This is a genomic window from Vibrio gallaecicus (genome assembly GCF_024347495.1).
GTDB lineage: Bacteria > Pseudomonadota > Gammaproteobacteria > Enterobacterales > Vibrionaceae > Vibrio > Vibrio gallaecicus.
In genome coordinates this window covers 3,170,928-3,286,270 of record NZ_AP025490.1, presented here as the reverse complement: position 1 = coordinate 3,286,270, position 115,343 = coordinate 3,170,928, and the positions used below count along the sequence as shown (strand labels likewise).

The 115,343-nt window shown below is 43.5% G+C and carries 97 protein-coding genes, 8 tRNA genes, 9 rRNA genes and 1 riboswitch (2 of these 115 cut by a window edge); of the genes, 73 read left to right on the top strand and 41 right to left on the bottom strand.

Annotated elements, in window-relative coordinates; genetic code table 11:
• The 17 genes from mnmE to OCU78_RS14435 form a co-directional block, all read left to right on the top strand.
• A protein-coding gene (mnmE, locus tag OCU78_RS14515) for a tRNA uridine-5-carboxymethylaminomethyl(34) synthesis GTPase MnmE (RefSeq protein WP_137375425.1) crosses the window boundary here: on the top strand, nt 1–100 show its 3' portion. Its footprint begins 1,262 nt before the window's first position; only the last 100 of its 1,362 coding nucleotides appear in the window; the start codon falls outside the window, past its left edge; the stop codon is at nt 98–100.
• 50 nt (nt 101–150) lie between these two features.
• Nucleotides 151–585 carry an FMN-binding protein MioC gene (mioC, locus tag OCU78_RS14510; protein ID WP_137375424.1) on the top strand — a complete coding sequence of 145 codons (435 nt, stop codon included), beginning with the start codon at nt 151–153 and terminating at the stop codon, nt 583–585.
• A 481-nt stretch (nt 586–1,066) separates the two neighbouring features.
• Nucleotides 1,067–2,962, top strand: coding sequence for a tRNA uridine-5-carboxymethylaminomethyl(34) synthesis enzyme MnmG (gene mnmG / locus OCU78_RS14505; RefSeq protein ID WP_137375423.1), 1,896 nt, complete (start codon nt 1,067–1,069; stop codon nt 2,960–2,962).
• Nucleotides 2,962–3,594 (top strand): 16S rRNA (guanine(527)-N(7))-methyltransferase RsmG, encoded by a 633-nt coding sequence (gene rsmG / locus OCU78_RS14500; protein ID WP_137375422.1) that lies wholly within the window; start codon nt 2,962–2,964, stop codon nt 3,592–3,594. The genes mnmG and rsmG overlap by 1 nt, the downstream gene beginning before the upstream one ends.
• A 14-nt stretch (nt 3,595–3,608) precedes the next feature.
• A complete protein-coding gene (locus tag OCU78_RS14495; RefSeq protein ID WP_137375421.1) occupies nt 3,609–4,382 on the top strand; it encodes a ParA family protein in 774 nt (257 codons plus the stop codon).
• Between the two features lie 23 nt (nt 4,383–4,405).
• On the top strand, nt 4,406–5,287 hold the full coding sequence (locus OCU78_RS14490) for a ParB/RepB/Spo0J family partition protein (RefSeq protein ID WP_137375420.1): 882 nt from the start codon (nt 4,406–4,408) through the stop codon (nt 5,285–5,287).
• 189 nt (nt 5,288–5,476) lie between these two features.
• Complete coding sequence (locus OCU78_RS14485; RefSeq protein WP_137375458.1) at nt 5,477–5,866, top strand: F0F1 ATP synthase subunit I; 390 nt, start codon at nt 5,477–5,479, stop codon at nt 5,864–5,866.
• An 8-nt stretch (nt 5,867–5,874) separates the two neighbouring features.
• The gene (gene atpB / locus OCU78_RS14480) at nt 5,875–6,672 is read left to right on the top strand and encodes a F0F1 ATP synthase subunit A (protein WP_137375419.1); all 798 of its coding nucleotides are present in this window, start codon (nt 5,875–5,877) and stop codon (nt 6,670–6,672) included.
• A gap of 48 nt (nt 6,673–6,720) precedes the next feature.
• Nucleotides 6,721–6,978: a F0F1 ATP synthase subunit C gene (atpE, locus tag OCU78_RS14475; protein ID WP_004411110.1), complete on the top strand. Its 258-nt coding sequence runs from the start codon at nt 6,721–6,723 to the stop codon at nt 6,976–6,978.
• Between the two features lie 58 nt (nt 6,979–7,036).
• Complete coding sequence (gene atpF / locus OCU78_RS14470; RefSeq protein ID WP_137375418.1) at nt 7,037–7,507, top strand: F0F1 ATP synthase subunit B; 471 nt, start codon at nt 7,037–7,039, stop codon at nt 7,505–7,507.
• A gap of 15 nt (nt 7,508–7,522) precedes the next feature.
• A complete protein-coding gene (gene atpH, locus OCU78_RS14465; RefSeq protein WP_137375417.1) occupies nt 7,523–8,056 on the top strand; it encodes a F0F1 ATP synthase subunit delta in 534 nt (177 codons plus the stop codon).
• A 13-nt stretch (nt 8,057–8,069) separates the two neighbouring features.
• The gene (gene atpA, locus OCU78_RS14460; RefSeq protein ID WP_010433235.1) at nt 8,070–9,611 is read left to right on the top strand and encodes a F0F1 ATP synthase subunit alpha; all 1,542 of its coding nucleotides are present in this window, start codon (nt 8,070–8,072) and stop codon (nt 9,609–9,611) included.
• 48 nt (nt 9,612–9,659) lie between these two features.
• Nucleotides 9,660–10,526 (top strand): F0F1 ATP synthase subunit gamma, encoded by an 867-nt coding sequence (gene atpG, locus OCU78_RS14455; protein WP_009848120.1) that lies wholly within the window; start codon nt 9,660–9,662, stop codon nt 10,524–10,526.
• A 34-nt stretch (nt 10,527–10,560) separates the two neighbouring features.
• Entirely contained in the window at nt 10,561–11,964 is a 1,404-nt protein-coding gene (gene atpD, locus OCU78_RS14450; protein WP_137375416.1) for a F0F1 ATP synthase subunit beta, read from the top strand.
• Between the two features lie 18 nt (nt 11,965–11,982).
• Nucleotides 11,983–12,405, top strand: a complete 423-nt coding sequence (locus OCU78_RS14445; protein ID WP_017107532.1) for a F0F1 ATP synthase subunit epsilon — start codon at nt 11,983–11,985, stop codon at nt 12,403–12,405.
• Between the two features lie 183 nt (nt 12,406–12,588).
• Nucleotides 12,589–13,947 carry a bifunctional UDP-N-acetylglucosamine diphosphorylase/glucosamine-1-phosphate N-acetyltransferase GlmU gene (glmU, locus tag OCU78_RS14440; protein ID WP_137375415.1) on the top strand — a complete coding sequence of 453 codons (1,359 nt, stop codon included), beginning with the start codon at nt 12,589–12,591 and terminating at the stop codon, nt 13,945–13,947.
• Between the two features lie 239 nt (nt 13,948–14,186).
• Complete coding sequence (locus OCU78_RS14435; RefSeq protein WP_137375457.1) at nt 14,187–15,800, top strand: diguanylate cyclase; 1,614 nt, start codon at nt 14,187–14,189, stop codon at nt 15,798–15,800.
• A 58-nt stretch (nt 15,801–15,858) separates the two neighbouring features.
• On the opposite strand, the gene punC is transcribed toward OCU78_RS14435, so the two are convergent.
• Nucleotides 15,859–17,070 (bottom strand): purine nucleoside transporter PunC, encoded by a 1,212-nt coding sequence (gene punC, locus OCU78_RS14430; RefSeq protein ID WP_137375414.1) that lies wholly within the window; start codon nt 17,068–17,070, stop codon nt 15,859–15,861.
• A 160-nt stretch (nt 17,071–17,230) separates the two neighbouring features.
• On the opposite strand from punC, the gene punR reads away from it, so the two are divergent.
• Complete coding sequence (gene punR, locus OCU78_RS14425; RefSeq protein WP_137375413.1) at nt 17,231–18,145, top strand: DNA-binding transcriptional activator PunR; 915 nt, start codon at nt 17,231–17,233, stop codon at nt 18,143–18,145.
• Nucleotides 18,146–18,255: 110 nt separating this feature from the next.
• Here the strand turns inward: punR and ilvA are convergent, their stop codons facing one another.
• The 5 genes from ilvA to ilvG are packed head-to-tail and all read right to left on the bottom strand — an operon-like array spanning nt 18,256 to nt 24,580.
• A complete protein-coding gene (ilvA, locus tag OCU78_RS14420) occupies nt 18,256–19,803 on the bottom strand; it encodes a threonine ammonia-lyase, biosynthetic (RefSeq protein WP_137375412.1) in 1,548 nt (515 codons plus the stop codon).
• A gap of 3 nt (nt 19,804–19,806) precedes the next feature.
• On the bottom strand, nt 19,807–21,648 hold the full coding sequence (gene ilvD, locus OCU78_RS14415) for a dihydroxy-acid dehydratase (RefSeq protein WP_137375411.1): 1,842 nt from the start codon (nt 21,646–21,648) through the stop codon (nt 19,807–19,809).
• A gap of 19 nt (nt 21,649–21,667) precedes the next feature.
• Nucleotides 21,668–22,636: a branched-chain amino acid transaminase gene (locus OCU78_RS14410; protein ID WP_137375410.1), complete on the bottom strand. Its 969-nt coding sequence runs from the start codon at nt 22,634–22,636 to the stop codon at nt 21,668–21,670.
• Between the two features lie 11 nt (nt 22,637–22,647).
• Nucleotides 22,648–22,932: an acetolactate synthase 2 small subunit gene (gene ilvM, locus OCU78_RS14405; protein ID WP_137375409.1), complete on the bottom strand. Its 285-nt coding sequence runs from the start codon at nt 22,930–22,932 to the stop codon at nt 22,648–22,650.
• Nucleotide 22,933: 1 nt separating this feature from the next.
• Nucleotides 22,934–24,580: an acetolactate synthase 2 catalytic subunit gene (ilvG, locus tag OCU78_RS14400; protein WP_137375408.1), complete on the bottom strand. Its 1,647-nt coding sequence runs from the start codon at nt 24,578–24,580 to the stop codon at nt 22,934–22,936.
• A gap of 469 nt (nt 24,581–25,049) precedes the next feature.
• Here ilvG and OCU78_RS14395 point away from each other — a divergent pair, with 469 nt between their 5' ends.
• A complete protein-coding gene (locus tag OCU78_RS14395) occupies nt 25,050–26,573 on the top strand; it encodes a YifB family Mg chelatase-like AAA ATPase (protein ID WP_137375407.1) in 1,524 nt (507 codons plus the stop codon).
• Between the two features lie 79 nt (nt 26,574–26,652).
• Here the strand turns inward: OCU78_RS14395 and OCU78_RS14390 are convergent, their stop codons facing one another.
• The 6 genes from OCU78_RS14390 to OCU78_RS14365 all read right to left on the bottom strand — a co-directional run bounded on the left by OCU78_RS14390 (nt 26,653) and on the right by OCU78_RS14365 (nt 31,880).
• On the bottom strand, nt 26,653–27,609 hold the full coding sequence (locus tag OCU78_RS14390; RefSeq protein ID WP_137375406.1) for a DUF2860 domain-containing protein: 957 nt from the start codon (nt 27,607–27,609) through the stop codon (nt 26,653–26,655).
• 245 nt (nt 27,610–27,854) lie between these two features.
• Nucleotides 27,855–28,454, bottom strand: a complete 600-nt coding sequence (locus tag OCU78_RS14385; protein WP_137375405.1) for a thiol:disulfide interchange protein DsbA/DsbL — start codon at nt 28,452–28,454, stop codon at nt 27,855–27,857.
• Nucleotides 28,455–28,523: 69 nt separating this feature from the next.
• Entirely contained in the window at nt 28,524–29,510 is a 987-nt protein-coding gene (locus tag OCU78_RS14380) for a serine/threonine protein kinase (RefSeq protein WP_137375456.1), read from the bottom strand.
• Nucleotides 29,511–29,557: 47 nt separating this feature from the next.
• Nucleotides 29,558–30,976, bottom strand: coding sequence for a cytochrome c oxidase accessory protein CcoG (gene ccoG, locus OCU78_RS14375; protein WP_137375404.1), 1,419 nt, complete (start codon nt 30,974–30,976; stop codon nt 29,558–29,560).
• A 333-nt stretch (nt 30,977–31,309) separates the two neighbouring features.
• Complete coding sequence (locus tag OCU78_RS14370; RefSeq protein ID WP_137375403.1) at nt 31,310–31,573, bottom strand: YihD family protein; 264 nt, start codon at nt 31,571–31,573, stop codon at nt 31,310–31,312.
• 139 nt (nt 31,574–31,712) lie between these two features.
• Nucleotides 31,713–31,880 (bottom strand): hypothetical protein, encoded by a 168-nt coding sequence (locus tag OCU78_RS14365; RefSeq protein ID WP_167494082.1) that lies wholly within the window; start codon nt 31,878–31,880, stop codon nt 31,713–31,715.
• 281 nt (nt 31,881–32,161) lie between these two features.
• Between OCU78_RS14365 and OCU78_RS14360 the strand changes: the two genes are divergently transcribed.
• Nucleotides 32,162–32,953 carry a sporulation protein gene (locus OCU78_RS14360; RefSeq protein WP_137375402.1) on the top strand — a complete coding sequence of 264 codons (792 nt, stop codon included), beginning with the start codon at nt 32,162–32,164 and terminating at the stop codon, nt 32,951–32,953.
• 134 nt (nt 32,954–33,087) lie between these two features.
• Nucleotides 33,088–33,741 carry a PAQR family membrane homeostasis protein TrhA gene (gene trhA / locus OCU78_RS14355; protein WP_137375401.1) on the top strand — a complete coding sequence of 218 codons (654 nt, stop codon included), beginning with the start codon at nt 33,088–33,090 and terminating at the stop codon, nt 33,739–33,741.
• An 89-nt stretch (nt 33,742–33,830) separates the two neighbouring features.
• Here trhA and OCU78_RS14350 read toward each other — a convergent pair whose 3' ends face one another.
• The 6 genes from OCU78_RS14350 to def all read right to left on the bottom strand — a co-directional run bounded on the left by OCU78_RS14350 (nt 33,831) and on the right by def (nt 40,275).
• A complete protein-coding gene (locus OCU78_RS14350) occupies nt 33,831–34,397 on the bottom strand; it encodes a DUF3157 family protein (RefSeq protein WP_137375400.1) in 567 nt (188 codons plus the stop codon).
• A 9-nt stretch (nt 34,398–34,406) separates the two neighbouring features.
• Nucleotides 34,407–35,852, bottom strand: coding sequence for a TrkH family potassium uptake protein (locus OCU78_RS14345; protein WP_137375399.1), 1,446 nt, complete (start codon nt 35,850–35,852; stop codon nt 34,407–34,409).
• Between the two features lie 24 nt (nt 35,853–35,876).
• The gene (trkA, locus tag OCU78_RS14340; RefSeq protein ID WP_137375398.1) at nt 35,877–37,253 is read right to left on the bottom strand and encodes a Trk system potassium transporter TrkA; all 1,377 of its coding nucleotides are present in this window, start codon (nt 37,251–37,253) and stop codon (nt 35,877–35,879) included.
• Between the two features lie 108 nt (nt 37,254–37,361).
• Nucleotides 37,362–38,642: a 16S rRNA (cytosine(967)-C(5))-methyltransferase RsmB gene (gene rsmB, locus OCU78_RS14335; RefSeq protein ID WP_137375397.1), complete on the bottom strand. Its 1,281-nt coding sequence runs from the start codon at nt 38,640–38,642 to the stop codon at nt 37,362–37,364.
• A 117-nt stretch (nt 38,643–38,759) separates the two neighbouring features.
• Nucleotides 38,760–39,725 carry a methionyl-tRNA formyltransferase gene (gene fmt / locus OCU78_RS14330; RefSeq protein ID WP_137375396.1) on the bottom strand — a complete coding sequence of 322 codons (966 nt, stop codon included), beginning with the start codon at nt 39,723–39,725 and terminating at the stop codon, nt 38,760–38,762.
• Between the two features lie 34 nt (nt 39,726–39,759).
• Nucleotides 39,760–40,275, bottom strand: a complete 516-nt coding sequence (gene def / locus OCU78_RS14325; RefSeq protein ID WP_206383712.1) for a peptide deformylase — start codon at nt 40,273–40,275, stop codon at nt 39,760–39,762.
• Between the two features lie 140 nt (nt 40,276–40,415).
• Here def and OCU78_RS14320 point away from each other — a divergent pair, with 140 nt between their 5' ends.
• From OCU78_RS14320 to OCU78_RS14305, 4 genes are read left to right on the top strand one after another with little or no spacing between them, the layout of a single operon-like run.
• Nucleotides 40,416–41,537 (top strand): LysM peptidoglycan-binding domain-containing protein, encoded by a 1,122-nt coding sequence (locus tag OCU78_RS14320; protein WP_137375394.1) that lies wholly within the window; start codon nt 40,416–40,418, stop codon nt 41,535–41,537.
• Entirely contained in the window at nt 41,534–42,655 is a 1,122-nt protein-coding gene (gene dprA / locus OCU78_RS14315) for a DNA-processing protein DprA (protein WP_137375393.1), read from the top strand. Before OCU78_RS14320 ends, dprA begins: the two co-directional genes overlap by 4 nt.
• Before the next feature lie 2 nt (nt 42,656–42,657).
• Nucleotides 42,658–43,134: a DUF494 family protein gene (locus OCU78_RS14310; protein WP_137375392.1), complete on the top strand. Its 477-nt coding sequence runs from the start codon at nt 42,658–42,660 to the stop codon at nt 43,132–43,134.
• A 12-nt stretch (nt 43,135–43,146) separates the two neighbouring features.
• Nucleotides 43,147–43,716: a DNA topoisomerase family protein gene (locus tag OCU78_RS14305; RefSeq protein WP_137375391.1), complete on the top strand. Its 570-nt coding sequence runs from the start codon at nt 43,147–43,149 to the stop codon at nt 43,714–43,716.
• Between the two features lie 87 nt (nt 43,717–43,803).
• Here OCU78_RS14305 and OCU78_RS14300 read toward each other — a convergent pair whose 3' ends face one another.
• Nucleotides 43,804–44,934, bottom strand: coding sequence for a 5-(carboxyamino)imidazole ribonucleotide synthase (locus OCU78_RS14300; protein WP_137375390.1), 1,131 nt, complete (start codon nt 44,932–44,934; stop codon nt 43,804–43,806).
• A 5-nt stretch (nt 44,935–44,939) separates the two neighbouring features.
• Nucleotides 44,940–45,425, bottom strand: coding sequence for a 5-(carboxyamino)imidazole ribonucleotide mutase (purE, locus tag OCU78_RS14295; RefSeq protein ID WP_137375389.1), 486 nt, complete (start codon nt 45,423–45,425; stop codon nt 44,940–44,942).
• 195 nt (nt 45,426–45,620) lie between these two features.
• Between purE and OCU78_RS14290 the strand changes: the two genes are divergently transcribed.
• From OCU78_RS14290 to OCU78_RS14275, 4 genes are all read left to right on the top strand, one after another.
• Nucleotides 45,621–46,178 (top strand): L-threonylcarbamoyladenylate synthase, encoded by a 558-nt coding sequence (locus OCU78_RS14290; protein WP_137375388.1) that lies wholly within the window; start codon nt 45,621–45,623, stop codon nt 46,176–46,178.
• A gap of 19 nt (nt 46,179–46,197) precedes the next feature.
• Nucleotides 46,198–47,115, top strand: a complete 918-nt coding sequence (hemF, locus tag OCU78_RS14285) for an oxygen-dependent coproporphyrinogen oxidase (protein WP_137375387.1) — start codon at nt 46,198–46,200, stop codon at nt 47,113–47,115.
• Between the two features lie 74 nt (nt 47,116–47,189).
• On the top strand, nt 47,190–48,020 hold the full coding sequence (gene aroE / locus OCU78_RS14280) for a shikimate dehydrogenase (RefSeq protein WP_137375386.1): 831 nt from the start codon (nt 47,190–47,192) through the stop codon (nt 48,018–48,020).
• 3 nt (nt 48,021–48,023) lie between these two features.
• Nucleotides 48,024–48,293: a DUF1488 family protein gene (locus OCU78_RS14275; protein ID WP_137375385.1), complete on the top strand. Its 270-nt coding sequence runs from the start codon at nt 48,024–48,026 to the stop codon at nt 48,291–48,293.
• Here OCU78_RS14275 and OCU78_RS14270 read toward each other — a convergent pair.
• Nucleotides 48,290–48,835, bottom strand: coding sequence for a gamma carbonic anhydrase family protein (locus OCU78_RS14270; RefSeq protein WP_137375384.1), 546 nt, complete (start codon nt 48,833–48,835; stop codon nt 48,290–48,292). The genes OCU78_RS14275 and OCU78_RS14270 overlap by 4 nt on opposite strands.
• 573 nt (nt 48,836–49,408) lie before the next feature.
• On the opposite strand from OCU78_RS14270, the gene OCU78_RS14265 reads away from it, so the two are divergent.
• The 4 genes from OCU78_RS14265 (at nt 49,409) to OCU78_RS14250 (ending at nt 51,316) form a co-directional block, all read left to right on the top strand.
• Nucleotides 49,409–50,963 (top strand): 16S ribosomal RNA (locus tag OCU78_RS14265).
• A 91-nt stretch (nt 50,964–51,054) separates the two neighbouring features.
• A tRNA-Glu gene (locus OCU78_RS14260) sits at nt 51,055–51,130 on the top strand.
• A 2-nt stretch (nt 51,131–51,132) separates the two neighbouring features.
• Nucleotides 51,133–51,208: transfer RNA gene (locus OCU78_RS14255), tRNA-Lys, on the top strand.
• A gap of 32 nt (nt 51,209–51,240) precedes the next feature.
• Nucleotides 51,241–51,316: transfer RNA gene (locus tag OCU78_RS14250), tRNA-Val, on the top strand.
• Between the two features lie 207 nt (nt 51,317–51,523).
• Here the strand turns inward: OCU78_RS14250 and OCU78_RS14245 are convergent.
• On the bottom strand, nt 51,524–51,658 hold the full coding sequence (locus tag OCU78_RS14245) for a hypothetical protein (RefSeq protein WP_261856019.1): 135 nt from the start codon (nt 51,656–51,658) through the stop codon (nt 51,524–51,526).
• Nucleotides 51,659–51,682: 24 nt separating this feature from the next.
• Here OCU78_RS14245 and OCU78_RS14240 point away from each other — a divergent pair.
• The 11 genes from OCU78_RS14240 to thiH all read left to right on the top strand — a co-directional run bounded on the left by OCU78_RS14240 (nt 51,683) and on the right by thiH (nt 62,168).
• A 23S ribosomal RNA gene (locus tag OCU78_RS14240) occupies nt 51,683–54,576 on the top strand.
• A gap of 127 nt (nt 54,577–54,703) precedes the next feature.
• Nucleotides 54,704–54,819: ribosomal RNA gene (rrf, locus tag OCU78_RS14235) — 5S ribosomal RNA — on the top strand.
• Together the 16S, 23S and 5S rRNA genes with 5 tRNA genes alongside form the textbook arrangement of a ribosomal RNA operon.
• A gap of 68 nt (nt 54,820–54,887) precedes the next feature.
• Nucleotides 54,888–54,964, top strand: a tRNA-Asp gene (locus tag OCU78_RS14230).
• A gap of 67 nt (nt 54,965–55,031) precedes the next feature.
• Nucleotides 55,032–55,108: transfer RNA gene (locus OCU78_RS14225), tRNA-Trp, on the top strand.
• A 259-nt stretch (nt 55,109–55,367) separates the two neighbouring features.
• Nucleotides 55,368–55,751, top strand: a complete 384-nt coding sequence (crcB, locus tag OCU78_RS14220; protein ID WP_137375540.1) for a fluoride efflux transporter CrcB — start codon at nt 55,368–55,370, stop codon at nt 55,749–55,751.
• A gap of 61 nt (nt 55,752–55,812) precedes the next feature.
• Nucleotides 55,813–55,911: riboswitch (TPP riboswitch) on the top strand.
• A gap of 134 nt (nt 55,912–56,045) precedes the next feature.
• Complete coding sequence (gene thiC / locus OCU78_RS14215; protein WP_137375539.1) at nt 56,046–57,995, top strand: phosphomethylpyrimidine synthase ThiC; 1,950 nt, start codon at nt 56,046–56,048, stop codon at nt 57,993–57,995.
• A complete protein-coding gene (locus OCU78_RS14210; protein ID WP_137375538.1) occupies nt 57,995–59,290 on the top strand; it encodes a thiamine phosphate synthase in 1,296 nt (431 codons plus the stop codon). The genes thiC and OCU78_RS14210 overlap by 1 nt, the downstream gene beginning before the upstream one ends.
• A complete protein-coding gene (locus tag OCU78_RS14205; protein ID WP_137375537.1) occupies nt 59,280–60,074 on the top strand; it encodes a HesA/MoeB/ThiF family protein in 795 nt (264 codons plus the stop codon). Before OCU78_RS14210 ends, OCU78_RS14205 begins: the two co-directional genes overlap by 11 nt.
• On the top strand, nt 60,071–60,280 hold the full coding sequence (gene thiS, locus OCU78_RS14200; RefSeq protein WP_137375536.1) for a sulfur carrier protein ThiS: 210 nt from the start codon (nt 60,071–60,073) through the stop codon (nt 60,278–60,280). Before OCU78_RS14205 ends, thiS begins: the two co-directional genes overlap by 4 nt.
• A 2-nt stretch (nt 60,281–60,282) precedes the next feature.
• The gene (locus tag OCU78_RS14195; protein WP_137375535.1) at nt 60,283–61,047 is read left to right on the top strand and encodes a thiazole synthase; all 765 of its coding nucleotides are present in this window, start codon (nt 60,283–60,285) and stop codon (nt 61,045–61,047) included.
• 8 nt (nt 61,048–61,055) lie between these two features.
• Nucleotides 61,056–62,168 carry a 2-iminoacetate synthase ThiH gene (thiH, locus tag OCU78_RS14190; RefSeq protein WP_137375534.1) on the top strand — a complete coding sequence of 371 codons (1,113 nt, stop codon included), beginning with the start codon at nt 61,056–61,058 and terminating at the stop codon, nt 62,166–62,168.
• Nucleotides 62,169–62,465: 297 nt separating this feature from the next.
• On the opposite strand, the gene OCU78_RS14185 is transcribed toward thiH, so the two are convergent.
• Together OCU78_RS14185 and OCU78_RS14180 are read right to left on the bottom strand one after the other, a co-directional pair.
• Complete coding sequence (locus OCU78_RS14185) at nt 62,466–64,256, bottom strand: aminopeptidase P family protein (RefSeq protein ID WP_137375533.1); 1,791 nt, start codon at nt 64,254–64,256, stop codon at nt 62,466–62,468.
• Between the two features lie 146 nt (nt 64,257–64,402).
• On the bottom strand, nt 64,403–65,344 hold the full coding sequence (locus OCU78_RS14180) for a LysR family transcriptional regulator (RefSeq protein WP_137375532.1): 942 nt from the start codon (nt 65,342–65,344) through the stop codon (nt 64,403–64,405).
• Between the two features lie 156 nt (nt 65,345–65,500).
• Here OCU78_RS14180 and OCU78_RS14175 point away from each other — a divergent pair, with 156 nt between their 5' ends.
• Complete coding sequence (locus OCU78_RS14175; protein WP_137375543.1) at nt 65,501–66,646, top strand: multidrug effflux MFS transporter; 1,146 nt, start codon at nt 65,501–65,503, stop codon at nt 66,644–66,646.
• A gap of 105 nt (nt 66,647–66,751) precedes the next feature.
• Nucleotides 66,752–67,033, top strand: coding sequence for an H-NS-like global regulator TsrA (gene tsrA, locus OCU78_RS14170; protein ID WP_137375531.1), 282 nt, complete (start codon nt 66,752–66,754; stop codon nt 67,031–67,033).
• Nucleotides 67,034–67,105: 72 nt separating this feature from the next.
• Here tsrA and OCU78_RS14165 read toward each other — a convergent pair whose 3' ends face one another.
• From OCU78_RS14165 to OCU78_RS14150, 4 genes are all read right to left on the bottom strand, one after another.
• Nucleotides 67,106–67,564 (bottom strand): DoxX family protein, encoded by a 459-nt coding sequence (locus tag OCU78_RS14165; RefSeq protein ID WP_137375530.1) that lies wholly within the window; start codon nt 67,562–67,564, stop codon nt 67,106–67,108.
• Nucleotides 67,557–68,354: an HvfC/BufC N-terminal domain-containing protein gene (locus tag OCU78_RS14160; protein ID WP_137375529.1), complete on the bottom strand. Its 798-nt coding sequence runs from the start codon at nt 68,352–68,354 to the stop codon at nt 67,557–67,559. Before OCU78_RS14160 ends, OCU78_RS14165 begins: the two co-directional genes overlap by 8 nt.
• The gene (gene bufB, locus OCU78_RS14155; protein ID WP_137375528.1) at nt 68,351–69,223 is read right to left on the bottom strand and encodes an MNIO family bufferin maturase; all 873 of its coding nucleotides are present in this window, start codon (nt 69,221–69,223) and stop codon (nt 68,351–68,353) included. The genes OCU78_RS14160 and bufB overlap by 4 nt, the downstream gene beginning before the upstream one ends.
• 100 nt (nt 69,224–69,323) lie before the next feature.
• Nucleotides 69,324–69,584: a BufA1 family periplasmic bufferin-type metallophore gene (locus OCU78_RS14150; RefSeq protein WP_137375527.1), complete on the bottom strand. Its 261-nt coding sequence runs from the start codon at nt 69,582–69,584 to the stop codon at nt 69,324–69,326.
• Between the two features lie 263 nt (nt 69,585–69,847).
• On the opposite strand from OCU78_RS14150, the gene uvrD reads away from it, so the two are divergent.
• Nucleotides 69,848–72,022 carry a DNA helicase II gene (gene uvrD / locus OCU78_RS14145; RefSeq protein WP_137375526.1) on the top strand — a complete coding sequence of 725 codons (2,175 nt, stop codon included), beginning with the start codon at nt 69,848–69,850 and terminating at the stop codon, nt 72,020–72,022.
• Nucleotides 72,023–72,772: 750 nt separating this feature from the next.
• Here the strand turns inward: uvrD and ggt are convergent.
• The 4 genes from ggt to rarD all read right to left on the bottom strand — a co-directional run bounded on the left by ggt (nt 72,773) and on the right by rarD (nt 77,164).
• Nucleotides 72,773–74,530 carry a gamma-glutamyltransferase gene (gene ggt, locus OCU78_RS14140; RefSeq protein ID WP_137375525.1) on the bottom strand — a complete coding sequence of 586 codons (1,758 nt, stop codon included), beginning with the start codon at nt 74,528–74,530 and terminating at the stop codon, nt 72,773–72,775.
• Nucleotides 74,531–74,621: 91 nt separating this feature from the next.
• Nucleotides 74,622–75,284 carry a LysE family translocator gene (locus OCU78_RS14135; protein ID WP_137375524.1) on the bottom strand — a complete coding sequence of 221 codons (663 nt, stop codon included), beginning with the start codon at nt 75,282–75,284 and terminating at the stop codon, nt 74,622–74,624.
• 91 nt (nt 75,285–75,375) lie between these two features.
• On the bottom strand, nt 75,376–76,170 hold the full coding sequence (locus OCU78_RS14130; RefSeq protein ID WP_137375523.1) for a helix-turn-helix domain-containing protein: 795 nt from the start codon (nt 76,168–76,170) through the stop codon (nt 75,376–75,378).
• A gap of 85 nt (nt 76,171–76,255) precedes the next feature.
• Entirely contained in the window at nt 76,256–77,164 is a 909-nt protein-coding gene (gene rarD / locus OCU78_RS14125; RefSeq protein WP_137375522.1) for an EamA family transporter RarD, read from the bottom strand.
• A gap of 180 nt (nt 77,165–77,344) precedes the next feature.
• Between rarD and recQ the strand changes: the two genes are divergently transcribed.
• From recQ to OCU78_RS14110, 3 genes are all read left to right on the top strand, one after another.
• A complete protein-coding gene (gene recQ / locus OCU78_RS14120) occupies nt 77,345–79,183 on the top strand; it encodes an ATP-dependent DNA helicase RecQ (RefSeq protein ID WP_137375521.1) in 1,839 nt (612 codons plus the stop codon).
• Nucleotides 79,184–79,246: 63 nt separating this feature from the next.
• Complete coding sequence (locus OCU78_RS14115; RefSeq protein WP_137375520.1) at nt 79,247–79,558, top strand: DUF3630 family protein; 312 nt, start codon at nt 79,247–79,249, stop codon at nt 79,556–79,558.
• A 231-nt stretch (nt 79,559–79,789) separates the two neighbouring features.
• Nucleotides 79,790–80,461 carry a 7-cyano-7-deazaguanine/7-aminomethyl-7-deazaguanine transporter gene (locus tag OCU78_RS14110; RefSeq protein WP_137375519.1) on the top strand — a complete coding sequence of 224 codons (672 nt, stop codon included), beginning with the start codon at nt 79,790–79,792 and terminating at the stop codon, nt 80,459–80,461.
• Between the two features lie 158 nt (nt 80,462–80,619).
• Here the strand turns inward: OCU78_RS14110 and gppA are convergent, their stop codons facing one another.
• Together gppA and rhlB are read right to left on the bottom strand one after the other, a co-directional pair.
• Nucleotides 80,620–82,116 (bottom strand): guanosine-5'-triphosphate,3'-diphosphate diphosphatase, encoded by a 1,497-nt coding sequence (gene gppA, locus OCU78_RS14105; RefSeq protein WP_137375518.1) that lies wholly within the window; start codon nt 82,114–82,116, stop codon nt 80,620–80,622.
• Nucleotides 82,117–82,122: 6 nt separating this feature from the next.
• Complete coding sequence (gene rhlB / locus OCU78_RS14100; RefSeq protein ID WP_137375517.1) at nt 82,123–83,433, bottom strand: ATP-dependent RNA helicase RhlB; 1,311 nt, start codon at nt 83,431–83,433, stop codon at nt 82,123–82,125.
• 111 nt (nt 83,434–83,544) lie between these two features.
• Between rhlB and trxA the strand changes: the two genes are divergently transcribed.
• The 7 genes from trxA (at nt 83,545) to OCU78_RS14065 (ending at nt 91,497) form a co-directional block, all read left to right on the top strand.
• Complete coding sequence (gene trxA / locus OCU78_RS14095) at nt 83,545–83,871, top strand: thioredoxin TrxA (protein ID WP_010440700.1); 327 nt, start codon at nt 83,545–83,547, stop codon at nt 83,869–83,871.
• Nucleotides 83,872–84,070: 199 nt separating this feature from the next.
• Complete coding sequence (gene rho, locus OCU78_RS14090; protein ID WP_137375542.1) at nt 84,071–85,333, top strand: transcription termination factor Rho; 1,263 nt, start codon at nt 84,071–84,073, stop codon at nt 85,331–85,333.
• Between the two features lie 106 nt (nt 85,334–85,439).
• The gene (locus OCU78_RS14085; protein ID WP_137375516.1) at nt 85,440–86,435 is read left to right on the top strand and encodes a hypothetical protein; all 996 of its coding nucleotides are present in this window, start codon (nt 85,440–85,442) and stop codon (nt 86,433–86,435) included.
• Nucleotides 86,436–86,534: 99 nt separating this feature from the next.
• Complete coding sequence (gene ubiD / locus OCU78_RS14080) at nt 86,535–88,379, top strand: 4-hydroxy-3-polyprenylbenzoate decarboxylase (protein WP_137375515.1); 1,845 nt, start codon at nt 86,535–86,537, stop codon at nt 88,377–88,379.
• Nucleotides 88,376–88,645, top strand: a complete 270-nt coding sequence (locus OCU78_RS14075) for a 2Fe-2S iron-sulfur cluster-binding protein (RefSeq protein WP_137375514.1) — start codon at nt 88,376–88,378, stop codon at nt 88,643–88,645. The genes ubiD and OCU78_RS14075 overlap by 4 nt, the downstream gene beginning before the upstream one ends.
• Nucleotides 88,646–88,664: 19 nt before the next feature.
• Complete coding sequence (gene fre, locus OCU78_RS14070) at nt 88,665–89,378, top strand: NAD(P)H-flavin reductase (protein WP_137375513.1); 714 nt, start codon at nt 88,665–88,667, stop codon at nt 89,376–89,378.
• A gap of 564 nt (nt 89,379–89,942) precedes the next feature.
• Nucleotides 89,943–91,497, top strand: a 16S ribosomal RNA gene (locus OCU78_RS14065).
• A gap of 193 nt (nt 91,498–91,690) precedes the next feature.
• Here OCU78_RS14065 and OCU78_RS14060 read toward each other — a convergent pair.
• Complete coding sequence (locus OCU78_RS14060) at nt 91,691–91,825, bottom strand: hypothetical protein (protein ID WP_261856019.1); 135 nt, start codon at nt 91,823–91,825, stop codon at nt 91,691–91,693.
• A gap of 24 nt (nt 91,826–91,849) precedes the next feature.
• Between OCU78_RS14060 and OCU78_RS14055 the strand changes: the two genes are divergently transcribed.
• The 5 genes from OCU78_RS14055 to OCU78_RS14035 all read left to right on the top strand — a co-directional run bounded on the left by OCU78_RS14055 (nt 91,850) and on the right by OCU78_RS14035 (nt 97,178).
• Nucleotides 91,850–94,743: ribosomal RNA gene (locus OCU78_RS14055) — 23S ribosomal RNA — on the top strand.
• Between the two features lie 127 nt (nt 94,744–94,870).
• A 5S ribosomal RNA gene (gene rrf, locus OCU78_RS14050) occupies nt 94,871–94,986 on the top strand.
• Nucleotides 94,987–95,383: 397 nt separating this feature from the next.
• Nucleotides 95,384–96,938 (top strand): 16S ribosomal RNA (locus tag OCU78_RS14045).
• A 67-nt stretch (nt 96,939–97,005) separates the two neighbouring features.
• Nucleotides 97,006–97,082 (top strand) — tRNA-Ile (locus OCU78_RS14040).
• Between the two features lie 20 nt (nt 97,083–97,102).
• A tRNA-Ala gene (locus OCU78_RS14035) sits at nt 97,103–97,178 on the top strand.
• 140 nt (nt 97,179–97,318) lie between these two features.
• On the opposite strand, the gene OCU78_RS14030 is transcribed toward OCU78_RS14035, so the two are convergent.
• Complete coding sequence (locus tag OCU78_RS14030; protein WP_261856019.1) at nt 97,319–97,453, bottom strand: hypothetical protein; 135 nt, start codon at nt 97,451–97,453, stop codon at nt 97,319–97,321.
• 24 nt (nt 97,454–97,477) lie between these two features.
• On the opposite strand from OCU78_RS14030, the gene OCU78_RS14025 reads away from it, so the two are divergent.
• The 3 genes from OCU78_RS14025 to OCU78_RS14015 all read left to right on the top strand — a co-directional run bounded on the left by OCU78_RS14025 (nt 97,478) and on the right by OCU78_RS14015 (nt 100,758).
• Nucleotides 97,478–100,371 (top strand): 23S ribosomal RNA (locus OCU78_RS14025).
• 126 nt (nt 100,372–100,497) lie between these two features.
• Nucleotides 100,498–100,613: ribosomal RNA gene (rrf, locus tag OCU78_RS14020) — 5S ribosomal RNA — on the top strand.
• Nucleotides 100,614–100,681: 68 nt separating this feature from the next.
• A tRNA-Asp gene (locus OCU78_RS14015) sits at nt 100,682–100,758 on the top strand.
• A gap of 509 nt (nt 100,759–101,267) precedes the next feature.
• Here OCU78_RS14015 and OCU78_RS14010 read toward each other — a convergent pair.
• From OCU78_RS14010 to hemC, 4 genes are read right to left on the bottom strand one after another with little or no spacing between them, the layout of a single operon-like run.
• Nucleotides 101,268–102,449, bottom strand: coding sequence for a heme biosynthesis protein HemY (locus tag OCU78_RS14010; RefSeq protein ID WP_137375459.1), 1,182 nt, complete (start codon nt 102,447–102,449; stop codon nt 101,268–101,270).
• On the bottom strand, nt 102,449–103,699 hold the full coding sequence (locus tag OCU78_RS14005; protein ID WP_137375460.1) for a uroporphyrinogen-III C-methyltransferase: 1,251 nt from the start codon (nt 103,697–103,699) through the stop codon (nt 102,449–102,451). Before OCU78_RS14005 ends, OCU78_RS14010 begins: the two co-directional genes overlap by 1 nt.
• Before the next feature lie 18 nt (nt 103,700–103,717).
• On the bottom strand, nt 103,718–104,446 hold the full coding sequence (locus OCU78_RS14000; RefSeq protein ID WP_137375461.1) for a uroporphyrinogen-III synthase: 729 nt from the start codon (nt 104,444–104,446) through the stop codon (nt 103,718–103,720).
• Between the two features lie 2 nt (nt 104,447–104,448).
• Nucleotides 104,449–105,390 carry a hydroxymethylbilane synthase gene (gene hemC, locus OCU78_RS13995; protein WP_137375462.1) on the bottom strand — a complete coding sequence of 314 codons (942 nt, stop codon included), beginning with the start codon at nt 105,388–105,390 and terminating at the stop codon, nt 104,449–104,451.
• 345 nt (nt 105,391–105,735) lie between these two features.
• Between hemC and OCU78_RS13990 the strand changes: the two genes are divergently transcribed.
• The gene (locus OCU78_RS13990; protein WP_137375463.1) at nt 105,736–108,264 is read left to right on the top strand and encodes a class I adenylate cyclase; all 2,529 of its coding nucleotides are present in this window, start codon (nt 105,736–105,738) and stop codon (nt 108,262–108,264) included.
• Between the two features lie 104 nt (nt 108,265–108,368).
• Here the strand turns inward: OCU78_RS13990 and cyaY are convergent, their stop codons facing one another.
• Nucleotides 108,369–108,683 (bottom strand): iron donor protein CyaY, encoded by a 315-nt coding sequence (cyaY, locus tag OCU78_RS13985; protein WP_137375464.1) that lies wholly within the window; start codon nt 108,681–108,683, stop codon nt 108,369–108,371.
• Between the two features lie 75 nt (nt 108,684–108,758).
• Between cyaY and lptM the strand changes: the two genes are divergently transcribed.
• From lptM to OCU78_RS13950, 7 genes are all read left to right on the top strand, one after another.
• Nucleotides 108,759–108,875, top strand: coding sequence for an LPS translocon maturation chaperone LptM (gene lptM, locus OCU78_RS23050; RefSeq protein ID WP_408063449.1), 117 nt, complete (start codon nt 108,759–108,761; stop codon nt 108,873–108,875).
• Nucleotides 108,876–108,939: 64 nt separating this feature from the next.
• On the top strand, nt 108,940–110,193 hold the full coding sequence (gene lysA / locus OCU78_RS13975; RefSeq protein ID WP_137375466.1) for a diaminopimelate decarboxylase: 1,254 nt from the start codon (nt 108,940–108,942) through the stop codon (nt 110,191–110,193).
• Nucleotides 110,194–110,204: 11 nt separating this feature from the next.
• Nucleotides 110,205–111,035: a diaminopimelate epimerase gene (dapF, locus tag OCU78_RS13970; protein ID WP_137375467.1), complete on the top strand. Its 831-nt coding sequence runs from the start codon at nt 110,205–110,207 to the stop codon at nt 111,033–111,035.
• Nucleotides 111,036–111,125: 90 nt separating this feature from the next.
• Nucleotides 111,126–111,830 (top strand): DUF484 family protein, encoded by a 705-nt coding sequence (locus OCU78_RS13965; RefSeq protein WP_137375468.1) that lies wholly within the window; start codon nt 111,126–111,128, stop codon nt 111,828–111,830.
• Nucleotides 111,796–112,728 carry a tyrosine recombinase XerC gene (gene xerC, locus OCU78_RS13960; RefSeq protein WP_137375469.1) on the top strand — a complete coding sequence of 311 codons (933 nt, stop codon included), beginning with the start codon at nt 111,796–111,798 and terminating at the stop codon, nt 112,726–112,728. The genes OCU78_RS13965 and xerC overlap by 35 nt, the downstream gene beginning before the upstream one ends.
• A gap of 14 nt (nt 112,729–112,742) precedes the next feature.
• Nucleotides 112,743–113,459 (top strand): 5-amino-6-(5-phospho-D-ribitylamino)uracil phosphatase YigB, encoded by a 717-nt coding sequence (gene yigB, locus OCU78_RS13955; protein WP_137375470.1) that lies wholly within the window; start codon nt 112,743–112,745, stop codon nt 113,457–113,459.
• 153 nt (nt 113,460–113,612) lie between these two features.
• Nucleotides 113,613–115,343 carry the 5' portion of a bifunctional diguanylate cyclase/phosphodiesterase gene (locus tag OCU78_RS13950; protein ID WP_137375471.1) on the top strand. The gene runs 765 nt beyond the window's last position, so the window shows 1,731 of its 2,496 coding nt (coding positions 1–1,731); its start codon is at nt 113,613–113,615; its stop codon lies off the right edge, out of view.

The following is a 115,343-nucleotide window of genomic DNA, read 5'->3' as shown; positions in this document are numbered from 1 at the left end:
ACTGAGAATAACTCAGCAACACCTTAATGAGATAACCGGAGAGTTCAGTTCAGACGATCTACTTGGGCGTATCTTTTCTTCTTTCTGTATTGGTAAATAGTATTTGGGAGATGGCTAACATCATAACCATCTCCTCTAAAAGGGAATTATATGATTCAAATAATTACAGGTAGCACTCTTGGCGGTGCCGAGTATGTCGGTGATCACCTCAGTGAACTTCTTGAAGAACAAGGGCACCAAGTTACAATTCACAACCAACCCGACTTTCATCAAATAGCAGCTGAAGGCTCTTGGATAATTGTAACTTCGACTCATGGAGCAGGCGAATTTCCAGATAATATCAAACCTTTTATTCAAGCTATCAAAGATACAAACTCTGATTTCTCCGCAATAAAATTTGCTGTTATTGCGCTTGGTGATTCGAGTTACGATACCTTTTGCTCTGCAGGCAAAGAAGCATTTACGCTAATGGAAAAGATGAAAGCTCAACCACTAACACCATGTTTCACTATTGATGTACTTGAAGTACCTGTACCGGAAGATGCGGCAGAAGAGTGGTTAAATAGCTGTATTAATCAGTTCTAAGTGTGAATTACGAACAAAAGAGTGGCTGATCGCCACTTTTTTTATACCTAAAATTTATTTTGTGCATAACTTTTTCTTAAAAAACTCTACAAATTTCCTTAATTCCTTCATTTTTCTTGTGGATAAATACATACTTAATCGGTGATTAACCTATAGTTATCCAAATAACAACTTTATCGGTATTTCTCCCTTGTGCATAAGTAGCTATTTTGATCCCAGGAAACCCTCAGCCTGATCAAAGTTAGATCACATCATTTGATCTAAAAAAGATCCATGATCTTGTTGATCATTTTCTAGTTATCCACAGAAGTCATCGATCCTAATAATAGATCCAATAAAAGATCTCTATAAAGATCTTATATATATTAATTAAAAAAGAGCTTGTTTAAAAAATTCAAAAACGTTTTCTCAAGCTATGAAAACAGGTAGAATATCGCTCCTTTTCACTCTCCAGAATCATTTGAATACCTGAGGTCGGTCCATGCTTTATCATGAAAAATTTGACGTCATCGTTGTCGGCGGTGGCCATGCAGGAACGGAAGCCGCACTCGCATCTGCACGTACTGGTCAAAGTACGTTATTACTCACTCATAACATCGATACTCTGGGGCAAATGTCTTGCAACCCTGCGATTGGTGGTATTGGCAAAGGTCACTTAGTCAAAGAAGTGGATGCGATGGGTGGATTAATGGCACAAGCCATCGATCATTCTGGTATTCAATTCAGAACGTTAAATGCATCAAAAGGTCCTGCAGTACGTGCAACACGTGCTCAAGCTGACCGTGCTTTATACAAAGCGTTTGTTCGAAATGTTCTAGAAAACACACCAAACTTAACTTTGTTTCAGCAATCGGTGGATGACTTGATCGTAGAACAGGATCAAGTTGTTGGTGTGGTTACTCAGATGGGGCTTAAGTTCCATGCTAAAGCCGTTGTGCTCACGGTGGGTACATTCCTTGGTGGTAAGATCCACATTGGAATGGAAAGTTCTTCTGGAGGACGCGCTGGTGATCCACCATCGATCGCACTAGCAAACCGTTTACGTGATCTTCCATTCAGAGTTGATCGCTTGAAAACAGGCACACCGCCAAGAATTGATGCGCGCAGTGTCGACTTCTCAGAACTAGAAGTTCAGCATGGTGATAATCCAACGCCTGTTTTCTCATTCATGGGTAATCGAACTCAACAGCCAAAACAGATTCCGTGTTTTATTACGCATACCAATGAAAATACACACGATGTTATTCGTGCAAATCTAGATAGAAGCCCGATGTATGCCGGTGTTATCGAAGGTATTGGTCCTCGCTATTGCCCTTCAATTGAAGACAAAGTGATGCGTTTTGCTGATAAAAACAGTCACCAAATTTTCATTGAGCCTGAAGGTCTCACAACTCACGAATTATACCCTAATGGGATTTCGACTAGTTTACCTTTTGATGTTCAAGTTCAAATCGTTCGCTCAATGAAAGGTTTTGAAAATGCCCATATCGTCCGTCCTGGTTATGCTATCGAGTATGATTTCTTCGATCCTCGAGATTTAAAACAGACGTACGAGACAAAATTTATTCAAGGCTTGTTCTTTGCTGGACAAATTAACGGTACGACAGGCTATGAAGAAGCAGCAGCACAAGGCTTGATGGCTGGTTTAAATGCGAGTTTATTCACACAAGGTAAAGAAGGTTGGAGCCCACGTCGTGACCAAGCCTACATGGGCGTACTTATTGACGACTTATCGACAATGGGTACTAAAGAACCTTACCGAATGTTTACATCTCGTGCGGAGTACCGTTTATTGCTTCGTGAAGATAACGCAGATATACGTTTGACTGAAAAATCCCGTGAGTTAGGGCTGGTTGATGATGCTCGATGGGCTCGTTTTAACGATAAAGTTGAGAACATAGAAAAAGAACGCCAACGCCTTAAAGAAACTTGGGTAAATCCAAAATCTGAAGGTATTGAATCGCTTAATCAGCTTTTAAAAACCCCTATGGTTCGTGAAGCTAGCGGTGAAGATCTTTTACGTCGTCCAGAGCTAAACTACGCACAGTTAACATCTTTGGATCTTTTTGGTCCTGCATTGGATGATCAACAAGCGGCTGAGCAAGTTGAAACACAAGTTAAATACGAAGGTTATATTCAGCGTCAGCAAGACGAAATTGAAAAATCTCTTCGTCACGAAAATACCAAACTGCCTGCTGACTTAGATTACAGCCAGATTAAAGGCTTATCTAACGAGGTGGTTTTAAAGCTTTCAACTTCAAAACCTGAATCAATAGGTATTGCCTCTCGTATCTCGGGTATTACACCTGCTGCGGTATCTATTTTATTGGTTTACCTAAAAAAACAAGGCTTATTAAAAAAGGGTGAGGACGCATAATGTCGGCATTACGAGAAAAACTTGATCACCTACTGAGCCAAACAGACTTAGAAGTATCAGATAAACAACGTGGTCAACTTGTTGGTTACGTTGAGTTGCTGAACAAATGGAACAAAGCGTATAACTTAACGTCAGTTCGTGACCCTATGGACATGTTAACGAAGCATATCCTAGATAGTGTTATTGTTAGTACTCACTTACAAGGTAAGCGTTTTATTGATGTTGGAACTGGACCAGGTTTACCAGGTATTCCTCTTTCTATTATGAATCCAGATTGTGAGTTTTTCTTGCTAGATAGCTTAGGCAAACGTATTCGCTTTATTAAGCAAGTTACTCATGAGCTAGGTATTAAAAATGTGACACCAGTTCAAAGCCGTGTTGAAGAGTTCCAACCAGAAGAAAAATTTGATGGTGTTCTAAGTCGTGCATTTGCTTCAATGACAGATATGGTGGAATGGTGTCATCATTTACCTAAAGAGCAGTCTGGTGTATTTTTAGCTCTTAAAGGACAGCATCCAAGAGGTGAAATCGACCTGCTACCTGAATGGTGCTCTGTGGTTGATATTCAAGTTTTGGATGTCCCGGAGCTGGAAGGCGACCGTCACTTAGTAACTTTATCGCGTCAGGGATAATCAGCGAGGTCATAGTGGGTAAAATTGTAGCAGTTGCCAATCAAAAGGGCGGTGTAGGGAAAACAACAACTTGCGTTAATTTGGCAGCATCAATGGCTGCAACAAAGCGTAAAGTATTGGTTGTTGATCTCGATCCTCAAGGTAATGCCACTATGGCAAGTGGAGTCGATAAATATCAAGTTGAAGCAACAGCTTATGATTTGTTAGTCGAAGATACCCCATTTGATGAAGTGGTGTGTCGTAGTCCATCTGGGAACTACGATTTAATTGCAGCTAATGGGGATGTAACCGCAGCCGAAATAAAGCTGATGGAAGTGTTTGCCCGTGAAGTGCGTTTAAAAAATGCGCTTGCATCAGTTCGCGATAACTATGATTTCATCTTTATTGATTGCCCTCCTTCTTTAAACCTCCTTACAATCAATGCAATGGCTGCAGCTGACTCTGTGTTGGTTCCAATGCAATGTGAGTATTTTGCATTGGAGGGTTTAACAGCTTTGATGGATACAATTAGTAAGCTGGCAGCGGTAGTAAACGAGAACCTTAAAATCGAAGGTTTACTTCGAACTATGTATGATCCTCGTAATCGCTTATCAAATGAAGTATCCGATCAATTAAAGAAACATTTCGGTAGCAAAGTTTATCGAACTGTTATCCCTAGGAATGTACGTTTAGCTGAAGCTCCAAGTCATGGCAAGCCAGCAATGTATTACGATAAGTATTCTGCTGGTGCTAAAGCATACCTTGCTTTAGCTGGTGAGATGCTGCGTCGTGAAGAAGTTCCTGTTTAAACCCAACCAAAGGAATTCGCTCTATGTCTAAGCGTGGTTTAGGAAAAGGGCTAGATGCATTACTTGCAACTAGCTCATTAGCTCGTGAAAAGCAGCAGGTAGCATCGCATAGCCAAGCATTATCTGCAGATGGTGAACTGGTTGAGCTTTCCGTTACTAGTTTAAAGCCTGGTGTGTACCAGCCTCGCAAAGATATCGCTCCAGAAGCTCTAGAAGAGCTGGCGGCTTCGATTCAGTCACAAGGTATTATTCAACCAATTATCGTTCGTCCTATCTCTCAAGATCATTTTGAGATTATAGCTGGTGAACGCCGCTGGAGAGCTGCTCGTCAAGCGGGTTTAAAACAGGTGCCTTGCTTAATCAAAAAGGTTCAAGATAAAGCTGTAATCGCGATGGCTTTAATCGAGAATATTCAGCGTGAAGACTTAAACGTTATTGAAGAAGCGCAAGCATTAGAGCGCTTACAAAATGAGTTTAAATTGACGCATCAGCAAGTTGCCGAAGTTATAGGTAAATCTAGAGCTACAGTAAGTAACTTATTACGTCTAAATCAGCTCGAAAATGAAGTAAAAGGTTTAGTTTCTAATAAGCAACTGGAAATGGGGCATGCTCGTGCATTATTAGCCCTCAATGGTGAGCAACAAGTTGAGGTTGCTACCACCGTCGCAAATAAAAAATTGACGGTGCGCCAGACAGAGAATCTTATTAAAAACTGCCTAAAACCAGAAGTTGAAGAAAAAACAAAGGTTGAAGACCAAGAAGCTCTAGCTATTTCGCATAGATTAGCTGAAAAATTGCAAGCAAACGTTTCAATTGTTCGAAATAACTTAGGGAAATCAAAGGTTACGATTACTCTTGATGAGCCTCACAAATTAGAGCAATTGATTGCCAAGCTAGAGCACTAAGTGAGATAATTGATTTAGGTCAATTATGTTATAAACTCGGTCTTTTGTTTAAAAGTTGTCGGATTGTATACAAAAATGTAAAAAAATAATGCATTTTAATTGCATTCAATCTGACTGACCGTATAATTTTCGCCAATTTCTCTACACACTTTTAAGCAAGTGTTAGTGGGCTTAAAAGAGGAAGAATACATGGTAGCGGCGTTAGCAAGACCAGGACGAGTGCTTGCAAAGCAAATGTTATTGATCGAGCTTAGCGCGGTTATATTAGTGGCAGTAGGGTTAGGTATCACGGTTAATCCTGATTGGGGTTTTGCCTCATTGATCGGTGGCGGCATTTTTGTCATTGCCAATGTGGTGTTTTGTGTTTGTGCTTTTCTATTTTGCGGAGCTCGTGCGACTAAGTTAGTTGCTGCGTCCTTTTATGCAGGTGAAGCATTAAAAATCTTAATCACAGTTTTACTATTCTCTATTGTCTACATGTATATGCAGGTGGAACTCGTTCCCCTCAAACTGACCTATTTACTGGCTCTCGGGATTAATATCTTTGCGCCAGTGCTTTTCATTAACAATAAAAAATAGGATGAGTTATGGCTGCGCCAACAGCATCCGGATACATTGAACACCATTTACAAAACCTTTCTTTAGCTAAGTTTGGTCTTGTAGAGGAAACAAGTTTCTGGAACGTACATATAGACAGCCTGTTCTTTTCTGTACTAACTGGTGCGATTTTCCTTTGGGTTTTTCGTTCAGTTGCGAAGAAAGCAACAGTAGGTGTTCCTGGTAAGCTCCAGTGTTTTGTTGAAATGGTAGTTGAATTCGTTGGTGACAACGTTAAAGAAACTTTCCATGGTCGCAATCCTCTGATCGCTCCACTAGCACTGACTATATTCTGCTGGATTATCATAATGAACTTGATGGACTTAGTGCCTATCGATTTCTTACCGTATCCTGCAGAGCATTGGCTAGGTATCCCTTACCTTAAAGTGGTTCCTACTGCTGATGTAAATATAACCATGGCAATGGCTTTGGGTGTTTTTGCTCTGATGATCTACTACAGCATCAAAGTAAAAGGCTTAGGCGGGTTTGCTAAAGAATTGGCACTGCATCCATTTAATCACCCAATCATGATTCCATTTAACTTGGTACTTGAGGTAATTTCGTTATTAGCGAAACCACTATCTCTAGGTATGCGTTTATTTGGTAATATGTTTGCGGGTGAGGTGGTGTTTATTCTTATCGCGGCAATGCTACCGTGGTACTTACAATGGGTAGGTGCACTACCTTGGGCTATCTTCCATATCTTGGTTATTTTGATTCAAGCATTTGTTTTCATGATGTTGACAATTGTTTATCTCTCAATGGCCCATGAAGATAGTGATCACTAAAAATTTTTAAGCTTTATTCTAACTATTAATGTTAATCGGAGAACGTAAATGGAAACTGTACTAAGTTTTTCAGCAATCGCTGTTGCTATCATTGTTGGTCTTTGTGCCGTAGGTACTGCAATTGGTTTTGCTATTCTTGGTGGTAAATTCCTAGAAGGCGCTGCGCGTCAACCTGAAATGGCTCCAATGCTACAAGTTAAGATGTTCATCATCGCTGGTCTACTGGATGCTGTTCCAATGATCGGTATCGTAATCGCACTACTATTCACGTTTGCTAACCCATTTGTTGGTCAACTAGCAGGCTAATTAACTCTTAATAGTTAATTAATTTTTTGTAGTTGATTCTTAACGAGGAGTAGCTGTTGTGAATATGAACGCAACTCTGTTAGGTCAAGCAATTGCTTTTTCATTGTTTGTTTGGTTCTGCATGAAATATGTATGGCCACCAATCATGCAAGCAATTGAAGAGCGTCAGAAGAAAATTGCTGATGGTCTTGTAGCCGCTGAGCGCGCTGCGAAAGACTTGAACCTGGCACAAGCCAACGCTTCCGAGCAAATGAAGGAAGCGAAGCGCACTGCAACTGAGGTTATTGAACAGGCAAATAAACGTAAAGCTCAAATTATTGATGAAGCTCGCGAAGAAGCTCAGGCAGAACGCCAGAAAATCTTAGCGCAAGCTGAAGCTGAACTTGAAGCTGAGCGCACACGTGCCCGTGATGACCTGCGCAAACAAGTCGCAACTCTGGCTATAGCTGGTGCTGAGAAAATCCTTGAACGTACTATCGATAAAGATGTACACGATGATCTTCTTAACAACATTACTGCAAAACTTTAAAGCAAGGGGCTGTATATGTCTGATTTGACTACAATCGCACGCCCCTATGCTAAAGCAGCCTTTGACTTTGCGGTAGAGAAAGGTGAGCTAGACCAATGGGGTCAAATGCTTACTTTTGCTGCCGAAGTGGCACAAAATGATGATGTTCATAATTTATTAAGCGGTTCTATGACTGCAGAAAAATTAGCGGAAGTATTCATTGTTATTTGTGGCGAACAATTTGATGAATTCGGTCAGAACTTGATTAAAGTGATGGCAGAGAATGGCCGTTTAATGGCTTTTCCTGATGTTTGTAAACAGTTCTTATTGCTTAAACAAGAGCATGAGAAAGAAATCGACGTTGAAGTTACTTCAGCTGTTGAACTTTCAAAAGAGCAACACGCAGAGATCAGCAGCAAATTGGAACAGCGCTTAGCGCGCAAAGTTCAGCTGAATTGCAGTATAGATGAGACTCTACTTAGTGGAGTTATTATTCGAGCCGGAGACCTAGTCATCGATAACTCAGCGCGCAGTCGTTTAGACCGCCTGAGCGATGCATTGCAGTCTTAATGGGGATTGGAGCATGCAACTTAATTCCACTGAAATTAGCGATCTAATTAAACAACGTATTGAATCTTTCGACGTTGTTAGTGAAGCTCGCAATGAAGGTACTATCGTTTCTGTAAGCGATGGCATCCTTAGCATCCACGGCCTAGCGGACGTGATGCAAGGTGAAATGATCGAACTACCGGGTGGCCGTTACGCGCTAGCACTAAACTTGAACCGTGATTCGGTTGGTGCTGTTGTAATGGGCCCGTATGCTGACCTACAGGAAGGCATGAAAGTTACAGGTACTGGTCGTATTCTTGAAGTACCAGTAGGTCCTGAAATGCTTGGTCGTGTTGTAAACACGCTAGGTGAGCCAATTGATGGTAAAGGTCCAATCGAAGCTAAATTGACTTCGCCTGTAGAAATTATCGCACCAGGTGTAATCGACCGTAAATCGGTAGATCAACCTGTTCAAACTGGTTACAAGTCAGTTGACTCAATGATCCCTATCGGTCGTGGTCAACGTGAACTAGTAATCGGTGACCGTCAGACTGGTAAAACAGCAATGGCGATCGATGCGATTATTAACCAAAAAGATTCTGGTATTTTCTCTATCTACGTAGCTATCGGCCAAAAAGCGTCGACTATTGCTAACGTAGTTCGCAAACTAGAAGAGCATGGCGCACTAGCAAACACTGTTGTTGTTGTTGCATCTGCTTCTGAATCTGCAGCGCTGCAATACCTTGCACCATATGCTGGTTGTGCGATGGGCGAATACTTCCGTGATCGCGGTGAAGATGCACTGATTGTTTATGATGATTTATCTAAGCAAGCTGTCGCTTACCGTCAAATCTCGCTACTACTTAAGCGTCCACCAGGTCGTGAAGCGTTCCCAGGTGATGTTTTCTACCTTCACTCTCGTCTACTAGAGCGTGCTGCTCGTGTAAGCGAAGCATATGTAGAAAAATTCACTAACGGTGAAGTGACAGGCAAGACTGGTTCTTTAACTGCTCTACCTATCATTGAAACGCAAGCTGGTGACGTATCTGCATTCGTACCAACGAACGTAATCTCGATTACTGATGGTCAGATCTTCCTACAAACTGAGCTATTCAACGCGGGCGTACGTCCAGCTGTTGACCCTGGTATTTCAGTTTCTCGTGTAGGTGGTTCGGCGCAGACTAAAATCATCAAGAAGCTATCTGGTGGTATCCGTACTGCTCTAGCTCAATACCGTGAACTTGCAGCATTTGCTCAGTTCTCTTCGGATCTTGATGAAGCGACTAAGAAGCAACTAGACCACGGTCAAAAAGTTACAGAACTGATGAAGCAGAAGCAATACGCTCCTATGTCTGTATTTGACCAAGCTCTAGTAATCTTCGCTGCAGAGCGTGGATACCTTCAAGATGTTGAACTTTCTAAAGTTCTAGACTTTGAAGCTGCTTTACTGTCGTTTGCTCGTGGTCAATATGCCGATCTAGCAACACAGATCGACACAACGGGTGCTTTCAATAAAGAAATCGAAGCTGAGCTGAAGAAGCTTGTTGACGATTTCAAAGCAACCCAGACCTGGTAATTGGTAGGTGGTCTTAGGGCCACCTCATACCATTAACGGAGAGTAACGATGGCCGGCGCAAAAGAGATACGTAATAAAATCGGTAGTGTTAAAAGCACACAGAAGATTACGAAAGCAATGGAAATGGTAGCAGCTTCAAAAATGCGTCGTTCTCAAGACGCAATGGAAGCTACTCGTCCATATGCAGAAACAATGCGTAAAGTGATCGGTCATTTGGCTAATGGTAGCCTCGAGTATAAGCATCCTTATCTTGAGGAACGTGAAGCCAAACGTGTTGGTTACATCATCGTTTCTACAGACCGTGGTCTTTGTGGTGGTTTGAACATTAACTTGTTCAAAAAAGCTATGAATGACATGAAAGATTGGTCTGAGAAAGGTGCTGATGTTGAGCTTGCAATTGTAGGCTCTAAAGCAACAGCATTTTTCAATAACAGCGGCGCGAAAGTAGCAGCTCAAGTTTCTGGTCTGGGCGATCGTCCAAGCCTTGAAGACTTGATTGGCTCTGTAAGCGTTATGCTGAAGAAATATGATGAAGGCGAATTAGATCGCCTGTTTGTAGTGTTCAACAAGTTTGAAAACACTATGGTTCAAGAACCAACGATCGATCAATTACTTCCTTTGCCTAAATCAGACAGCGAAGAAATGAAACGCAGTCATTCTTGGGACTACATTTATGAGCCCGAGCCAAAACCACTCCTAGATGCACTATTGGTTCGCTATGTCGAATCTCAAGTGTACCAAGGTGTGGTTGAGAACCTTGCTTGTGAGCAAGCGGCTCGAATGATTGCAATGAAATCAGCAACAGATAACGCTGGTGACATTATTGATGACTTAGAACTTGTGTACAACAAAGCCCGTCAATCGGCGATTACACAAGAACTTTCTGAGATCGTTTCAGGCGCAGCTGCGGTTTAAGCTTAGGTAAAACTAAATAGTTAGAGGATTAACGATGGCTACAGGTAAGATCGTACAGATCATCGGTGCGGTAGTCGACGTAGAGTTCCCACAGGGCGAAGTACCTCGTGTATACGATGCTCTGAATGTTAATGAAGTGAAAGAGCGTTTAGTTCTTGAAGTTCAGCAACAACTTGGCGGTGGCGTAGTTCGCGCAATCGTAATGGGTAGCTCTGATGGTTTACGTCGTGGTTTGACAGTTGAAAATACTGGCGCTCCAATTTCAGTACCAGTAGGTACTAAGACATTGGGTCGTATCATGAATGTCCTAGGTGACGCGATTGATGAGTGTGGCGAGATTGGTGCTGAAGAGCATTACGCCATTCACCGTGAAGCTCCAAGCTACGAAGAGCAGTCTAACGAGACAGCTCTTCTAGAAACTGGTGTTAAAGTAATCGACTTGATTTGTCCATTCGCTAAGGGTGGTAAAATCGGTCTATTCGGTGGTGCTGGTGTAGGTAAGACCGTTAACATGATGGAACTTATCAACAACATCGCACTTCAACACTCAGGTCTATCTGTATTTGCAGGTGTAGGTGAGCGTACTCGTGAAGGTAACGATTTCTACTTTGAGATGCAGGAAGCTGGCGTTGTAAACGTTGAAAACCCTGAAGAATCAAAAGTAGCGATGGTTTACGGTCAGATGAACGAGCCACCAGGTAACCGTCTACGTGTTGCACTGACTGGTCTAACAATGGCAGAGCGCTTCCGTGACGAAGGTCGTGACGTTCTACTATTTGTTGATAACATCTACCGTTACACACTAGCAGGTACTGAAGTCTCAGCACTTCTAGGTCGTATGCCTTCTGCGGTAGGTTACCAACCTACACTAGCTGAAGAAATGGGTGTTCTACAAGAGCGTATCACGTCAACTAAAGCTGGTTCTATCACGTCTGTACAGGCGGTATACGTACCTGCGGATGACTTGACTGACCCGTCTCCAGCAACAACGTTCGCTCACTTGGATGCAACGGTTGTACTTAACCGTAACATCGCATCTATGGGTCTATACCCAGCGATCGACCCGCTAGATTCTACTTCACGTCAACTGGATCCATTGGTAGTTGGACAAGAGCACTACGACATCGCTCGTGGCGTTCAGTCTACTCTTCAGCGCTATAAAGAGCTGAAAGATATCATTGCTATCCTAGGTATGGACGAGCTATCTGAAGAAGATAAGCAAGTTGTATCTCGTGCTCGTAAGATTGAGAAGTTCCTAACTCAGCCTTACCACGTAGCGGAAGTATTTACAGGTGACCCAGGCGTTTACGTACCTCTTAAAGAGACTCTACGTGGCTTCCAAGGTCTTCTATCTGGTGAATACGATGACATTCCAGAGCAAGCGTTCATGTACTGTGGTGCAATTGACGAAGCTATCGAGAATGCTAAGAAGCTATAAGGCTAACTAGGAGGCGATATGGCAGCAATAACCTTTCACCTAGACGTTGTAAGTGCCGAGAAACAACTTTTCTCTGGTCTTGTTGAAACGTTTCAGGTGACCGGTAGTGAGGGTGAGCTTGGTATTTTCCATGGTCACACTCCACTGCTGACCGCTATCAAGCCTGGTATGGTGCGTATTGTTAAGCAGCACGGCCACGAAGAAATCATTTATGTTTCTGGTGGTATGGTAGAAGTTCAACCTGGTACAGCGACTGTACTGGCTGATACAGCTATCCGTGGTGAAGAACTAGACGCAGCAAAGGCGGAAGAAGCTAAACGCAAGGCTGTGGAGAATATCCAAAATCAGCATGGCGACATAGACTTCGCACAAGCGGCCGGTGAACTGGCTAAAGCCATTGCTCAGTTACGAGTTATCGAACTGACAAAACAGCGTCGTTAATCTTTATAAGATTATAGACTCTGAGATAAAGGCGACCTAAGGGTCGCCTTTTTGCCTTTTTGGATTCTCAAAAGTGTTCCTTTTCCATATCAATATCGGTTAAATGGTTATTGCGATTTAATTTTTTTTCCAAAAACGGTTACAATATCGGCTTAATAAAAAATAATGTTGGATAGGTTTACAATGAAGTTTAGCGCGGTAATTCTCGCAGCGGGAAAAGGCACTCGCATGTATTCAAACACACCAAAGGTTCTGCATACGCTTGCAGGTAAGCCGATGGTGAAGCATGTTATCGATACTTGTAATGGTTTAGGTGCTCAAAATATTCATCTTGTTTACGGCCATGGTGGTGAACAAATGAAATCGACACTTGCACAAGAATCGGTTAATTGGGCTCTACAAGCTGAACAGCTAGGTACCGGCCACGCGGTCGACCAGGCATCTGCACATTTCGCTGATGATGAAAAAGTACTTGTGCTATACGGTGATGTTCCACTGATCTCGCCAGAAACCATTGAAAACCTATTAGACGCTCAACCAAACGGTGGTATCGCGCTACTTACTGTCGTTCTAGATAACCCTATGGGTTACGGTCGTATCATTCGTCGCAATGGCCCTGTTGTGGCAATCGTTGAGCAGAAAGATGCAACCGATGAGCAGAAGCTTATCAAAGAGATCAATACTGGCGTTATGGTCGCAACAGGTGGCGATCTTAAGCGTTGGTTATCAGGCCTAAGCAATGACAACGCACAAGGTGAATACTACCTGACTGACGTTATTGCAGCAGCTCACGATGAAGGTCGTGCTGTTGAAGCCGTTCACCCAGTAAGCCCTATTGAAGTTGAAGGCGTTAATGACCGTTCTCAACTGGCTCGCTTAGAGCGTGCTTATCAAGCTGAGCAAGCAGATAAATTATTGAAGCAAGGTGTCATGCTACGCGATCCAAGCCGTTTTGATTTACGTGGTGAATTACAATGTGGTATGGATGTCGAGATTGATACGAATGTTATTATTGAAGGTACTGTTAGCATTGGCGATAACGTAGTTATTGGTACTGGCTGCGTACTGAAAGACTGTGAAATTGATGACAACACAATCGTTCGCCCTTACAGCATCATTGATGGTGCGACAGTTGGTGAGGATTGTACTGTAGGTCCATTTACTCGCCTTCGTCCTGGTGCAGACATGCGTAATAACTCTCATGTGGGTAACTTTGTTGAAGTGAAGAATACTTGCTTAGGTGAAGGTTCTAAAGCTAACCACTTAACTTATCTTGGGGATGCTGAAATCGGTCAGCGTGTGAACGTTGGTGCAGGTGCTATTACTTGTAACTACGATGGTGCTAATAAGTTTAAGACTATCATTGGCGATGACGTATTCGTTGGTTCAGATAGCCAATTAATCGCGCCTGTAACGATAGGTAATGGTGCTACCGTTGGTGCTGGTTCGACAGTAACTCGTGATGTTTCTGAAAATGAACTTATTATTAGTCGTGCTAAAGAGCGCAAGATCGCAAATTGGGCACGTCCAACTAAAAAATAGATTAAACATAAATCTGGCTAGAGCTAAAACTTTAGTCATTGAGTGTATTAAGAGCCAGTAACTATGTTGCTGGCTTTTTTGTAGGCGATTTGTGATAGGAAAATAATCAACTTCGGAATTGTATTTTGTTGGTAGATTGATATTATTCAGATCGATGTTCTGTAAGTTAAAATGGTTACGTAGTGAGATTAGTCGACAAAAAATGGCAAACTTTGCCAATCGTTATTTTATCTTTTTCAATGCTGGTGGGCTTATATGGTTTTTACATCACATTAGAGAAGTTAGTTGTAGAGAACGAACGTAACCACCTTATTTCGTTGATGTCTGATGTGGTATATGAAATGCGTGAAGACAGTCATTCATTTACCACAGATCTCGATGTCGATGATTATATCGGTGATTTAACTCAGGCTAATACCAGCTTGAGAATTCAAGTTATTAATCCAGATGGTGTTGTTGTTGGTGATACCGATCTGTCTGATCACGCACTCGCCAGCGTAGAAAACCACAGCGACCGCCCTGAGTTCCAGCAAGCTTTAGAGCTCGGTATTGGTAGTGATGTTAGGTTTAGCACCGTGACATCTGTAGACCGAATTTATTACTCCCGCCAAGAATCGATCAATGGTCTGAATTTCGTTATCGTCATTTCTTCTCCTATGCATCAATTAAAGCAAATGAATTTCCAGTTGATGGGAATTTTGATTGGTATGGTGCTACTGAGTTTAAGCTTCTTGATCGGTACATCTTATGTGAGCAATCGCCAGATCACTCATAAGGTTGAAGAAGAACAGAAAAAACAAGACGAGCGTATTCGTCAACGAACCCATGAGATCGAGTTGATGCATCGCTTAGCGAATATGCTGGCGGCGTGTAATAACATGGTTGAAGCGCAGCAAATTGTCTCTGATATCCTGCCTCGAATCCTTGGTAACGTGAACGGCAGTGTTTCTCTGATGCGAGCATCGCGTAACCAACTAATAACACAATTGGACTGGGGAGAAACATGGCCGGGCAGCGCAAGCTTTGCACCAGAAGAATGTTGGTCATTGCGTAAGGGGCGAGCACATCAATCGAATGATGATTTCCATTCTTTAACTTGTGGTCACATGCATGAGATGGATAACAACCAAACCCTTTGTATTCCGCTGACTGCACATGGTAATACCATCGGTATCATGCACCTTTACTTCGGTGTCGGTGATATAAAAATTGACCCAATCATAGAGCAACTGGCTTTCAGTGTTTCAGAGCACCTAGGTTTAGCATTGGCTAACTTGAGTCTCCAAGAGAAGCTACGTTCACAAGCTCTAAGCGATCCATTAACGGGTTTGTTCAACCGTCGTTTCTTTGAGCAGAAACTAGAAGAGCATTCGATGAACTCTGCCACCAGCGAACAACCATTGTCGTTGTTGATGCTCGATTTGGATCACTTCAAACGTTTTAATGACAACTTTGGTCATGATGCTGGTGACTTCGTATTGAAAGAAATCAGTGCGTTGCTTAAGCAGAGCGTAAGTGAAGATGAGATTGCTTGTCGACTTGGAGGAGAAGAGCTAGCTGTGCTGCTTCCTCATTACACCATGCAAGAAGCGACAGAATTTGGTCAGACGCTGTGTGATGCGGTGCGTTCAATGCACTTAGAATACAAGGGATTATCATTAGGTCAGTTGGGTGTGTCGATTGGCGTGTCAACCTACCCGAAGCCAGCTTCTGATACTGAGTCTCTGGTTAAGATGGCCGATAATGCGCTTTATCTAGCTAAAGATATGGGGCGTAGTCGAGTGGTTAATTATAATGAATATAGCCGGAAAAAAGCTCCAACTTTAGAAGTCATTGAGTCGGACTCTAAGTAGAAATAAAAAGAGCGAGTAATACTCGCTCTTTTTATTTCCGATAGAGTTTATTTAAGCTCTAGTCTTGGTTTTCTTCAAGTACAACTCGAGAGTTATCTGGTGTTGTGAAGTGCTGTGATAATTCACGGTTTGCAACAATGTAGCCAATCCATAATCCCATTAAACAAATCACAATTGTCACACCAGTAACCTGTAATGCGCTGCTTGCCATTGCAGCAACTAAGCCACTTGCAAAGCTACTGATACAGATTTGTAAACTGTTCTGAAGACCTGCAGCCGTTGCTGGGCTTTGTTTTGCGCTAGATAGCGCTCGGTTTACAACGATTGGGTAAAGAGCACCATTCGCCACTGCGATTAAGCAGAAAGGAGCAAGCAAAGGCCAAATTGAAGTTAATTCCCATTGTGAAGCGACAAAAATAAGCAGTGTTGAAACGCTAAATAGCCCGACTAAGTGTTTAAGTACGCGAGAGTCACCAAACTTCTTAACGCCAACTTTACCTAAGTAGCCACCTACCATGAATGCAATCGTCTGTGGAATGAAGCTCAAACCAATATCTTTTGCTTCATACCCTAGCTTAGCCATAATTTCAGGCATTCCCGTTAGGTACGCAAAGAACGCAGCCGATGCAGAAGCAAACATTATTACATTGCCTAGGTAAGATTTAGACTTCAGAAGCGACTTAATGTCATTACCAACGGATGTTTCTCTTACTTCAGGTTTCTCTTGGGGCTGAGCCATTGTAGTGGCGATTAGAAGAGCACCCATTAGCGTCAATACAATGAAGATACTATGCCATCCGAAAGTATCGGCTAACACAACACCTAATTGAGGTGCTAAAGCTGGAGATAAAGCCACAAGGGGCATGATGGTTGCAAAAATTTGTTGGCTGCTAGACGCTGAATAGCGCTTGATCACCATCGCTTGCCAGATAACCGCTGGAGCACATACTCCAATAGCTTGTACAAAGCGTAATGCAAGGAGTTGCCAGACTTCAGTACTAAACGCTAATCCAAATGATGCCAGAGTGAATAGCGCTAAACCGGCTGCAAGTGTATTCCTGTGACCATATTTATCGCTAGCAAGTCCCCAAAGCAGTTGACCTAAAGCCATACCGACTAAAAAGACTGTTAAAGAAAGAGCAATTTGTTCTGGGCCTGTAGCAAAATCAATTTCCATGATTTTAAAAGCAGGAAGGTACATATCAGTGGCGATAAAACCGAGCATAGATAATGCAGCAAGATAAACGAGTTGAAACTTGGAGATATTCATAAGGTGCCATGAGCTTAGATAACTTAGCTTGTTATCAAATTTATTGTTTAAACAAAGTGGTATTAATCCCTTTGTATTCTGTGTTTCGTATTCTATTTTTAGCATTAAATAAAATAAAACGTTAAAATGTGTAGTTATCAATCAAAAAATTTGAAGGCTTATGTTTTCTAAATCCTCTCTAGAAATGCTCGATACTGTGGCTCGGCTGGGTAGCTTCACTGCGGCAGCTGAACAATTGCATAAAGTTCCCTCAGCGATCAGTTATGGTGTCAGGCAAGTTGAGCAAGAACTCGATGTGATTCTATTTCGACGCTTACCAAGGAAAGTGGAACTGACACCGGCCGGTGAATTGTTTATTGAAGAAGCTCGTTCTTTACTGAGGCAAATGGAAGAGGTGAGGGCGCAAACAAAGCGTGCTGCTAAAGGATGGAAAAAGACACTAAGGCTGACTCTAGATAATGTGGTTAAGCTCGATAAGATGAAACCACTGATAGAAGAGTTTTATCAGACATTTGATTTTGCTGAACTACAAATCAACATGGAAGTATTTAACGGGTCCTGGGAGGCTATAGCGCAAGGAAGGGCGGATATTGTTATTGGAGCGACATCTGCTGTACCTGTTGGTGGAGATTTTGAGGTCAAAGATATGGGGCGTTTAGATTGGGCATTTGTTATGTCACCAAGTCACCCTTGTGTACGAGAGCAGCAATTGACTGAGGAATTTGTGAGTCAATTTCCAGCTATTTGTTTAGATGACACCTCAAGCGTATTGCCTAAACGTCATGCTGGTCATTATGCTTCCCAAAGAAGGCTCCTATTGCCTAATTGGTATAGCGCGATTGAGTGCCTAAAGAATGGTGTCGGAGTGGGTTATATGCCAAGACATATTGCGGCACCTATCATTCAACAAGGTTTGCTGGTGGAGAAAATACTCCCAGAAGACAGCCCTCAAAGCCAATGTTGTTTAGTGTGGAAAAAAGATGATAATCATAAGCTTATTGAATGGATGGTTAATTATTTAGGGTCAAGTGAGCAACTTCATCAAGATTGGTTAGAGCACCGAAAGGTTGTTTGAAGTAAGAAGCGTTATCCATAAAAATCAGTTAAACGAAAGAGCACACAAAAAGAAAAAGAGCGACATAAATTCGCTCTTTTGGATGCTTATAAAGATTTTATTGACCAGTATTATGACAGGAAGAACTGATAAGAAGGGTTATCGGTTTCGTCTTTACATTGGTAGCCTAACTCACGTAAGTGGCTAGAAAAAGTGATCAAATCATCATCACTCAGCTCAAAACCACACAGCACTCGACCATAGTCAGCACCATGGTTACGGTAATTGAAAAGGCTAATATTCCAGTGCGTACCTAGAGTATCTAAGAATTTTAATAATGCTCCAGGGTATTCAGGAAATTCAAAACTGTATAATCGTTCTTTTATTGGTTTCGAGGGTTTGCCGCCAATCATGTAACGAACGTGCAGTTTTGCCATTTCATCATCAGACAAATCAACAACTGGGTATCCACCATCGCGAAGATCGGTAATGATACCATCTAGCTCTTCTTGCCCGCCTTGTAAGCGTACACCGACAAAAATATTCGCTAGGCTGTCATCGTTATAGCGATAGTTAAACTCAGTGACAGCTCGCCCACCAATGATATTGCAGAACTCTAAGAATGCCCCTTGGCGCTCTGGAATAGTCACTGCCAGTAAACCTTCACGTTTTTCACCAAGCTCACAACGTTCAGAAACATAACGCAACCCATGAAAGTTGGTATTTGCGCCTGACAATACAGTACTAAGCTGTTTGTCTTTTAGTTGATGTTGCTCTGCAAATTTTTTCAAACCAGCTAAAGCAAGTGCACCAGAAGGTTCTGCGATGGCACGAGTGTCTTCGAAGATATCTTTTACGGCAGCACAAATTTCATCGCTGGATACCGCAATGTGTCCATCTAAGTATTTCTGACAAAGGCGGAATGTCTCTTCACCAATACGCTTAACCGCTACACCGTCAGCAAACATACTGACTTGGTCTAAAACGACAGGTTCACCAGCATCTAATGCTGCTTTTAGGCATGAAGAGTCTTCAGGTTCAACCGCAATGACTTTAATTTCTGGCATTAATTGCTTAATAAGAACAGCAACCCCAGCCGCCAAACCGCCACCGCCAACGGGCACAAAAATGTAATCCAGGTGCCCATTTTGTTGAAGCATCTCCATACCGATTGTACCTTGCCCTGCGATCACTAGAGGGTGATCGAAAGGAGGAACAAACGTGTAGCCATGCAATTCAGATAAACGTTCAGCTTCGGCTTTTGCTTCATCAAAGTTATTGCCGTGTAAAACGACATTACCACCAAAGCTGCGAACCGCATCCACTTTGATATCTGGCGTCGTTTTCGGCATTACAATCGTGGTTTGAATCCCCAGTTTTGTGCCGGATAACGCCATACCTTGAGCATGATTGCCTGCTGATGCTGCAATCACGCCAGCCGATTTTTGCTCATCAGATAAGCTCGAAACCATGTTGTAAGCGCCACGTAATTTAAACGAGTGCACAGGCTGGCGATCTTCACGCTTTATCTGGACTTGGTTACCTATACGAGCCGCTAAACGTGGCATCTCTTGAAGAGGTGTCACGATAGCTGCTTCATAGACAGGAGCGCGTAAGATCTGGCGCAGATAATCTGCACCAGTTTGTTTGAGCTCCTTTTTAGGGAAAGCGTCGGTCATTGGCTAGCCCTCTAATTTGGACTTATCACGTACCGCGCCTTTATCTGCACTGGTTGCCATGCTTGCATAAGCTTTTAGTGCAAATGACACTTCACGTTGACGGTTAACTGGCTTCCAACCTAGTTCATCTTGTTTTGCACGACGTGCTGCTAGCTCATCGTCAGAAATATCTAGGGTGATTGAACGGTTTGGGATATCGATAGTGATGATGTCGCCAGTGTTAACTAGACCAATCACACCGCCACTTGCCGCTTCAGGAGAGGCGTGACCAATCGATAGACCAGATGTACCACCAGAGAAACGACCGTCTGTTAGAAGCGCACAAGATTTACCAAGTCCCATCGATTTCAGGTAAGTCGTAGGGTAAAGCATCTCTTGCATGCCCGGACCACCCTTAGGACCTTCATAACGAATGACAACGACTTCGCCGGCTTTCACTTTGCCAGCTAAGATCCCATCTACAGCGGTATCTTGGCTTTCAAAAACAACCGCAGGACCTTGGAACTTAAGGTTTTCTTCATCAACACCAGCAGTCTTTACGATACATCCATCAACAGCGATGTTGCCCGAAAGAACAGCTAGACCACCTTCTTGGCTGAATGCGTTTTCTTTAGTACGGATACAACCTTCTTTACGGTCGTCATCAAGACGATCCCAGCGGCAATCCTGTGAGAATGCTTTGGTTGTACGAATACCAGCAGGACCTGCACGGAAGAACTTAAGCACAGCTTCATCTTCTGTTTGCATGATGTCATATTGAGCCAACTGTTCTTGCATGCTTAAGCCAAGTACAGTACGAGTTTGGTTATTAAGAAGACCTGCACGGTCAAGCTCACCAAGGATCGCCATTACACCACCAGCACGGTGAACATCTTCCATGTGGTATTTAGGTGTTGAAGGAGCAACTTTACACAGGTGTGGAACACGGCGTGACATCTCATCGATATCGCTCATGTCAAAGTCAATCTCACCTTCTTGAGCAGCCGCTAATAGGTGAAGTACGGTGTTACTTGAACCACCCATTGCAATATCAAGCGCCATTGCATTATCAAATGCCGCGCGATTAGCGATGTTACGTGGAAGTGCTGATTCGTCATCTTGCTCGTAGTAACGTTTCGTTAGATCAACAATGCGTTTACCCGCATTGATAAACAACTCTTCGCGGTCTGCGTGCGTTGCTAACATAGAACCATTACCTGGTTGAGATAGACCAAGAGCTTCAGTTAAGCAGTTCATTGAGTTCGCAGTAAACATGCCAGAACATGAACCACAAGTTGGACATGCAGAACGCTCAACTTGCTCACTTTGCTCATCTGAAATTGTAGGATCGGCACCTTGGATCATTGCATCAACAAGATCGAGTTTAATTATTTGATCAGAAAGCTTAGTTTTACCCGCTTCCATTGGACCACCTGAAACAAAGATCACTGGGATATTAAGGCGCATTGCAGCCATCATCATTCCCGGAGTGATTTTGTCACAGTTTGAAATACAAACCATGGCATCCGCACAGTGCGCATTAACCATGTATTCAACTGAGTCTGCGATAAGTTCGCGTGACGGCAGTGAGTACAGCATGCCGCCGTGACCCATTGCGATACCATCATCCACTGCGATGGTATTGAATTCTTTGGCGATACCGCCTGCTTTTTCGATTTCACCCGCAACCAGTTGACCCATATCTTTAAGGTGAACGTGACCAGGTACAAACTGTGTGAACGAGTTTACAACGGCAATGATTGGCTTACCGAAATCATCATCTTTTACGCCAGTTGCACGCCATAAAGCGCGCGCACCAGCCATGTTGCGTCCGTGAGTAGTTGTTGCTGAACGATAGATAGGCATTGCATTAAATCCTTATAAATTACTTGGCTGCTGGCTGTTGAGTGTCTTTAGCTTGGTTTTCTGGATAAACATAATCTAACCAGCCCCATTTATCTTCCGTTGTACCATTAAACAAACCAAAGTAAGCCGCTTGAACTTTAGTTGTAATAGGACCTCGTTTTCCTTCGCCTACCGTAATTTTATCTACGCTGCGTACTGGTACAATTTCAGCCGCTGTGCCAGTCATAAATACTTCGTCTGCAAGGTATAATGCTTCTCGAGCAATGTTTTCTTCACGAACCTCATAACCCATGTCTTTTGCAAGCGTCATGATGGTATCGCGAGTGATACCAGGAAGAATGGCACTGGTTGCTGGTGGCGTTGAAAGTACGCCGTTACGAATCACAAAGATGTTTTCGCCAGCACCTTCAGAAAGGTAGCCATCAACGCTTAGCGCAATACCTTCATCGTAACCATGACGACGAGCTTCACCACCAACTAGCAATGAAGAAAGGTAGTTACCACCAGCTTTAGCCGCTGTAGGGATAGTATTTGGAGCGGCGCGATTCCAACTTGAAATCATGGCATCAACACCGTTCTCTAAAGCTTCTTCACCAAGGTAAGAACCCCAAGGGAAAGCGGCGATGATTAGATCCATTTCAGTGTTTTCAGGAGGGCAAACACCCAACCCAACATTACCAACAAAGCCTAGAGGGCGGATATACGCAGACTTAAGTTTGTTCTGGCGTAATGTTTCACGCGTTGCTTCCATGATTTCTTCTTCCGTGTATGGAATAGGGAAGCGATAAATTTTTGCTGAATCTTTTAGGCGGCGTGCGTGTTCAGGGTGACGGAAAATAACCGGACCTTTTGGTGTGTTGTAACAACGAACACCTTCAAATACTGACGTACCGTAGTGCATAGCGTGAGTCAAAACGTGAACGTTCGCTTCAGCCCATGGAACCAATTCACCATTAAACCAAATAAAATCTGCTGTTTTAGCTGTCATGCTTGCTTTCCTTATGCACTAATTTTTTGTTGGAGGTTGTTGTTTGGTAGCTCATTACGGCTAATGGTAATGACATCAACGGTACGCACGTCCCATAGCTTTTCAATTTGATTAACTAAGAAAGAAATCGGGCGGTCACTGTCGACAATAATTTCAACGCTCGCGACTTTGCTTTCATGGTTTTGTGTTCCTGCTACTTGCTTAACAATAAAGCCACGGTGACGAATAACTCGAAGAACACGTTCCAACAGTACTGGCTTATCATCAGCCTTAATATCTAATAAATATCTTTCCATGTTATGTGTTCTCCAACATATCACTGTTCGATGCACCTGGCGGTACAAGAGGCCATACGTTTTCTTCTTCATCGATCAATACATGAAGTAAGTAGGCAGTTTTACTTTCCAACATTTCTTTCAATGCTGGCTCAACTTCTTCTTTACGTGTGATGGTTTTCCCAGGGATATCAAATGCTTTCGCAAGCATGACGAAGTCAGGGTTATCATCCAAAATTGTCTCACTGTGGCGGCCATCAAAAAACAGTGATTGCCATTGGCGAACCATGCCTAAACGTGAGTTATTCAGTAGTACCATTTTTACAGGAATTTGGCGGCGTTTCAGCGTGCCAAGTTCTTGTACGTTCATCATGAACGAACCATCACCTGAGATTAGGATTGATTGGTCATCTGGACGACCAACGGATGCGCCCATCGCAGCTGGTAAACCAAAGCCCATCGTGCCTAAACCTGCAGAGGTGATAAAGTTTTGAGGATCGCGAGGCTGAATATGTTGAGCTGCCCACATTTGGTGTTGACCAACATCCGTCGAAACTATTGAGCTTTCTGGCATCATGTCAGACAGCTGCTTTAGTAACTTAGGAGCAAAGATTAAGTCGCCAGGGTGATCGTAGCGCCATTTGAACGAGCTACGTAAGCCTTCAGAGTGATGCACCCAAGACGAAATATCTTGTGCCAGCTCTAGCTGAGGTAGCACTTTATTGATGTCGCCTCGAACAGGGGCATTAGCATGACGAAGCTTACCTAATTCAGCTGCATCAATATCGATATGGATAACTTTTGCGAGGGGAGCAAAAGTATCAAGCTTGCCGGTTACTCGGTCATCAAAGCGAGCGCCAACTACAATCAAAAGGTCACTTTCTTGAACAACAAGGTTTGCGGCTTTCGTGCCGTGCATGCCTAGCATTCCGAGGTAATGAGGGTCATCACGTTCAATCGTGCCTAAGCCTTTCAAGGTGCTGACTGCTGGCATAGGGTTTAAACGTAAAAATTCACGAACAGATTCAGTGGCTTTCGCTAATTGAACGCCACCGCCGACATAGAGTACAGGGCGAGTGGCTTGAGAAAGAAGGTGTTGAGCGGCATCAATCGCTTCTTGTGGGGCAACTGGAAGCGCTGGTGGTGTAAATTCAGGAAGAACTTCTACAGGAGTTTGAGCAAGCTGAACATCTTTTGCTATATCAACAATGACCGGACCAGGACGACCCGCTTTGGCTACTTCAAAAGCCTCTGCCAGTGTTGGTGCTAAATCTTCAATGTCAGTGACTAGGTAGCTATGCTTGGTACAAGACAAAGACATACCAATCACATCCATTTCTTGGAATGCATCAGTACCAATGTGAGTACTTGCGACTTGACCTGTGATAGCAACAAGAGGGATTGAGTCCATGAAAGCATCAGCCAAACCTGTTACTAGGTTGGTTGCACCAGGTCCAGAGGTTGCCATGCATACTGCTACATCTTGTGTTGCCCGAGCCATGCCGATGGCAGCCATAGCGGCACCTTGTTCATGGCGGCAAAGAATATGCTCAACTCCACCGTCGTATAGAGCATCATAGATAGGCATAATTGCGCCACCTGGATAGCCAAAAACGGTTTTAATTCCTTGTTGTTTTAATGCGGATACGACCAGTTCTGCGCCTTTCATCGTAAATCCTCCGAATTACCTGTGCTTTGGTAACTTTTTGCTTTTTCATTGCACATCTTGTGCTCCCATTCTTCCTGTCTAACGGCATAGCCGAAAATGCTTCAAAATAAAAAATCAAATATATAAATTACAAAAAACCCCCGGACTTTTCAGTGCGGGGGTTTTTAAAATTTGTGGTTACCTTCTAGCCACTCGCCCCCGCGTAGTCTTAATAATGACTACGATGACCAGGTTAATCAGTGCGTAAATGCGAGCGTTAAATGTCATAAATTGTTTGTTCTATCTTTTATTGTCTTATGTGAAGGTCTACATCTCTAGTGTTATCACACAAATCTGCTGTATGACAAGCAAAATGTCATTCTTTTTTCACATGAACACAGCATTCCACCACGCTATATAACATCTCTATAGCTTTGATCATCAATGAATATCAGAGTGAATACTTTTAAATCAATAACAAAGGAATTGTATGGGTCTCGCGATAATTCATAGTCGAGCAAGTGTTGGGGTGGAAGCACCAGAAGTGACGGTTGAGGTGCATATTAGCAATGGTATGCCAGGTTTTACTTTGGTCGGTCTGCCTGAAACTACCGTTCGAGAGGCTAAAGACAGAGTAAGAAGTGCAATCATAAACTCGCGCTTTGAGTTTCCGGCTAAGCGGATCACTGTTAACCTCGCTCCTGCCGATTTACCGAAAGAAGGCGGACGGTTTGATTTACCTATCGCATTAGGGATTTTGGTTGCTTCTGATCAGCTGCCCCATTCGACTTTAGCAGATTCAGAGTTTATTGGAGAACTTGCGTTATCAGGGGAATTAAGACCCGTTAAAGGCGTCCTTCCTGCTACTTTGGCGGCGGATAAAGTTCAACGTGTCTTAGTCGTTCCTCATGCCAATGGCGATCAAGCCGCCTTAGTTGGTAAAGGGCAGCACAAGTCTGCACAAAGTTTATTGGAAGTTTGTGCTGATATATGTGGTCAACAAGCTTTAGGTTTGCATCAAACCGCTCAAATGATGTTAGATGATATATCTTCACGAGACTTGCAAGATATTATCGGTCAGCAGCAAGGAAAGCGCGCCTTAGAAATTGCGGCAGCAGGTAATCATAATTTACTTTTTCTTGGTCCTCCCGGTACAGGCAAAACCATGCTTGCTTCCCGGCTATGTGACTTATTACCTCAAATGAATGATCAAGAAGCGCTAGAAACTGCTTCTGTTGCTTCATTAACTCAGCAAGAAATTAATCAGCATAATTGGAAAAAACGACCATTTCGATCTCCGCACCACTCTAGTTCTATGGCTGCCTTGGTAGGAGGCGGTTCTATCCCAAGACCTGGTGAAATATCTTTGGCTCATAATGGGTTGTTATTTTTAGATGAGATGCCTGAATTTGACAGGAAAGTTCTCGACTCTTTAAGAGAGCCATTAGAGTCTGGTGAAATTATTATTTCGAGAGCGGCAGGTAAGACTCGATTCCCTGCTCGGTTTCAATTGGTAGGCGCATTAAACCCCAGCCCTACTGGATACTATGAGGGGAATCAAACCAGAGCAAATCCGCAGATCATTTTACGCTATTTGAATAAACTGTCAGGACCATTGTTGGATCGTTTTGATATGTCATTAGAAATTCCATTGCTGCCTAAAGGAATGCTCGCGGAAGGTGGAGATAGAGGTGAAACCACAGAGGTTGTGAGAAAAAGAGTGGCGTTAGCAAGAGAATTAATGATGAAGCGCAGTAATAAGTCTAATGCATTACTGGGTAGCCGTGAAATTGATAAATATTGTCCCTTACAGCTCTGTGATGCTGAGTTTCTAGAAAGTGCTTTGCATCGTTTAGGTTTATCTATTCGGGCATATCATCGAATCATCAAAGTGGCGAGAACCATTGCTGATTTGGAAGGGTGTATTGATATTGAAAAGAAACATTTAGCTGAAGCGTTGGGATACCGCGCTATGGATAGATTATTGAAACAGTTAACGGCGCAGTCTGTTTGATAAAGAGCGATTAAAGCCTGGTAGAGCTAGGCTTTAATCGCAATGATTTATATCAAGACTGAACTACCTTAATTAGGGCTTAGAACTTGTAGTTGATACCAACAGAGACTAGGTATTCCGATTCATCATAGAAGGTAATGTTTGATTGGCTTGTGCCATAACCTGCTAATGAAATGAAAGCCCAATTTTCCCAATCCATAAAGTTATCGTACTCATAAGCCGCAAATAAATTGTATTTATTATCACTGCGTGTCTTGTCGTAAATAGGATTCGTAGCATCATAGCTTCTACGGCTATAGCCCGCAGTTAATGCTAATTTATGGCGGTTAATCGCTTTAAATAAGCTGACTTCAGCGCCTATTTCTTCAAACGAGCTTGCCTTACCATCCGCAGATGTGGATTGGTAAGTGATAGAAGGAAGCAAAAGGGTCGTTCTATTTAAAGGTTGTCGATATTGCCCTTTGAGGTAAACAGTATCGGCATCGCGCTTTAATTCATCAAAAGTAATAGCGTCATTTTCTACATCTTTGGTTGCATAAGCCATATCAAGGCTGAAATTGGAACCAGCGATACTCTCTAGTTTTAATCGGAATGCATTACCAGTTTCATCTGTTTCTGTTCTTGGGCCGGTTGTTAAATAAGGGTCAGCCCAAGTTTCTCCAGACATGATGGTTGGCAAGAAAGACGCATCGATCACCATACCTGACTCTAATTGATACTTATAACCAACTTCGAGCACAACAGTACCTGTAGCAACATCATCACGGGTGGTACCGGTATAAACTTGCTGATTGAGTTGCTCACCGAAGGTATAAGCGATATTACCGAGAGGAGCGACAAGAAAAGTGCTTTCTTCAGAGGCACTTTGATTGACTGATGTTAAGTTTTTATCGCCATCAGTGTTGAAGTTTGATGTTGAGGAAGCCATGCCGGCGTTGAGAGAAATTTCTCCGCTGAATCCTGCTTCATCAGAAAGCTGAGCAAGTGCTGGCATTGCCATTATACTCGTCGCTAGGATTGTGTATTTTAGTTTCACTCGTGATTCTCCTTGACCGAATGATTAGTGATAACACGTAGTGTTTATAGAGGTCACAGTAACAAAATGGTTCACTGTTTTTTACATTTAGAATACCTTTGAGACTCTATAATGAGACATTGGCGGTGACCAGCATTAAATGGCTCAATATGGCCCTGACTCAGTTTTAGGATAAGGATCTAAAAAGGGAGCAGTTTGGTGGCTCCCTTTTCTTTTTAAGCGGTGTACTTACATTATCGCGAGGTTTATTTCTTTAGTAAGAAGTTAACCAACTCAATGTATTCGCCCGTTGTTTTGATACCTTGAGCTTGAACTAGGTAGCGATTATTTACGAGGATAGCTGGAACGCCTGAAAGACCACTGTCTTTAAAGCCTTTGTCGAATCGACGAACCATAGAGTCGATGGCAAAACCGTTGAAAGCCGCATCGTATTTCTTTGCATCTACCCCTTCATCTAGGAAGATTTGGCGCAGTTCTGCATCGTCTTTTGGTGCTTTACGCATATTGTGGATGCGATTAAATAGCACAGGTGTCATTTTGTCTTCGACTTTAAGTGCGATAGAAGTTGCGTAAGCTTTACTCATCGACTTACCCATTTTACCGCCCATGAAAGATACATGGTTTTTTTGCAGTTTTACGCCTTCAGGCAGCTGTTGCTTTAGCTGCTGAATAATAGGTTCAAAGCTATGACAGTGTGGGCAATAGAAAGAGAAAAACTCGGTCACTACTGGCTTTTTTGAAGGCTCTAGATCTAACGTTTTGTAATGTTCGCCTTCATTAAACTTAGCCGCGTGTGCAGAAAGGCTAAGTAATACAAGTGAGAAAAATGCGAGCAGCTTTTTCATTATTCAATCTCCATTATTATTTGAATTTTGGTTGTTTTTTGAGTCTTGGTAACTGTAAGCAATGCTCAATTACCACTGTGGCATTAATGATAACGGTGGTTCTTGTAATGTTGCTAACTGTTCCTTACAAGCAAGAACTTGGCTCTCCCAGTATTTTGGATCATTAAACCAAGGAAAAGCGAGCGGGAAAGCAGGATCGTGCCATCGTTTTGCTAACCATGCCATGTAATGCACCATTCGTAGACCGCGTAGTGGCTCAATTAGTTTCAACTCAGCAGTATTAAAATCGCAAAACTCTTGGTAGTTTTCCAAAATAATATCGAGTTGCATGAGTTTATCTTGGCGCTCACCATTTAGCAGCATCCATAAATCTTGTACAGCAGGTCCATTTCTCGCATCATCGAGATCCACAAACATAGGCCCATCACGCCATAGTATATTCCCTGGGTGGCAATCTCCATGGAGGCGAATATTTTTATAATTATTATCCCATTGAGATTCTAGTGCTTTGATAAGTAAATCAAGATCGTTGAAGAATACGTTTTCTAGATGCGTTGGAATGAAATTAGAATTTTCTAGAATTTTACGCGGTTGATAAAGGTATTCATCTAAGCTGAGAGTCGGACGATGTTGAAAAGTTTTACCTGCGCTGGCTTTATGAATGCGCCCAAGGAAACGTCCAACGCCTTCCAATTGGTCTAGGTTATCCACTTCATATTGACGGCCACCCACACTGGTAAACAAAGCAAACATGTAGCCTTGGTATTCATGTAATGTTGCGCCATTAATTATCATTGGTGGTGCAACTGGTAACTCCTGCTCGATCAGCTCAAGAGCGAAGTCATGTTCTTCTTGAATTTGCTCTTTGCTCCAACGTTGAGGTCGGTAGAATTTTACTACATAGCGTTTTTTGTCTTCATCTGAGAATTGATAAACACGGTTCTCATAGCTATTAAGGGCCAGAAGACCAGACTCAGCGCGGACACCAATGCTTTCAAGGGCGTACCACATGAAGTCGGGCGTTAAGTTATCAAAGTTAAAGGCTTGCATAGTCATAAAATAAAAAAGGCTCATTACTGAGCCTTTTTCCGTTAATTGTGCAGTTACAGCTTCTTAATAAAGCGGCTTTCTACTTCAATGGTAAATTCTTCACTATCAGAGAGTATAAACTGAATTGTAGAAACCGGTGAGCTGAGTTTTTCAGGATCAGCCCCTAAGCTTATAGGTAAATTCAATACTTCACCTGGCTGCACTTCTACCGATTGTTTTCCGTACCAAGTAACATTAGGTATGCCTTCAACATTGAACGTGTATTCCTGAAGTTGCTGGGTTTTATTAATGATTTTAAGTGTGTAAGTGTTTTCAATAAAACCTTCATTGTTAACTCTAAACAATTGGTTACGGTCTCTTAATACACTCAAACCTGCAGGGTCGACACTGGCTATCTGAACGAAGAACAGACCAATCATAATTAATAATATAGCACCATACCCTAGCAGTTTAGGACGCATGACTTTTGTATCGTGGCCATCGAGTCGATGCTCAGTTGTGTAATTGATTAGACCTTTCTCGTAGCCCATGCGATCCATTGTTTTATCACAAGCATCAATACATGCGCCGCAGTTAATGCACTCATATTGCAAACCATCACGGATATCTATCCCTGTTGGGCACACCTGAACACATAAATTACAGTCAATACAGTCACCAAGACCAAGTGCTTTTGGATCAGCTTTACGAGAACGAGGTCCTCGGCTTTCACCGCGTTTAGGATCATAACCAACAATGAAAGTATCTTTATCAAACATTGCAGATTGGAATCGAGCGTATGGACACATGTGTAAGCATACTATCGAACGCATCCAGCCGGCATTTGCATAAGTACAGCCCGCAAAGAATAGAATCCAAAAGGCTGGCCAAAATGATGCATTAAAGGTAAAGAAATCGACGACCAGTTCTTTTACAGGGATAAAGTAACCAACAAATGTGAAGCCGGTGGCAAGGGCTATGGCTATCCAGGCTATGTGTTTAAGCGTTTTACGCATTAACAAGTTAGGGGTGAGCTTCCCTGAATCTTGTTTTCTTCGTTTGTTAGCTGCGCCTTCTAGTTTCTCTTCGAACCAAATATACATAAAGGTCCAAACGGTTTGTGGGCAAAGATAACCACACCAAACCCGACCTAAGAAGGTGGTTATAAAAAAGAGAGCAAAAGCCGCGATAACAAATAATATGGCGAGTAAAGTCAGATCTTGAGGGTATAAAGTAGTGCCAAAGAAGTTAAATTGTTGGCTACCGATATCCAATAAGATCGCTTGTCGTTCACCAAATGGTATCCACGGAATAAGGGCAAAAAGTAGCAGTAAGAACCAACCGCCATAACGACGTAATTGCTGGAATTTACCTTTACTTTCACGTACGTAAATACGGTTACTTGGGTTAAATCGATCTCCGTTACCTTTATGTGTCTTTGGGTTAAAGGTTTTAGGAGTCACATCTTTGATATCGATTTTATCCTGACTCATGGGATATCCTTTTTGTGGCATTTGGTGCCATTTCTTATTGATAGCACTCTACGACATTGCTTTGAAATAATGATTTTTAAGTGAATCGGGTAATAAAAACCTACAGTAAACATCGAAGGGTCGAAACTTAGTGCAGTTCATTATTACTATTTTAGAAGATTCTTATGGATGGCGATTATAACGGCAATATTGTTCTAATTTCTTTAACGCTATCAACCTTTAACAACAAAACTCATAACAGTTGTGATGAAAAAGTAGCGAACAGAAACAAAAAAGCGACCACTAAGGCCGCTTTTGAGTTTGATATCGTTTTAGATGATGAGCTTCGAAGGACTAAATAATGCCTCGAGCTTTTAAAATTGCAGTTTTAAAATCATCTTCTTGATCCTTTTTAAGACCAGGAATCATGTCGTCTTTTTGGCTGTTACGCATTTTTAGGTGGTAGATCAGCACGTCGTCGGTGAGATCTTCAAGTTTACCTTCGTAACCGGCCTCTTGTGATAGCTTGATGATAAATTCGAGCAAGTTCAGTTCTTGGTCTTTTTGCCATTCAGGCTCCATCAGTTCCAATAACTCTTCAATTCGATGGCACTTCATGCAGCTTTCTCCACAATATTTATAATGATTTTTGCTAAAGGTATCAAATCAGGTCGGGAATACCAACGTGGAAGAGTGAATAAAAGCAGAGTGGGAAAGTGAAGAAAAGAAAAAAGCGCAGTAAATACTGCGCTTTTTGTTAAGCGGCTTGAGTAACTTTTACTGAAGCAGGTGCTAATAAAGCAGCCTTTTCCACTAAAGTCATTGCAGGAGCCATTTTCTTTGCCGTTGGTGCAGTGACAAAGCCACTACGACGACGCATCGCACTACGGTTGGTGTGCGAAGACCTGACAGCTGTTGGGCGCATTTTTTACCTAACGGTCAGGCATATCCATTGCCAATCTAATGGCCTGACTAATCATGAGTTGAGCTTCAATTACTTGAAGTTTGGCTCTTCTGGCTTTCGCCAATCCAAACGATTAGTCAGGATAATGATATGCATGCATATCAAGAATAGATTATCACTATCTTACCCTTCGATCGACCGTTGGATAAGAAACGTTCACAAATCGAGCTAAAATAGTAAGAGAAATAGATTTGAGTTTGATCCTATTTAAGGCTTAAGATGATGTTTTAAAGGAGGTGCATATGTCGTTCTTCAAGAAAACGTTAGCCAGCTTTGGCATTGGATCTGCAAAAGTGGATTCAGTTTTGCAACAGGAAGTGCTTTATCCAGGCGAAAAAGCCAACATAACTGTACATGTTTATGGTGGTTCCCAAGCGCAAGAGATCGATAATATTGATTTGAACCTGTGCTGTCGCTACATAAAAGAAGTGCCGGTTGATTCAAATGGGCGCGAAAGTTCACAAACTCGCCGTATGCACCAAACTTACTCTTTGGTGAAGTGGAGCCTACCTTATGCGTTTACCATTCAGCCCGGCGAAACTCGTGATTTTGAGTGCGAGTTGGATGTCCCACTCAATACTCCTGTCACTATTGGTGATGCGAAAGTTTGGTTGGAAACGGGGTTAGATATCGCGATGGCGGTTGATCCATCAGATAAAGATATCTTAACGGTTCGACCTGATAAATTGCTCGACAGCATTCTCAGTGAGTTAGAAGAACAAGGTCTTCGTATTCGCCAGGTGGAATGTGAAGCGGTAGATGGTTTTGAGCTTCCTTTTGTCCAAGAGTTTGAGTTTGTTCCAACGACAGGTCCTTACCATGGGCGCTGGAGAGAACTTGAAGTTGTGGCTCATCGAAGCGAAACTGAGCTGCAATTATGGTTTGAGATTGACCGAAATCGTCACGGCGCCAAAGGTATGCTAGCCAGCTTACTTGGTATTGGTCAGTTAAAACGACAGTTAAGTTTGCCGCTTGATACTCCTCCTGAAGAAGCCGGTAAGCGAGTGATTGAATATCTAGAGTCGGTTTCTTAATTGGTTTCTAGTTTTTGGCTTAGTATTATTTGAAAGCATATCGTTAACTTTGAGCCTGTTATTTATTTAAGCTTACACGTGTAAGCTTAATGTGTAATACTAGATTAAATATTCTATTAATCTAGTTGGTTTTTATGTCCGCCTCATCTGCGAGTGAGTACTGTGAAAAAGAAGAACGCGCGAATGCTATTACTCATGGTTTAGGAGTAATACTGGGCGTTGTTGGCTTAGTTCTTCTACTGGTTAGGGCTTATACCTTCGAAGCTGATGCATTAACCATGATCAGCATGGCGGTGTATGGCAGTAGCATTATTTTATTATTCCTCGCTTCAACGCTTTACCATTCCATCACTACAGAAAAAACTAAGCGCTTACTCAAAACACTGGATCACTGTGCTATCTACTTGTTAATTGCAGGCAGCTACACCCCTTTCTTATTAGTTGGATTACGTACCCCTTTAGCTATAGGGCTAATGGCAGTCATCTGGTGTATTGCACTTTTTGGTATCATTATGAAAATTGCATTCGTTTATCGCTTCGAACGCTTATCTTTAGTGACTTACTTAACGATGGGTTGGTTATCTGTGATTGTGATTTACCAACTAGTGAAAAGTATTGATATTGGTGGGGTGATATTACTGGCAGTTGGGGGCGTTATTTATTCGTTAGGCGTTATTTTTTACGTTAAAGATCGTATCCCTTACAACCATGCTATCTGGCATTTGTTTGTTTTGGCTGGATGTTTCTGCCATTTCCTAGCGATCTATTTATACGTTGAACCTGTTTAAGTAGGGGTTAGCTCAGATAGGTAGATATCATTACTTCATTGCTATATACCTATATCAACGAAGTAATGAATAGAATTATGCGATTGGGGCTAGCGTGTTACTACGCTCTCAATATCCACTTCAATTCGATATTCTGGATATTGACCAACATCTACAATGAGATCTTTACCTTTAGCAGAAGTTTGAGGTCTCAAGTAAGTATCAGCCAAGCGTTTTATTGATTGCCATGTATCAAAGCTGCCCTCATGCAACAGTTCACCTGTTGGCGAATAAACCGCGAATGTTAAGGTAACCAATACAACCGATTGAGTGCTTTGGTTGGTCACGGATACAGGCAAGATTAGCTGCCCATCTTCATACGTGCTTGCTCCAATGAGTACATCTAATCCTGACTTTGATAGTTGCAAACTTGGCTTGTCATTACCTACAGCAATAGTGGTACCCTTCATTGCTTGCTGAACGACAGGAATCGCTTCAAACTTTTTCGTTGCTTGTTCCGTATTTGTGGGAATTTGTTCTGTGCTGGTGGAAATATATTCCCACGTAAAGTCATCTTTTAAGCGAACTTGCTTTCCATCTTGTAACGTTACTGTTTGTTCTGCCATCACTGAAGATGAAAGCAAAGTGAAAGCCAGTAATGTGTTCCAACGTGTCATATCAATTCCTTAGCGTCGCCAAAAGGCGGGGAAAAATAGTACCAAAATAGTTAAAATTTCTAAGCGACCCATCAACATTCCTACACTCAATAGCCACTTTGCAGCGTCTGGCAATGGAGCGAAGTTTCCCGTTGGACCAATAACGCTGCCCATTCCAGGACCAACATTTGCCACCGCGGTAATAGCACCTGAAATACTGGTTACTGGATCTAACCCCATCGCGCTGAGCCCGCCGGCGACTAATATTATGGTGATGAAAAACATTAAGCCGAAGGCTACGAGTGACCGAACAATATCATCGTTTACAGGTCGCTGATTATAGCGTTGCACAAAGACTCCTGAAGGATGAATGAGTTTCATCATTTGTTTGTGCAGTAATGTCATGGCTATCTGGAAACGGAAAATTTTGATGCCGCCAGAAGTCGAACCAGAACAAGCACCTGCCATCATTAAAAATGCAAAGAGAGTAGTGGGTAATGCGCCCCATGCTGTGAAATCTTCTAAACCAAAGCCTGTTGTTGTAACTACCGATACGATGTTAAACATCGAAACTCTCAGGGCATCGAGTACGCTGTAGCCATCTCTAATTACTAGCCATGAAGCTATAATGACGCTTGAGGTTAGGAATAAAATTGTGAAACCACGCACTTGCGCGTCTTTGTAAAGAGGCGCCATTTTTTTATTTCTAAGCACACTGACAAAGAGTAAAAACGGTAAACCACCTAAAAACATGAAGATTGTGCCTACCCAATGTGCACTATTGGAGAAGTGATTCATTGAGCCATCAGACGTTGAGTAACCACCAGTAGAAAGTGTGGTAAAGGCATGGTTTATTGCATCAAATAGGTTCATCCCAGCGAACAGATAACTGACTAGACAGAGCCCAGTTAGCACAAGATAAACCCCTACAATGTTCTTAGCGACGGTCTTGGCTCTTGGGCTGCTTTTATCTGACCAATCAGAAGATTCTGTTTGGAATAGCCTCATTCCTCCAACATTGAGCATCGGAAGTACCGCTACTGCCATTACGATGAAGCCGATTCCTCCTAACCATTGAAGGATGGAGCGCCACAATAAAATGCTCGGAGCCATGGCATCTAGCCCGCTGAGCACCGTTGAACCAGTTGTCGTGATACCAGACATGGTTTCGAAGTAGGCATCGGTAAAGCTAATATGGTTAATGAAAACAAAGGGTAATGCTGCAAATGCGCTGGCTATCGTCCATACAAAGGAGGTAATCAGGAACATATCGCGTACCCCAAGCCGGAACGTTGCGGTACGACCTAAACTGAGGCAGATAAACGCCACAATATGTGTAATGGCAACTGACTGTCCAAACTCAAGAAAGCCTCCTGTGCCGGTAAAGAAAGCAACAAGAGTGGGGATGTACATAAACAGGGCTAGTTTTGAAAGTACTAACCCGATGACTAATAATATGGGACGAAAGTTGACCATGTGAGCTCGCCGTAAAACGGAGTTTTACAAAAAGAATGGGCTTGGTTGGAAGAGTGACTCAACGTCAGGCACGTATTTTTTGTCGACTAAGAACATCACAACGTGATCATCTTGTTCGATGACGGTTCTATCGTGCGCGATCAATACTTCTTCCCCTCGAACGATGGCACCAATTGTTGTACCTGGTGGAAGTTTGATATCACCAATGGCTTTTCCTACTACCTTCGACGTTGTTTCATCACCATGAGCGATGGCTTCGATAGCTTCTGCCGCGCCTCGACGTAGAGATGATACATTCACAATATCGGCACGACGAACGTGAGTCAGTAAGGCAGAAATTGTCGCTTGTTGAGGCGATATTGCTACATCAATTACGCCGCCTTGTACCAAATCAACATAAGCACCACGTTGGATCAACACCATTACCTTTTTTGCCCCCATGCGTTTTGCAAGCATGGCAGACATGATGTTGGTTTCATCTTCATTGGTCAGTGCTATGAATACATCAACTTGGTCGATATTTTCTTCGGCGAGTAATTCTTGGTCTGCTGCATCACCACAAAATACGATGGTATTTTCTAATTCTTCAGACAGCTTTTCGGCACGGTTGTAGCTTCGCTCAATGAGTTTGATGCTGTAACTCTGTTCCAAACGTTTTGCCAAGCTGGCACCGATATTACCTCCTCCCACAATCATGATGCGGCGGTAAGGCTTTTCAAGACGTTGCAGTTCACTCATTACCGAACGGATATGGTTACTTGCCGCCACAAAGAAGACTTCATCATCGGCTTCAATGACCGTTGTGCCTTGTGGTCTGATAGGGCGACCTTGACGGAAAATAGCGGCGACTCGAGTATCAATATGCGGCATATGTTCACGTAAAGCAGACAGTGCGTTACCAACCAGTGGACCACCATAATAAGCTTTTACTGCCACTAGGCTGACTTTTTGTTCCGCAAAGCTAACCACCTGCAGCGCGCCAGGGTACTGAATCAAGCGTTCAATATAGCTTGTCACCAGTTCTTCTGGTGCGATCAGGTGATCGACAGGAATTGCGCCTGATTTAAAGAGGGCTTCTTTTTCTTCCAAATACTGTGGTGAGCGAATACGGGCAATTCGGTTTGGTGTATTAAATAAAGAGAAAGCAACTTGGCAAGCTGCCATGTTAGTTTCATCCATGTTTGTCACGGCAACCAACATGTCGGCATCTTGTGCCCCAGCTTCCCTCAGGGTTTGAGGGTGGCTTGCGTAACCATTGATGACTCGTAAGTCATATTTATCCTGAAGTTCACGTAGGCGATCGCTATCGCGGTCAACAATAGTGATATCGTTATTTTCGCCTACTAGGTTCTCTGCAAGTGTACCGCCAACTTGCCCAGCCCCAAGGATAATGATTTTCATAGCCTGTCTCTTTATCGTTGTAATTTAATTGCTCGTTTCAGTTGAAACGATTTGTGCATCATAACGAAACAGCGGCTAAGAAATGATTCTTAACCGCTGCGTTTATTTCTATGCTTGTTTTACTAAAACCGCGTAGTAGAAGCCATCCATATCTTCTTCACCAGGTAGAATTTGACGACCTGGATTTTCGATATCAGAACCAACTAAAGTGGCATTCGCTGTACGATCTAAAAATGCTTTTACTTGCAGCACGTTCTCTTGTGGAGTGATAGAACAAGTTGCGTAAACCATTGTGCCGCCTTCTTTTAGCTGGCGCCACATTGCATCCATAATTTCACTTTGTAATTCAGCAAGCGCATCAATATCAGATGCGCGGCGAAGCCATTTAATATCTGGGTGACGACGAATCACACCTGTTGCTGAACAAGGCGCATCAAGTAGGATACGGTCGAACTTATCGCCCATCCACCACTCTTCAGGGTAGCGAGCATCACCACAGATAACATCAGCACGTAATTGTAGGCGTTCAAGGTTATCGTAAACACGATCCAGACGCTTGATATCGCAGTCGATAGCGACAACTTCAGTGTCTTGAGTATGTTCAAGAATGTGTGCGGTTTTACCACCTGGAGCGGCGCAGCAATCAAGGATTAGCTCACCATTTTTTGGTGTTAGGTAATCGACAGAAAGCTGAGCAGCGGCGTCTTGTACTGAAACCCAACCTTTATCGAAACCTGGCAATAAGGTTACATCGCAAGGTGACGCTAATTTTATGGCATCAGCGGCTTCTGGGTGTACTGTGTATTCAATGTTTTCGTTATTCAGTAGCTCAACGTATTCGTCGCGAGTGTGGTGCTGACGGTTTACACGCAACCACATAGGCGCTTTGCTGTTGTTTGCTTCAATCAATTGCTCCCACTTATCTGGGTAGCTTTCTTGAAGCATTTTAAGGATCCAGCTTGGATGGCTGTATTTACCTGCATTATGGCTAACTGCTTTCTCGTCTAGCTCTTCTTGATCGCGCAGGTAGCTACGTAGTACTGCATTAATCAAACCGCTAAGGCTTGGACCGCGAAGTGTTTTGGTTGCTTCAACTGTTTCAGCAACGGCAGCATGCGAGGGAATGCGCATAAAGCTTAACTGGTAAATGCCGACTAAGATCAGGTGATGGAATACGCGTTTTTTACCTTTAAGCGAGTTTTCCATCAGCTCGTTAGCGATTGACTCTAAGCGAGGCAGGTAACGAAGTGCGCCGTAGCAAATCTCTTGCAGTAGAGCATGGTCTCGCGGGCGGATCGTTTTTTGAGCCGCAGGGAGAGCGTGTGAAAGAGAGTGGCCTTTATCGACAACTTGGAATAGGACATTTGCAGCAGCAGCGCGAACATTCATGAGGGGTACCGAATATTTATTGAATATATGAGGGCATCTCTGCCCTCGTAAAGGTTTTCTAGTGCCGCTTTTCAGCAGCGTGCTAACAAGTTAGCCAAAGCAAGGGTAACGAAATGATTACGAAAGTTGCGAATCGACTTCGAACCAGCTTGCTCTTGAATTAAGGATATCTTGTACTGACATCGCCTTTTTACCAGGTACTTGCAGCTGTTCAAGAACAAGTACGCCTTGCCCTGTCGCTACATAGATACCCGTTTTATCGGCTTTGATGATTGTGCCAGTTGGCTCAGATGCTGATTCATCATCAACACGTGTTTGCCAAACTTTAATGCTTTTCTCATCATTAGAGCTGCTATCCACAACTGCAAAGTGGCTCATTGGCCATGGGTTGAAAGCGCGGACACAACGTTCGATGTGTTCAGCACTGTCATTCCAATCAATCTTCGCTTCTTCTTTGCTCAGCTTCTTCGCGTAGTTAGCAAGTTCATCATTTTGCTTTTCAGCAACTGCTTTACCAGAAGCGATGTCAGCTAAACACTCAACAAGGGCGTCAGGGCCAAGACCTGCTAACTTTTCGTACATGGAAGCGCTGGTATCCGTCGCTTCGATTGGTAACGTTGCGATGCTTAGCATGTCACCCGTGTCTAGACCGATATCCATCTGCATGATGGTCACGCCTGTCTCTTTATCACCCGCCCAGATAGAGCGTTGAATTGGAGCTGCCCCACGCCAGCGAGGTAGGATAGAGCCATGCACATTGATGCAACCTAAGCGAGGCGTATCGAGAACAGCTTGTGGTAACAACATACCGTAAGCCACAACTACCATGATATCGGCATTGAGATCAGCCAACTCTTGCTTAGCTTCATCTGACTTGAAGTTCTCAGGTTGGAAAACCGGAATATCATGCTCAAGTGCCAATTGTTTTACTGGTGGCGCAGACAATTTTTTCCCGCGACCAGCTGGGCGATCTGGATTGGTGTAAACCGCAATAACATCATGCTCCGAAGACAACAACGCCGCCAAGTGACGGGCGGCGAAATCCGGAGTACCTGCAAAGACAATTCTTAAAGACTGACTCAAGGTAGGCTTCCTTCTAATTTAGTAAAACTAACGACTATTTAGCTTGTTTCTCATTGAAACGTTTAATTTTCGCTAGTTTATCTTGGATACGTTTACGCTTCATTGGTGATAGGTAATCAACAAATAACTTGCCTTCTAAGTGGTCAAGTTCGTGTTGAACACAGATAGCCAGTAGGTCGTCAGCGTCGAATGTGAATTCATTACCATCACGATCTAATGCTTTAACTGTTACTTCTGCTGCGCGAGGTACTAAAGCTCGTGCGCCAGGAACCGATAGACAACCTTCTTCGATGCCATCTTCGCCACGTTTCTCGGTAATTTCAGGGTTGATAAGCACCATTGGCTCATCGCGCGTTTCTGAAACATCGATAACGACGATGCGCTGGTGGAAATCAACCTGCGTTGCCGCAAGGCCAATACCTTCTTCGTCGTACATGGTTTCAATCATGTCATCAACGAACTTTTGAATTTCTGGGGTTACTTCCTTTACCGGTTTCGCCACGGTGCGTAGACGATCATCCGGTAATGTTAATACTTCTAATACAGACATATACACTCGAAATGTTGAACTGTGCCGAAACAGCATAAACCTTGTTGGCTCAATTCTAGACATTTTAGAAGCCAAATGACAGCATCCTGAAAGTAATTCTCGGATTAGATATCATATATTCAGCCCAAGGGACTCTGGTCATGCGTCAATTTTCTCGTACACTTTCTCTTCTTTGTTTGCCTCTATCATTGTCATTTTCGGCTCAAGCGACTGAAGATAAAGCCGCTGATAAACCTCTTAACATCAAAGAAGGGGCACCAGAGACGTATATTGTTGTTAAAGGCGATACGCTTTGGGATATATCTGAAATGTATCTAGATAGCCCATGGTTGTGGCCTCGTCTTTGGCAAGTCAACCCAGAAATAGATAACCCTCACCTTATTTACCCTGGTGATAAACTTTCTTTGGTTTGGGTTAACGGTCAGCCAGTCTTGAGCTTAAAGCCAGTTATTAAACTGAGTCCGAAAATTCGAGTATCAGAGAAGAAAGCCTTACCAACTGTGAATGAAGGTTTAGTTTTACCTTATTTACAATCGGACCGTTTAGTCAGTGAATCTGACTTGGCTTCTGCTCAAAGAGTGCTTGGAACCAGTGACGGACGCAAGTTCTTAACAGGTGACGATAGATTATTTATTTCTGGAAATCAGCAACACTCTAAATGGGGCATTTATCGCTCAGTCGAGACGTATAAACGAGAAGAACCTGCCTCTTCTATTATGTCATTGCGATTAGTTGCCACAGCAACACTAAAAGATGCTAATGATGAATTCAGCAGTTTGAAAGTGGATAAGCAGTTACAAGAAATTCAGCTAAATGATGTGGTTTTACCTGATCTTGATATAGAGACTGTTAGTTTATCTACGACTTTCTACCCGGCACCAGCTGCTGCGGGGCAATTTGCTAATATCGTTGGTTCATTAGAGGGAAGCCAGTACAGCGCTAAGAATCAAGTGGTTGTGATTAACAGAGGTGAACATGATCAGCTTAGACAGGGTAGTATGTTTACGCTTAATGAGCTGGGAGCAGTGGTTTATGATAAACAAGGTGAATACACCTATGAAAGTTCTTCAATTAATCAAAAACTACAGCTACCGAGTACTTCTGTCGGAAGCTTGATGGTCATTCGACCTTACGAGTATTTTAGTTTAGCTTTGATCACTAATAGCGCTAAACCCATTAATAGTCAGATTCTGGCGGTGTCACCCTTAACGCCTTCTATTATTCCGAAAACGGTAGAGTCTGAAACGGAAACGGAAGAGTGAATGAGCAGGAGCTTTCTGCTTGGCTAACTCTTAGCTTCATTCCTCAACTCGGCGGGAAGCGACTTTCCCGCCTGCTGGCATTTGACTCGCCTTTAAATATTGTTCAATCTTCCTCGCAACAGCTTCAAGCTTTTGGCTTATCACCTAAGCAAGTTTCTTACCTTTTTGAAAAAGCACCTAAAGAAGTGGATGATTGCCTTGCTTGGTTAAATAAGCATTCAAACCATCATATAATTACTTCGTCTTGTTCCCTTTATCCGAAACAGTTAGCAAATATTGCCTCTGCGCCGAGCGTACTATTTGTAAAAGGGCAGGCTGATAAATTAATTGAACCTCAAATAGCTATGGTCGGTAGTAGAAATGCCACTTTAGAAGGTCTTAATACTGCGAAGTTATTTGCTCAGGAGTTTGTGAAAAAAGGGTTGATAGTGACTAGCGGGTTAGCGTTAGGCATTGATGGCTATGCGCATGATGGAGCTTTAAAGGCGGGAGGAGAAACTTTCGCGGTTTTAGGTTCTGGTCTAGAGTCTATTTACCCCGCAAGGCATCGGAGTTTGGCCGAGAGAATTGTAGAAAGTGGTGCTTTAATTTCTGAATTTCGTCCTCACGCTAAACCTCGACCTGAACATTTCCCTCGCCGTAACCGTATTATTAGTGGCTTGTCTTTAGGTACGTTAGTGGTTGAGGCGGCTGAAAAGAGTGGTTCGCTTATCACAGCTCGGTATGCATTGGAGCAAGACAGAGAAGTCTTCGCGCTTCCTGGCTCTATCCACACTCCTACTAGTCGAGGCGGAAATAGTTTAATAAAAGCAGGTGCTTGCCTAGTTCAAAGTGCTCACGATGTTTTATTCGAATTAGAAAGCCTACTACATTGGTCAATAGAACAGCAGCCCAGCTTGTTTCCAACTCAAGAACCTTCCTTAACAGTCAGTCAAAATGAACAATTGCCATTTCCACAGCTGTTAGCTAACGTAGGAATAGAAGCGACACCCGTTGATATTTTGGCACAGAGAACCCATATACCTGTGCATGAAGTCATGATGCAGCTTTTGGAGCTTGAACTCCTTGGGCATGTTGTTGCAGTTTCTGGTGGCTATATTCGAAAGGGGAGAGACTAGCTATGATGATGGACATACTGATGTACTTGTTTGAAACCTACATCCATAGCGATTCTGAATTGCAAGTGGATCAAGATGAGCTGGAAGATGAATTGCTTCGAGCTGGTTTTAATCAAAGTGATATATACAAAGCTCTCCATTGGTTAGAAGAGCTTGCTGCATTGCAAGAAACAGATAACCAAGCAGCAATCGCGACATGTTCGACAACATCGATGCGAGTTTACACCGAGAAAGAAGTGTCTCGAATTAATTTGGAATGTCGTGGGTTTTTATTATTCCTAGAGCAGATCAACGTATTAACGACCGAAATTCGCGAGATGGTGATTGATCGCGTAATGGGTTTGGAAACAAACGAATTTGAGCTGGATGATCTGAAGTGGATTATTTTAATGGTACTGTTTAATGTGCCTGGTAATGAAAGTGCGTATACGCAAATGGAAGAGCTGCTGTACACCAAAGAGCAAGGTATCTTGCATTAATACAGGCGTAAGATGAGCAGTAAGATTGATAACCAACTTTTTTCAGCACATGAACATGCATTAGAGCATGATCCATGCCCTCAATGTGGTGGAGAGCTTCAGCTTCGCCATGGTAAGCACGGTCCGTTTTTAGGCTGTAAGCTTTACCCAAGTTGTGATTACATCAAACCATTACATCAAAATGATGGTCATGTGGTTAAGGAACTTGGAGTCCCATGTCCTGAATGCCAGAATGAGTTGGTATTAAGGCAAGGACGATTTGGGATGTTCATCGGGTGCAGTAATTACCCTGAATGCCATCATATTGAGTCGTTAGATCAGCCTAAAGAGCAGATTGAAGAAAAGCCTTTGGTTGGTTGTCCTGAATGTGGACGAGGCCACTTGGTTGAGCGTAAATCTCGCTATGGCAAAACCTTCTATGCTTGTGATAACTACCCTAAGTGTAAGTTCGCAGTTAATCAGCCACCCATTATAGGTCGTTGTGAAGAGTGTCAGTTCCCGTTGTTACTTGAGAAGAAAACAGCCAATGGTACCAAGAAGCAATGTGCTGATCGCAAGTGTCATCATATTCAATCTCAGTAGTAATATAAATCACAGTAAGCGAATGATCAGAAATATAAAAACGGCGCTCAATGAGCGCCGTTTTTATATCAAGTCGACGATGTAAATTTACTTCATCTTCTCTGCAAATTCATGCACAGCAGGGTAGGCTTGTCTGTCGAGAATGTCTGCCAGAGAGCATAACGCTCTTTGCAGCTCTGCATTGTAGTCAGCACTCACGTTTATGTGGCCCATCTTACGGCCTGCGCGCTTCTCTTTGCCATACCAATGAACATGACAACCACCTTGAGCCAAAATCTCTTCAGGTAGAGTATCTTCGCCAAGGATGTTGATCATTGCGGTTGGGCGAACCAGCTTAGTGCTACCTAGTGGCATTCCACATACGGCACGTAGATGGTTTTCAAACTGACAAGTCTCAGCGCCTTGTTGCGTCCAGTGGCCAGAGTTATGAACACGTGGTGCAATCTCGTTAACCAGCAGTGAACCTTGAACATCAAAGAACTCAAGTGCTAGTACGCCAACGTAATCTAAGCGTTCTGCAATGGCGGTGAACATGGTTTTCGCTTGCTCTTGCAGTTCAATGTCATCAATCGCTGTCGATAAGCTCAACACGCCATCGGTGTGAACATTTTCAGCCAATGGGTACACTTGAATCTCGCCATTAGCGCCACGAGCACCAACCAGTGATACTTCACGGTCAAATGGAACGAACTCTTCAGCTACAATCGCTTGGTTGTCTGTTGCGGCAATGCACTCAGCCATTTCTGTCCAAGTTGCGTCAACATTGTTTAATGTCTTCAAGCGCCATTGACCTTTGCCGTCGTAGCCACCAAGTGTGCTCTTCAATACCATTGGTAAGCCAACGTGAGCGATCGCAGCGTCAAAGTTTTCGCGAGAGTTAATCACGTAGTACTTAGCATTTTTCACGCTTGCTTCGTCTAACAGGGCTTTTTCAAGGCGACGGTCACCGCCGGCTTTGATTGCTTCTGTTGTCGGTAAGAACTTACCGCTGCGCTCACATACCTCAAGTACATCGTGAGGGATATGTTCGAACTCGGCAGTAATGACGTCCGCACGCTCAATCGCATTTTCTAAACCATTGCCTAGAATCGCTTGCGTTAATGGGTGAACAATATTTTTGCTGCCGATATCAAAAGCAGAAATTTCAATATTCAGTGGTGCCCCCGCTAGGGACATCATGCGAGCAAGTTGGCCCGCGCCTAACACAAGAACATGCATGGGAATTAGTCCTCTGCAGGGTTTGGATTAGCAAGAACCGTTTCTGTTTGCTCAGAGCGGAACGCTTCTACTTTCGCCATTATTTCTTCATTGTGTGTACCAATGATTTGAGCGGCTAGGATGCCAGCATTGGCAGCGCCAGCTTCACCGATAGCCAAAGTACCTACAGCGATACCTTTTGGCATTTGTACGATAGAAAGCAGAGAGTCCATGCCTTTTAGTGCTTTAGACTGAACAGGAACACCCAAAACAGGTACGCTTGTGAAAGCTGCAGCCATACCTGGAAGATGTGCAGCCCCGCCCGCTCCTGCAATAATTACTTTAATACCACGCTCTTTCGCACTGGTTGCGTAGTCAGCAAGCAATTGAGGTGTGCGGTGAGCAGAAACCACTTTTGTTTCGTACGCCACGCCAAACTGATCCAACATTTCTGCAGCTAGCTTCATTGTTGGCCAATCAGATTTAGAACCCATGATAATACCGACAGTCATCTCAAACTCCTTCAGGTACGATTTAATTAGTGATTAGATATTTTGCGCGCATTATACGGGTAAAATGGCTTAAGGAAAACGTTTGCGTCAGTCTGAGTTGTTAATTGATACATTTTATAAACAAATAGCTTTAGTCACAGTGAATGATAATTTGTACACTTACCGAGTTCGATAACTGAATTAATGAGGCAACCCGTGGATAACTTTCAACATACTTTGCAGGCATTACAACAAGGTGAAGTCATTGCTTACCCGACCGAAGGCGTTTTTGGGGTCGGTTGTGATCCTGATAATCCACAAGCCATCAAGAAATTACTCGAGTTAAAACAGCGCCCGATTGAAAAGGGCTTGATCTTAATAGCAGCAAGTTACGAGCAGTTATTGCCTTATATTGATGAAAGCCAACTAACCGATGACCAATTAGCGACGGTCAAAGCGACATGGCCTGGCCCGGTCACTTGGATTATGCCAACCAGCAGTAAAGTCACTGACTGGGTAAGTGGCCAGTTTGATTCCATCGCGGTACGAGTGACTGATCACCCTTTGGTTCAAAGGATGTGTAATGCATTCGGTAAGCCGTTAACCTCTACCAGTGCCAACCTGACTGGCGAGCCGCCTTGTATGACGACTGAAGAAGTTCAACAGCAACTAGGTCAACACTTAGTTGCGATTCTAGAAGGTCAAACGGGTGGCCGTGAGAAACCAAGTGAAATTAGAGATGCAAAAACGTCGAAAATATTAAGACAGGGTTAAACCCTGCAAAGGAAGTAAGATGTCAGCAATTGATAAAGAAGCAGTAAAACAGTTTTTACTGAGCCTACAAGATTCGATTTGCCAACAGCTTGAGCAAGCTGATGGCGCAGCACTGTTTGAAGAAGATGCATGGGAACGTGAACCTGGCGAACGTCTTGGTGGCGGTGGTCGAACTCGTGTGATGACCAATGGTGCGGTCTTTGAGCAAGGTGGGGTTAATTTCTCTCACGTCGCAGGTAAGGCAATGCCTGCCTCAGCCACAGCTCATCGCCCTGAGTTAGCCGGACGTAAGTTTGAAGCTATGGGGGTCTCATTAGTTATCCACCCTAAAAACCCATACATCCCAACTTCACACGCCAACGTTCGATTCTTTATTGCGGAAAAAGAAGGGGAAGACCCGATTTGGTGGTTTGGCGGTGGTTTTGACTTAACGCCATTTTATCCTTTTGATGAAGACTGCCAATCTTGGCATCAAACCGCGAAAGATCTTTGTGCGCCGTTTGGTGATGATGTTTATCAAGAACATAAAGAGTGGTGTGATAAATACTTCTATCTGCCTCACCGAGACGAAACACGCGGTGTTGGTGGTCTGTTCTTTGATGATCTGAATGAATGGGGTTTCGATAAGAGCTTTGTTTATATGCAGGCAGTTGGTGAAGGCTTTGCAGCTGCCTATCTACCCATTGTAGAGCGCCGCAAAGAAACGTCTTACGGTGAGCGCGAGCGTGACTTCCAACTTTATCGTCGTGGTCGCTATGTCGAATTTAACCTAGTCTATGACCGTGGTACCTTATTTGGTTTACAAAGTGGTGGTCGTACAGAGTCTATATTAATGTCGATGCCACCATTAGCCCGTTGGGAATATCGCTACGAACCACAAGCGGGTTCACCAGAAGCTTTGCTTTATAGCGACTACCTAAAGCCTCGAGTTTGGTAGTTCTTCCTTCCTTATTGGGATAGTGATAGGGTCATCTGTATAGATGACCTTTTTTATTTCTGTTAGGTAAGGATATGACACAGCAAGTAGATCGTTATGCCGTTTTCGGCAACCCCATTGTGCAAAGCAAATCGCCTTTTATTCATACCTTGTTTGCCCGTCAAACCAATCAGCAACTTACCTACACTGCATTACAGCCAGATAGTGGCCAATTTATCGCTGCTGCTAAAGCTTTTTTTAATGACGGTGGTAGGGGGTGTAACGTCACTGCGCCTTTTAAAGAAGATGCGTATCAGTTCGCTAACCGCCTGACTGAAAGGGCTGAACTAGCGGGTGCCGTAAACACACTTAAGAAGTTAGATGATGGAGAAATCATCGGTGATAACACTGATGGCGAGGGTTTAGTTCAAGACCTTCTTCAGCAGAAAGTGGTGTTAGAAGGAGCTCGTATTCTTTTGCTTGGCGCTGGTGGCGCTGCGCGAGGTGTAATTCAACCTCTTCTTGACCAAAAACCGCAACAATTGGTGGTCGCTAACCGAACCCGTTCAAAGGCAGAACTATTGGCTGAAATGTTTTTTTCGTATGGAAACATCAAGGGGGTGGGGTTAAGTGATGTTAATGAAGGGTTTGATGTGATTATTAACTCTACTTCGTCTGGTCTAAGTGGTCAGCTTCCTGAAGTTTCGGATGTGATTTTTAATACCAATAGTGTCGTCTATGACATGGTCTACGGATCTGGAAATACGGTATTCAATCAATGGGCTCTAGATAATGGAGTTCATGCTGCTTATGACGGATTAGGCATGTTAGTAGGTCAAGCTGCGGAAAGCTTTATGCTATGGCGAGGGTTACGCCCTGGTTCTAAACAGGTATTAAGAGAACTACGTAAAAATTTAGAGGTATAAAAGGTGAATCAATCAATCCTATTTCCAGATATTCAAGATTGGGATGAAGCGAGTCAATCTATTATCTTCCCTGCACAACAGTCAGGCGCTCTGATTGAATGTGTCATGGCTATTGAAGAATTATCACAATTGGCTGGTAAAGGGGTAGAAGGTGGAGAACAAGCTTTAGTTATCTTTTCAGAGCTACGTTTTGATATTGAAGAGCTGGTGGAAGAACTCATAGAAGAAGAGGAGTATGACTCCTCTAATCGGATTCAGATCAAGGTGCTTTAGACTGGAAGTACAGAGTCTAGATAGTCGTTTTTATTCTGAACATAGTTGTCAGCTGATTTCTGTAAAAAGGCACGCTCTTTATCATTTAATGGGCGTGCTTGTTTTACAGGGCTTCCTACATACAGATAACCGCTTTCAAGTACCTTATTAGGCGGTACCAAGCTACCAGCACCAATCATTACTTCTTCTTTAATAACGACACCATCAAGTACAATGGCACCCATGCCAACTAAAACGCGATCCTCGATAGTGCAGCCATGCAGCATTACTTTATGTCCAATAGTGACATCATTACCTATTAATAGAGGATAACCCTCAGGGTTTTCAGCATTCTTATGGGTAACATGTAATACACTGCCATCTTGAATGTTAGTTCTATCACCAATATGGATATGGTTCACATCCCCTCGGGCTGCAACTAAAGGCCATACACTCGAATCGTCACCGACTTTGATATCACCAACCAGTACAGAACTTGTATCTATATAGACAGCTTGCCCTATTTGAGGTGATATTCCTTTATAACTGCGTATTGAACTCATAAATCCTCCTTTATATAGGCACCATAAGCCCTTAATTAAGAGGAATACTAGTGAAAATGGGATGTTTTGAACAAAAAATGCTCGAACAATCAAAAAAGTAAGAAAAACTTCAAAAAGAACTTGCCAATGTGATCGCAATCTCTATAATGCGACCTCGTTGAAACGGGAAGGCTTCTTAGGAAACCAGAACGAATTAACCAGTCAAATTAGCCAAGCCAAGCGCTTGAAAGAGTTTTGAAAAAAGTGGTTGACACTAAAACTTAAATAGCTAAAATGACCGTCCGATTTGAGCGAAGCTCAAAAAGGAAAAGCTCTTTAACAATTTAAACCTATCAATCTGTGTGGGCACTCGTTGATGAATATCAAAATTTGTTTTGCATTAGCAAAGCAAGATTTCTTCGGAAATCAATTTGGTTTCAATGAACTGAGTGACCAATACAAAATTAAGTTTACTTAATTTTGGCACAGTCAATTCATTACCATTCTGTTGGAATGGTAATAGCTTTAGAATTACATGTTTACTTCGGTAAATATTAGTTTTGAAGTCAGTATTCATTGAGCCGACAAAATCTTAAATTGAAGAGTTTGATCATGGCTCAGATTGAACGCTGGCGGCAGGCCTAACACATGCAAGTCGAGCGGAAACGACAACATTGACTCTTCGGATGATTTGTTGGGCGTCGAGCGGCGGACGGGTGAGTAATGCCTAGGAAGTTGCCCGGTAGAGGGGGATAACCATTGGAAACGATGGCTAATACCGCATAATCTCTACGGAGCAAAGCAGGGGACCTTCGGGCCTTGTGCTACCGGATACGCCTAGGTGGGATTAGCTAGTTGGTGAGGTAATGGCTCACCAAGGCGACGATCCCTAGCTGGTCTGAGAGGATGATCAGCCACACTGGAACTGAGACACGGTCCAGACTCCTACGGGAGGCAGCAGTGGGGAATATTGCACAATGGGCGAAAGCCTGATGCAGCCATGCCGCGTGTATGAAGAAGGCCTTCGGGTTGTAAAGTACTTTCAGTTGTGAGGAAGGGGGTAAGCTTAATACGCTTATCTCTTGACGTTAGCAACAGAAGAAGCACCGGCTAACTCCGTGCCAGCAGCCGCGGTAATACGGAGGGTGCGAGCGTTAATCGGAATTACTGGGCGTAAAGCGCATGCAGGTGGTTCATTAAGTCAGATGTGAAAGCCCGGGGCTCAACCTCGGAACTGCATTTGAAACTGGTGAACTAGAGTACTGTAGAGGGGGGTAGAATTTCAGGTGTAGCGGTGAAATGCGTAGAGATCTGAAGGAATACCAGTGGCGAAGGCGGCCCCCTGGACAGATACTGACACTCAGATGCGAAAGCGTGGGGAGCAAACAGGATTAGATACCCTGGTAGTCCACGCCGTAAACGATGTCTACTTGGAGGTTGTGGCCTTGAGCCGTGGCTTTCGGAGCTAACGCGTTAAGTAGACCGCCTGGGGAGTACGGTCGCAAGATTAAAACTCAAATGAATTGACGGGGGCCCGCACAAGCGGTGGAGCATGTGGTTTAATTCGATGCAACGCGAAGAACCTTACCTACTCTTGACATCCAGAGAAGCCAGCGGAGACGCAGGTGTGCCTTCGGGAGCTCTGAGACAGGTGCTGCATGGCTGTCGTCAGCTCGTGTTGTGAAATGTTGGGTTAAGTCCCGCAACGAGCGCAACCCTTATCCTTGTTTGCCAGCGAGTAATGTCGGGAACTCCAGGGAGACTGCCGGTGATAAACCGGAGGAAGGTGGGGACGACGTCAAGTCATCATGGCCCTTACGAGTAGGGCTACACACGTGCTACAATGGCGCATACAGAGGGCAGCAAGCTAGCGATAGTGAGCGAATCCCAAAAAGTGCGTCGTAGTCCGGATTGGAGTCTGCAACTCGACTCCATGAAGTCGGAATCGCTAGTAATCGTGAATCAGAATGTCACGGTGAATACGTTCCCGGGCCTTGTACACACCGCCCGTCACACCATGGGAGTGGGCTGCAAAAGAAGTGGGTAGTTTAACCTTTCGGGGAGGACGCTCACCACTTTGTGGTTCATGACTGGGGTGAAGTCGTAACAAGGTAGCCCTAGGGGAACCTGGGGCTGGATCACCTCCTTATACGAAGATATCGTTGATGAGTACCCACACAGATTGATTAGGTTTAAAAAGTAAAAGAGACGAAGAACTCCCAAGTTCTTCAATATCCAGTGTCCCGTTCGTCTAGAGGCCTAGGACACCGCCCTTTCACGGCGGTAACAGGGGTTCGACTCCCCTACGGGATACCATTGGGTCGTTAGCTCAGTTGGTAGAGCAGTTGACTTTTAATCAATTGGTCGCAGGTTCGAATCCTGCACGACCCACCATTCTTTCTCCGCGAAGGAATTAAAACTATCGTGGGCGATTAGCTCAGTTGGGAGAGCACCTGCCTTACAAGCAGGGGGTCACTGGTTCGAGCCCGGTATCGCCCACCATTCTCTAAATATTCTTGGTTATATTCATATCCAAACCACTTCATTTGTCGTTGGTTGGTATGTTTGATTCTGAGAGTCTTTAGAAAATGTGAATTTTAGAACACTGGTTCTTAAAGTCTCATGCTCTTTAACAATTTGGAAAGCTGACTGATTGATTACTTACGAGTAATTCAATCAAATTTAAAAGTTCTCAATGTTTATCTTTAACTAGATAAACACAACAAACACATTCAAGTGTCTTGTATTCGAATCAAACCTAGTTTGATTCACAATTGAGTCCGGCAAACAGTTATCAAGAATTAACCCTTCTTGATGACAACCAAAACCTTGGTTAGTTGCCATACACAAGACCCTTTCGGGTTGTATGGTTAAGTGACTAAGCGTACACGGTGGATGCCTTGGCAGTCAGAGGCGATGAAAGGCGTAATAACTTGCGATAAGCCCAGATTAGGTAGTAATAACCTTTTGAGTCTGGGATTCCTGAATGGGGAAACCCACTTACATAAGTAAGTATCCTGTTGTGAATACATAGCAACAGGAGGCAAACCGGGGGAACTGAAACATCTAAGTACCCCGAGGAAGAGAAATCAACCGAGATTCCGAAAGTAGCGGCGAGCGAAATTGGATTAGCCCTTAAGCTTTTAATGATGCAGGTGAAGACTCTGGAAAGTGTCGCAACAAAGGGTGATAGCCCCGTAACCGACGCATCATAATCAGTGAAATCGAGTAGGGCGGGACACGTGATATCCTGTCTGAATATGGGGGGACCATCCTCCAAGGCTAAATACTACTGACTGACCGATAGTGAACCAGTACCGTGAGGGAAAGGCGAAAAGAACCCCTGTGAGGGGAGTGAAATAGAACCTGAAACCGTGTACGTACAAGCAGTAGGAGCACCTTCGTGGTGTGACTGCGTACCTTTTGTATAATGGGTCAGCGACTTAATTTTAGTAGCAAGGTTAACCGTTTAGGGGAGCCGTAGGGAAACCGAGTCTTAACTGGGCGTACAGTTGCTAGGATTAGACCCGAAACCAGGTGATCTAGCCATGGGCAGGTTGAAGGTTGAGTAACATCAACTGGAGGACCGAACCGACTAATGTTGAAAAATTAGCGGATGACTTGTGGCTAGGGGTGAAAGGCCAATCAAACCTGGAGATAGCTGGTTCTCCCCGAAAGCTATTTAGGTAGCGCCTCGGACGAATACTACTGGGGGTAGAGCACTGTTAAGGCTAGGGGGTCATCCCGACTTACCAACCCTTTGCAAACTCCGAATACCAGTAAGTACTATCCGGGAGACACACGGCGGGTGCTAACGTCCGTCGTGGAGAGGGAAACAACCCAGACCGCCAGCTAAGGTCCCAAAGTATAGCTAAGTGGGAAACGATGTGGGAAGGCTCAGACAGCCAGGATGTTGGCTTAGAAGCAGCCATCATTTAAAGAAAGCGTAATAGCTCACTGGTCGAGTCGGCCTGCGCGGAAGATGTAACGGGGCTAAGCTATACACCGAAGCTGCGGCTACGTACCTTAGGGTATGTGGGGTAGGGGAGCGTTCTGTAAGCCGTTGAAGGTGGTCTGTAAGGGCTGCTGGAGGTATCAGAAGTGCGAATGCTGACATGAGTAACGATAAAGGGAGTGAAAAACTCCCTCGCCGGAAGACCAAGGGTTCCTGTCCAACGTTAATCGGGGCAGGGTAAGTCGACTCCTAAGGCGAGGCCGAAAGGCGTAGTCGATGGGAAACAGGTTAATATTCCTGTACTTCTTATAATTGCGATGGGGGGACGGAGAAGGCTAGGTGAGCCTGGCGACGGTTGTCCAGGTCCAAGTACGTAGGCGGAAAGTTTAGGTAAATCCGGACTTTCATTAACGCTGAGATACGATGTCGAGCTACTACGGTAGTGAAGTCATTGATGCCATACTTCCAGGAAAAGCCTCTAAGCTTCAGATTATAAGAAATCGTACCCCAAACCGACACAGGTGGTCGGGTAGAGAATACCAAGGCGCTTGAGAGAACTCGGGTGAAGGAACTAGGCAAAATGGTACCGTAACTTCGGGAGAAGGTACGCTCTTATCAGTGAAGTCCCTTGCGGATGGAGCAGACGAGAGTCGCAGATACCAGGTGGCTGCAACTGTTTATTAAAAACACAGCACTGTGCAAAATCGTAAGATGACGTATACGGTGTGACGCCTGCCCGGTGCCGGAAGGTTAATTGATGGGGTTAGACTTCGGTCGAAGCTCTTGATCGAAGCCCCGGTAAACGGCGGCCGTAACTATAACGGTCCTAAGGTAGCGAAATTCCTTGTCGGGTAAGTTCCGACCTGCACGAATGGCGTAATGATGGCCACGCTGTCTCCACCCGAGACTCAGTGAAATTGAAATCGCTGTGAAGATGCAGTGTACCCGCGGCTAGACGGAAAGACCCCGTGAACCTTTACTACAGCTTGGCACTGAACATTGACCCTACATGTGTAGGATAGGTGGGAGACTATGAAATTGCGTCGCTAGATGTGATGGAGTCGTCCTTGAAATACCACCCTTGTATGCTTGATGTTCTAACGTCGGTCCCTGAATCGGGATTACGGACAGTGCCTGGTGGGTAGTTTGACTGGGGCGGTCTCCTCCCAAAGAGTAACGGAGGAGCACGAAGGTGGGCTAAACACGGTTGGACATCGTGTGGTTAGTGCAATGGCATAAGCCCGCTTGACTGCGAGAATGACAATTCGAGCAGGTGCGAAAGCAGGTCATAGTGATCCGGTGGTTCTGAATGGAAGGGCCATCGCTCAACGGATAAAAGGTACTCCGGGGATAACAGGCTGATACCGCCCAAGAGTTCATATCGACGGCGGTGTTTGGCACCTCGATGTCGGCTCATCACATCCTGGGGCTGAAGTCGGTCCCAAGGGTATGGCTGTTCGCCATTTAAAGTGGTACGCGAGCTGGGTTTAGAACGTCGTGAGACAGTTCGGTCCCTATCTGCCGTGGGCGTTGGAAAATTGAAAGGGGCTGCTCCTAGTACGAGAGGACCGGAGTGGACGAACCTCTGGTGTTCGGGTTGTCATGCCAATGGCATTGCCCGGTAGCTAAGTTCGGAATCGATAAGCGCTGAAAGCATCTAAGCGCGAAGCGAGCCTTGAGATGAGTTTTCCCTGACGCTTTAAGCGTCCTTAAGGGTTGTCGTAGACTACGACGTTGATAGGCAGGGTGTGTAAGTGCTGCGAGGCATTGAGCTAACCTGTACTAATTGCCCGTGAGGCTTAACCATACAACACCCAAGGGGTTTTGTGGACTCATAGAAATACCAGACCTTGAATGAGTTTGAAGAGAACAAAAACAGCTTTCCAGATTATTTTGCCTTCAGTTTTTAAAACTGGAAGTAAAAGCAAAATTTGCTTGGCGACCATAGCATTGTGGACCCACCTGATCCCATGCCGAACTCAGAAGTGAAACACAATAGCGCCGATGGTAGTGTGGGGCTTCCCCATGTGAGAGTAGGACATCGCCAGGCTTTAAATTATAATCTTTAGGTTGACCAACCTGGAGATATGGACGCTCACTTAGTGAGTTGACCACTGCGGAGTGGTAGTTCAGTTGGTTAGAATACCGGCCTGTCACGCCGGGGGTCGCGGGTTCGAGTCCCGTCCACTCCGCCACTATTTAGGAAAAAGCCTTGCTACATGCAAGGCTTTTTTCGAATCTAACTTATGTTAGAAAAATTTTAGGGGTGTAGCTCCAATTGGCAGAGCAGCGGATTCCAAATCCGCGTGTTGGGAGTTCGAATCTCTCCACCCCTGCCATATTAAAAAAGCTCATACTTTTCAGTATGAGCTTTTTTTCTATATGGAAGAAAATAGTTGATTCCTATCTTAATACTCATCCATTCCGTTTTACTCGCCAGCTGGATCCAACTCCTTGATCAAGAAACTTACTTATTACTGAAACTACGATTAACGTGACAGCTGTAACTTTTTAAATTATCTGAATAATCTTATGTTGTTTACTCGATTTTATTTAGCTAAAAGCTAGAATGTAGCAAGTAATTTAATGGGGGGAGCTATGGGACAATTATCAATTTTGGGCTTTATCGCTGTGGGTGGTGCATTTGGTGCATGCTCACGCTATCTAATATCAGAACTTTGCGTCGCATTATTTGGGCGAGGTTTTCCATACGGAACTTTAACGGTTAATGTTATTGGCTCGTTTATCATGGGGTTATTAATCGCTGCATTTGAAAATGAGCTACTTGCTACAGAACCGTGGCGACAGATTATCGGTTTAGGTTTCCTTGGTGCATTAACTACCTTTTCAACCTTCTCTATGGATAATGTATTACTGATGCAGCAGGGCGCTTTTTTTAAGATGGGTCTGAATGTTTTACTTAATGTCGTATTAAGTATCTCCGCAGCATGGATTGGCTTCCAGCTTTTAATTAAATCTTAACTTTAGTTACAACAAATCTAACAGGTCGCTTGGTTTATCTAAGTTGATTTTATATACTCGATATCACTTGTCGGAGTGCCATATGGCTGAGACCGTTAATACGGGATCCGTTGAACCTGATCAGGCTAATACCTGCGAAGGGAACAAGAGTAGATATCTAACTAGTTTCTAGTCAATCTATCCTTAGATCACAGCTGAATTATAGGCGCGTGATCCCTCTTGTAGCATCTAATCCGCCAAGCATTTTTATCCAAAATAAATATTTGTTTTAAAAAACAAACAAGGAAGAATGCTATGTCGAGCCGTAAACAATCAAGATTGGAAGCGAAGCAATTTATTGATTCACTTTCAGTACAACCCTACCCAAACTCTAATAAAACTTATATTGAAGGTTCACGCCCAGATATCCAAGTACCTGTTCGTGAAATATCTTTGGCTGACAGCTTAGTCGGAGGTACTAAAGATGCCCCTATATTTGAGCCTAATGAGCCTATTCAAGTTTATGACACCTCAGGCTTTTACACCGATCCAAGTCATGATATCGACCTTTACAGCGGTCTTTCTAAGCTAAGAGAGAATTGGATTGAGGAAAGAAGCGATACTGAATTACTTGATGACGTAAGTTCTGTATATACGAAGGAGAGGTTAGAGGATGAGACTCTCGATGACCTACGTTATGGAAATCTACCACGTATTAGGCGTGCTACTGAAGGTAGTTGTGTTACACAGTTGCACTATGCTCGACAAGGTATCATTACTCCTGAAATGGAATACATTGCCATTCGTGAGAATATGGGGCGTCAAAAGTTTGCAGATGAACAGCTAAACCATCAACATCCTGGACACAGTTTTGGTGCCAATCTACCTAAAGAAATTACCCCTGAGTTTGTTCGAAAAGAAGTTGCTGAAGGACGAGCTATTATCCCTTCAAATATTAACCACCCTGAATCAGAGCCAATGATCATTGGTCGAAACTTCCTAGTGAAAGTGAATGCTAATATTGGTAACTCTTCAGTGAGCTCCTCAATTGAAGAGGAAGTTGAGAAGTTAGTATGGTCAACTCGTTGGGGCGGCGACACTGTGATGGATCTGTCTACTGGACGTAATATTCACGAAACTCGAGAATGGATACTACGTAACAGCCCTGTGCCGATTGGTACCGTTCCAATGTACCAGGCCCTTGAAAAAGTTAATGGCGTTGCTGAAGATCTTAATTGGGAAGTCATGCGTGATACGCTGATTGAACAAGCAGAGCAGGGTGTTGACTACTTTACTATTCACGCTGGCTTACTACTGCGCTATGTTCCAATGACTGCTAAGCGTGTGACAGGTATTGTCTCTCGTGGCGGTTCTATTATTGCGAAATGGTGTCTTGCTCACCACCAAGAAAGCTTCCTTTATACCCATTTCCGTGAAATCTGTGAAATCTGTGCAAAGTACGATGTTGCTCTGTCATTAGGTGATGGTTTACGCCCAGGCTCTATTGCAGATGCCAATGATGAGGCTCAATTCTCAGAGTTACGTACTTTAGGTGAGTTAACTAAGGTGGCTTGGGAGTATGATGTTCAAGTGATCATTGAAGGTCCTGGTCATGTTCCAATGCATCTGATTAAAGAGAATATGGATGAGCAGTTAGAGCATTGTCATGAAGCTCCATTCTATACGCTAGGTCCACTTACTACTGATATTGCCCCAGGCTACGATCATATTACCTCTGGTATTGGTGCTGCAATGATTGGTTGGTACGGCTGTGCGATGCTTTGCTATGTAACACCGAAAGAGCACTTAGGGCTACCAAATAAAGAAGATGTGAAGACGGGTTTGATTACATATAAGCTTGCTGCACATGCTGCAGACTTAGCAAAAGGCCACCCAGGAGCACAGATTCGTGATAATGCACTATCAAAAGCACGCTTTGAATTCCGTTGGGAGGACCAGTTTAACTTAGGTCTAGACCCTGATACGGCAAGAGCATTCCATGATGAAACCTTACCTCAAGAGTCTGGTAAAGTTGCGCACTTTTGCTCTATGTGTGGTCCTAAATTCTGCTCAATGAAGATATCTCAAGAAGTTCGTGAGTATGCAAAAGATTCAAAGCAAGTAGCGGCTGATCAAGCGATTGAAATCAAAATGCTGGATAACCCACTAAAAGGTATGCGTAAAAAATCGCAGGAATTTAGAGAGACAGGATCTGAGCTATACCATCTCGCAGTTTCCGACAAAGAGGCTCAGCTAGAGGACTAATCACAGTGAAAATATTAATCCCTACTCAAATTGTTGAGCTAACGGGAGAGATACAACACTGTTTATTAATTGCGAAGCAACAAGACTTTGCAATTAATCATGTTGAGTTGGGTGTAAGTCCAACTCCGTATTTCTCTTTAGTTGAAGAAGATAGCACCACTAACATTGGATTCAATGACGGTGGATTTGAGCTTAATCGCTCCGTAGAAGATTTTGTCCTTGAGTACAATCAAACAATACCCTTTGATGTGTTATTAGAGCGTCTAAGTTCAAGTGAGCAAAGTATTTTTGTTGGCTTGAAAGATACGGATAGAAGACTGGATATATGGTCGACTCTTGATGGTAACCGAGCTATTCATACATCTAGAAAACCGAATGACGTAGATACCTATAGACATATATCTTGGTTTGTTACTTTACTCGCTTTAGATTTCCCCATTGAAGATGCTTTGGTCATTGCTAACGCAGCTTCTAATGTTCCACGTGAAACATGGCCAAATAGTTTCGACGTATTCCCAGTTCCTATTCTTGAAGATAAGAGGCTAGGAATACATGTTGGTTGGGCGCACTCGAACAATCCGCTGACTTTCCCAAGCCTGATTAAATCTAGCTTAGGGCTATACCCCGTAGTAGACGACGTAAGTTGGATTGAAACGTTGCTGAAGTTAGGTGTTAAAACTATTCAGCTCAGAATAAAAAATCCGAATCAAGCCGATCTTGAAAAACAAGTCAAGCAAGCGATCTGTCTGGGTCAAAAGTATCAGGCTCAAGTCTTTATTAATGACTACTGGAAGCTGGCACTTAAACACCAAGCATTCGGAGTGCATTTGGGGCAGGAAGATATTGAAGAGTCAAACTTATTACAGCTGAGTGAGGCTGGAATTAGACTGGGGCTTTCTACACATGGCTATTATGAGTTACTTCGGATTATACAAATCAACCCAAGCTATATTGCCCTTGGTCATATCTTTCCAACTACTACAAAGCAAATGCCCTCGAAGCCACAAGGTCTCGTTCGTTTAGGTTTATATCAACAGTTGATTGATACGATCCCTTATTCACAAACTACATTGGGTTACCCGACTGTCGCCATTGGCGGTATAGATCAACATACAGCACCTGAAGTCTGGGACTGTGGTGTATCTAGTTTAGCTGTGGTTCGAGCGATAACTTTGGCTGATTCGCCAAAAGACGTCGTCAATTTTTTTGATGATCTGATCAATAAAAACCCTCGCCAAGAAATCCAGAAACCAACTTTTGTTCATCAACCTTTGGAGATCAGTCATGCTGAGTGATGAGCAATTCACTCGTTATCAAAGGCAAGTATCCTTAGTTGAATTTGGTGAGAGTGGGCAAGAAAAACTGCTGAAGAGTCATGTTCTTGTTATTGGATGTGGTGGGTTAGGTAACGCTGCAGCGCTTTATCTTGCAGCTTCAGGTATTGGAAAGCTGGTTTTGATTGATGACGACGTAATTGAATCATCTAACTTACAGCGACAAGTTGCTTTTCAGGATGACGATATTGGTCAAACGAAAACACAGGCGTTGGCTAATCGTATCCAAAAGCTTAACTCTGACTGCAAAGTTCGGGTGTTGACTAAGAAGGCTGATTATCAGCAATTATCCTTAGAAGTCATGCTTGCCGATGCAGTTCTTGACTGCACTGATAATTTCCCTTCAAGGCAGCAAATCAATCGCGCTTGCTTTCGAAATCAAACACCACTGATTTCTTCCTCAGCAATAGGTTGGAATGGCCAGTTTGTTGTTTTCGATTTTGAGCATTCAAGAGACTCAGGTTGCTACCGCTGCTTATTTCCATTTGATGAAAATGTGGAAGGGCAGCGCTGTTCAGATTCTGGAATTGTAGGACCTGTAGTAGGAACTATGGGCAACCTCCAAGCACTTGCCGCGATACAGAAGTTAGCGATGGGCGAGTTCATTGTACCTAGCCATGAACTTAAGCTGTTTGATGGCAAAACGATGAATTGGCAGAACCTGTCTATGCAGAAAGATGTAAGTTGCCCAGTATGCAATGAACAAAAAAGCTTAGCTGAGAAAGAAAGTGAGGTTATTGAGTGAATCAAATAACAATTAAAATAAACGAAAAGTTCGAAACGGTAGAAAGCCATTCGTCACTTGCTGACATCATTAAAGCTTTATCTCTTCCTGATTTTGGCTGCGTCTTTGCAATAAATAATACCGTTATTCCACGTAACCAATGGCAACAAACGGTCATGAATGACGGTGATTCAATTTCTCTTTTTCAAGCGATCGCAGGCGGATAAACATGTTAACTATAGCGGATAAAGTTTTTGAATCTCGCCTGTTTACGGGCACGGGAAAGTTTTCAAATAACCAAGTAATGGCAGAAGCGATAAAAGCATCGGGGTCTCAGTTAGCTACAATGGCACTCAAGAGAGTAGATATTCATTCCCAAGATGATGATATCTTACGCCCGATTTTGGATGCTGGAGTAAACCTTCTTCCAAATACATCAGGTGCTAAAAATGCGAAGGACGCAATTTTTGCTGCGCATCTAGCTCGTGAAGCTTTAGGTACTAATTGGCTTAAATTAGAGATTCACCCAGATCCAAAATATCTACTACCAGACCCTATTGAAACATTAGCTGCGGCTGAACAATTGGTTAAAGATGGTTTTGTCGTTTTGCCATATTGCCATGCAGACCCTGTTCTATGTAAACGTTTAGAGGAAGTAGGCTGCGCAGCAGTGATGCCTCTTGGTGCACCTATTGGTTCAAACAAAGGTGTTGTGTCTTCAGATTTCATCGAAATTATTATTGATCAAGCAAACGTACCAGTCATTGTTGATGCTGGTATCGGTGCGCCTTCACATGCTGCGAAAGCGATGGAAATGGGGGCGGATGCCGTTTTGGTTAACACTGCTATTGCTTCTTCGAATCACCCCGTGGAAATGGCTATTGCTTTTAAGTTAGCAGTGGAGGCTGGACGAATGGCATATCAATCTGGCTTAGCGGGTCAAGTTTCCCATGCTGTAGCATCAAGCCCACTGACCTCATTTCTGAATGAGTAAGGACCAACATGAGTTTTGTTGATCAGTTTAAAAAGCTGAATTGGGATGATATTGGGCTTTCAATTTATAGTAAAACAGCAAAGGATGTAGAACGCGCGCTCGCTTCTCCAAAGCGAAGTCTTGAAGACTTTAAAGCTCTGATTTCACCAGCAGCGGAACCTTACTTAGAGCAGATGGCACAACAGTCTTTGGCATTAACACGTCAAAGGTTCGGTAATACAATGTCTCTGTATATTCCGCTTTATCTATCAAACCTATGTGCGAATGCTTGTACTTATTGCGGCTTCTCAATGGAGAACCGTATTAAACGTCGCACGCTTAATCTTGATGAAATTAATGCGGAAATTACTGCGATTAAAGGGATGAAGTTTGACAGTGTTTTGCTCGTCACGGGTGAACATGAAACAAAAGTAGGGATGAAGTATTTCAGAGAAGTCCTACCAACGATTAAAAACCAGTTTAACTATTTAGCGATGGAAGTTCAGCCGCTTAAGCAGGATGAATACGCAGAACTCAAAACGTTAGGCTTGGATGCAGTGATGGTGTATCAGGAAACTTATCATCCTAGTACTTATGCTGAACATCATCTACGTGGTAATAAGACTGACTTTGATTTTCGTCTTGATACACCAGATCGATTGGCGAAAGCAGGTATAGATAAGATTGGCATTGGTGCTCTTATTGGTTTGGAAGAATGGCGAACAGACTGTTTTTATGTCGCCGCGCATTTAGATTATTTAGAGCGTACTTATTGGCAAACTCGATACTCAATTTCTTTCCCTCGTTTGAGACCTTGTGAGGGTGGGTTACAGCCTAAGTCTGTCATGTCAGACAAGCAGTTGGTTCAGTTGATTTGTGCTTATCGCTTATTGAATCCTGAAGTAGAGCTATCTCTTTCAACACGAGAATCTGCTCACTTTAGAGATAATGTATTGCCCCTTGGCATCACCAGCATGTCAGCAGCCTCAAAGACTCAACCTGGAGGGTATGCATTAGAAGATTCCGAGCTTGAGCAGTTTGAGATAAGTGATGAGCGTAGTGCTGCTTCGGTAGAGTCAATGATTAGACAGAAAGGCTTTGATCCAGTTTGGAAGGATTGGCATAGCGGTTATTCAGGATAACGAGATCAATTATTCAGTCGCTAAATTTGTATAAACGTAGTGGTTTGGTATTACTAGTAATATATTCTCAGCGACAAGTTATCTGTCATTAGCAACGATAGTTACCTGTAATGTTTCACGTGGAACATTGTTACCCAAATAAAACGGCTACCAATTGGTAGCCGTTTTTGTATCTGGTTCAATATAGACTTTCAAACACTTAAAACCTGATCGAATCTAATAAAGCTTGAACGTATTAAATAAAGTCTAAGCGCATTAAGTAATGCTGCTTGTTATATTAAATTGGTATTCACTAGATTATGAATGCTCAACTGGTGAGGTCGATTGGTGTAGCCATTCTAAAGTATCACCTTCAACAAGCGGGCTTACATCATTCCATACTTTTTGGTGGTATTCATTTAACCATGCAAGTTCCGGGCGAGTCAGCATATCGACATTGATATTGCGTTTATCGATAGGACAACGAGTTAAAGATTCAAAAGCAAGGACAGAAAAGTCGCCGTTAGTCGGTAGTTCTACAACAAGCTCCAAGTTTTCAATTCGAATACCAAACTCTTCAGCTCGGTAGTAGCCTGGTTCGTTTGAAAGAACCATACCTTTCACAAGAGGGACATCGATAAGCTTTTTCGAGATGCTTTGAGGCCCTTCATGAACACTTAAGAAGTGACCAACTCCGTGACCTGTTCCATGGTCATAATCAAAACCTTCTGCCCATAGGTGCTGACGAGCAAGAATATCAATTTGGTAGCCACGAGTGCCTTGAGGGAAGCGAGCGCGAGTAATACCTATGTGACCTTTCAAAGCCAGAGTGAATTGCTTGATCATTTCCTTAGTTGGTTGACCTATTGCGATAGTACGAGTGATGTCTGTTGTGCCATCTAGATACTGACCGCCTGAATCAACAAGGTAAAGCGTGTTCAGCTCTAGCTTACCTGGTTCAGGTTGGTTCTCATGGTTGTAGTGGCACATTGCAGCATTACCGCCAGCAGCAGAGATAGTGTCGAAGCTTAAATCTTTTATGGTTGGGTCTTGGAAGCGAATTGCTTCTAGCTTGTCTGAAAGTACCGCTTCATCATGAAGGTTACCTGCAGCAACCTCAGCATCTAGCCAAGAAAGAAACTTAACCATAGCAGCGCCATCTCTAATGTGACACGCTTTCATACCTGCAATTTCCACATCATTTTTTGCGGCTTTTGGCATTAGGCATGGGTCTGCAGCTTCAATGATCTCTGCGCCTGCATTTTGAAGTACTAGTGTATACCAAGCGTTACTTGTACCTGCATCTACAGATACTCGTTTACCTGCTAGCTTTTCTAAGCAGCTTTGAAGTTCAGATGGGTGAGAAACTCGAATACCTTGACCAACGTGCTCTTCGAATCCTGCTGGAATGCGTGCAGGATCTAGGAAGAAGTCCACGCTTTGATCGGCATGGATAATCGCGTTAGAAAGAACAACAGGAAGACGTGATACATCTAAGCCACGAATATTCAATAACCAACAAATAGAATCAAGTTCCGTTAGCACTGCAGCATCTGATTCTTTGGTTGCTAATAGCTCTGCTACTTCTGCACGTTTACTTGTACTTGACTGTCCAACTGATTCTGTCGCCATTAAGCGTACATCAGAAACGATAGGAGCAGGGCGATCAGCCCAAAGCTCATCAATTGGGTTTGACGCTAAAGTTGCGAGTTCAAGTTTACCTGCGAGTTTCGCCTGAGCGGCTTTCAACCAAGCGGCAGTGTGCATTCTTGGATCAAAGGCTACTTTGCTATTTGCTGGCAATGTTTGGACTGCCCAATCGAGAGCGGGTTCTTCAATAAGATGACGATACTCAAATACTTCTGCTGGGACTTGTTTACGAACTTGAACCGTATAGCGACCATCAACAAACATCGCAGCAGTATCACGAGTGATGATTGCAGCACCGGCTGAGCCCGTGAACCCTGTTAACCAGTGAAGGCGTTCGTTGTGTGCAGGAACATATTCCCCTAAATACTCATCTTCATGAGGAATAATTAAAGCATCGTATTGATTGGTCTCAAGCCAAACTCGAACCGCGTTAACGCGTTCAGCAGTGATAGTGTGCATTGGTATCTTATCCTTGTTGTTGAGGTCCTTGTTAGCACCTTCGCTGTATAGCGCTATGTGACTCGCTATACAGCGTAATATGAATCGGTGTAATGGGCATTAAGCTATCTTTTTTGTTCCAAAGCTGCAAATGCTAAGCGCTATTTTTACCTAAGATGTAATGTTTTTTCTTTGATGATATTTCGTAACCAACTCAGAGCAGGGTCATTTTCTCTGTCTCTATGCCAGAACAAAGTATATGCCATTGGTGGGAATTCCATAGGTAAAGGCACGACAACCAAATCTAATTGTTTTGCGACAAGATCAGTAAAGTGGCTAGGAGCAGTAAAGACAAAGTCAGTATAAGTACACAAGCTAGCAGCGCTGTTGAAATCAGGGACTGAAATGGCAATATCTCTTTGGTGACCAAGATCCGCCAGTTTGTAATCTAAAAGCCAGCGATCACTCCCATCACATCTCACTTGCACATGTCTTTGTGCTAAGTAGTTTGCCAGATCCCATTTTTGCTCTAGAGCTGGATGGTTGCGCCTTAATACGCACATTTGAGCATCGCGATAAATTTCTTGTTCGCAGATATCGTCAGGAGGGAGCATGGTTAACCTTGCATCATTGATGTCTATATCTTTACCGGTTAAGCCAATGTCCAATTCACCCATTTGCAATTTTCTGAACGTTTGTTCGTTCCAAGCATGGGTATTAATATTTACTTTAGGTGCTTGTCGGAAAATAGCGGGTAAGAAGTGAGGCAATATTAATGGGTAAACACTCTCGACTGCTGCAATGTGAAAGCTATGGTCGCTATTGTATGGAGTGAAAGTTTCTGGTTGAGTCAAAACCTCGAGTTGATTGATAAGTGTCTCTAGTTTTGGTTTTAGAAATAAGGCTTTCGGTGTTGGGCGTAACCCATGAGCACTCCGAGTAAATAAAGGATCATTAAATTGTTCTCGAAGCTTCGCAAGTGACTTACTAACTGCCGACTGGCTTAGGCATAAACGATGCGCTGTTCTAGTAACACTAAGTTCCTCAAGTAGAACCTGCAAGCACACTAATAAATTGAGGTCGATACGAGCCAGTTTCTCAAGATTCATGCATATTTCCATTTTGGAATAATACTAATGAGTATATGCCATTTTCATTCATATCAGTACTAGCGTATTCTCGCCGGACTTAAACGAATTCGGGAGAATCTTGTGTCAACCACTACGCCTCAGACTAACAGTAAATTACAGGTCGCTCTGCTTGCAATGCTAGTGCTATTTAGCCCTCTAGCTATTGATATTTACTTGCCAGCGTTACCTCAAATATCAGCGGCGTTTCACGTGGAACATGCATTGGCTCAAGATACGATTACTTGGTTCTTATTTGCTATGGGCGTAGGGCAACTCTTTGCTGGTCCATTGGCAGATAAACTCGGTCGTCGAACTGTTGCATTAGGAGGGATCAGTATCTATGCACTGAGTGCTTGCTTGGCGTGGGCCGCTCAGTCAATTGATATGATGCTGATTGCTCGGTTGCTGCAAGGCTTAGGAGCTTGTGCGACTTCTGTAGCTGCTTTTGCAACAGTTCGCGATATTTTTGGTCCAGAGAAAAGTGGCAAGATGATTAGCTACTTGAATGGTGCTATCTGTTTTATCCCTGCACTTGCTCCCATTCTGGGAAGTTGGTTAACTCAAGAATTTGGCTGGCGTTCTAACTTTAGTTTCATGGCTGGTTTTGCTGTAGTGGTCGGTTCAATCTTATTCTTCCAAATGAAAGAGACTAACCCAGCAACAGAAAAAGTGGCGGTGTTCAAACTTGAGCGCTATTGGTCTGTATTAAGAACGCCATCATTTATCTTCCATGCAAGCTTATGTATGTTGGCTATGGCAGTGATACTGGCTTACGTGACTTCAGCCCCTGTGGTTCTGATGGAACAACTAGGCATGAGTATGAATGAGTTTACTTTCTGGTTTGGTATTAATGCACTTATTAATATTATCGCAGCATTCTCGGCACCTAGATTCATGGATAAGTTTGGTACCTATGGAGCGCTAATTGTGGGTATTAGTACTCTTGGTTTTGCAGGTATTCTCATGTTGGTTCTAGCGAATGAAGCAACAGCCATAGCGTTTATGCTACCTATCTTTTTGTCTTCTGTTGGCTTCGCTTGGATTTTAGGCGCGGCAGCTGGCAAAGCGCTTGAACCATTTGGTGACAGAGCGGGTACTGCAGCAGCGCTTCTAGGTTTATTCCAAATGAGTGGTTCTGGCTTCTTAGTTGGCACAATGCAAAGAATGAACCTTGAGCCACCAATTATGATTGCCATGCACATGCTTATCATTGTCCCAGCACTATTCATACTGCTTAGTAAAGTGGGCAAAACATGGCATGCGACTTTGGCTAAAGTATAATGTCCGTTTGACGGTAAATATGTGAATGCCTGTTTTACCAAAGGCGAAACAGGTGTATATTTGTCGTTCGATCAAATGTGTAAATCACAACGGATATTACAGTAAATGTCATTAACAACTTATGAAATGGCTCGTGTTTTAGAGCAGATGGAAGATGCTCCTGAAAAAATCATGTTTGGTAAGCTTCTTGCTGAACTTGGTAACCAAAGTGAAGAGCGTATTCGCAGTGCCGCAAAACAGGTGCCGATCGACACGTTAAGAGATATTGTGTATCAATTTCAGCGTGTGATTGAAGCTCGTAAGGGCGAGAAGGTTCAGCTGCTAGCAAAGCAGTTGGCTGAGCAAGGTATTTCAGCAGAAGAGCTGCAAGCATTCTTAAATAAGTAGTTAAACTAGATTTAAAAAAAAGCCACTCAATTGAGTGGCTTTTTTTGTAGAGTTAGTCTTTAAGTAGCGTTGCTAATTTATTACTTTGGATTTGATTAGCTTATCGGCGGATAAAGGACCAGCTCCCCAGATGACAACGATTAATATCATTAACCCCCATAATTGGTGGTCATAAAAACCTTGTTCCCACAATACAGGGTAAGAAACAACGGCAATGATATTGAAGACAAAGAGTATGGCTGCCATTGGTCTGGTTAATAACCCAAGAACCATAAATACAGGCAAAATGAGCTCGGCGGCGGTGCCTAGGTAAGCCGCTAACTCCCACGGAATAATAGGCACCTGATATTCAAGCTCAAATAAATACAAGGTGCTATCCCATGAGGCAATTTTGGTTAGCCCTGAATTGAAAAAGACCCAGGCAACCCATACCCTACAAAAGAGTAAAAGCAGCGGGACAAATAATGCCTGTAAGCGGCCGATTAATGAATCATATTGAGTGACTAGGTTTATTATCTTCGGACTATTCATATATTTTCTCCTTAGTGGCGCTAACGGAGAATCCTGCCACGATACCAAGCGAAATAATTGAATCTAAATGTGGTAGAAGGTGTGGGTCTATTTCGCTAAGGGAATTGCCATCGTTGATTGCAATGACGAGTTGGTAGGCTTCATTTGTCAGTGAGTGACACACAATTTGTTCATCATTTGTATGTTGGGTGTTTGCTAAAGTGATGACACCAGTTTCACTTTGCTGAATATTAAGTTGCTCTATATTGTTATCAAGAATGGCTTGTTGGAGAGAATAAAGCGCATATGGTGAGTCAAATAAACTTACTCCATCTTTTAAATGAAGCATTAAACGATGGTGCATCTCGGGTGCAACATGAACTAACTCAGTTAAAGGTTGGATAGTTTTAAGCGTTAATTCGCATTGTGCTGAGCGAAAGGTTTGGTCACAACACCACTCAAAACGAGCCACTTCACTTAGGTAGGGTGCGGCTTCGATAACACTTGGGAAAAGCTGGATAGTCTCACTAAACCCTTCACCATACTCACTTACATCAGCCGAGTGGAGTGGGGTACTCAGAACATACTGCCTTGCTAATTGAGTAAAACATTCTTCACCCACGAGTGCTTCAACCATAGGGTAGGTAGCACTCATGACTTCACTTAAGCTGATAACAAAATTATTGCGATAGATTTGAATTCGCAGTGTATCAGATAAGTGATCACTCACAATGTCACAGCGCTCCCCATCGCTCTCATACTTTAAAGCGCGAGCAAATTCTTGTTGAATCTTAGCAAGAGAGTCGCTCATGATGCTTTCCTCCCTGCAGATGTGTATTGATCATTAAGACTAATTTGGCGAAGCTGTTGGCTTGCCTTTATCGCTTCGTCTAGCAGTACTTCTGGCTTTGGTAAATCTAAATCCCATTCGATAAGGGTATGCCTTTCACCATGTTGCGTGGTCCAAGTTTTAAAAAGATCCCACACCTCTTTACTCACCGGTTTACTGTGAGTATCAATCCAAATTTCACCTTCATCTAACTGCTTAATCGTAAATCCTGCTAAATGAATTTCATCAACGGCTTTGGCAGGTATTCCTTCTAGGTAGGTTTTGCAATCAAACCCGTGATTAAAAGCAGATACGTGCACATTGTTCAGGTCGAGTAATAGCCGGCACTCTGTTCGCTTTTGGACTTCAGCTAAAAAATCCCACTCAGCGATGGTTGAGTGATTGAATTTAAGATAGCTCGATGGGTTCTCTATTAGGATGGCACGCTGAAGGTACTCTTGAACCTCGATGACGTTTCTACAAAACACATCAAGAGCTTCTTCTGTATAAGGAAGGGGTAATAAGTCATTAAAGTGATGCCCACCAGATTGGCTCCAGCTTAAATGATCGGAAATCAAAAAAGGTTCGATTTCATTAATTAAATGCTTCAATAAAGAAAGGTGATGGTGACTGACTCTTTCTACTGAGCCTAATGATAAACCTACCCCGTGACAGCTAATTTCATGATGTTGTCTGATGGTATTAAGCTGATGACGGTGCGGAGAGTTTGGTTGAAAGTAGTTTTCACTGTGCACTTCTAACCAGCTGACTTGCTCAGGGTTTTGATTAAAAAAATCCAAATGGGGAGTTCTTAACCCTACGCCAACTTTTGGGTGAAGAGGATGTGTCAAAGTGGCTCTCCTTTAACTTCAGTGAATATAACTACCATAGACCTAAAATACTAAACGATGAGTTGGTGAGCCCATATAGAATGGGCTCACAGAATCAAACTTAAGAAGATTGAGTACTACCGCCTGAAAGCTTCCCACATAGTCCTTTAGGTACCACAACAAATGCATCACTTTGGTTGTCTTCTTTTGCTGTACCCGCACATGAGCTTGTTTTGGTCGCACAGTCATTTTTACCAGCTTTCGCTACGCCGTAGCACTTTTCTTTTGCCGCGGCTTCAGCGGGTGCAGAAGTTAAAACAGTACCACCAAAGGCAAGTAGGCTCGTGATCGCAGCAGTTACAGCAAGATTTGAATTTTTCATAGTCATTCCCTCTAGGACTTTATTTATATTTGTGTTGGCTAGTTAATGAAATGTTAACCAGCTTATTAGAAAGGATAGGAAGAACGGATAAATAATTTCATTAAAAAATGATTTTTATGAATGAATTCGTGGGATTTTTATTCAAGTGATTGATTTTTAATGATAATTAATTGATGTTTTTTTCTGCTTATTACTCTAAACGGAGATGGGTGTTTAGGTTATAATCAACTTTTATGTATAAAAACCCAGTAGTGAGCCCATTCATGATAGATCCTTCGCTTTTACTCGATGGCCTGAACGACAAACAACGTGAGGCGGTTGCCGCCCCTTTAGAACATCGACTTATTCTAGCGGGGGCTGGTAGTGGTAAAACTCGAGTTTTAGTACACCGCATTGCTTGGCTTCAAGCGGTTGAGCAAGCATCTCCTTTTTCGATTATGTCAGTGACGTTTACCAATAAAGCGGCGGCAGAAATGCGTGGTCGTATTGATGAGTTGATGATGGGCAGTTCATCTGGAATGTGGAATGGTACATTCCATGGTATTTGTCATCGAATTTTACGAGCTCACTACTTAGATGCAAAATTGCCAGAAGACTTCCAGATCATAGACTCCGATGATCAGATTCGATTATTGCGCCGCTTGATTAAAGCTCAGAATTTAGATGAGAAGCAATGGCCTGCGAAACAGGGCTCATGGTGGATCAATGGGAAGAAAGATGAAGGCTTACGACCTAGCCATATTGATTCTTACAATGATCCCGTCACCCAAACATGGTTGAAGATTTACTCGGCGTATCAAGAGGCGTGTGATCGTGCCGGATTAGTCGACTTTGCAGAAATTCTTTTACGAGCTCATGAATTACTGCGTGATAAAAAGCATATCCGAGAGCATTACCAAGCTCGATTTAAACATATTCTGGTGGATGAATTTCAAGATACCAACAACATTCAATACGCTTGGTTGCGAATGATGGCGGGTCCTGAATGTCGCGTTATGATCGTTGGCGATGATGATCAATCTATCTATGGATGGCGTGGCGCGAAGATAGAGAATATTCAGAAATTCTTAGATGAATTTATTGGTGCAGAAACTATCCGTCTTGAACAAAATTACCGTTCAACGAAAACCATTCTTCAAGCTGCGAATGAGCTGATTGCCAACAATACGGAGCGTATGGGCAAAGAATTATGGACTGATGGTAATGATGGCGAACCTATTTCGGTGTACTCAGCGTATAACGAATTAGATGAAGCGCGCTTCACGGTCAGTAAAATCAAAGAGTGGCAGGAGAAAGGTGGAGCGCTAGAAGATACTGCGATGCTTTATCGTAACAACGCCCAATCTCGTGTGCTTGAAGAAGCGCTTATCCAAGGTGGTCTTCCTTACCGAATCTACGGTGGCATGCGATTCTTCGAGCGTCAGGAAATCAGAGATGCCTTGAGCTACCTACGCTTGATGAATAATCGTAGCAATGATGCTGCCTTCGAGCGTGTCGTTAATACGCCAACGCGTGGCTTGGGTGATAAAACGTTAGAAACGATTCGTCTTGCGGCACGTGATCGTGGTGCAACGATGTGGCAAGCAAGTGTTGCTCTGATAGAAGAACAAGTTTTACCAGGTCGTGCTGCAGGGGCTTTGAGCCGTTTTATTGAGCTTATCAATGCACTGGAAGATGACACGATAGAATTGAGGCTGCATGAGCAAACCGACCACGTGATTAAATCGTCTGGCTTGTTTGCGATGTACGAGCAAGAAAAGGGCGAAAAATCGAAGGCTCGTATTGAAAACTTAGAAGAATTAGTCACAGCGACTCGCCAATTTGAAAAGCCAGAAGAAGCTGAGGAAATGAGCATGCTGACTGCTTTCTTAACGCATGCAGCACTTGAAGCAGGTGAAGGGCAGGCCGATGAGTTTGATGATGCAGTTCAGCTGATGACATTACATAGTGCGAAGGGCTTGGAATTCCCTATGGTATTTATGGTAGGTGTTGAAGAAGGTATGTTCCCAAGCCAAATGTCGGCAGAAGAAGCGGGACGTTTAGAAGAAGAACGTCGCTTATGTTATGTAGGCATGACTCGAGCAATGGAAAAGCTCTACATCACTTATGCGGAAATGCGTCGTTTATATGGTCAGGAAAAGTACCATAAGCCATCTCGTTTCATTCGTGAGCTGCCTGAAACGTGTTTAGATGAAGTGCGCATGAAGGCACAAATTAGCCGACCAGCTTCTAGTGGTCGCTTTAGCCCAACAGCGGTTAAAGAAAATTTCAATGAAACTGGGTTTAGTTTAGGGTCGAGAGTCAAACATCCTAAATTTGGCGAAGGCACTATTATTAACTTTGAAGGTAGTGGTCCTCAGAGCCGAGTTCAAATCGCATTCAATGGTGAGGGCATTAAGTGGTTAGTGACGGCTTATGCAAGGCTAGAGAAGTTGTAAGCGAGTAGAATTAATAAAGGTTAATCGAGATTAAGGAAGAGTAGCTAAACGGCTGCTCTTTTTTATAAGCTCCCATAGCTCTAAGCTTATTAAAAAATAAGGTGAGTCGACCAAAGTGCGCAGATAAAGAAAAACCCCGAGAGCTTGCGCTCATCGGGGTCTATAGTCTTACTCGCAGCAATCCGGCTACTAAGTGTGCTCCATGCATCAAATCCATGATAGTGTGCTGTTATCCTTCAGCGTATTCCTTTCGTCGCCATCCTAGCGGTGTCCTTGATCTTATCCTGATCTGCCAACAGTCCTCGTTAGCGCGCTTCACTTGTTCCTTGAGCGGTGTCCTTTACATCATCCTGATGTTCAGTCCTTTCCTCATCCAGAGGTGTCCATTGCCTTCCTTAGTAGCAACCATCCTAGTTACTATTGTATCCGTACAATGTCCTTTCGCTTTCCTTGCTGATTGTTCATCCTGAGCAACCAAATCTTCATCCTGAAGATAACCAATTCCGTGGTGTTTTCCTGTTCCGTGTCAGCATCCTTCCGACACCTTTAATATTACCCATATCGAAATTATCGGCAATGCAGAAAAGCGATAATTCTACAGATAAAATCGTTTGCTAAATGAACGTATCTTTATATTTCAGATGGTTACTGTTGGGTGTTACTGTTTGTCGTAAGTAAATATCGATATTTACTCACTTGCTTGTGAGAGATCTCTTACAAGCAAGCGAGTAAAAAGGGGAGTGTTAACGGCTATTGCCCGATTGCAGCTCCTTCACGTCTTGGGTCTGCTGCTCCTTCTAGCCCATCTTTTGTGATCCTGATCGCATGCAAACCTGAATTTAGATCTCGAACGTTCACCTTAAAGCCCATTTTTTCTAGTTTTGGTTTAAATAATTCGGCTTGAGTTCCTTGCTCTACATCTAGTGTGCCAAATCGGTTTAAGAAATGAGGGTGGTTAATGGCTTCTTGAATATCCATATCCCATTGAGTGTGGGCGATAATCGCTTGAGCGACGTAACCAATGATGCGGCTTCCACCTGGTGATCCTATTGCTATATAAGGTTTATCGTCTTGCATGATAATTGTGGGTGCCATTGAAGAGCGAGGTCGTTTCCCAGGTTCAAGCCTGTTCGCAATAGGTTTACCGTCATTATGAGTTTTGAATGAAAAATCGGTTAACTCATTATTTAGCAAGAAACCTCTGACCATTAAACGAGAGCCAAAAGCATTTTCAATAGTGGTTGTCATCGATATCACGTTGCCATCGCTATCAACAATATTGAAATGGCTGGTGGAAGGAAGCTCAATAGAGATGTCTTGGCTGCGTAGCATCGCATGATCCCAAGGTGGTGAGCCTGCTGATACGGAATCTAATGCTTTGCCAGCCGTAATCAATTGAGCTCTTTCTTTCAAATAGTCAGTACTGACTAACCCTTGAGTTGGCACTGGCACATAATCTTGGTCTGCCATGTACATCCCGCGGTCTGCAAAGGCTAGAAGAGAAGCATCAGCTAACACCTGCCATGATCTTGCGTCATCTGGCCCCCATGATTTCAAATCAAATTGTTCGGTCATTGATAAAATTTGACCTACGGTAAGAGCACCTGAACTTGGCGGTCCCATTCCGCAGACTTGATAACTTTCGTAGGCTGAACAAACCGGAGTTCGCTGCTTAATGGTATAGGTATCGAAATCTTTTTGGGCTAAGACGCCTGGGTTACCTTTAGCATTTTGAACAGTAGCAATAATGTCGCTAGCGATATTACCTTGATAAAAGGCTTTAGCGCCTTGGCTTGCTATAGATTGGAGTGTCTCTGCGTATTCCGGGTTTTTAAGTAAAGTACCTGCTGTTTTTGGTTGCCCATTAGCATCAAAAAAATACGCTTTTGTTGTTGGGAAGCGGCTTAAACGTTGTTGATCATTATTAATTAGAGTGGCTAGGCGAGGGCTAATGGTAAAGCCATCTTGAGCCACTTTTATGATCGGAGCGATTAAAGACGCCCAATCAAGCTTTCCATATTTTTGATGAGTATCCCATAAGAGTTTGACCGTTCCTGGTGTGCCAACAGAGCGACCGCCCACAACGGCATCATAAAACTTCAATGGTTGCCCGTTGTTATCTTGAAAGAGTTGTGGAGTGGCGTCTAATGGTGCCGTTTCGCGCCCATCATAGGTTTTGAGCTGATTACTTTTGGCATCCCAATAGACAAGGAACGCCCCGCCACCAATACCTGATGACTGAGGCTCGACTAAGCCAAGCATAAGTTGAACTGCAACCATGGCATCGACAGCATTGCCGCCTCTAGCTAAAACATCGGCCCCTGCTTGAGTGGCTATGGGGTTAGCGGCGGTAACCATCCAGTCTTTCGCTTTAACGAGTTGTTTGGTTTCAATTCCACTACTGTGTTCAGGCGCAACTGAATCTGCGGCTTGGTTTGCCCAACTGACGTGAGAGGCAAAAATTAGGGTAGAGGTGGCGATTGTTGAAAGTTTTGTTTTCCACTGCATGCTCTTCTCCTTTAAATATGCAGAGCTAGATTGGCAGTGGATTCGAGAGAGATCTAGTTTATTGTTAACAAAATGTAACCTTGATTCGAATTTAAGACACGAAGACCATGGCAGATTGCCAAATAATACTGATGCCGATTATGGTGAAAACCGCGCCACATAATCCATCAATATAAACGGTCGCTTCATGTAACTTTTTCTGTAAGGTTTTAGTTGAAAGCATCCAAGCTAATAAAGAGAACCAAAATAAAGAAAGCCCCCATAAAATAAGCATCGCTGCGCCTTTCCCTGCCGTCGACATATCTGCTGGCACTAAGCTCGACATCAGGCTGATAAAGAAAACTAAAGCTTTTGGATTAAGAATGTTGGTTGCGAAACCTTTAGAGAAGGCTTCTCGTTTATTTGTCAGGATTAGATCTTTGGCTTCAGTGTCTGGTGATTCATCATCGTGGTGGTTGATGGTATGCCAAGTCGCTTTTAATGCCCCATACCCCAAGTACAGTAAATAACTACCACCAGCTAATTGTAGCAGAGCAAAAACGGTCGGTTGCTGATGAACGAGGTAACTGATACCTGTTAGGCTAAATATTGAATGAAGTAGGATTCCGAAAGACAAGCCTAGGGCGATAAATAGCCCAGTTTGTCGACCGTGACGAGTGGCATTTTGCACAACTAGAGCAAAATCAGGGCCAGGGCTCATCAAGGCAATAAAGTGAATAGAGGCAAGGGTAATTAGTATTGTGACTTCGTTCATTAGTCGCTCTCAAGCTAGAAGATAAGCTTCTTGTGTGTATTGAGCGTAGCCTACCGTATTTACTATGGGGCAAATTGTAAATAATCAACACTCAACGAATTAATGATGGTGGAACGCCAAAAACTGTTTTAAATGCTTTAGAGAAATGGGCTTGATCGTAAAATCCGACTTGTAATGCGACTTCTGTCCCGCACACGCCTGACTTAATTAAGCGCATGCTTTGTTCCATTCTTAAACGGCTTAACCAAGCATAGGGTGTGATGCCCATTTTGTTTTTGAAATGCCTTTGGAATTGAGTTGTGGTCAGGTCACATAACTCTGATAAGTGATTGAGCCTTACCGGTTGATCTAAGTTTTCCAGTAAATAACTTTTTAATGAATCGACATCCTTGTTACCCAGCTGCACATTTACTTTTGATCCAAATTGCGCGTATCGATCTACTATTGTCGAAAATCCCTCATAGGGGAGGCAGTCTTGAGCAAGCTGGCTGATGTTTGGCTGTATTAATAGCTGGTGTAAGTTGCGTAATTGTAAAAATGAAGCTTGATCGGAAAGGATCAGCTCTGAAAAGCTTAAGTTGTGAGCATTTTTGTTGGGATCTGCAAGATCTTGAAACCATTGAGGGGAAACGGAAAATACACGGACTTCGTAACCTGAATCCAGCTTTGAGTGCCCATCATGAAGTTCATCGGGTGGCATTATGACGACTTGCCCGCTGCCAACATGGTGGCTGGTGCCTTTATAGATAAACTTTTGTTGTCCTTGGGTAATCAGACCTATGTGAAAATCTAGGTGGTAGTGGCGTTGGAAAGCGAACTCTTGGTATTGAGCCTGAATTAAGCTGATTTCTTTAGTTGGAGTCGAATAGTAGTGAACGTTATCCATAATGCCAAAAGCTTGGTTAAATTATCATCAATTCAACCAAGCTTAACTTTGTCTTTCTAAGTTGTCTTGTAAAAAACCAGCAGAGCTAGCTTTTAGCTTGTTTACTTTTCTTATTATTACGAAGCCCATCAAAGCTAAAGACGACTAAAGCACCCCAAATAAAGGCGAATGTGATGGCTTTATCTGTACTAAAGGCTTCCCCGTAGATAAGTACAGCCAATAAGAACATTAAACTAGGGCCGATATATTGGAAAAATCCCAACGTTGAAAGCTTTAAGCGAGTCGCAGCACCAGTAAAGCAGAGCAAAGGTAAAGTTGTGATAACGCCCGCCGCCACTAGTAGTAGATTTAGTTGAATAGGGTTTGCAGTGAAGTGAGAAGTTGGCGAGTCGGCAATAAACAGCAAATAGCCCGCAGCAACCGGCAGTAAGATTAAGGTTTCAATGAATAAGCCTGTCTGTGCTTCTAAGTTGAGTTTCTTACGCATCAGTCCGTAAAAACCGAAACTACAAGCTAACGCAATCGCGACTACAGGAATTGACCCAAAAGCAATAAGCTGGATAAGTACACCAACGGCAGCAAGAGCAACGGCAAACCACTGTAATTTCCTTAAACGCTCACCAAGAAATAGCATTCCAAGTAACACGTTAATTAAGGGGTTGATGTAATAGCCTAAGCTGGCATCGAGCATGTGGTTTGAATTGACTGCCCAAATAAAGATAAGCCAATTTGCTCCAATTAATATCGAAGTCGCGATAAGAAGCAAAACTTTTGGTTTCGAAGTCAGAGTGTCGCGAACATTGCGCCAGCGACGGCCGAGGTGCAGTAAAAATGCGAGCAAAAAGAATGACCACACTACGCGGTGACTGATGATCTCTAGCGGTGAAACGTCACTTAAAGATTTGAAATATATAGGGGCAATTCCCCACATTGTGTATGCACCAATGGCAAGCAAAATTCCTTGGCGTGTACGTTGTTGTTCTTCTGGAGTCATGAGACTTTCTCTGGTACTGAGTACCTAGTAATTAGATTTATAAAGAGAGTTGGTCAGTATAGGAGCGTTAAACCATTTAGCCTAATAATTTGCGGTTTTATTCGCCAGCATTCCCCTCTACAATGTGTCGCCTCGCTTACCACGCAAGTGAGCTTATTAAACCCTCGATTAGGATACCCAATGACCGCCACTTTGATTGCAGAGCAAACGTCGACGCCCACCGCTGATGCCCAAACCATTTTACAAGATGTATTTGGCTATCAGGAGTTTCGTGACGGTCAAAAAGAGGTCATAGACTTAGCGGTTGAAGGTCAAGATAGTTTAGTTATTATGCCGACCGGTGGTGGTAAATCGCTTTGTTACCAAATCCCAGCGCTAGTGCGTGAAGGGCTAACTTTGGTTATCTCTCCATTGATCTCTTTAATGAAAGATCAGGTAGACCAATTAAAAGCAGATGGTGTAGCGGCTGAGTGTATTAACTCCTCTATGCCACGCGATGCTTTAATTAGCGTATTCAACCGTATGAATTCAGGTCAGCTGAAGATGGTGTATGTTTCTCCTGAGCGAGTTCTCATGCGTGACTTCATTGAACGTTTACAGGGTTTACCCCTTTCGATGATTGCGGTAGATGAAGCGCATTGTATTTCTCAATGGGGTCATGATTTCAGACCTGAATACGCATCGTTAGGTCAGCTAAAACAGTACTTCCCTCATGTGCCCTACATGGCGCTGACAGCAACGGCTGATGACGCTACTCGAAATGATATTATCCAGCGTCTTCAGTTGGTGGACCCTCATACTTACCTCGGCAGTTTTGACCGACCAAACATTCGATACAACTTAGTTGAGAAACATAAGCCTGTATCACAAGTGGTTCGCTATCTTGAAACTCAGAAAGGCAACTGCGGCATCATCTATTGTGGTAGTCGTAAGAAAGTCGAAATGGTTACGGAAAAGCTGTGTAATAACGGCATTCGTGCGGCAAGTTACCACGCAGGTTTAGATACCGATGAACGTGCTTATGTGCAAGAAGCTTTTCAGCGTGATGACATCCAAATAGTTGTCGCAACCGTCGCCTTTGGTATGGGAATCAATAAACCCAATGTACGCTTTGTTGTGCACTTTGATATTCCGCGCAACATTGAGTCTTATTACCAAGAAACAGGCAGAGCAGGGCGAGATGGGTTACCGGCAGAAGCAATGATGCTATTTGACCCGGCTGATATTGGCTGGCTTCGCCGCATGTTGGATGAGAAAGAAGAAGGCCCGCAGAAACAAGTGGAGAGCCATAAGCTCAATGCAATGAGTGCGTTTGCGGAAGCTCAAACATGTCGACGTCAAGTGCTATTGAATTACTTTGGCGAATATCGCGACAAGCCTTGTGGCAACTGTGATATCTGCTTAGATCCGCCGAAACACTTTGATGCTACTGAAGAAGCGCAAAAAGCACTGTCATGTGTTTACCGAGTGAACCAGTCGTTTGGTATGGGTTATGTAGTAGAAGTAATGCGCGGAATGCAAAATATTCGAGTGCGAGATAATGGACACGATAAGCTCTCAACCTATGGGATTGGTCGAGATCATAGCCATGACTATTGGATCAGTATTTTTAGGCAGCTTATTCATAAAGGTCTGCTGTTCCAAAACATCACTCGCAATTCAACATTGCAGTTAACCGAAGAAGCACGCCCTTTGCTGCGTGGTGAAATGAATTTAGAACTTGCAGTGCCTAGATTAGATACCGCAGTCAGAAGTGCGAAAGCCGATAAACTGACGAGCAAGAATTACGATAAGAAACTCTTTGCCAAACTTCGTAAGCTGCGTAAATCTATTGCCGATCAAGATGGTTTACCACCTTATGTGGTGTTCAGTGATGCAACATTGATTGATATGGCTGAAGTGCTGCCAACCTCTTATGGAGAAATGCTTGCTGTAAATGGTGTTGGTCAACGTAAGTTAGACAAGTACGCTGATCCTTTCTTGGATTTGATTCAAGAGCATATTACGACTCACGGTTAATCTGCCTTTTCTTCTCTAGAATGCACTCTAATAAAGAAGCTCAATAAATAACGGTTACGATAAATGACAGTACAAACGGAATTTGGTCTACGAGAATACTTAGCTGATGAAGGTCGATTACTTATCACTGCCCCTCGTTTTGATTTTGACTCTTACCCTAAGCTCGGTGACCGTTTAGTCACATTACTTTCAGCTTCGATTGTTGAAAAGCAGTGGGACGCGGACATGCATTCTTGGTTGATTGACTTTGAAGGGTGTAAGTTCTTCTTAAAGTCGGAACATTACAGTGAATCTATTTGGTTAGAGTCATTAAATGCCTCCGAAAGCCGAGAAGAATTTGATTACTTAGCAACACTGTTTGAACGCGGTTTTTAAAAACGTTGAGTCGTCACAAGCAAGATAAAAATAATTTATAGGGGATAAACGTTTGCGTTTTTCTCCATTATTGCAGCCAATATTGATTAATGTATAATCGCTCGCCGCTCAGTAGAGCGATTTATTTTATACATTTGTCTTTCACATTATTGGTAAGAGCCTTATTCATCACTGACTAAGAGACTCGATTTGGGTTCCCTCACCCCCAAACCAAACTAAAAAGGTTACAGCATGAGTAATTTTACCCCTGCGCAACAGCGCAAAGCCCTAGCACTACTAGTTTTGTTCCATTTGGTGATCATTGCATCCAGCAATTATTTGGTTCAACTTCCCTTTACCGTCTTTGGAATGCATACCACTTGGGGCGCATTCACTTTTCCGTTTATCTTCTTAGCGACTGATTTAACTGTTCGTATTTTTGGCGCCAAGCTTGCCCGTAAAATCATTTTCTTAGTGATGTTACCTGCACTTGCTGTGTCGTACTTGCTGTCAGTTGTGTTTTTTGAAGGTCAATTCCAAGGTTTTGGTCAACTGTCTGAATTCAACTTGTTTGTTGCCCGCATCGCTGCTGCAAGTTTTATGGCTTACTTGCTAGGTCAAATCTTGGATGTGCATGTGTTCAACCGATTACGTCAGCTAAAGCAGTGGTGGGTCGCCCCAACTTGCTCAACGTTGATTGGTAATGCTTTAGATACGATTGCCTTCTTTGCGATTGCTTTCTACCAAAGCCCTGATCCTTTCATGGCTGAACACTGGACAGAAATTGCGCTGGTGGACTATGGGTTTAAGCTAATTATCAGTTTAGGTTTGTTTGTTCCGATGTACGGTGTGCTTCTTAATTTTGTAGTAAGAAAATTAACAGCCGTAAATCCTGACTTTAAAGCAACGGGTGTGAATGCTTAATTTGGTTTAAAAATTTCTGGTTTAAATGCTATACACTTTGTGCGTGATATAAGAAAAAGCCCAAGCGAGTTGCTTGGGCTTTTTTGTATTCGATAATTACTTAATTCGAATGCACAATTCTTTCAATTGTCTGGTTCTTCCAACCAAACTTACGATGTCTACTCACTCGCGTTTATTACGAGCGGCCATCCAATATCGCTTTGTCGGTTGGCTTCAATTTCCAGTTCAGCAGCTGTGAGTGGGTTATCCACTAACCATTGCTTAGAAATTGAAAGAGTAAGGTTATCGCCATTGACCTCAAGAGATACTTGCGGCTCAAGCTGCGTATTACGACGATGCGTCAGTAATGTCGCTAAGCGTAGAAGACGTAAAATACGTTTACTGCTAGTACCAGACACCGCATGTTGCTCTGGTAATGAAGTAAGCTGCTCTCGGTAGCGTCGCACAATTTCACCTAAGCAAAATTTTTGAGCACGAGTAAAACCAGGAAGGTCGAGGTTTTGTAGTAAATATGCCCCGTGTTCACCACCTTTCTTAAAGTCGATGGTTAACCCAATTTCATGCAGTTTTGCAGCCGTGGTTAATAATACCGAGGCTTGAGGTTCACTTATCCATTCGTCACCACCGGCTTGCAACAATAGATTCTGGCTAAGTGTTGCAACTTGTTCACCGTATTCAACATCCATTTGGTAGCGAGATTGTACGCTAGCAATTGTGCGGTTATGAATGTTGTCATGACGAAGCTCATCGACCATTTCGTAAGCTAAGCCTTCACGAAGAGCGCCGCCAGCAAGGGTCATAGATTCGATTTTAAGTGACTCGAATATCGCAATCAGTATTGATAGCCCACTAGGGAATACTAAAGCGCGTTCTAGTGTTAAGCCCTCAATCTCTAATTCTTCTAAACGCTCAGCAAGCATGGCTTGTTTTTGTAAGCGCTTAAGTTTAGTAAGAGTGATTACCTCATCCATACCTTGCGCAAGCATGATTTCTTGTAAGGCTTGTACAGTACCGCTCGCCCCTACACAGACATCCCAACCAAGTTGGTTATAGTTATCAAGGATAGGAGATAGAGTTGCTTTAGCTGCTTCTATAGCATTATCAAAGTTGCTGGCATTCAATTGGCGATCTTTAAAGTGGCGTTCAAGCCAAGTCACACAGCCCATTTTTAAGCTAGTTAATGCTTTTGCTGTGAAACCTTCACCAATTATAACTTCGGTACTTGCTCCGCCAATATCAACCACTAAACGGCGACCACTGCCTCCAGAAGTATGAGCCACACCTTTATATATAGTGGCGGCTTCTTCTTCCCCAGAGATAACGTTGATCTTTTGCCCAAGAATATCATTGGCTTTCTTTAGAAAAATATCCACATTGGTTGCGGTACGCAGGGTTGCGGTACCGACAATACGGATATTTTCTGGTGGAATATCTTGTAATCGCTCTGCAAAGAGACTCAAACAGTCCCAACCGCGCTGCATGGCTTCAGTACTAAGCGCATTATTTTCATCTAAGCCTGCGGCTAAACGAACTTTGCGTTTAATTTTTGCCATGGTTTGTACGCTGCCATCGATATGACGCACAACGAGCATATGAAAACTGTTCGACCCGAGGTCGATTGCAGCATAAAGCGGAGGTGACACTGTTTGACTCATAAGCGACTAAGCTTCCTTGTTATGACGCGGTTGGCGTGGGCGACGGTTTTGGTGCGGCTTACGGTTACCGTTACGTGGACCATTGTTGTTTGAGCGACGTTGTTGCGGGTTACGTGGGCGTAAGCGCAGTGGAGCTGGTAGGTCTTCTAATAATGCTGATGCATCATAATCAGAGACTGGAATTGCATGCTCGATGTATTCTTCGATTGGTGGAAGATTGATTGCGTAATCTTCACAAGCAAAGCTAATTGAATGACCACTTTCACCTGCACGACCCGTACGACCGATACGGTGAACGTAATCTTCGCAATCGTCAGGTAGGTCGAAGTTGAATACATGCGTTACTTGTGGAATATGTAGACCACGTGCTGCAACATCGGTTGCAACGAGTAAGTCGACATCACCTTGAGTGAATTGCTCAAGAATCTTCTCACGTTTTTTCTGTGGTACATCACCGTTTAGTAAACCAACACGGTGTCCATCAGCGGCTAGGTGACCCCAAACTGATTCACATTTGTGTTTTGTGTTTGCAAAAATGATTGCGCGATCTGGCCATTCTTCTTCAATAAGTGTTTGCAGAAGTGCCATTTTGTGTTCGTTAGAAGGGTAGAACAGTTCTTCTTGAATACGGTGACCCGTTTTGCGCTCAGGCTCAACAACAACATGCTCTGGGTTGTGCATGTGTTCAAAGGCAAGCTCTTGTACACGGTAAGAAAGCGTCGCAGAGAACAACATGTTCAGGCGATCTTTTGGCTCAGGCATACGGCGGAACAAGAAACGAATGTCTTTAATAAAGCCAAGATCGAACATGCGGTCTGCTTCATCAAGTACAACGGCTTGAATGTGGTTAAGGTTAAACACTTTCTGCTTGTAGAAATCGATAATACGGCCAGTCGTACCAATTAAGATATCTGCGCCTTCTTCGATTTTACCTAGTTGCTTGTCGTAGCTTTCGCCACCGTAAGCGAGTGCTGCTTTGATACCTGTGCTTGCAACCAGAGAGTCAGCATCGTTGTAGATCTGAATCGCTAGTTCACGCGTTGGTGCCATAATAATCGCACGTGGCTGGTTAGGCTTACGCCCTTCATGCTCAGGTGTTTTTAGCAGGTGGTTAAAAGTAGCAGTAAGAAACGCAAGCGTTTTACCAGTACCCGTTTGGGCCTGGCCTGCAATGTCTTGGCCGGTGAGCAGTACCGGGAGCGCCAAGGCTTGGATAGGGGTACAATAGTCGAACCCTTTTTTCTCCAATCCTTCAATGACTTGCGGAAGTAAATCCAAGTCGGCGAACTTTTGCTCTGTGATATGCGTCTTTTTCATCGCTATAGAATATCAGCTTAAGCTTGCAATACGAAAGTAAATACATTCCAATAGGGCATCTATTTACTGGTTATCATCCAACCAGTTCTAAAAAACACATTGGAGTGGAAGATGAGTGATAAGATTTTGCAGCTAACTGATGACGGTTTTGATAACGATGTAATCAATGCTGCAGGCCCTGTTCTTGTTGATTTTTGGGCAGAATGGTGCGGTCCTTGTAAGATGATTGCCCCGATTCTTGATGAAATCGCAGATGAGTACGAAGGCAAGCTCACTATCGGTAAACTAAATATCGACCAGAATGCTGGAACGCCACCAAAGTTTGGTATCCGCGGAATTCCAACACTGCTTCTTTTTAAAGATGGCGGTGTAGCAGCAACTAAAGTTGGTGCATTGTCTAAGACTCAACTAAAAGAGTTTTTAGACGCTAACCTTTAATTAGGTTTGTATTAGAAAAGAAACCGCGCAAAGAAAAATGCGCGGTTTTGTTTTTTGTAATGCTAGACTAGGCTAATAATTAGTGCTAATTTATCGCACGTTAATTGAACAACATTCCTCTTCTTGGTCGATCCTGAGACCAAATCCTTCTTAACTTAAGAAAACAGATCCTATTTTGACTAAACAAACTTCCACCACTATGAATCTTACTGAACTGAAGAACAGACCTGTGTCTGAACTTGTTAAACTTAGCGAAAGCTTAGGTCTTGAAAATCAAGCGCGTCTAAGAAAACAAGATATTATCTTCTCCATCCTTAAAGCGCATGCAAAAAGTGGTGAAGACATTTTTGGCGACGGGGTACTGGAAATTCTTCAAGACGGTTTTGGTTTCCTACGTAGCGCCGACAGTTCGTACCTTGCTGGTCCTGATGATATTTATGTATCACCGAGTCAGATTCGTCGTTTCAACTTACGTACTGGCGACTCAATTGCCGGAAAGATTCGCCCACCAAAAGATGGCGAACGTTACTTTGCACTACTGAAAGTAAATACGGTTAACTACGATAAGCCAGATAACGCACGTAATAAAATCCTTTTTGAAAACCTTACACCACTTCACGCGAACGAGCGTATGGTTATGGAAGCAGGTAACGGTGCGACTGAAGATATTACAGCTCGAATCCTAGATCTCGCTTCACCAATTGGTAAAGGTCAGCGTGGTCTTATCGTTGCTCCGCCAAAAGCGGGTAAAACAATGCTGTTACAGAACATTGCTCAAAGCATTGCTCGTAACCACCCAGAATGTGAGTTGATGGTTTTACTTATCGATGAGCGTCCTGAAGAAGTAACTGAAATGCAGCGTCTAGTTAAAGGTGAAGTTGTAGCATCAACATTTGATGAACCAGCATCTCGCCACGTACAAGTTGCAGAAATGGTTATCGAAAAAGCGAAACGTTTAGTTGAGCACAAGAAAGACGTTGTTATCTTACTTGATTCAATTACTCGTTTAGCTCGTGCTTACAACACTGTTGTTCCATCGTCAGGTAAAGTTTTGACTGGTGGTGTAGATGCAAATGCTCTACATCGTCCAAAGCGTTTCTTCGGTGCAGCTCGTAATGTTGAAGAAGGCGGAAGCTTAACTATCATCGCAACTGCATTGGTTGATACTGGTTCTAAGATGGATGAAGTTATCTACGAAGAATTTAAAGGTACTGGTAACATGGAATTGCACTTAAACCGTAAGATTGCGGAAAAGCGTGTATTCCCGGCTATCGATTTTAACCGCTCTGGTACTCGTCGTGAAGAATTGCTGACGAAGAAAGATGAACTGCAGAAAATGTGGATTCTACGTAAGATTGTTCACCCAATGGGCGAAATCGATGCAATGGAATTCCTTATCGACAAGCTAGCAATGACGAAGACCAATGATGAGTTCTTCGATGCTATGCGTCGTCAGAAGTAACGTGAGTTATCTGAAGTAATGAAACGCTGCCCAAGGGCGGCGTTTTTTATTTGCATTTTTTCTGTACTGCTTGCAGAATGAACAAAAATGTTACAAGGAAGTTAACATGCAACACGGACTGTTGTCGTCATTACTCCTGTCTACCTCTTTGCTCGTATCTTCTGTAGGTATGGGGCATGCAACTGAAATGTCTTCACAGGCAGTAGAAACTTGGCTTGAGAATGAGCAAATACAATCAAAAACCGCAGAGCTTCTTGAGCTTGTCATGCGTGATGAAGTTGATTCACTGCGATTTTCTTTAGAGCGTTTAGCTTTCCCTCAACAAGAAGTTGCTCGATACCAGCTGTTAAAAAAGCTTGAACAGCAGAACGTTGTTTTAACAGCGAAGATGTCTATTTTCATTGAGCAGCAACGTGCAATCGTGCCCACGTACCAAGTCTTGGAGCGAGGGGATGGTTATGAATTCACAACTCCAGCATTTAATTTTCCTTCAATCGCAAGCCGACTAATAAAGCAGTGGCGACAAGATCAAACGACGCTTGTCTTTGTTTTAGATGCTGAGAAAAAGCAACTCGATTTACAGAAGTGGTTATCGGGATCAGATCATCAAGTACAGGCACGTGAAGCTTTACTGATCCGCGAACTGGATAGCTTGTCACCTGAAGCCGTGGACTTCTTATCTAGCCAATTTGCTGGCTCGACTATTGTGAGTTGGTTACCGTCAACACAAGTGGTGGTTCGGTTTGCCCAAGTCAGTGAAGACGCATCTGTATATCAGCTACTATGGAAAATGAGAGCGGACTACCATAGTCAGGCTGAATTAGAGAGGTTGGCAAAAACGCATCAGCCTTTCGCGCTACAGCAAGTTATGGAGGCAACTAAAAATCCTAGATTAAAAGATGAAGCGATCACGTTGCTAACAAGAGTTAATCCTCTACCTGATGATGTTAAAGCATTTCTTGTGTCTCGAATGGCAATTGCGGAAGAGGCTCCTTTAGTGGCAAGGGAGCTAGCTAAACAAGGTCATACCCTTTGGTTACAAGACCTCGTTGATGATAACCCGACAGTGAAAGGCTCTTTGATACAAAAATTCATTCCTTAACTGAGATCCAAATGCCAGATAACCTTACTAAAAAGGGGGACCGATGCGTTTCCCTTTTTGTTATACTGTTTGTAGATTAACCAGCCATTTAGAAGCCCTATGAGTTTTAAGGATTTACGAGATTTTATTGACCATCTAGAAAAGAATGGTCAATTGAAACGCATTGCTCACCCAATTGACCCTCACTATGAAATGACGGAAATCAGTGATCGTACTTTACGAGCTGGTGGTCCTGCGTTGTTGTTTGAAAACCCTATCGGTTATGATTTTCCTGTTTTAACCAACTTGTTTGGTACGGCACAGCGTGTCGCGATTGGTATGGGAAGACAAGACGTAAAAGAGCTCCGAGAGGTTGGCAAGCTGTTAGCTTATTTAAAAGAGCCTGAACCGCCAAAAGGTTTTAAAGATGCTTTAGATAAGCTACCAGTATTCAAACAAGTTCTGAATATGCCTGCTAAACGTTTACGTAAAGCGGCTTGCCAACAAGTTGTATGGCAAGGTGATGATGTTGATCTTGATAAGATTCCTGTGATGAGTTGTTGGGCGGATGATGTCGCACCGCTTTTAACTTGGGGTCTTACTGTTACGCGTGGTCCGAATAAGAAGCGCCAAAATCTTGGTATCTATCGTCAACAGAAAATAGGCAAGAATAAAATCATCATGCGCTGGCTTGCTCACCGTGGTGGTGCACTTGATCTACGAGAGTGGATGGAAACGAATCCAGGAAAGCCATTTCCTGTATCTGTTGCTTTTGGTGCTGACCCAGCAACAATCTTAGGGGCAGTGACCCCAGTTCCTGACTCATTATCTGAATATGCTTTTGCTGGTTTATTACGTGGTAGTAAAACGGAAGTGGTCAAATCCATCAGCAATGATTTAGAAGTTCCTGCTAGCGCTGAAATAGTAATGGAAGGCTATATAGACCCGAATGAATTCGCAGACGAAGGACCGTATGGAGACCATACTGGTTACTACAATGAGAAAGAAAAGCATCATGTGTTTACTATTACTCATGTAACTATGCGCGAGAACCCTATCTATCATAGTACTTATACTGGGCGCCCACCTGATGAACCCGCAGTTCTAGGTGTTGCACTTAATGAAGTGTTTGTACCTATTCTTCAAAAACAGTTCCCGGAAATTGAAGATTTTTATCTGCCACCAGAAGGTTGTTCATACCGAATGGCGGTGGTGACAATGAAGAAGCAATACCCAGGTCACGCGAAACGCGTAATGATGGGAGTTTGGTCCTTTTTACGTCAGTTCATGTATACCAAGTTTGTTCTAGTATGCGATGAAGATGTGAATGCTCGGGATTGGTCATCCGTGACTCAGGCTATGGCGGAACACATGGACCCAGTACGCGATAGCCTCATGATCGAGAATACTCCGATTGATTCATTAGACTTTGCTTCTCCCGTTGTAGGTTTGGGTTCTAAGATGGGGTTGGATATTACTAAAAAGTGGGAGGCTGAATTAGCGCTTTCTACTGAGATTACTCCGCTTCTTCTCAATAAAGAAGAAACCGAAAAGCACCTGGCTGAATTAGCAAAAGTCTTCCCAGAGATAATCGATATCCACCTGCAAAATGAAAACCAAAGCATGGTGATTGTTTCTATTAATAAAACATCAGCAGGTCATACAAAGAAAGTCATCAATGGTATCTGGGCTCAGTTCACTGAAAACAAATTCGTTATCGTATGCGATGAAGATGTAAATGTCCGAGATTGGAACGATATTATCTGGGCTATTACAACTCGTATGGATCCATCAAGAGATACTTTATTTTTAGAGAGTAATTCAGAACCTTCTAAAATGGGTTTAGACGCAACGAATAAAGTTCAAGGTGAAGAGTGCCTACGTGAGTGGGGTACTCCAATAACTAAAGATCCTAAAGTTGTACAAAAAATTGATAGTATTTGGGATCAACTAGGAATTTTATGAGCTACCAAGTAGTCTTGTATCCAGAAAATATTAGTTTCGATATAGAAAGCGGGCAAACGGTTTTGGAGGCTGCGCTCAACAGCAATATTAACTTCCCAAACCGTTGCCAAGTAGGTGCATGTGCTATGTGCCTGTGTAAAAAATTAGAAGGACAAGTCAGTTATCACCTTGAACCTATGCTCACAGAGAAAGAGCAAGCACAAGGTTGGGTTTTTGCTTGTCAGGCATTTGCAGAAAGTAATTTAGTTTTAACCTTTGAAGATTAAAGGTTAGCGAGAGGAAAACATGACAATTAAATGTAAAGTTAAGTCTATTGAACCATTAGCCTGTAACACGTATCAAATATTGCTTCACCCAGAAACTCCCGTGACTTTTAAAGCAGGGCAATACTTGATGGTAGAAATGGGCGAGAAAGACAAGCGTCCATTTTCAATTGCGAGCAGCCCTTGCCGCCATGAAGGTGAATTAGAGCTTCATATTGGTGCTGCTGAACACAATGCCTATGCTCTAGAAGTTGTAGAAGCGATGAAAAAAGCATTAGCAGAAGATGGTGATATTGATATCGATGCGCCACATGGTGATGCATGGGTTAAAGAAGAAAGTGAACGTCCTCTTTTACTTATTGCTGGTGGTACTGGTTTTAGCTACGTACGTTCAATCTTAGATCACTGTATCGCGCAGAGTAAGTCGAACCCTATCTATCTATATTGGGGTGGTAAAGACGAGCGCCAGTTGTATGCACAATCTGAACTACTGAAAATAGCCGCAAGCAATGATAACGTTCACTTTGTGCCTGTAGTCGAAGAGGTACCAGCTGGTTGGGGTGGCAAGACAGGAAACGTTCTTCAAGCAATTAGTGAAGACTTTGATTCTTTAGCTGATTACGACATCTATATTGCTGGTCGTTTTGAAATGGCTGGTGCTGCACGTGACTTGTTTACCCAAAATAAACAAGCAAAGAGCGATCATATGTACGCAGATGCTTACGCTTTTATTTAGTAAAAAGTCGGATGTTAGAGTAAAAAGAGAGCAGAAATGCTCTCTTTTTTAATGTTTGGTGATCTATTGAGCAGTTAACCTCTATTTATTCATTTTTTATGAAAAAGTAGTTGCTATGTTTCGAGAGCTCCCTATAATGCGACCCCACTGAGAAGGCATACGCCATAAGGCTTCAAGCGTAATCGGTAAGACGGAATCAGGTAAGAAATTAAATTTCAAAAAGTGTTTGACACTGAATGCTAATTCGCTAGAATGACCGTCCGCTTTGAGAAGAAGACTTCGAAAAGCAAAGCTCTTTAACAATTTAAACCTATCAATCTGTGTGGGCACTCGTTGATGAATATCAAAATTTGTTTTGTATTAGCAAAGCAAGATTTCCTCGGAAATCAATTTGGTTTCAATGAACTGAGTGACCAATACGAATAACTTCGGTTATTTGGCACAGTCAATTCATTACCATTCTGTTGGAATGGTAATAGCTTTAGAATTACATGTTCCTATTTTTTTCGAAAGAGTGGTGAATATTAGTTTTGAAGTCAGTATTCATTGAGCCGACAAAATCTTAAATTGAAGAGTTTGATCATGGCTCAGATTGAACGCTGGCGGCAGGCCTAACACATGCAAGTCGAGCGGAAACGACAACATTGACTCTTCGGATGATTTGTTGGGCGTCGAGCGGCGGACGGGTGAGTAATGCCTAGGAAGTTGCCCGGTAGAGGGGGATAACCATTGGAAACGATGGCTAATACCGCATAATCTCTATGGAGCAAAGCAGGGGACCTTCGGGCCTTGTGCTACCGGATACGCCTAGGTGGGATTAGCTAGTTGGTGAGGTAATGGCTCACCAAGGCGACGATCCCTAGCTGGTCTGAGAGGATGATCAGCCACACTGGAACTGAGACACGGTCCAGACTCCTACGGGAGGCAGCAGTGGGGAATATTGCACAATGGGCGAAAGCCTGATGCAGCCATGCCGCGTGTATGAAGAAGGCCTTCGGGTTGTAAAGTACTTTCAGTTGTGAGGAAGGGGGTAAGCTTAATACGCTTATCTCTTGACGTTAGCAACAGAAGAAGCACCGGCTAACTCCGTGCCAGCAGCCGCGGTAATACGGAGGGTGCGAGCGTTAATCGGAATTACTGGGCGTAAAGCGCATGCAGGTGGTTCATTAAGTCAGATGTGAAAGCCCGGGGCTCAACCTCGGAACTGCATTTGAAACTGGTGAACTAGAGTACTGTAGAGGGGGGTAGAATTTCAGGTGTAGCGGTGAAATGCGTAGAGATCTGAAGGAATACCAGTGGCGAAGGCGGCCCCCTGGACAGATACTGACACTCAGATGCGAAAGCGTGGGGAGCAAACAGGATTAGATACCCTGGTAGTCCACGCCGTAAACGATGTCTACTTGGAGGTTGTGGCCTTGAGCCGTGGCTTTCGGAGCTAACGCGTTAAGTAGACCGCCTGGGGAGTACGGTCGCAAGATTAAAACTCAAATGAATTGACGGGGGCCCGCACAAGCGGTGGAGCATGTGGTTTAATTCGATGCAACGCGAAGAACCTTACCTACTCTTGACATCCAGAGAAGCCAGCGGAGACGCAGGTGTGCCTTCGGGAGCTCTGAGACAGGTGCTGCATGGCTGTCGTCAGCTCGTGTTGTGAAATGTTGGGTTAAGTCCCGCAACGAGCGCAACCCTTATCCTTGTTTGCCAGCGAGTAATGTCGGGAACTCCAGGGAGACTGCCGGTGATAAACCGGAGGAAGGTGGGGACGACGTCAAGTCATCATGGCCCTTACGAGTAGGGCTACACACGTGCTACAATGGCGCATACAGAGGGCAGCAAGCTAGCGATAGTGAGCGAATCCCAAAAAGTGCGTCGTAGTCCGGATTGGAGTCTGCAACTCGACTCCATGAAGTCGGAATCGCTAGTAATCGTGAATCAGAATGTCACGGTGAATACGTTCCCGGGCCTTGTACACACCGCCCGTCACACCATGGGAGTGGGCTGCAAAAGAAGTGGGTAGTTTAACCTTTCGGGGAGGACGCTCACCACTTTGTGGTTCATGACTGGGGTGAAGTCGTAACAAGGTAGCCCTAGGGGAACCTGGGGCTGGATCACCTCCTTATACGAAGATATCGTTGATGAGTACCCACACAGATTGATGGTTTAGATTTAGTTAAAGCCAGAGCTTTAATTAATAACGCGAGTTATTGATTAAAGCTTTTTGCTTTATGCTCTTTAACAATTTGGAAAGCTGACTGATTGATTACTTACGAGTAATTCAATCAAATTTAAAAGTTCTCAATGTTTATCTTTAACTAGATAAACACAACAAACACATTCAAGTGTCTTGTATTCGAATCAAACCTAGTTTGATTCACAATTGAGTCCGGCAAACAGTTATCAAGAATTAACCCTTCTTGATGACAACCAAAACCTTGGTTAGTTGCCATACACAAGACCCTTTCGGGTTGTATGGTTAAGTGACTAAGCGTACACGGTGGATGCCTTGGCAGTCAGAGGCGATGAAAGGCGTAATAACTTGCGATAAGCCCAGATTAGGTAGTAATAACCTTTTGAGTCTGGGATTCCTGAATGGGGAAACCCACTTACATAAGTAAGTATCCTGTTGTGAATACATAGCAACAGGAGGCAAACCGGGGGAACTGAAACATCTAAGTACCCCGAGGAAGAGAAATCAACCGAGATTCCGAAAGTAGCGGCGAGCGAAATTGGATTAGCCCTTAAGCTTTTAATGATGCAGGTGAAGACTCTGGAAAGTGTCGCAACAAAGGGTGATAGCCCCGTAACCGACGCATCATAATCAGTGAAATCGAGTAGGGCGGGACACGTGATATCCTGTCTGAATATGGGGGGACCATCCTCCAAGGCTAAATACTACTGACTGACCGATAGTGAACCAGTACCGTGAGGGAAAGGCGAAAAGAACCCCTGTGAGGGGAGTGAAATAGAACCTGAAACCGTGTACGTACAAGCAGTAGGAGCACCTTCGTGGTGTGACTGCGTACCTTTTGTATAATGGGTCAGCGACTTAATTTTAGTAGCAAGGTTAACCGTTTAGGGGAGCCGTAGGGAAACCGAGTCTTAACTGGGCGTACAGTTGCTAGGATTAGACCCGAAACCAGGTGATCTAGCCATGGGCAGGTTGAAGGTTGAGTAACATCAACTGGAGGACCGAACCGACTAATGTTGAAAAATTAGCGGATGACTTGTGGCTAGGGGTGAAAGGCCAATCAAACCTGGAGATAGCTGGTTCTCCCCGAAAGCTATTTAGGTAGCGCCTCGGACGAATACTACTGGGGGTAGAGCACTGTTAAGGCTAGGGGGTCATCCCGACTTACCAACCCTTTGCAAACTCCGAATACCAGTAAGTACTATCCGGGAGACACACGGCGGGTGCTAACGTCCGTCGTGGAGAGGGAAACAACCCAGACCGCCAGCTAAGGTCCCAAAGTATAGCTAAGTGGGAAACGATGTGGGAAGGCTCAGACAGCCAGGATGTTGGCTTAGAAGCAGCCATCATTTAAAGAAAGCGTAATAGCTCACTGGTCGAGTCGGCCTGCGCGGAAGATGTAACGGGGCTAAGCTATACACCGAAGCTGCGGCTACGTACCTTAGGGTATGTGGGGTAGGGGAGCGTTCTGTAAGCCGTTGAAGGTGGTCTGTAAGGGCTGCTGGAGGTATCAGAAGTGCGAATGCTGACATGAGTAACGATAAAGGGAGTGAAAAACTCCCTCGCCGGAAGACCAAGGGTTCCTGTCCAACGTTAATCGGGGCAGGGTAAGTCGACTCCTAAGGCGAGGCCGAAAGGCGTAGTCGATGGGAAACAGGTTAATATTCCTGTACTTCTTATAATTGCGATGGGGGGACGGAGAAGGCTAGGTGAGCCTGGCGACGGTTGTCCAGGTCCAAGTACGTAGGCGGAAAGTTTAGGTAAATCCGGACTTTCATTAACGCTGAGATACGATGTCGAGCTACTACGGTAGTGAAGTCATTGATGCCATACTTCCAGGAAAAGCCTCTAAGCTTCAGATTATAAGAAATCGTACCCCAAACCGACACAGGTGGTCGGGTAGAGAATACCAAGGCGCTTGAGAGAACTCGGGTGAAGGAACTAGGCAAAATGGTACCGTAACTTCGGGAGAAGGTACGCTCTTATCAGTGAAGTCCCTTGCGGATGGAGCAGACGAGAGTCGCAGATACCAGGTGGCTGCAACTGTTTATTAAAAACACAGCACTGTGCAAAATCGTAAGATGACGTATACGGTGTGACGCCTGCCCGGTGCCGGAAGGTTAATTGATGGGGTTAGACTTCGGTCGAAGCTCTTGATCGAAGCCCCGGTAAACGGCGGCCGTAACTATAACGGTCCTAAGGTAGCGAAATTCCTTGTCGGGTAAGTTCCGACCTGCACGAATGGCGTAATGATGGCCACGCTGTCTCCACCCGAGACTCAGTGAAATTGAAATCGCTGTGAAGATGCAGTGTACCCGCGGCTAGACGGAAAGACCCCGTGAACCTTTACTACAGCTTGGCACTGAACATTGACCCTACATGTGTAGGATAGGTGGGAGACTATGAAATTGCGTCGCTAGATGTGATGGAGTCGTCCTTGAAATACCACCCTTGTATGCTTGATGTTCTAACGTCGGTCCCTGAATCGGGATTACGGACAGTGCCTGGTGGGTAGTTTGACTGGGGCGGTCTCCTCCCAAAGAGTAACGGAGGAGCACGAAGGTGGGCTAAACACGGTTGGACATCGTGTGGTTAGTGCAATGGCATAAGCCCGCTTGACTGCGAGAATGACAATTCGAGCAGGTGCGAAAGCAGGTCATAGTGATCCGGTGGTTCTGAATGGAAGGGCCATCGCTCAACGGATAAAAGGTACTCCGGGGATAACAGGCTGATACCGCCCAAGAGTTCATATCGACGGCGGTGTTTGGCACCTCGATGTCGGCTCATCACATCCTGGGGCTGAAGTCGGTCCCAAGGGTATGGCTGTTCGCCATTTAAAGTGGTACGCGAGCTGGGTTTAGAACGTCGTGAGACAGTTCGGTCCCTATCTGCCGTGGGCGTTGGAAAATTGAAAGGGGCTGCTCCTAGTACGAGAGGACCGGAGTGGACGAACCTCTGGTGTTCGGGTTGTCATGCCAATGGCATTGCCCGGTAGCTAAGTTCGGAATCGATAAGCGCTGAAAGCATCTAAGCGCGAAGCGAGCCTTGAGATGAGTTTTCCCTGACGCTTTAAGCGTCCTTAAGGGTTGTCGTAGACTACGACGTTGATAGGCAGGGTGTGTAAGTGCTGCGAGGCATTGAGCTAACCTGTACTAATTGCCCGTGAGGCTTAACCATACAACACCCAAGGGGTTTTGTGGACTCATAGAAATACCAGACCTTGAATGAGTTTGAAGAGAACAAAAACAGCTTTCCAGATTATTTTGCCTTCAGTTTTTAAAACTGGAAGTAAAAGCAAAATTTGCTTGGCGACCATAGCATTGTGGACCCACCTGACTCCATGCCGAACTCAGAAGTGAAACACAATAGCGCCGATGGTAGTGTGGGGCTTCCCCATGTGAGAGTAGGACATCGCCAGGCTTTAATTTCGACTTTGTCTAGTTTCTAGACAAGTCACCATAGAGTTCTAAGTTTTCTTAGTATTTTATGTTGACTTTCAAAGTAGAAAGCGTATTATACGCGTCCTGCTTAAGTGCTAAGGCACTGAAAGCAAAGCTCTTTAACAATTTAAACCTATCAATCTGTGTGGGCACTCGTTGATGAATATCAAAATTTGTTTTGCAATAGCAAAGCAAGATTTCTTCGGAAATCAATTTGGTTTCAATGAACTGAGTGACCAATACAAAATTAAGTTTACTTAATTTTGGCACAGTCAATTCATTACCATTCTGTTGGAATGGTAATAGCTTTAGAATTACATGTTTACTTCGGTAAATATTAGTTTTGAAGTCAGTATTCATTGAGCCGACAAAATCTTAAATTGAAGAGTTTGATCATGGCTCAGATTGAACGCTGGCGGCAGGCCTAACACATGCAAGTCGAGCGGAAACGACAACATTGACTCTTCGGATGATTTGTTGGGCGTCGAGCGGCGGACGGGTGAGTAATGCCTAGGAAGTTGCCCGGTAGAGGGGGATAACCATTGGAAACGATGGCTAATACCGCATAATCTCTACGGAGCAAAGCAGGGGACCTTCGGGCCTTGTGCTACCGGATACGCCTAGGTGGGATTAGCTAGTTGGTGAGGTAATGGCTCACCAAGGCGACGATCCCTAGCTGGTCTGAGAGGATGATCAGCCACACTGGAACTGAGACACGGTCCAGACTCCTACGGGAGGCAGCAGTGGGGAATATTGCACAATGGGCGAAAGCCTGATGCAGCCATGCCGCGTGTATGAAGAAGGCCTTCGGGTTGTAAAGTACTTTCAGTTGTGAGGAAGGGGGTAAGCTTAATACGCTTATCTCTTGACGTTAGCAACAGAAGAAGCACCGGCTAACTCCGTGCCAGCAGCCGCGGTAATACGGAGGGTGCGAGCGTTAATCGGAATTACTGGGCGTAAAGCGCATGCAGGTGGTTCATTAAGTCAGATGTGAAAGCCCGGGGCTCAACCTCGGAACTGCATTTGAAACTGGTGAACTAGAGTACTGTAGAGGGGGGTAGAATTTCAGGTGTAGCGGTGAAATGCGTAGAGATCTGAAGGAATACCAGTGGCGAAGGCGGCCCCCTGGACAGATACTGACACTCAGATGCGAAAGCGTGGGGAGCAAACAGGATTAGATACCCTGGTAGTCCACGCCGTAAACGATGTCTACTTGGAGGTTGTGGCCTTGAGCCGTGGCTTTCGGAGCTAACGCGTTAAGTAGACCGCCTGGGGAGTACGGTCGCAAGATTAAAACTCAAATGAATTGACGGGGGCCCGCACAAGCGGTGGAGCATGTGGTTTAATTCGATGCAACGCGAAGAACCTTACCTACTCTTGACATCCAGAGAAGCCAGCGGAGACGCAGGTGTGCCTTCGGGAGCTCTGAGACAGGTGCTGCATGGCTGTCGTCAGCTCGTGTTGTGAAATGTTGGGTTAAGTCCCGCAACGAGCGCAACCCTTATCCTTGTTTGCCAGCGAGTAATGTCGGGAACTCCAGGGAGACTGCCGGTGATAAACCGGAGGAAGGTGGGGACGACGTCAAGTCATCATGGCCCTTACGAGTAGGGCTACACACGTGCTACAATGGCGCATACAGAGGGCAGCAAGCTAGCGATAGTGAGCGAATCCCAAAAAGTGCGTCGTAGTCCGGATTGGAGTCTGCAACTCGACTCCATGAAGTCGGAATCGCTAGTAATCGTGAATCAGAATGTCACGGTGAATACGTTCCCGGGCCTTGTACACACCGCCCGTCACACCATGGGAGTGGGCTGCAAAAGAAGTGGGTAGTTTAACCTTTCGGGGAGGACGCTCACCACTTTGTGGTTCATGACTGGGGTGAAGTCGTAACAAGGTAGCCCTAGGGGAACCTGGGGCTGGATCACCTCCTTATACGAAGATATCGTTGATGAGTACCCACACAGATTGATTAGGTTTAAAAAGTAAAAGAGACGATATTGGGTCTGTAGCTCAGCTGGTTAGAGCGCTCGCCTGATAAGCGGGAGGTCGGTGGTTCAAGTCCACTCAGACCCACCAATATCGATTGCAACACAGATGGGGCTATAGCTCAGCTGGGAGAGCGCCTGCCTTGCACGCAGGAGGTCTGCGGTTCGATCCCGCATAGCTCCACCATCTTTAAGCACATTTACTTAAGTGTTTTTAAAAATGGTTCAATTTATTGAATCAAGCTCTTTAACAATTTGGAAAGCTGACTGATTGATTACTTACGAGTAATTCAATCAAATTTAAAAGTTCTCAATGTTTATCTTTAACTAGATAAACACAACAAACACATTCAAGTGTCTTGTATTCGAATCAAACCTAGTTTGATTCACAATTGAGTCCGGCAAACAGTTATCAAGAATTAACCCTTCTTGATGACAACCAAAACCTTGGTTAGTTGCCATACACAAGACCCTTTCGGGTTGTATGGTTAAGTGACTAAGCGTACACGGTGGATGCCTTGGCAGTCAGAGGCGATGAAAGGCGTAATAACTTGCGATAAGCCCAGATTAGGTAGTAATAACCTTTTGAGTCTGGGATTCCTGAATGGGGAAACCCACTTACATAAGTAAGTATCCTGTTGTGAATACATAGCAACAGGAGGCAAACCGGGGGAACTGAAACATCTAAGTACCCCGAGGAAGAGAAATCAACCGAGATTCCGAAAGTAGCGGCGAGCGAAATTGGATTAGCCCTTAAGCTTTTAATGATGCAGGTGAAGACTCTGGAAAGTGTCGCAACAAAGGGTGATAGCCCCGTAACCGACGCATCATAATCAGTGAAATCGAGTAGGGCGGGACACGTGATATCCTGTCTGAATATGGGGGGACCATCCTCCAAGGCTAAATACTACTGACTGACCGATAGTGAACCAGTACCGTGAGGGAAAGGCGAAAAGAACCCCTGTGAGGGGAGTGAAATAGAACCTGAAACCGTGTACGTACAAGCAGTAGGAGCACCTTCGTGGTGTGACTGCGTACCTTTTGTATAATGGGTCAGCGACTTAATTTTAGTAGCAAGGTTAACCGTTTAGGGGAGCCGTAGGGAAACCGAGTCTTAACTGGGCGTACAGTTGCTAGGATTAGACCCGAAACCAGGTGATCTAGCCATGGGCAGGTTGAAGGTTGAGTAACATCAACTGGAGGACCGAACCGACTAATGTTGAAAAATTAGCGGATGACTTGTGGCTAGGGGTGAAAGGCCAATCAAACCTGGAGATAGCTGGTTCTCCCCGAAAGCTATTTAGGTAGCGCCTCGGACGAATACTACTGGGGGTAGAGCACTGTTAAGGCTAGGGGGTCATCCCGACTTACCAACCCTTTGCAAACTCCGAATACCAGTAAGTACTATCCGGGAGACACACGGCGGGTGCTAACGTCCGTCGTGGAGAGGGAAACAACCCAGACCGCCAGCTAAGGTCCCAAAGTATAGCTAAGTGGGAAACGATGTGGGAAGGCTCAGACAGCCAGGATGTTGGCTTAGAAGCAGCCATCATTTAAAGAAAGCGTAATAGCTCACTGGTCGAGTCGGCCTGCGCGGAAGATGTAACGGGGCTAAGCTATACACCGAAGCTGCGGCTACGTACCTTAGGGTATGTGGGGTAGGGGAGCGTTCTGTAAGCCGTTGAAGGTGGTCTGTAAGGGCTGCTGGAGGTATCAGAAGTGCGAATGCTGACATGAGTAACGATAAAGGGAGTGAAAAACTCCCTCGCCGGAAGACCAAGGGTTCCTGTCCAACGTTAATCGGGGCAGGGTAAGTCGACTCCTAAGGCGAGGCCGAAAGGCGTAGTCGATGGGAAACAGGTTAATATTCCTGTACTTCTTATAATTGCGATGGGGGGACGGAGAAGGCTAGGTGAGCCTGGCGACGGTTGTCCAGGTCCAAGTACGTAGGCGGAAAGTTTAGGTAAATCCGGACTTTCATTAACGCTGAGATACGATGTCGAGCTACTACGGTAGTGAAGTCATTGATGCCATACTTCCAGGAAAAGCCTCTAAGCTTCAGATTATAAGAAATCGTACCCCAAACCGACACAGGTGGTCGGGTAGAGAATACCAAGGCGCTTGAGAGAACTCGGGTGAAGGAACTAGGCAAAATGGTACCGTAACTTCGGGAGAAGGTACGCTCTTATCAGTGAAGTCCCTTGCGGATGGAGCAGACGAGAGTCGCAGATACCAGGTGGCTGCAACTGTTTATTAAAAACACAGCACTGTGCAAAATCGTAAGATGACGTATACGGTGTGACGCCTGCCCGGTGCCGGAAGGTTAATTGATGGGGTTAGACTTCGGTCGAAGCTCTTGATCGAAGCCCCGGTAAACGGCGGCCGTAACTATAACGGTCCTAAGGTAGCGAAATTCCTTGTCGGGTAAGTTCCGACCTGCACGAATGGCGTAATGATGGCCACGCTGTCTCCACCCGAGACTCAGTGAAATTGAAATCGCTGTGAAGATGCAGTGTACCCGCGGCTAGACGGAAAGACCCCGTGAACCTTTACTACAGCTTGGCACTGAACATTGACCCTACATGTGTAGGATAGGTGGGAGACTATGAAATTGCGTCGCTAGATGTGATGGAGTCGTCCTTGAAATACCACCCTTGTATGCTTGATGTTCTAACGTCGGTCCCTGAATCGGGATTACGGACAGTGCCTGGTGGGTAGTTTGACTGGGGCGGTCTCCTCCCAAAGAGTAACGGAGGAGCACGAAGGTGGGCTAAACACGGTTGGACATCGTGTGGTTAGTGCAATGGCATAAGCCCGCTTGACTGCGAGAATGACAATTCGAGCAGGTGCGAAAGCAGGTCATAGTGATCCGGTGGTTCTGAATGGAAGGGCCATCGCTCAACGGATAAAAGGTACTCCGGGGATAACAGGCTGATACCGCCCAAGAGTTCATATCGACGGCGGTGTTTGGCACCTCGATGTCGGCTCATCACATCCTGGGGCTGAAGTCGGTCCCAAGGGTATGGCTGTTCGCCATTTAAAGTGGTACGCGAGCTGGGTTTAGAACGTCGTGAGACAGTTCGGTCCCTATCTGCCGTGGGCGTTGGAAAATTGAAAGGGGCTGCTCCTAGTACGAGAGGACCGGAGTGGACGAACCTCTGGTGTTCGGGTTGTCATGCCAATGGCATTGCCCGGTAGCTAAGTTCGGAATCGATAAGCGCTGAAAGCATCTAAGCGCGAAGCGAGCCTTGAGATGAGTTTTCCCTGACGCTTTAAGCGTCCTTAAGGGTTGTCGTAGACTACGACGTTGATAGGCAGGGTGTGTAAGTGCTGCGAGGCATTGAGCTAACCTGTACTAATTGCCCGTGAGGCTTAACCATACAACACCCAAGGGGTTTTGTGGACTCATAGAAATACCAGACCTTGAATGAGTTTGAAGAGAACAAAAACAGCTTTCCAGATTATTTTGCCTTCAGTTTTTAAACTGAAAGTAAAAGCAAAATTTGCTTGGCGACCATAGCATTGTGGACCCACCTGATCCCATGCCGAACTCAGAAGTGAAACACAATAGCGCCGATGGTAGTGTGGGGCTTCCCCATGTGAGAGTAGGACATCGCCAGGCTTTAAATTATAATCTTTAGGTTGACCAACCTGGAGATATGGACGCTCACTTAGTGAGTTGACCACTGCGGAGTGGTAGTTCAGTTGGTTAGAATACCGGCCTGTCACGCCGGGGGTCGCGGGTTCGAGTCCCGTCCACTCCGCCACTATTTGAAAAGCCCTAGTCTTACGACTAGGGCTTTTTTACGTTTCAAGGAATATGAATTTAGGTCAGTAGTGAGATCAGCTAACACTTCGGTATCTAGCCTGAATAGCATAGCTTGTAACAAAAGAATTAGAGTTCTTTGCGTGGTCCGGAGTGTTTCTTTCATATTCTTCTCATATTAAATTCTTCCCTAAGCTGTCATTTCTTTATTACTATTAAGACTAGCCTTTATCACGAACTAGGAATTTAGTGTCGTTATATACGTTAGATGATGAATGCAATACTTTCCCTGAGAGCCAAGCTATACCTTGATTTCCATGAGCATACCTGAATAAGACTGTATGGTTACTTTCATATTTCCTTATGTTTATTCATTTGTGTAGGCATAGTTTGCCATCGATAGACAGAGTTAAATTTATGTTTGATTCAGCTATTTGAATACTTAGTGAATTTTAGGTATTAAAAAGCCGACGTATAACGTCGGCTTGATGTTCTTGTAGCTTAGTGATTTTAGGCTGGTTGTATCAGCTCAAGTGCTTTACGAGATACCTCGTGAGCCGCTTTAGTTAAGTTCTGCTTTTCTAGTGCATCTGATAAGTAACCGTAATCAGAAACATTTGCACGAATCTCCAGTGCCTTCTCAAGGTGATTCTGCGCCTCGGTCCACTTCTCTTCGCGTAAATAAAATTGAGCCAGTGCGCTATGAGCTCCTGCATTGTTTGCTTCTTTCTTCAGGGTATTTTGTAACATCACGACTACAGGGTGATGATCGGGTAAGTTCATCTCTGGTAATAGAGCGTACAAAGCAGGAATATCAGACTTCTTCAGGCTTTCCTTTATTACAGTAAATGCTTCGGAATCCGCTTTACGAGCAATCAGTTGTTTTACAAAGCAAGCAATCAGATGGTCGCTTTGTTTTTGCTTCTTAGGTAGCTTATCCCAATGGCTGATTAACCCTTCACTTCCTTGCTGCTGAGCTATTTCCGATAACAAGCCACATTGAGCTTTTTGGTTGAGTTCAGCATGTTCTTCATTTGTTAGTTGATTTTGCTTCACTAGCTTAGGAGCTAAATCAATAAGAGGCTGCCAGAGGTTCAACTTAATGTACGTTGTTTTAAGTAAGTTAAGAACGACAGGGTTATTAGGGAAACTGCTTTTTAGTGTTGAAAGCGTATCAAATGCGAGCTCAAAGTTAGCCTCAGCAATTTGTTGTTTTGCTCTAGTTAGCTCGACCGCTAGCAAGGAATCGTCTTGCTGACTCGCGAGAGAGAGGTAGTGATCTCGCTTGCTATTGTTACCTTGACCATGAGCCGCTTCAGATGCGACTAGATAGCATAGTAGCGGCATATCATGGTGGTTGGCCCAGCGAGTAACTTTCTTCTCAGCTGCTTTCCAGTCACCCTCAATTAATTTAATAATACCTTCATTTGTATAGCGTCTTGAACGTTTTAGTTTTCTTACGCTAAACCAATTCCAAGTGGTTGTGCTTGCATAAACAGCTTTCTTTAATAAGTACTCTAAGCCAAAGAGCGCTGCTAATAGCGCAATTATGAAGATCACCATAGTAGTGACGCTCATTTCTATCGTTTGATTAGCGATAGAGATTAAGACATAACCTTGCTGACCAGAAAATTGAGTGCCAGCAAATAAGCCAGCCCCAAGAACTAGAAAAAGAAAAATCCAACGAATCATTATTTCTCCTCCGAAGTCATGGTTGTTACTTCACGGCGTAAACGTTCACGAATAACATTTGAAAGGTCTTTCTGTGATTCAAGTTTAACCGGGTATTTAACCGAAATATTTTGCTTACTTAATTGGTTAAGCGTCTTTTCGAACTCTATAACCGCGTGATCATTTTGATTTAGATACGCCGTAGACCACTCATTAGCTGTAGCTAGAGCGGTTGAATAGATGTCACCCTGCTCTTTATAGACAGCGCGAATAGCCGTTTCTAATTTACCTTTTATATTTTCACGTAAGTAAAAGTGTTGTTCAGGCGAAAGTAGAGGGATTACATTGCCTTCCCGGCTGCGGAAAGTAATAAAGTTTTCAGAGAAATCCTTCATTGATGTCATTAAGTTACTTTGCCAATCATTGATATCTTGTGATACTGCTTGTTTAGCTTCTTCTTGAGCATCTGGGAGAATCGCGTTTGCTAGTGGCAACTCATCAATTTGTTGTTGAAGGCTAGTAATTCGAAGTACTAAGCCATCTCTATCAATAAGTGGGATGGTGCGTAATTTAGTGATGTCGTTAGCCATTGATTGGCGAAGGGTAACTAAGCTTGGGTCATTTAATGCTGCGATACGTTGGTCGGCACTTTCCATTAGCTTTGTTGCGCTTACAGCATCATGCTCTAAGAATAATTTGCGTCCTGCGAGCTTTACTAGGTAATCGGCTTCAGCAAGTAACCAATCATTTGGTCTACGTCCTTTTACATCTGCAACAGCAACTTGAAGACTTTCGATACTTTTTTGCTGTTGAGACAAAACAACCTGACTTTTTTCTACAGTGGCTGATGCTTGTTGAATCGTTTCTTGCTTTGTCTTTTCTAATTCTTGAGTCAGAGATGACTGAGTAGTTTTTAGCTGATTCTGTAATGCTGTAATTTGTTCAGCTTGAAGGTTATTTTGTTTCTGCATCTGGAAAGCAATACCACCACTAAATATGATTGAGATTGCTATGGCGATAGCCCCGAGTTTCACACCTCGCTTACCTTGCTTTTCTGCTTTCTCAATTTGCTCTGAATCTTGTGGCTTTTGGCTCTTTGGTGTTGATGTACTATCAACTTTAGTTTCTTCTGTTGTTTCAGATGAAGAGGGCTCTACAACATTTTCAGCAGAATTTTTTTCTGATGAATCTGTAGAACTTTCCTTTACTGTTTCTGAAGCTTCGCTCTTTTGTTCAGGGACAATTTGGTCATTATTTTTTTTGCTTGTCATACTGATTTCCTATTCTAGCTATGGCTGGAGAGCAGCCAGTAATATTTGATTAGTTGCGCTTAAAGTATTTTCGACTTTAGAGAAGCCTAATTGTTGAGCTCGATTAGCAATGCGTTGGCTGGGTACGAATAAATGGCAACCTTGCAGCCAATGAAAGTCATCGTCAGGAGTTATGGACACTAAATACTCCAACTGCTCTTGACTAGTGATGACTATTTTTGAAATACCACATTGAATCCAGTCTTTAAAAATATTGTGATCAGTTATTGGAATATATTCTCGATGATAAGTCTCACTATAAGTGACGGTCGCTCCTCTGCTGAGAAGTGAGTCTCTTATTAGTTCTCGACCTCCATTTCCTCTAAGGATGGTAATTCGTTTACCTTCGATATCTTGGAGTTCTTTGAGTTGGAGAAGATGTTCACTATCACTGACTTCTGGATAGTTTACGGGTTGCTCGCAAAGTTTGCTTAAAATCTGTGCGGTTTTTTGACCAACGGCAAGATATATAGGGTGTAGAGGCCATATATCAGCAGATAAGGAGAGTATATTATGTGCGGAAGTTGCCGCATGTTGACTGACTGCGATGATTAGATCGCTTGTTTTTAACTGGAGGTGAAAATTATCTACTTTCTGATTATCAGCAATACGAATAAGCGGATGATGGATCGCCTGGATACCTTCATCCGCTAATTGTTGGCAAAGTACTTGCCCTTGTTTCCCTGGGCGCGTTACCAACACCGTCATGATTAATCGTGATCTGCGTAAAGTTTAGTTAGAATCTCTTTTGCGCCATCATCGAGTAATTGGTTCGCCAGTGTCACACCTAAAGATTCAGCATCTTTACGCGAACCACGGATTTCACCTCGAACGATTTTTGAACCGTCAGGCTCTCCAACTAGAGCTCGTAGCCAAATATCGTCTTCACCTTCAAGTAAAGAATAGCTACCAATTGGAACCTGGCAGCCACCTTCTAAAGTAAGGTTCATTGCTCGCTCGCATAGTACGCGGTCTGCTGTGTCTGTATCGTTTAGTGGTTCTAGTAGCTTGATTAAGCGTTCGTCGTCTAAGCGACATTCAATGCCAACAGCACCTTGACCAACAGCTGGAAGTGACTGCTCTGGCTCAATAAAGCTGCGAATACGCTCCTCTAGCTCTAAACGTTTCAAACCTGCAGCAGCTAAAACGATAGCATCGAATTGACCGTCATCCAGCTTACCTAAGCGAGTTCCAACGTTACCACGCAGTTCTTTGATGATTAGGTCTGGGCGAGCTTCAAGTAACTGACATTGACGACGTAAACTGCAAGTTCCGACAGTTGCGCCTTGCGGAAGTTCATCGATGTTGTTGTAGGTATTTGATACAAAAGCATCACGAGGATCTTCACGCTCACAAATGGTGACAAGCCCTAAGCCTTCAGGAAAGTCGACAGGCACATCTTTCATTGAGTGTACGGCTAAATCGGCTCTGCCTTCTAACATGGCTACTTCCAGCTCTTTTACGAAAAGCCCTTTACCACCAACTTTAGCTAATGGTGTATCAAGAATGATGTCGCCTTTGGTCACCATAGTGACTAACTCAACCTCTAAACCAGGGTGAGCGGCTTGAAGCGCGTCTCTTACATAGTAAGCTTGCCAAAGGGCTAGCGGGCTTTTTCTGGTTGCAATGCGGATAGGTGCTGAATTTGTCATGGTGTGTCCGGTATGAGTTCTTTGATAGCCTAATCCTACCATTGTGAAGTGAAAATTCTTACTGTTTGATCGATGCTGACTTTGATAGATATATGATTTGCAGAAGTTCACCAAAATAGTGTGATTGGTATCTCATTTGAAACATGGGCTATTATTAGAAATAGAGAATTAAGAGGACACTACGAGGTTGTGAAATCTCATTCTTTATGGTGAAAAGGCTCGTTATCATGAGGGTTCCTTTGCTTTACCGATAAGCTTAAAAGTGTTAGATTGATCACGTTTTGTTGCTGTTTTTGATTGGTAACTAAACAGAAAGTGTATTTACTCTCAAACCAAGGACTTACCTTGCAGGCTTACATTCAGACTTTAATTCAACGATTGGATAATCTAAATCAACAATGCATTGATCGTGCGTTGGCATTGATGGATTTACAAAGTCAGCGTGTATTCAATTTGATACCAGCACTTTTCCACTTCAACCACCCGATGATTCCTGGTTACTACGACCAAACAGTTCCTTTTGGAATTCACAACTTCGAATTAAATGAATTCCAAAAGCAATTTGTAGAAGATGCGGAACTGACGTTAGGCGGAAAGCTAAATACTGCTAGTCAGCCTGAAATTCTCGGTCTTTATACCATGGGTAGCACGTCATCTATTGGTCAAAGCACATCGAGTGATTTAGACATTTGGGTGTGCGTCTCTCCTACGATGGACAGCGCGACTCGCGACAGTCTAACCAATAAATGCCTCTTGATTACCGATTGGGCTCAAACCCAAGGTGTTGAAGCTAATTTCTTTTTGATGGATGAAGAGCGTTTTCGTTCAAATTATTCAGAGGAAATGACGGGCGATAATTGTGGGTCTTCGCAACACTTACTCCTTTTAGATGAATTCTATCGTTCAGCTGTACGTTTAGCTGGTCAGCGTTTGCTATGGCAAATTATTCCGCCTGAAATGGAAGAGTGCTATGACGAATACGTTCAAGATCTCTGTAGTAACAATTACATCGATTGTTCACAATGGATAGACTTTGGAAAGCTCAATCAAATTCCAGCTGAAGAGTACTTTGGTTCGAACCTATGGCAGTTGTATAAAAGTATCGACTCTCCGTACAAGTCTGTATTGAAGGCAATTTTATTAGAAGCTTATTCTTGGGAGTACCCACAAACTCAATTACTGAGTATTGATACTAAGCGTCGTTTTTTTGCAGATGAACCGGATCTGTATGGTATGGATACTTATTATCTCATGCTAGAAAAGGTGACTCGTTACCTAGAAAGAATTAATGATCACACTCGTTTAGATTTGGTACGACGTTGTTTCTACCTAAAGACTCATGAAAAACTATCACGTGAAGCTGGTATTGGTTCGGTACCTTGGCGCAGAGAAGCGTTGATTGAAATGACGCGCTCTTGGAATTGGGATTCTGAAACTATTATTGAGCTTGATGACCGAAGAAATTGGAAAGTGGAACAAGTTAAAGTGGTGCACCATGCATTGCTTGATGCATTAATGCTGAGCTATCGTAACTTGATTCAGTTTGCACGTCGTAATGACATCACTTCTGCTATTAGTCCCCAAGATATCAGTATTCTTGCACGTAAGCTTTATGCGGCTTTTGAAGTTCTGCCTGGTAAAGTGACCTTACTTAATCCGCAAATATCACCAGACTTACACGAATCAGATTTAAGCTTTATTGAAGTTCGCCAAGGGCAAACGAACAAAGCGGGCTGGTATTTGTATAAGCAGCCTTTGATTGCTCATCGTATTCTAGGGCAACCATCTTTAGAGCATCATGAGTATTTAAGTAAACTCGTGGCTTGGTCTTTCTTTAATGGGCTTATTACTGAGTCAACACGTCTTCATTCTGTTGTACGTGATGCTCAAATTGATATCGATAAGTTTTATCAAATGGTGAGTGACTTACGTAATACGTTCTCACTGCGTAAACGTCGTCCAAGCATGCAAGCCTTAGCTAGCCCGTGTGAAATAAGCCAACTGGCGATGTTTATTAACTTTGAGAATGATCCTACGTCAGAGCTAAGTGGTCGTTCGCTCAAAGTTGATTTGAAAAATGCTGATATTTTCTGTTTTGGTGAAGAAGGTAAAAGCTTAGTCGGAAGTGTTGATTTGGTTTATCGAAATTCTTGGCATGAAGTGCGTACGCTTCATTTCCAAGGTGAAACCGCAATGTTGGATGCTTTGAAGACGGTGCTTGGAAAAATGCACCAAGATGCTTTACCACCAGAATCCGTAGATGTTTTTTGTTACAGCAAAAATTTACGCGGTGTGATGCGTAATATGGTGTACCAGCTATTAGCAGAATGTATCGATTTACGTTTGAAGCCGATCGAGCAAGAAAAACGTCGTCGTTTTAAAGCGATCCGCTTAGCGAACCAAATGTTTGGTTTGTTCTTTGAGCGTCGTGGTGTATCGGTCCAGAAGCTTGAAAACTCAGTGGATTTTTATCGCAGTATTTCATCGAATAAGCTAAAAGGCTCTCCGCTGCTCATGCTAGATAAAGAGCAAGAATATCAGCTTCCTGACGTGGTTGATGGTTTTGCTAGTGAAGGATTAATTCAGTTCTTCTTCGAAGATACGGAAAAAGGCTTCAATATCTACGTGTTGGATGAATCTAATCAGGTTGAGGTATATCACCAATTTAGTGGCGAAAAAGATGAGATGATCGCGAGTGTTAACTCTTTCTATACGTCGGTAAAAGATGAATCGAAGATGTCATCTAAGTTGATTAATTTCAACTTACCTCAGTATTACCAGATTGTTCATCCAGAAGAAGGCAACTCTTATGTTGTGCCTTACCGTAATGATAATCAGGTGTGCTCACGAGCATCAAAAATCGTTAACGCGTAAATAAACTAAATTTTTCAATAAAAAAGGAGTGAATCAATCACTCCTTTTTTGTTTTTATAGTTTAGGTTTTTTAAGGCTTAGATTTAATGCACGGTCTTCCAGGTTTACACCCAGTCAATATCTTCGCCCGCATGCTTAACGCACTCTTCCTTCACCATCTCAAAAAGCTCCATCCCTGTTTTTGAACACGTCCATTTATCTTCAATAAGTTTGAAGTGGAAGCCTCCAGAACGAGACGCTAACCAAATTTCGTGCATCGGCTCTTGGCGGTTAATGATGATCTGGCTGCGGTCTTCAAATTCCAGCGTCATCACGTTACCTGTCACTTCGTAATCCACATCTGCCTCTGATTCATCGATAGCTTCTTCGATGTTTTGCATCTGTATATCGACCAGCTGATGAAATTCAGTATCGTTCATCCTTTCTATCCTATTGCTTTTCTTGAGTGTGGTGCGATTATAGGGGGCATTGAGTTAATAATCACGATATGCAAAATGAAAAAGTTAATTACAGCTCTGTTTATGGTGTCCGTTATCGGTCTTTCTGGGTGTGGTCAAACGGGAGCGTTATATCTTCCTGATGAACCGCAGCAAAGCGAACCATCGCAATAAATGCCTAATCGCAACAAGTGAATAAACGCAACAACAGCAATCGTATTTATAAGGGATAAGAATTTTGGATTACTTTAACTATCAGGATGATGGTCAGCTTTGGGCTGAGAACGTCGCACTTTCACAATTAGCCGAGCAATATGGCACACCTTTGTACGTATATTCACGTGCAACGCTAGAGCGCCATTGGAATGCTTTTGACTCTTCAGTTGGAGAACATCCTCATCTTGTTTGTTATGCAGTAAAAGCAAACTCAAACTTAGGTGTGTTGAATACTCTTGCTCGTCTTGGTTCTGGCTTTGATATTGTTTCAGGTGGTGAACTTGAGCGTGTTATTGCAGCCGGCGGCGAAGCGTCAAAAATTGTTTTCTCAGGTGTCGGTAAAACCGAGGCAGAAATGAAGCGAGCACTTGAATTAAACATTAAGTGTTTCAACGTTGAGTCTGAGCCTGAATTAGAGCGTCTAAATAAAGTTGCGGGTGAATTAGGTGTGAAAGCGCCGATTTCTTTACGTATTAATCCAGATGTAGATGCAAAAACTCACCCTTATATTTCAACAGGTCTGCGTGATAATAAATTTGGTATTGCTTTTGACCGTGCACCTGCCGTTTATCAGTTTGCACAAAGCTTAGGTAACCTTGATATCCAAGGTATTGATTGCCACATCGGCTCGCAATTAACCGATATTGAACCTTTCATTGATGCAACAGATCGCCTACTAGCATTAATTGATCAGCTACGAGACAGCGGTATTACGATTAAGCACCTTGATGTGGGTGGTGGTTTAGGCGTGGTTTATCGTGATGAATTGCCTCCTCAGCCATCTGATTACGCGAAAGCATTATTGGCTCGTTTAGATAATCATTCTGACTTAGAGCTGATTTTTGAGCCTGGAAGAGCGATTGCGGCGAACGCTGGTGTATTATTGACAAAAGTTGAGTTCCTAAAGCCAACAGAGCATAAAAACTTCGCGATCATTGATGCGGCCATGAACGACTTAATGCGTCCTGCATTATACCAAGCATGGCAAGATATCGTGCCTGTTAGCCCTCGTGAAGGTGAAGCAGTGACTTACGATTTAGTTGGTCCAATTTGTGAGACTGGCGATTTCTTAGGTAAAGACCGTGATTTGGTTCTTGAGCAAGGTGATCTATTAGCTGTTCGTTCTGCTGGTGCCTATGGCTTTGCGATGTCATCTAACTACAACACTCGTTCTCGAGCGGCAGAAGTGATGGTTGATGGCGAGAAAGCTCATTTGGTTCGTCAGCGTGAAGAGCTTGCGAGCTTATGGGAACTTGAAAACATTCTTCCGGAGTAATTTGAAGCGTTATGCATTTCCATTTTTCTAAAATGCATGGTTTGGGTAATGATTTCATGGTCGTAGACTGTATTACCCAAAACATTTTCTTTTCCCCTGATTTGATCCGTCGCTTGGCGGATCGTCATACAGGGGTTGGTTTCGATCAGCTGCTTGTTGTTGAAGCACCTTATGATCCTGAAACTGATTTCCATTATCGAATTTTCAATGCAGACGGCAGTGAAGTGGAGCAATGTGGCAATGGTGCACGTTGTTTTGCTCGTTTCGTTCGCATGAAAGGTTTAACGAATAAATACAGCATCAATGTCAGCACCAAAAAAGGCAAGATGATACTGAAAATTGAAGAGAATGACCAAATCACTGTGAATATGGGCATTCCAGAGTTCGAACCAAATAAAATTCCTTTCAAAGCAAAACAAACAGAAAAGACCTACATTCTTCGTACCGAATCTCACACTTTGTTTTGTGGTGCAGTAAGCATGGGTAACCCTCATGTTGTGACTGTGGTGGATGATGTTGATACTGCTGATGTTGATACGTTAGGTCCTCTTTTGGAGTCTCATGAACGCTTCCCTGAGCGAGTAAACGCTGGTTTCATGCAAGTACTTAATCGCAATGAAGTTCGCTTACGTGTTTATGAGCGTGGCGCTGGTGAAACTCAAGCTTGCGGAAGTGGTGCATGTGGTGCTGTTGCTGTGGGGATCTTACAAGGTCTACTTGATGAAGATGTAAAAGTCTCTCTACCTGGCGGTAATTTGCATATTAGCTGGCAAGGTCCTGGTAAACCTCTGTATATGACAGGTCCTGCTACACATGTGTTTGACGGTCAACTTTCTTGCTAGCTTCTTAGTAAGCTAGCATTTATGTGACTCATTTGTATCAATAAGCCAACGACGAAAATAAGTTGGTATTAATAAAATAAAGGAAAAGTTGTGTCTTACGTAGAAGCAGACGCACTAACGGCAGAAGTGGTCGCCGAATATTTACGTGATAACCCTGATTTCTTTCAGCAGCGTAAAGAGTTGGTTGATCACCTCGCGATTAATAATGTTGAGCAAGGTGCCGTTTCATTAGTTGAAATTCAACTGAAAAGGCAGCGTCAGCGAATTGAGGACCTAGAAGAAGAAATTACTAGCCTGATGTCTTTAGCGGCGAGTAATGACAAAACTTTCTATGAATTCATGACACTACAAGACCAGATCTTGAAATGTTCCGATTTTGTTGAAGTGATTACAGCTGTCGAGAAAAAAGCTGTAGAGTTAGGGCTAAAAGCCTATATTCGCTTACTTTCTCAAGATTCAGGCTATTATCATTTAAGTAAGACGGGATATTCTCGCTTCTCTACTAACCATCTAAATGGTAAAGAAGCGTATCTTGGTCGTTTGAGAAAAGCGGATAGAAGTGATCTCTTTGATGAGATAGCGGTACCCGAATTGGGCTCTTATGTTGTCTTACCGCTTGTTAAGCAAAGCCAGCTAGGTTTTTTAGCTTTCTCAAGTGAAGATGGTGGTCATTTTCAGCCTTATATGGATACGCTTTTCTTGCGTCACTTAGCCCTTGTTGTGGCTCATTTAGCCGCGACACTACCTTGGCAGAAACTTGATGAGCAACCAGCCCAAAATACCTCTTCCATCTAGCCTACAAAAGCCTCTTGAGCGCTTCTATGAATATCTAAGAAGTGAAAAGGGGCTCAGTTTACACACCCAACGCAATTACAAACAGCAACTAGAAACAATGGCATTCCATTTGGTGGATCTTGGTTTGAAAAGCTGGGACCAAGTAGATGCGGCTTGGGTGCGCCAATTGGCAAGTAAAGGTATGAGAGAAGGAATGAAAGCGAGCAGCTTAGCAACTCGCTTATCATCGTTACGCAGTTTTTTTGATTTCCTTGTATTACGCGGTGAGATGTCTGCTAACCCTGCGAAAGGCGTATCAGCACCTCGTAAACAGCGTCCACTACCGAAAAACTTAGATGTCGATGAAGTAGGACAGTTACTGGAAGTGAACGAAGATGACCCTTTGTCTATTCGTGATCGCGCTATGATGGAAGTTATGTATGGAGCTGGCTTACGTTTAGCAGAACTTGTTGGTATCAATATGAAAGATGTATTGAGCAGGCAAGGTGAGATTCGAGTTATTGGTAAAGGGGACAAAGAGCGCAAAGCACCCTTTTCAGGGCTAGCAAAAGAGTGGGTTGATAAGTGGCTGAGAGTTCGAAATGAATTAGCCCACCCGAGTGAGAAGGCGCTGTTTGTTTCTAAATTAGGAACACGAATTTCGCATCGTAGTGTGCAAAAAAGAATGGAAGAGTGGGGTAAAAAACAAGCTGTTGCTAGCCATATAAGCCCACACAAATTACGTCACTCTTTTGCAACACATGTGCTGGAATCTAGCCAAAACTTAAGGGCAGTACAAGAGCTACTAGGGCATGAGAATATCTCTACGACTCAAGTGTACACTCATTTGGATTTTCAACATTTAGCTCAAGCTTATGATCAAGCTCACCCGCGAGCTCGTAAGAAAAATAAAGAATAACGAGGTTTATTAGAATGCATGTGTACCGAGGCATTACTCCCATTAAAGCGATGACGTTCGATTTGGATGATACGCTTTATGACAACTGGCCTGTCATTATGAAGGTTGAGCGTGAGATGGTGCTTTGGCTACATCAACATCATCCTGTATCAGCTTCTATCAGTCTCGAACGTTGGCAACAAGTTAAACAAGACGTTGCGATCAAGAACCCCATGCTCAAGCACGATGTTACTTTATGGCGTCAAACCCAAATTGAGCAAGGTTTGATTATGCTGGGGTATGAGCGAGCTAAAGCTCAACATGCCGCACAAGAAGGCATTGCTCATGCGTTATGGTTACGTAACCAAGTTGATGTACCGCAAGAGACTCATCGTGTTTTGGCTAAGTTAAGCCAGAAAATGCCTTTAGTGGCTATAACGAATGGCAACGTGGATCCTCACAAAATTGGTTTAGGATCTTATTTCCAATTGATATTTAGAGCCGGTCCAGATGGACGAGCAAAGCCACATCCAGATATGTTTGACCGAGCTCAACAATTCTTAAACGTGAACCCTGCCGAAATATTACATGTTGGTGACCACCCAATTACGGATGTTTTAGGTGCAAAACGAAATGGTTATCAAGCTTGCTGGTTTAATGACCAAGGTAAAACGCCTTACCACACGTCAAAAATGCGAGCGTTACCTGATTTAGAAATCACCCAAATCAGTGATTTACTGATATTAATATAAAATATTCAGATTGCTTAATAATTCGCATTTATAAGACTGAGTTGATACATTGGTGATTAATTAGGAATCACCTAAAGGGTCACCACAGCATTAAAGATTAGAAACAGTGGTTGCCAACACGTTAATAATTATAAATTGTGAACAAGGCTTGGCATGCAAACGTATACTTTTTTAGCTCATACTGAGGAACTATTAGAGTCTCAGTTGATGGAACATGAATGGAATACTAATCATAGTTATCTCATTCAATTATTTTCTACTCAACCTGCTGATGTCGCCCAAAGCTTTGCTCGTGTTGCCCTTTCTAAGGTTCCTTCCCCTGTTATTATTGGGCAAAGTGCTTGTAATATTATCCGTGATAACCTGCTTCAAAATACTGGCACAATTCTTATAATCAGCGAGTTCTCACATACTCGTTTAACTTCAGCCGTACAAGTTTTTACGGAACTGCCGGAAAGAGATAGCCAATTCCTCGTTGAACAACTGCGAATATCCTCAGACACACAAGCTGTGATTAGCTTAAGCGATCAGCTGAATGCGCGGGACTATCCAATTTACAGCGCATTTGAACAGCTCCCTTATGTGGTCCCTGTTGCTGGTGGTTTGTGTCAAGAAAACAAATTTGGTCGTTGGGTCTTACATAATGCTGATGTTTACCAGCATGCTTGTGTGGCGGTCTCACTCACTAACCCTGACCTAAAAGTATGGTCGGACGCATACTCAGAGTGGAACCCTATTGGAATGAAGTTACGCGTGACCAAAGCTGAAGGTCGTCGAGTATACTCTTTAAACGACAAGCCAATCTTTGAAGTGTTTAAGCATTATTTGTCTGATGGTAAAGATCTACCGCTTAACCAGATGATGAGTTTTCCGCTGTATCGGGAGTCAGGCAAAGAGAAAGGTATATCAACGCCACTCCGGATTAACAGTGACGGCAGTATTGAGTTCGACAGTGTTTGGGAATCCGGTCAATATGCTCAGTTTTGTTATAACCACCCATCTCTCACCTCTGAAAAAGTACGTCATGGGGCAGAAGTTCTGTCTATTCATCAGCCCGAATCCGTCTTTATCTACAACTGTGCTTCTCGTCTAGAATTCATTGATGGCACAACAGAGCTAATGCCGTTTAAAGGAATTGCTGAAACGACAGGGGCGTATTGCATGGGGGAGTTATATTATGACAACGGAAAGCAAGAAATTTTGCACCATAGTTTAACCTACCTCGCGATACGTGAATCTCAAGACCTTAGAGAGTTTTATCGTTCTGAGCAAAAGTCAGAGTCAACCGTCTCCCCATTATTGAATTTAGTGCGAAATGCAGTGGCAGACCTGGATCAGATAAATGCTGAAATGGAAAAGAAGCTGCATCAGCAAGCAAGAAAGCTAACGGATAATTACCGCATTGATTCTAGGACTGGTTTGCCGAATCGGATGGCTTTAAAAGAGCGGTTGAATGAGCTCGCATTCAGTGAGCACTTGCTTACTTTAAAGCTGACTAATTTTAATCATGTGAACGAAAAATATGGCTATCAAGTTGGTGACCAACTGTTACTCGACCTATCTAGTCACTTCATTCGTCGCCTTGAAAAAAGGCTGAGCCAGATACCACTGAAGATAAGCTTGTTTAGTATTGGAGTTGGAGAGTGGGCGCTGATTTTCAACGCCAATACTGAAAGTCATCTTATTAAGCAAAAATTTGTTCAGTTTTCCGATGATATCGAACGAATTAACTTTGAGCCTTATGGTTTATCTGACGTAGATTACCTTTCTGTTTCTTTATGTGGTGGGTTTGCCAGCCGGTGTGATTTTTTAAATGAAACTGGTGAAGAGATATTACTCAAAGCCATCGAAGCAAGGCGTTATGGTGTTCGAAACAATACCCAC

What these genes read in the sequence shown, in the direction of transcription:
- OCU78_RS14180 (WP_137375532.1), bottom strand. Translation starts at nt 65,344, where the DNA reads ATGAATCTTGAGAAACTGGCTCGTATCGACCTCAATTTATTAGTGTGC.
- atpH (WP_137375417.1), top strand. Translation starts at nt 7,523, where the DNA reads ATGTCTGATTTGACTACAATCGCACGCCCCTATGCTAAAGCAGCCTTT.
- mnmG (WP_137375423.1), top strand. Translation starts at nt 1,067, where the DNA reads ATGCTTTATCATGAAAAATTTGACGTCATCGTTGTCGGCGGTGGCCAT.
- aroE (WP_137375386.1), top strand. Translation starts at nt 47,190, where the DNA reads ATGACACAGCAAGTAGATCGTTATGCCGTTTTCGGCAACCCCATTGTG.
- OCU78_RS14365 (WP_167494082.1), bottom strand. Translation starts at nt 31,880, where the DNA reads ATGCGCCCAACAGCTGTCAGGTCTTCGCACACCAACCGTAGTGCGATG.
- lptM (WP_408063449.1), top strand. Translation starts at nt 108,759, where the DNA reads ATGAAAAAGTTAATTACAGCTCTGTTTATGGTGTCCGTTATCGGTCTT.
- OCU78_RS14205 (WP_137375537.1), top strand. Translation starts at nt 59,280, where the DNA reads ATGCTGAGTGATGAGCAATTCACTCGTTATCAAAGGCAAGTATCCTTA.
- atpG (WP_009848120.1), top strand. Translation starts at nt 9,660, where the DNA reads ATGGCCGGCGCAAAAGAGATACGTAATAAAATCGGTAGTGTTAAAAGC.
- hemF (WP_137375387.1), top strand. Translation starts at nt 46,198, where the DNA reads ATGTCAGCAATTGATAAAGAAGCAGTAAAACAGTTTTTACTGAGCCTA.
- OCU78_RS14060 (WP_261856019.1), bottom strand. Translation starts at nt 91,825, where the DNA reads ATGGCAACTAACCAAGGTTTTGGTTGTCATCAAGAAGGGTTAATTCTT.
- ilvA (WP_137375412.1), bottom strand. Translation starts at nt 19,803, where the DNA reads ATGACCGACGCTTTCCCTAAAAAGGAGCTCAAACAAACTGGTGCAGAT.
- OCU78_RS14110 (WP_137375519.1), top strand. Translation starts at nt 79,790, where the DNA reads ATGAGTAATTTTACCCCTGCGCAACAGCGCAAAGCCCTAGCACTACTA.
- OCU78_RS14490 (WP_137375420.1), top strand. Translation starts at nt 4,406, where the DNA reads ATGTCTAAGCGTGGTTTAGGAAAAGGGCTAGATGCATTACTTGCAACT.
- atpB (WP_137375419.1), top strand. Translation starts at nt 5,875, where the DNA reads ATGGCTGCGCCAACAGCATCCGGATACATTGAACACCATTTACAAAAC.
- OCU78_RS14175 (WP_137375543.1), top strand. Translation starts at nt 65,501, where the DNA reads ATGCTAGTGCTATTTAGCCCTCTAGCTATTGATATTTACTTGCCAGCG.
- uvrD (WP_137375526.1), top strand. Translation starts at nt 69,848, where the DNA reads ATGATAGATCCTTCGCTTTTACTCGATGGCCTGAACGACAAACAACGT.
- ubiD (WP_137375515.1), top strand. Translation starts at nt 86,535, where the DNA reads ATGAGTTTTAAGGATTTACGAGATTTTATTGACCATCTAGAAAAGAAT.
- OCU78_RS14410 (WP_137375410.1), bottom strand. Translation starts at nt 22,636, where the DNA reads ATGACAGCTAAAACAGCAGATTTTATTTGGTTTAATGGTGAATTGGTT.
- cyaY (WP_137375464.1), bottom strand. Translation starts at nt 108,683, where the DNA reads ATGAACGATACTGAATTTCATCAGCTGGTCGATATACAGATGCAAAAC.
- yigB (WP_137375470.1), top strand. Translation starts at nt 112,743, where the DNA reads ATGCATGTGTACCGAGGCATTACTCCCATTAAAGCGATGACGTTCGAT.
- OCU78_RS14010 (WP_137375459.1), bottom strand. Translation starts at nt 102,449, where the DNA reads ATGATTCGTTGGATTTTTCTTTTTCTAGTTCTTGGGGCTGGCTTATTT.
- OCU78_RS14385 (WP_137375405.1), bottom strand. Translation starts at nt 28,454, where the DNA reads ATGAAAAAGCTGCTCGCATTTTTCTCACTTGTATTACTTAGCCTTTCT.
- purE (WP_137375389.1), bottom strand. Translation starts at nt 45,425, where the DNA reads ATGACTGTCGGTATTATCATGGGTTCTAAATCTGATTGGCCAACAATG.
- def (WP_206383712.1), bottom strand. Translation starts at nt 40,275, where the DNA reads ATGTCTGTATTAGAAGTATTAACATTACCGGATGATCGTCTACGCACC.
- OCU78_RS14305 (WP_137375391.1), top strand. Translation starts at nt 43,147, where the DNA reads ATGAGCAGTAAGATTGATAACCAACTTTTTTCAGCACATGAACATGCA.
- crcB (WP_137375540.1), top strand. Translation starts at nt 55,368, where the DNA reads ATGGGACAATTATCAATTTTGGGCTTTATCGCTGTGGGTGGTGCATTT.
- rarD (WP_137375522.1), bottom strand. Translation starts at nt 77,164, where the DNA reads ATGACTCCAGAAGAACAACAACGTACACGCCAAGGAATTTTGCTTGCC.
- OCU78_RS14435 (WP_137375457.1), top strand. Translation starts at nt 14,187, where the DNA reads ATGCTGGTGGGCTTATATGGTTTTTACATCACATTAGAGAAGTTAGTT.
- thiH (WP_137375534.1), top strand. Translation starts at nt 61,056, where the DNA reads ATGAGTTTTGTTGATCAGTTTAAAAAGCTGAATTGGGATGATATTGGG.
- OCU78_RS14030 (WP_261856019.1), bottom strand. Translation starts at nt 97,453, where the DNA reads ATGGCAACTAACCAAGGTTTTGGTTGTCATCAAGAAGGGTTAATTCTT.
- OCU78_RS14160 (WP_137375529.1), bottom strand. Translation starts at nt 68,354, where the DNA reads ATGAGCGACTCTCTTGCTAAGATTCAACAAGAATTTGCTCGCGCTTTA.
- OCU78_RS14445 (WP_017107532.1), top strand. Translation starts at nt 11,983, where the DNA reads ATGGCAGCAATAACCTTTCACCTAGACGTTGTAAGTGCCGAGAAACAA.
- OCU78_RS14350 (WP_137375400.1), bottom strand. Translation starts at nt 34,397, where the DNA reads ATGACACGTTGGAACACATTACTGGCTTTCACTTTGCTTTCATCTTCA.
- ilvG (WP_137375408.1), bottom strand. Translation starts at nt 24,580, where the DNA reads ATGAAAGGCGCAGAACTGGTCGTATCCGCATTAAAACAACAAGGAATT.
- thiC (WP_137375539.1), top strand. Translation starts at nt 56,046, where the DNA reads ATGTCGAGCCGTAAACAATCAAGATTGGAAGCGAAGCAATTTATTGAT.
- ilvM (WP_137375409.1), bottom strand. Translation starts at nt 22,932, where the DNA reads ATGGAAAGATATTTATTAGATATTAAGGCTGATGATAAGCCAGTACTG.
- punC (WP_137375414.1), bottom strand. Translation starts at nt 17,070, where the DNA reads ATGAATATCTCCAAGTTTCAACTCGTTTATCTTGCTGCATTATCTATG.
- ilvD (WP_137375411.1), bottom strand. Translation starts at nt 21,648, where the DNA reads ATGCCTATCTATCGTTCAGCAACAACTACTCACGGACGCAACATGGCT.
- rsmG (WP_137375422.1), top strand. Translation starts at nt 2,962, where the DNA reads ATGTCGGCATTACGAGAAAAACTTGATCACCTACTGAGCCAAACAGAC.
- glmU (WP_137375415.1), top strand. Translation starts at nt 12,589, where the DNA reads ATGAAGTTTAGCGCGGTAATTCTCGCAGCGGGAAAAGGCACTCGCATG.
- OCU78_RS14165 (WP_137375530.1), bottom strand. Translation starts at nt 67,564, where the DNA reads ATGAATAGTCCGAAGATAATAAACCTAGTCACTCAATATGATTCATTA.
- OCU78_RS14360 (WP_137375402.1), top strand. Translation starts at nt 32,162, where the DNA reads ATGTCGTTCTTCAAGAAAACGTTAGCCAGCTTTGGCATTGGATCTGCA.
- OCU78_RS14380 (WP_137375456.1), bottom strand. Translation starts at nt 29,510, where the DNA reads ATGACTATGCAAGCCTTTAACTTTGATAACTTAACGCCCGACTTCATG.
- OCU78_RS14005 (WP_137375460.1), bottom strand. Translation starts at nt 103,699, where the DNA reads ATGACAAGCAAAAAAAATAATGACCAAATTGTCCCTGAACAAAAGAGC.
- OCU78_RS14300 (WP_137375390.1), bottom strand. Translation starts at nt 44,934, where the DNA reads ATGCATGTTCTTGTGTTAGGCGCGGGCCAACTTGCTCGCATGATGTCC.
- OCU78_RS14485 (WP_137375458.1), top strand. Translation starts at nt 5,477, where the DNA reads ATGGTAGCGGCGTTAGCAAGACCAGGACGAGTGCTTGCAAAGCAAATG.
- atpA (WP_010433235.1), top strand. Translation starts at nt 8,070, where the DNA reads ATGCAACTTAATTCCACTGAAATTAGCGATCTAATTAAACAACGTATT.
- rho (WP_137375542.1), top strand. Translation starts at nt 84,071, where the DNA reads ATGAATCTTACTGAACTGAAGAACAGACCTGTGTCTGAACTTGTTAAA.
- OCU78_RS14195 (WP_137375535.1), top strand. Translation starts at nt 60,283, where the DNA reads ATGTTAACTATAGCGGATAAAGTTTTTGAATCTCGCCTGTTTACGGGC.
- OCU78_RS14115 (WP_137375520.1), top strand. Translation starts at nt 79,247, where the DNA reads ATGACAGTACAAACGGAATTTGGTCTACGAGAATACTTAGCTGATGAA.
- OCU78_RS14000 (WP_137375461.1), bottom strand. Translation starts at nt 104,446, where the DNA reads ATGACGGTGTTGGTAACGCGCCCAGGGAAACAAGGGCAAGTACTTTGC.
- OCU78_RS14370 (WP_137375403.1), bottom strand. Translation starts at nt 31,573, where the DNA reads ATGAAGTGCCATCGAATTGAAGAGTTATTGGAACTGATGGAGCCTGAA.
- OCU78_RS14150 (WP_137375527.1), bottom strand. Translation starts at nt 69,584, where the DNA reads ATGAAAAATTCAAATCTTGCTGTAACTGCTGCGATCACGAGCCTACTT.
- hemC (WP_137375462.1), bottom strand. Translation starts at nt 105,390, where the DNA reads ATGACAAATTCAGCACCTATCCGCATTGCAACCAGAAAAAGCCCGCTA.
- mioC (WP_137375424.1), top strand. Translation starts at nt 151, where the DNA reads ATGATTCAAATAATTACAGGTAGCACTCTTGGCGGTGCCGAGTATGTC.
- dapF (WP_137375467.1), top strand. Translation starts at nt 110,205, where the DNA reads ATGCATTTCCATTTTTCTAAAATGCATGGTTTGGGTAATGATTTCATG.
- OCU78_RS14185 (WP_137375533.1), bottom strand. Translation starts at nt 64,256, where the DNA reads ATGCACACTATCACTGCTGAACGCGTTAACGCGGTTCGAGTTTGGCTT.
- OCU78_RS14130 (WP_137375523.1), bottom strand. Translation starts at nt 76,170, where the DNA reads ATGGATAACGTTCACTACTATTCGACTCCAACTAAAGAAATCAGCTTA.
- ggt (WP_137375525.1), bottom strand. Translation starts at nt 74,530, where the DNA reads ATGCAGTGGAAAACAAAACTTTCAACAATCGCCACCTCTACCCTAATT.
- trkA (WP_137375398.1), bottom strand. Translation starts at nt 37,253, where the DNA reads ATGAAAATCATTATCCTTGGGGCTGGGCAAGTTGGCGGTACACTTGCA.
- rhlB (WP_137375517.1), bottom strand. Translation starts at nt 83,433, where the DNA reads ATGAAAAAGACGCATATCACAGAGCAAAAGTTCGCCGACTTGGATTTA.
- OCU78_RS14135 (WP_137375524.1), bottom strand. Translation starts at nt 75,284, where the DNA reads ATGAACGAAGTCACAATACTAATTACCCTTGCCTCTATTCACTTTATT.
- rsmB (WP_137375397.1), bottom strand. Translation starts at nt 38,642, where the DNA reads ATGAATGTTCGCGCTGCTGCTGCAAATGTCCTATTCCAAGTTGTCGAT.
- OCU78_RS14075 (WP_137375514.1), top strand. Translation starts at nt 88,376, where the DNA reads ATGAGCTACCAAGTAGTCTTGTATCCAGAAAATATTAGTTTCGATATA.
- punR (WP_137375413.1), top strand. Translation starts at nt 17,231, where the DNA reads ATGTTTTCTAAATCCTCTCTAGAAATGCTCGATACTGTGGCTCGGCTG.
- trxA (WP_010440700.1), top strand. Translation starts at nt 83,545, where the DNA reads ATGAGTGATAAGATTTTGCAGCTAACTGATGACGGTTTTGATAACGAT.
- tsrA (WP_137375531.1), top strand. Translation starts at nt 66,752, where the DNA reads ATGTCATTAACAACTTATGAAATGGCTCGTGTTTTAGAGCAGATGGAA.
- OCU78_RS14310 (WP_137375392.1), top strand. Translation starts at nt 42,658, where the DNA reads ATGATGATGGACATACTGATGTACTTGTTTGAAACCTACATCCATAGC.
- xerC (WP_137375469.1), top strand. Translation starts at nt 111,796, where the DNA reads ATGAGCAACCAGCCCAAAATACCTCTTCCATCTAGCCTACAAAAGCCT.
- OCU78_RS14085 (WP_137375516.1), top strand. Translation starts at nt 85,440, where the DNA reads ATGCAACACGGACTGTTGTCGTCATTACTCCTGTCTACCTCTTTGCTC.
- OCU78_RS14395 (WP_137375407.1), top strand. Translation starts at nt 25,050, where the DNA reads ATGGGTCTCGCGATAATTCATAGTCGAGCAAGTGTTGGGGTGGAAGCA.
- OCU78_RS14320 (WP_137375394.1), top strand. Translation starts at nt 40,416, where the DNA reads ATGCGTCAATTTTCTCGTACACTTTCTCTTCTTTGTTTGCCTCTATCA.
- recQ (WP_137375521.1), top strand. Translation starts at nt 77,345, where the DNA reads ATGACCGCCACTTTGATTGCAGAGCAAACGTCGACGCCCACCGCTGAT.
- OCU78_RS14270 (WP_137375384.1), bottom strand. Translation starts at nt 48,835, where the DNA reads ATGAGTTCAATACGCAGTTATAAAGGAATATCACCTCAAATAGGGCAA.
- OCU78_RS14345 (WP_137375399.1), bottom strand. Translation starts at nt 35,852, where the DNA reads ATGGTCAACTTTCGTCCCATATTATTAGTCATCGGGTTAGTACTTTCA.
- atpE (WP_004411110.1), top strand. Translation starts at nt 6,721, where the DNA reads ATGGAAACTGTACTAAGTTTTTCAGCAATCGCTGTTGCTATCATTGTT.
- atpD (WP_137375416.1), top strand. Translation starts at nt 10,561, where the DNA reads ATGGCTACAGGTAAGATCGTACAGATCATCGGTGCGGTAGTCGACGTA.
- fre (WP_137375513.1), top strand. Translation starts at nt 88,665, where the DNA reads ATGACAATTAAATGTAAAGTTAAGTCTATTGAACCATTAGCCTGTAAC.
- OCU78_RS14245 (WP_261856019.1), bottom strand. Translation starts at nt 51,658, where the DNA reads ATGGCAACTAACCAAGGTTTTGGTTGTCATCAAGAAGGGTTAATTCTT.
- ccoG (WP_137375404.1), bottom strand. Translation starts at nt 30,976, where the DNA reads ATGAGTCAGGATAAAATCGATATCAAAGATGTGACTCCTAAAACCTTT.
- gppA (WP_137375518.1), bottom strand. Translation starts at nt 82,116, where the DNA reads ATGAGTCAAACAGTGTCACCTCCGCTTTATGCTGCAATCGACCTCGGG.
- trhA (WP_137375401.1), top strand. Translation starts at nt 33,088, where the DNA reads ATGTCCGCCTCATCTGCGAGTGAGTACTGTGAAAAAGAAGAACGCGCG.